Consider the following 115343-nt stretch of genomic DNA (forward strand, 5'->3'; position numbering starts at 1 on the left):
AAACCTGGTCGGAGGAGCGCCGCTACCTGAATATGGGCCTTTACTGGGACTGGAAAAAGAAACAGCAGCAGCACGCTGCAACAGCAACCGCCAAGGTAGCCAGTATCCGTTCATGATGAGGCTCATCTAGCTGAGATAATTTACACACAAATTAGGACTTGACCCCCAATCGGGCTAAACTTGCACCGAAATGCCGGAGAGTCGAGTTGTGTCCGAGTGACTAAATGACGTCGGACTCCCCCCAATCCGGTTGAAATCAAAATAGAACCCGGCTAACTCAGTCAACATGAAAAAAAGTCTCACAATCCCAAATTTTTCCAAACAATGGCCCCGCACCTATCGATTTATCTCACTCTTACCGCTATTTTTGTGCTCGGCCCGACGCTCCTGCGCGACATCATTCGTTTTCAGTAAATGATTTACAGTAGCTACACCTTTTTTGTAAATGAAGAGCCGTATCTAATGCCGCAGCCTGCTCGTAATAAGGCAGGCCGTCTAGCGGGCCGTCCGCCATCCCAGGTAATGTCCGGCATGAAACCGTTTCCGGCTGTCACAGCTAGGCCTGCCGATCGGCAGATTTAGTTGCACGGGCTGTTTGCTTTTCCTGATATCGGATTAAAAACAGGAAAATAACAAACCATGTCAGGAAATGGTTGAGATTATGATTGTTGGTCGCAAACCAAAGCACGTGAATGAACCCGATATTCGTTATTTTCCATAATAAATCCGATCGGATATCCGAGTCCTTCTGCCGTTTAAAACGGATCACTCCGGTTCTGTAATAGCGCCAAAAAATAAACAGAGCGAGGAGCAGCAGCGCGATTCCCAGCAATCCGGTTTCAAACAGCAGCTGCAGGTAGGTATTATGAATGCCGCTTGCCGTCCCGAACCCGGAACCGAGGATCATATTCTTGCTGAAGTTAATATAGGCAAGATGCCATGCGAGGAATCTCGTCGTTGTGCTTCCGTAAGCCGCGAAGAAGCCATTGTACTCCAGCATAAATACAGCGTTTATGTTAAAAAGAAAACGTTGAATGACCAGATAGATGATAGCGATGACAGGTACCACTTTTAAAACCGTCATCATTATTTGCTTCGGACTTAAATGAGAGGAAACGGCGATGTACAGTAAACTTAGAGTAAGTGTAATGTAAGCGGATCGCGTTTCCGTCAGAAATAATGCGCCGAGCGCCAGCAAAAAGTAGACGGCCATGAACACGGTCGACCCGAAACGGTTAAAAAACAGGTTTTGTTTTTTTAATTCGGTCCGGGATAAAAACAGCAAGACGAGGACAGCCAGCACAAAACTGGATGCATTACCATATTCGTTGGGATAGGAGCCCGGTGAAAATCTTAACAAGTTTTCTTTGCCGTAGAATTGAGTGAGCACCTGAAAGCGGCTGATCCATTTGATACTCACAGCGCCCAGATAATACCCGATAAAGAAAATATATCCGATGATCATCGATATAAAATAGCCGAACAAAAAGACTTTTATGTAATTGGCTTTTGACTTCATGTCTTTTTTCATGGCGTGATCGGCCATGAGAAACGTCGAAAACAGGAGGCAGGCTAACAGGATGATCCGTGAAACAGGGCCCTGATCGGTACTCAGGCTGCTATTGACCGCATGGGGATTCAAATGAGTGAGATAAGCGGAAACCGCACTGAATAATAAATAAGGAACAAAGAGCGCGATAAAAAACAGCGTTCTTTTGCGGCTGAGATGAAACAGGGAAACTAGAATAATCAAAGGCAGCAAAACATAGAAAAAACGGAACGAACCCGATGAAAAAGGGATGAGCGATCCCATTGCTCCGCAAAAAATATATAACGGGATCAGTAAATCCATAATCTTAAATTTAAACTTTTTTATGCAGCGCTGCACGGGATGCGTAAAAGAACTGGGATGATGAGAAGAAGCCGACTGAGCGTAAGCTATGTGATGAGCGCGTGAAAAAAGAAAACAGAGAATGCGGCTGTTTCCGCATTTTATACCGTTTTTTTCTCCGCTCCGCGAAAGATCCGCCGTTTCCTCGTTCAACGGTCCTGAAAATCTTAGACTTCGGATGTTCGAACACCCTTTCAAAAAAACGATTTTAGCCTATAGTATTCTCGCTTTTATGATTCCATAATCCCATTATTTATAAATGAGCCGTCCCGGCATCCGTTTGTCGGGTTGGCGGAGCCAAAATATTGTTCACCTGTTTATATTTCTTACAAACACCTTCGTTCATATATCCGCCGGAAAACGCAGTAACATATTTGACAAGTCTATTCTACCAGCGTAGAAATAAATGTCCATCGCTTTTTATTGAAGGATGGTCCTCAGAATTTATCTTTCCATAGTCCTGATTAAAGGGATCCTATATATGAGAAAAAAGGATAAAAGTTCATTTTTTGACTGACCAGATGATCGAACGTGCGAGCGGGCGCCGATCCATTCAGTTGTTGAAGGGTGACTGAGTATCAAAGAGCTTTTCCGGATCTGAAATTCCAGGTAATGATTCAGAGCAAACAGACACTTGTCGGAGGAAACCGGCAGGTGGGTCTGCTTCAAACCGGCAAGTGATCGATTATTTTTTTGAGTTCGATTTTTTCACGAGTGGCAGCTACTCTCAACCGATAAGCACGGATCAAAATGAGTGAGCACCTGAATTGTTTTTTATAGCTGTTCATTGGATTCTGCTGCAATACATTTGAAAGAAGCAACGGATTTTTTTGAAAATCAGGACCAATAACCCGACGAATCGGATTCGGGGGAGAACATGGATTTTTTTAAATGCCATTAAATCTTCCTATAGCTACTATGGATTGGTGAAATTTTTATTTCATTTAATCCTTCACCTGTTTAAAATGAATAGTATGGAAAGGAGGTGGAAAAAATTTTAAAGATTGCTAAGTTTATAGGGCTGCTGTTTTTTGCAAGCTGCTTCGTGCTGGTTTTAAATCCTCATGCGTCGGCGGCGAGTACGGTTTCAGGCCCTCGGGGAATGATTGATGATCCGGTTCAAGGTAAGACGCTGGAAGGAACCGTTCTCGTTCGCGGCTGGTTTCTGGATATGAGCGGCGTGTCCAAGATTGAAGTGCTCATTGATGGAAAAGTGGTCGGCAATGCTACATACGGTCAGTCTCGTCCCGATGTCTACAAGGCTTATCCGCAGTATCAGAACAGCAATTCCGGTTATCAGTACAGCCTGAACACGGCACAGTTAACGAACGGGACGCATCAGCTTTCGGTTCGGGAAACAGGGAAAAACGGCGTTCAGGCGACGATCAACCGCACGGTGAATGTGCAGAATCTTGCGGTTCAGGGGCGGATCGACGGTCCGGCTGCCGGCAGCACGCTGCAAGGAACGGCCACGGTACGCGGCTGGTTTCTGGATACGAGCGGCGTGTCCAAGGTCGAGGTACTTGTCGACGGGAAAGTGATCGGCAATGCGACATACGGCATTTCCCGTCCGGACGTTTATAAGGCTTATCCGCAGTATCAGAACAGCAATTCCGGTTATCAGTACAGCCTGAATACATCACAGTTTACGGACGGGACGCATCAGCTTTCGGTTCGGGAAACGGGCAAAAACGGCGTTCAGACCACGATCAGCCGTTCGGTGACGGTGAAAAAAATTGCGGTTCAGGGGCGGATCGATGGTCCGGCTGCCGGCAGCACGCTGCAGGGAACGGCCACGGTACGCGGCTGGTTTCTGGATACGAGCGGTGTGTCCAAGGTTGAAGTGCTTGTCGACGGGAAAGTGACCGGCAATGCGACATACGGCCTTTCCCGTCCGGATGTTTACAAAGCCTATCCGCAGTATCAGAACAGCAATTCCGGTTATCAGTACAGCCTGAACACGGCACAGCTAACGAATGGGACGCATCAGCTTTCGGTTCGGGAAACAGGGAAAAACGGTGCTCAAACGACGATCAGCCGCACGGTGAATGTGCAGAATCTCCCGGTCCAGGGGCGGATCGACAGTCCGGCTGCCGGCAGCACGCTGCAGGGAACGACCACAGTACGCGGCTGGTTTCTGGATGTAAACGGCGTGTCCAAAATCGAAGTGCTCGTCGATGGGAAAGTGATCGGCAGTGCGACATACGGTCAGTCTCGTCCGGATGTCAACAAAGCTTATCCACAGTACCAAAATAGTAATTCGGGTTATCAGTACAGTCTGAATACATCACAGTTTACAGACGGGACGCATCAGCTTTCGGTTCGGGAAACAGGAAAGAACGGCGCCCAGACGACGATCAGCCGTCCGGTGACCGTGAAGAATCTCCCCGTTCAAGGACGGATTGACAATCCGGGCGCCGGGAGCACGATCCAGGGCATAATTCTTGTCCGTGGCTGGTTTCTGGACGTGAGCGGCGTGTCAAAAGTAGATGTCTATGTAGACAACCAGTATCAAGGCACGGCGACTTATGGTTTATCGCGCCCCGATGTCGGCAGCGCTTATCCTGCATACGGGAACAGCAATGCCGGTTATCAATTCTACCTTAAGAGCTATTTATTAAGTGCGGGCAGCCATACATTGACAATTAAGGAAACCGGCAAGGATGGAGGACAGTCCACGATCAGTCGGTCGGTGAATGTCGTTCTCCCGCCGGGCGGCGCCATTCAGGAGGGCATTGACATTTCGAACAATAACGGCGGTTCGATTGATTTTCAAGCCGTTAGAAATTCAGGAGTCAGTTTTGTCATTGCCAAGGCTTCTGAAGGAACGACTTTTGTGGATCCGACGTTCAAGACAAATATAGCCAATGCCATGGCCGCGGGCCTGAATACGAGCGCTTATCACTTTTTTCAATCAACAAACGATCCGGCGAATGCAAGAGTTGAGGCCAATCAGTTTGCAGCCATACTGAAGAGCATCGGTTTTAACGGATATGCGTTTGTCGATGTCGAAGTCACAAATTCCGGAGATACGAAAGCCTCAGTGACCAACAGTGTCAATGCTTTCCTTGATCAGTTAAAGCAGGACGGCATTTCCAAGATAGGGATCTATTCTTACTTAAGCTATTACGATACTTATCTGGATCTTTCGACGCTGCAGAGCCACTTTCCGGACTTATTGGTCTGGACGGCAGCATGGCATTCGGCAAGCCTGGGGCCCCAGACGACAACGGATCTGTGGCAGTTTACAGATAACGGGAGTGTCAATGGCATTACCGGTTCTGTCGATATGGATCTTTCCTACAATCCGATATTTTGATCTCTTTTCCGCTTCATGTGAAAACATTGAAGCGGTTTTTTAATGTTTCCACATTTCTGGGAAAATATTTTTATTTATCAGAAATGTGATGGGAAAAATAGCTTTGGCACTTCTGAAACAACCCTATAGGTGACTATGCGAACAGGTGTTGAGTTTCGGAAATGTCCGGATATTTTGCGTTCTCCCCGTTTTATAAGAAAAGAAATTAGTTTATCCAGCGTGATCATCTGCTTCCGGGATGGAAGTGTCCCGTGATGACCGGAACAGTTGGGGCGGCCGGCAGAAGTTCGTGAGAACATCATCCACTTCCCCGGCTTGTTTGCCGTTCTTTCATCGGTCTCGGCTGTTTTTCGTTACTGCTGCATCGTTTGTTAACTGCTTTTTTATCTTGTCTATAAGATTATGTCAGGGAATAAATGTTAAAATAAATATATCTGTGAGAATGATAGATACATAGAGATCGGTCTGTTTTTATTGATAACGATGAAGCAAGATTAAGAGACGGCGGTTTCGATTGCCGCAGAGAAGGAAGAAGGTCTTCAAATTGAAAAAAATGCGACTGGCTCTTTCGATTATTTTAGTGATTCAGCTCATTTTTGCCATTCCGGCAGTGACAGATGCTGCTGCTTCTCAGGATCATGTCCTGATCAGCAATGAATCGGCGGATGGGAACAGCAGCGAAAGCAGCGGTTCTTTTCAGGTCAACAGCCATTCATATGCATTTGATAAGAGTCTCAGCAAAAGCGCCTATCGGATCGACTATGTCAAACCGTTTAATCCCGCGAAAAATAACAGTAAGATCATTCAGAATAAAATGCGCCGGTTCCAGGCGGATCAGCTGGGCGGCAGCAAATCATTCTGGGTGACCGATCTGGTGACGAACACGCCTTCTCAAATCAGTGCAACGCTTGAGTACAGCGGCACGTACGCCAACGTCTGGGTCAACGCCAATCAGATTACCTCGGCGGAAGCCGCTGAACTGGGGAAGGAATTCGACAGTAAAATTTATCCGCTGGATGTTTCAAATTTCGGCGATGCGCCGAATGTCGACGGGACCGGTAAAATCAATATTTTATGCTACGACATTCAGGACGGTTTCAGTGGGAGCGGCTCTTATGTCGGCGGCTACTTCTCTCCGGAAGATCTGTACGCCACACAGTACTCCAATGATTCGGAAATTTTTTATATTGATACAAATCCGCTGATGGGGACGGGATCAACCAAAGATGTGACACAGGCCTACTCGACGTTGGCCCATGAATTTCAGCACATGATTAATTACAACGAAAAAGTGCTGGTGCAGGGGAACCAGCAGGGAATGGATACGTGGATGAATGAAGGGCTGTCCATGGCGGCCGAACAAATATTTTCCGGGGAAGCCCTGAGCGACCGTATTGACTATTACAATTCCGATTATTCAATAGCGGACGGCCAGTCGCTGCTCAACTGGGACTATAGCGGGGACGTTCTGGCCAACTATTCGCTGTCCTATTTGTTCATGCAGTATTTGAAAATACAATGCGGCCAGAGCGATCAGATTTTCAAGGAGCTGATCGATGATCCGAACACCAATGATCTGGCTGTTCAGGATCTGATTCGAAAATACATTGATCCGAAACTGACATTCGGAAAATTTATGACTGATTTCCGCGAGGCCCTGTTTTTAAACCAGAGTACAGGTCTGTTCGGGTTCCGCAATGACGCCGGTTTTCAGGCAATTCAGCCAAGAACTTACAGCGGCGGTTCCCCGTTGACGCTGAACGGAGGCGGAGCGGTTGTTGCGCAGATAAACGGGTCTTCCGTTCCTTCCGACAAGGGCCGGGATGTGACTTACACGGATCTGGGACAGGCCGGTTCCGCATCCGCTCTTCAGACAATAGGACACGTTGACGCACCGGCGAACGGGAACACGATTCAGGGCACGGCAACCGTGCGCGGCTGGTTCCTGGACGGGAGCGGCGTATCGAAGGTTGAGGTATACGTGGATAACCAGCTGCAGGGGAAGGCACAGTACGGCCTTTCCCGTCCGGATGTCGAAAAAGCCTATCCGCAGTATGGGAACGGCAGCTCAGGCTTTCAGTATGCTCTGGATACCCGAAAACTGCGCGCAGGCCGGCATACGCTGACTGTTAAGGAAACCGGAACAAACGGCGGAATGGTGACGAAAAGTCTCACGGTGACGGTCGCCAATTTGCCGGCCAAAGGAACGATCGACAGCCCGGGCGCGAACAGTACGATTCAGGGCACAACAACTGTACGCGGCTGGTTTCTGGATGGAAGCGGCGTATCGAAAGTGGACGTGTACGTAGACAATCGCTATCAGGGCAGCGCGACTTACGGCCTTTCCCGTCCGGACGTGAACAAGGCTTACCCGAAATATGGTAACAGCCATTCGGGCTATCAGTTCAGCCTGAATACGGGTAAGCTGATGAACGGCACGCACACACTTTCCGTCAGAGAAACGGGAGGAAACGGAGCGCAGGCAACCGTCAGCCGAAAAGTGACGGTGCGAAGCCTGACAGCCCGCGGAACGATCGACAGCCCGGGCGCGAACAGTACAATTCAGGGCACAACAACTGTACGGGGCTGGTTTCTGGATGGGAGCGGCGTATCGAAAGTAGACGTGTATGTGGACAATCGCTATCAGGGCAGCGCGACCTACGGCCTTTCCCGACCGGACGTGAACAAGGCTTACCCGAAGTACGGCAACAGTCATTCGGGCTATCAGTTCAGCCTGAATACGAGCAAACTGACGAATGGAACGCACACACTTTTCGTTAAAGAAACAGGGAAAAACGGAACGCAGGCAGCAGTCAGCCGAAAAGTGACGGTGCGAAGCCTGACAGCCCGCGGGGTGATTGATAATCCCGCGGGGAACAGTTCCGTACATGGCACCAGTCTGGTCCGCGGCTGGTTTCTGGACGGGGGAGGCGTATCGAAAGTAGACGTGTACGTGGACAACCGCTATCAGGGCCGTGCAACCTACGGCCTTTCCCGTCCGGACGTGAACAAGGCTTATCCGCTTTACAGAAACAGAACTGCGGGTTATCAATATTCTCTGAACAGCAGTTTATTCGGTGCCGGTTCTCACTCACTTAAAATAACAGAAACCGGACTTGACGGAGATCAGCTTTCTCTCAACCGTGTCATTCATGTCAATTAGCTTTTGAAAGAACGGGGGAGAATGGAACCTTGAATGCATTCGGGTACTTCAGGCTTAACGACACAGCGGTTTAAGAAGCCGTTGAACGAATGAAACGGGAGTCATTGGGTAAGTTGGCCGGCTGTTCAGGCCGGTGTAATAGTTTATCACGCATGATCTTCTTCCTTTTCTTTGATTAGATGAATGTTTATCACTCAAGTTTATGTACGTAAAAAAACAGAATCTAGTTCGATAAAGAGTGTATCCTTTTGAAAAGGTTTTGATCCGGCTAGTTTTGAAAAACAATCGATTTGTGCTGTAAAACAGCAGCCGCATGAAAAGTGTTCCTTCATGCGGTCATTTTTATGTCCTCGTTCAAGTGCTATATTCAAATCACTGCGAATGTCCGATTTCCACTGTTTGTTTTCTGAAATTTGGCATACAAAGCGAGAACCTGCCTGAAAGCAGCATCCTGTTCAGTGACGAATCGGTCTCTGATACATCGCACGAAAAACAAATGCATAGAGTCGCAGCTTTCCTTCCCATGTTTCTATCCAGATTCTTAAACCTGAAACTTTTCCGGATGATGGCGGTGGTATAATTATATTAGCGGTTGGGATTCTCTAGACCCCTTATTGACGTTGATTTGAAGGAGTCGTTTTGCACTCATTTCCCAGTAATCCTGTCTATAGAGTTGGTCAGGAAGGATTCACGGCCAATTTGAAAACGGGTCTCAATCGAGTTCTTGGCAACTTGGAGGTCAAGTGTTTATTCTAAAATAGCCAATTTGGAAAATCTATATTAAATATGAATAATATAGATTAATTCATAAGTAATTTATAATTCATTCATTAGCAATTCAAAAGTTTTCCAGAATGGAAACAAGTTATGTGTTATAATAGCATCTGGATATTTAGTAATGGTTATTAAGCACTAACAATTTGGTAAAAAATAAAATTTCGTTATCCTAAGTCATAACGGGAAGAAGGGGTGGAATTTTAACAACAAAAAGTTGAGAAACTTTGTACGACATTACGCCAAGATGTCTCTTATTTTTAACGAAGGCGTCGTCTTTTCCTGACAAAAAATGTGCTATAATACTACTATCTTGACAAAACTTTCTAATTTATAAAATCCATTTGCCAGTTGGGGGATATTATGGAAGAGACGATCAGCCTTCAGGAAATTTTTCATACTCTAAGAAAACGTTTTTCATTAATCGTAACAATTACTTTGCTGGCCGTGGCAGTCAGCGCGTGTGCCACTTATTTTCTGATGACTCCGAAATATGACGCGTCGGCGCAGATTCTCGTCAATCAGGCAAATGAAAACAATGCGAGCCTTTATGCGACCAATGCCGTACAAACCAATGTGCAGCTCGTCAATACATACAGTGTGATCATCAATAATCCGACCGTTCTGAATCAAGTGATCGATCAGTTAAACCTGAAAATGACCACAAATCAGTTAAAAGGGATGCTGACTGTAGACACGGCGCAGAATTCTCAGGTTTTCACGTTGACAGCAGAGTCGAAAAGCCCATCGCTGTCGGTAAAAATCGTCAACAGCGTGGCTAACGCTTTCAAGTTGCAGGTCCAGAAAGTAATGAATGTCGATAACGTCAGCATTCTTTCCCAGGCGACGGTCGCTTCAAGCAAGAGTCCGGTCAGCCCGAAACCGGCAATCAATCTGGCGATCGCATTTATGGTCGGGCTGATGGTGTCGGTCGGCCTGGCTTTCCTGCTTGAGTATCTGGATAATACAATCAAAACAGAAGAAGACATCGAAAAGGTGCTTGGTCTGCCGTTGCTCGGGACCATTTCGGAGATAAAACGTCATCATGAGAAAGGATCAGGAGTAGCTGTTCATGAAGTCGGTCATCAAAGGGTGAGAGGGGGCGGTCATGTTGAAGCAAAATAAGCCAATTTCCAAACAACGTCATTTGATCGCTTTTTATAAGCCCAAATCGACTATTGCGGAACAATACCGGACAATTCGGACGAACATCGATTTTTCTCAGGTGAGCGGAGAACTAAAAACGATGATGATCACCTCGGCCGGACCCGGTGAGGGTAAGTCGACGACAGCAGCGAATCTGGCAGCGGTGATGGCTCAGCAAGGAAAACACGTACTGCTGATTGACGCCGACCTTCGCAAGCCGACGATGCACTATACTTTCCGGCTCAGTAATACTCACGGATTAACCACCTTGCTGACCAAAAAGAGCACCTTCGATGAAGCCATTCAAAATACGGAAGCGGAGAACCTTTTTGTGCTGACGAGCGGACCGATTCCGCCTAATCCGGCGGAATTGCTAAGCTCGCCGGCTATGACCAGTTTCATGAATCATGCACTGACACTTTTTGACACAGTGCTTCTTGACACGCCGCCGGTCCTGGCGGTGACGGATGCCCAACTGCTGGCCAATCTCTGTGACGGAACAGTACTCGTGGTTCGAAGCGGTGCTACTGAAAGAGAGGCAGCTGTAAAAGCGAAAGATCTGCTCGTCAAAGCAAAGGCAAGAATTCTCGGAGTTGTACTCAATGGCAAACCGGTTTCAAAATCAGACAGCCATTATTATTATTACTACGGCAATGAGTAAATAATACAAAATTATAGAAATTGCCAAGATGAAGGAGGCGAAACCGGATGATCGATATTCATTGCCATATTTTACCGGGAGTGGATGATGGTGCGAAAAACGAAAATGTTTCGCTTGCCATGGCCAAACAGGCAGTCAGCGAAGGGATCACACAGATTGTCGCTACGCCTCACCATCGCAATCGTCACTGGGACAACCCGCGATATTCTGTTTTGAAGAAAGTCAATGACCTAAATCACTTATTCGTTCAGCATCAAATCAATCTGACTGTACTGCCCGGACAGGAAACGAGAATTTTCGGCGAGATGGCGGACAGCTCAGTTGAAGAGGAACTGGTCACAGTTAATGACAATGGGAAATACATACTTATTGAGTTCCCGTCGCAGCATGTTCCGCGTTATGCAAAACAGCTTTTTTATGACCTGCAGGTCAAAGGTATCACGCCCATTATTGTTCACCCTGAACGCAATCAGGAAATTTTCGAACATCCGGAGATCCTCTACTCCTTTATCACAGACGGTGCGCTCTCACAGGTGACGGCTGCAAGCCTGATCGGCAAAAACGGAAAGAAAGTTAAAAAAAGAACGTTTCAGTTCATTGAAAACAATTTGACTCATCTTGTCGCTTCAGACGCCCACAATGTGACCGAACGTCCTTTTTATATACAGAAAGCTCTGATAGTACTCAAAAAAGAATTTGGCAGCGAAGTCTTACAATTGTTTAAAGAAAATTCCGCATTGCTCGTTAACGGCGATCTTGTTCAGCGTGAGGAACCGTCAGAGATAAAAGATAGGAAATTTTGGGGAATCTTTTAGTCGGGAGGGAAACAAGGTGAAATGTGGGCATAGAGTATGTTGGATTTATGGCAGAGACTGCACCTTCTAAAAACGTTGTTCTTGTTTTTGATGGGAATAGAGTCGCCATTGGTCATCACGTAGAAATAAGCTATAACCCCACAGCCAATTGCGATTGCCTATATTCCGTATAAAGCGGATATACCGAAAATCCTATCAAAGCTCTGACCTGCACTAAACGTGAACTATTAATACAGGCCTCCCGAGTAAAAAAATCTGTATTTGGCAGATCTAAATAAATATGTGAAAAAGTCAGCTGCTTGTGGTAACTGAAACGGCTGCAAAGCAGATAAATAAGATGAACTTTGTTGCCCTACCGAATCAAGTCCGGAATTATCAGTCGACAAATCGGCTGAATGAATTTACTTAAAGAATAATCTCATGGACTGGTCCAATTCTGGACAATGACTGCTCTTCTATGATAAGCCCTGATTTAACGGAGGAATGACTTATGGCTATGTCCAAATCATCGATTGAGAATAACATGCCACACAATGTTAATATCGGTAAAAATTCAATATCAATTAATACTGAATTAGAAGGACAAAAATTCTATTTGTCTACAAAAAGAGTGATAGATGTTTGTGGGTCTCTGGCAGGACTCATACTTCTCTCCCCGCTCTTATTGATTATTTCTCTGTTAATCAAATTAGAAGAGCCGAAAGCAAAAGTAATTTTTAAACAGATACGTTTAGGAAAAGACGAGAAACCGTTTAATATGTATAAGTTTCGTTCGATGGTTCCCAATGCTGAGGAGCAGCTGAAGAGTCTTTTAGATAAAAATGAAGCCAGCGGCGCGATGTTCAAAATAAAAGATGATCCCCGGGTTACTCGACTGGGCCATTTTCTTAGAAAGACAAGTATGGATGAGCTTCCGCAACTGGTTAATGTGTTAAAGGGGGATATGAGTCTCGTCGGTCCCAGGCCCCCTCTACCAAGGGAAGTAGCGGAATATACAGATTACGATATTCAGCGACTGCTTGTGACACCAGGCTGCACGGGACTCTGGCAAGTGAGCGGGAGAAGTAATCTGGGATTTGATGAGATGGTCAAATTGGATTTAGATTATATTAATAGAAGAAGTTTTCTCATGGATATTCAAATCATCTTCAGAACGATTTGGCTATTATTCGGGTCAAGGGATGCATTCTAAGAAAAAAAACGATATGAGGAGTATAAATGATGCAAAAAAAGGTGGCATTAATCACCGGAATCACCGGCCAGGATGGTTCCTATCTAACAGAGTTTCTGCTGAATAAAGGCTATGAGGTGCATGGAATTATCCGCCGTGCCAGCACGTTTAATACAATGCGCATCGATCACCTTTTCAATGACCCGGCAATCGGCAATGAAACGCTCTTTCTGCATCACGGCGATATGACCGATTCCAGCAATATCAATCGACTCATTGAACAGGTGAATCCGGATGAAATCTATAATCTGGCGGCGCAAAGTCATGTGCAGGTTTCTTTTGAAGTCCCCGAATATACGGCGGAAACGGATGCGATTGGCACTTTAAGGATATTGGATGCAATCAGGAAGGCCGGCGTTGACGCAAAATATTACCAGGCTTCAACCTCAGAGCTTTATGGAGGTCTGCCGAATACGGCTCCGCAAAATGAAAAGACACCTTTTTATCCGAAGAGTCCTTACGGTGCGGCCAAGCTTTATGCTTACTGGATTACCGTCAACTATCGGGAATCCTATGGGCTCTACGCCTGCAACGGCGTCCTGTTTAATCACGAATCCCCGCGACGCGGCGAAACGTTTGTCACACGTAAAATCACCCGTGCCGTCGCTTCAATTATTGCCGGGAAGCAGGAGCGGTTGAGCCTGGGGAATCTGGATGCGAAACGCGACTGGGGCTATTCCGGCGATTATGTGGCCGGTATGTGGCTGATTCTCCAGCAGGACGAACCGCAGGACTTCGTGCTTGCTACTGGAGAAACGCACACCGTCCGCGAATTCGTTGAATTGTCTTTTAAAGAAGTGGGTATTGAAATTGAATGGCGGGGTCATGGTGTGGAAGAAAAAGGCTATGATGCAAAATCCGGAAAACTTTTGGTTGATGTCAATCCCCGTTATTTCAGACCCGCTGAAGTCGAACTGCTTTGGGGCGATCCGACTAAGGCAGAACGCGAACTCGGATGGACGCGGGAAGTCAGTTTTCTCGATTTAGTCCATATGATGGTCGACAGTGATTTGAAACAAATCTATGGCAAAAGTATTGAAGAATATCTGCCGGGCGTCTTCTAAATAGCTCAATTCCATTGGGGGAAATTATCTTGGAAAAGGATTCAAAAATATACATCGCCGGACATCATGGTTTGGTTGGTTCCAATATTATGAAACGGCTGCGTGAAAAAGGGTATACAAATGTGATTGGCAGGACAAGGCAAGAACTCGATTTGACCAATCAGGACGCGGTCAATGCGTTCTTTGAAGCGGAGCAGCCGGAATACGTGGTTCTCGCGGCGGCCAAGGTCGGCGGGATATTGGCTAATAATACCTACCCGGCAGACTTTATCATGCGAAATCTGCAGATTCAAGTACATGTGATTGACGCCGCTTATCGACAGGGTGTTAAAAAATTACTCTTCCTGGGAAGTTCCTGTATCTATCCACGCATGTGCCCGCAGCCGATTAAAGAGGAGTATCTCTTAACCGGCGAGTTGGAGAAAACGAATGAAGCTTATGCGCTTGCAAAAATCTCGGGACTGAAAATGTGCTATTTTTACAAGCAACAATATGGCGCGAATTTCATCAGTGTGATGCCGACCAATCTCTACGGTCCGGGTGATAATTTTGGTTTAACCAACTCCCATGTTCTTCCGGCGCTACTGCGTAAAATGCACGAAGCGAAAGAATCGAATGCCGATACGGTTGAGATCTGGGGAACCGGAAATGTATTACGCGAATTCCTGTATATTGACGACATGGCGGATGGATGCATTTTCCTGCTTGAAAACTATGACGGCGCTGATTTTGTCAATCTGGGGACAGGCAAAGAACTGACGATCCGACAGTTGGCTGAATTGATTAAGAGAGTCGTGGGATTTAAGGGACAGCTTGTGTTTAATCCGGACAAGCCGGATGGGACACCGCGAAAGCTGCTTGATGTATCAAAGATGAAGGAACTCGGTTGGCAGTACAAAGTGGAACTGGAAGACGGGATTCGTCGGACGTATCAATGGTTTCTTGAACATCAGAGTAATCTAGTTATGAAATAATTTAATAGCATCTATTGAGTGGGTTTGATGGCTCAACTTATCGTTCATATCATCCAGAAAGGAATTAAACAATAATGAGCAGCTTTGTACCATTGAAACATAAACAACCGAAGTTGCTATCTGTAGTGGAAGCGATGGGTGGTGGTATTTTTACTTACATTGTTGATTTATCAAACCTGCTTGTAAATTCTTTTGACTTATACTTAGCATATGGCATCCGTCCACAGACCCCTTCGAATTACAAGAATTATTTTGATAAACGAATTCATTTAATTGAAGTACAAAATTTCACACGTTCTTTAAGTGTTTCAAAAGACTTTAAAGCATTTTTTGAAATAAAAAAAATTGCGAAAGATATTAAACCCAATATTATTCACCTTCATTCTTCAAAGGCTGGTGTGTTAGGACGTTGGGCATTTAATGGTCATAAAATACCTCTATTCTACACACCTCATGGTTACAGTTTTCTCATGACAAACTACGGATTCGTAAAACGTACACTATTCCGGCTTATTGAAACTGTATCTGCCTGGAGATATTGTACAACTATTTCTTGTAGCAAGGGTGAGCATCAAGAAACCTTGAAATTTACTAAATCAGCTACTTACGTGGATAATGGTATTGATATAGGTTCGTTACAAAAATTAATCGGAACAATAAGAGAATCAGGAACCCATCCATTTACAGCATATACATTGGGTCGCATTTGCAATCAGAAGAACCCAAAATTATTTAATAAAATTGCTGAGAGGTTGCCGAATGTTAGGTTTATTTGGATTGGTGATGGGGAGCTAAGGAATCAGTTAACTGCACCTAACATTGCTATTACTGGTTGGAAGGACAGAACGGATGTTCTCAAATTAGTTATGGATGCGGATGTATTTCTTCTCACATCATTGTGGGAGGGACTACCAATTTCTCTATTGGAATCCATGTTCATGAAAAAGCCATGCGTTGTCAGTGATGTTATTGGAAATCAAAATGTCATTAAGGACGGCGTTAATGGCTATTTATGTAGCAGTGTGGAGCAGTTTGTTAGTTCGATTGGCAAGATTGCATCAATGTCAAAGGAACAAGAACAAAGTAGCTTGACTAATAATGCATATCAAGACATTGTTTATCATTACAACTCAAGTGTGATGGCTAAGGGGTATCGCAATATCTACATGGGACGTCTTAACCAATTAGAACAAGAAGAACACTATAAGTATCGTGCACCAACTTAAAAGATTATTTTATTGATCAGGATCTTGGTTAAGTTCAGTTATTTTTCAAAGCGATTTACAAGACTCAGCTAACCAAATATATTTTTGAATATTATAGTTTGTTATTAACTATTTTTATTCGTGTCCCGAATCTACTGGTCAATTGCTCACTGAATTATGTTTGGCCTTACAAGGTGAATTTCAAATTATGGTGATTGCCGCACAATTACAAATTATATAATGAACTATTACATGTAGATTAATAGCATTTAAGGGAAGAAATTATGTGAGTAAACCTTTTCCTGGAAGAGTGATATTATGAAAAAGTCAATATCTGTTGTATCAATTGGAGATCCTCTAAACTCCAAAACTTGGTCTGGGACACCATATAACATTTGTACCGTATTAAAAAAGAGAGGTTGCTTCAATGAGGCTATTGATTCATCGAAAATATCTAATTTTCGGCGGGTGTTAGCGTACGTATACTCTATGCTCCTATATGGTCTGACTGATATAAAACGTGGAGCCGTATTCAGAAAATATTATTCAAAACGAATTTTCATTGAAGCACATAATGATATTAACAATATATTACATATGGGCACCCTTGATATGCCTGTATTTTCGAAGGATCAGAATCATCATTATCTGTATAGTGATTCAACATGGCATTTATGGGGTAATCAAGTGAGCAATAGAAATAGTTATTCAGAAAAACTAAAAACAGATGCTGAACATTTGGAGAAGTTATCCTATGAAAACTGCAAACATATTTTTTCTATCAGCGAATATATGAAACAGGATTTGATTGTACACTATGAACTGTCTCCAGATAAAATTACTGTAGTGGGGACAGGTACGGGAAACATCAAACCTTTCATAGAGGAAAAAGATTATTCAACAAAAACATTATTGTTTGTTGCAAAAAATAGATTTGAGGATAAGGGAGGGTTAATAGTAAAGGATGCCATCAAATTGGTGCAAATGAGGGATCCATCAATTAAACTTATTATTGTTGGTGATGACAATTATAAATCATATTTTGTTGATACTCCAAATGTAACGATTTATGGCTATGTTGAATGGGATTTCTTGCAAAATCTATTTAATAAATCAAGTATTTTTATTATGCCTGCTTTAAACGAACCTTGGGGATTAGTATATCTTGAAGCACTAAAATGTAAGATGCCTATCATTGGGCTCAATAAAAACTCGTTACCGGAGATCACTCAAAATGGGAAGTATGGATTTTTAATTAATGATGCGGATCCCAAATTACTGGCCGACACCATTATTGACGCTTTTTCAGATATAGAAAGGTTAAAAAGGATGGGCCGTGAGGGACAAAAATATTGTCTTAATAAATATACATGGGAAAACGTCGTAGACAAAATTATTAATGAAATTGAAATTGAGGGCTAACTTAATGAAAAATATTATTATAACGTCAATATTTAACCCGACAGAGGCAGTGGCGGAATTTACACATTTCAAGGATTATCAATTAATTGTTGTAGGCGATAAAAAAACCCCGAAAGACTGGAATTGTAGTTCTGCTAAATTCATCTCAGAAGACGAACAAATAAAGTCGCACTTTGAAATTAATCAGCTTTTACCATGGAATCATTATTGCAGAAAAATGATAGGATATGTTTACGCCATAAAGAATGGATCGGAAGTAATAGTTGATACGGATGATGATAATATTCCGTATTCTGACTGGAAGGTAGAGGAATTTGACGGAGAGTTTCTGACATCAGAGGAAGAGAGAGGTTTTATAAATATATATCATTATTTTACCGATAAAAAAATTTGGCCAAGAGGATTACCGCTAAATAAGATCAATGATAAAGACGCTTTGCTGGATATGGAAAAGTTTAAAAAACAACAAGTAAGTGTCGGTGTCTGGCAAGGTTTGGCTAATGGTGATCCTGACGTTGATGCAATTTATCGGTTAACAAGTAACGAGGTTTGCAATTTTAGAAAAAAGGAGCCATTGGTCTTATCAGAAGGTACCATATCTCCATTCAATTCTCAAAATACGGCCTTTAGGAAAGAAGTATTTCCATTACTGTATCTTCCTGCCTATGTGACATTTAGATTTACTGATATTCTTAGAGGATTAGTTGCTCAACCTATTTTGTGGAGTGCAGGATTTAAACTGGGATTCAGTAATGCTACTGTGTTTCAGGAAAGAAATGATCATAACTATGTAAAGGATTTTGAATCTGAAATTCCTTGCTATCTTCATTCTGAAGAAGTGATCGATATTGTTGAGGGCACCATACGTGGTAATAATGACATTTCTAATAATCTATTTAACGCATATGAAGCACTCTATAAAAAGGATATAGTTGAAAAAAGGGAACTTGAATTATTGAATGCTTGGCTAATAGATATAAATGATTAAATAGTTAGTTGAGGCCGTATAATTATTTGTGTATATTAGAGTTTATCTATGAGCGAACGATGAGAGCATGGGAGGCCTGGTTTCATTGGGGTGGGCCGCGGCCCACCCCAGTGAAAAATTTCATTTCCTCGAAAGCTGCTTGATGTATCAAAGATGAAGGAACTCAGCTGGCAGTACAAAGTGGAACTGGAAGACGGGATTCGCCGNGTATCAAAGATGAAGGAACTCAGCTGGCAGTACAAAGTGGAACTGGAAGACGGGATTCGCCGGACGTATCAATGGTTTCTTGAAAATGAAGGGAATCTAATTGTTAAATAGTGGATACTTAATAATTCTGTAGCACTATATATTAAACAATTAATTCCATTTCTAGTGTATAATAAATGCATGGAATAATAGGCGTTGGCGCGATTATGCATGCATTTTTTAATGGATGGGGTGGGTGTAATGGTTTATCGGACGAAAACCGTTCAACTTTCAATCGATTCTTTCGGTCAGGAACTTGGGGTGTCCTTAAGCCCGCATAATCAATGGGTTCAACTCGCGAATCAGCTGCCGTGGACCCAGCTGGAAGCCCTATATCTTGGCGTTTTTCCGTCTACACTGGGCCGAGCGGGCAAACCCTTCCGGCTGCTTTATGGAGCGCAGCTCATTAAGCAGTCCACCGGCCTTTCCGACGTGGATCTGGTCAACGCCGTTCGTGATACGCCCGCTTATCAGTACTTCATGGGTTGTCCCACATACAATGTCAAGCTCCCTTTCAACCCCTCATCCCTGTCGCATTTCCGGAAACGGATCGCCCCCATCAGCGCACGGTTGCGTCAGGTCATTGGGAACTGGTGTAAAGACCGGCTTCAAGATAGCCTGGGCGACGAACAGACGATGATCCTGGACGCCACGGTCACTCCTGTAAACATCCGCTTTCCACAAGACTCTTCCTTACTCAACCAGGCCCGCACGCTCCTTGAAAAAATCATCACGGAACTGGCGCACCAGCTTCACGTACCGATTCCGCGAACCTACAAGCGGGAAGCACACAAGGGCTATGTCACGTTCACCAGGAAGCCCCGTCGATCAGCCAGGGAAACGCGCAAGCAAGTCAAGGCTCAACTGCAGTACGTGCGACGTGATTTGCGTTACGTCCGCGAACTGCGTGAAAAAGGCGGAGAATTGACGGATCCACAGCTGGACAGGTTGGACACGATCCAGCATCTGTTTGAGCAGCAGGAGGACATGTATCGGCATCAGACGCATCGAGTGGACAACCGGATTGTCAGCTTAGCCCAGCCCTATGTGCGGCCGATCAAGCGCGGCAAGGCCAGGCAGGACACCGAGTTTGGCCCCAAAATCGACGTCTCCATTCAGGATGGGATCCTCGAAATTGAACGCGTCGGTTTCAACGCGTTCAATGAAAGTATGGACTTCCAAAAGGCCATCGCGCGTTATGCCGAGCGGCACGGCCATTACCCCGACGAAGTATTGGCCGACAAGCTGTACCGCAACCGGAAAAACATCGCTTTTGCCAAAGAGCGGGGCATCAAGATCCTAGGCCCCAAACTGGGCCGTAAGCCCAAGCCGGTCGATGAAAAACAACGCCGCGCAGAGAACGCGGCGGCTCGTGACGCTGAGAATCGCCGGGGTCAGATTGAACGCAGCTTCTCCTTCATTAAGCGGAAGTGCGGTCTGGGTTTAGTGCGCGCCAAAACCGCTGAAACGATTGCCATCTCCATCGACACAGGCATTGCGATGGCAAATATTGATGCGGTCTTACGCCTTTTTTCTTGGTCACTTTTACTTTTCGTGCAAATCAAAGAGGTTCACTTAAAAATTAGCTATCAGACGACAGAATGGGTCAAAAATTCAGTGGCCTAATTCAGTATCCACTAAATAAAAATAATAGTACCTACCCCATAATAGGGAAATAAAGTAATAATGTATTTTTTTACTTAATAGTGTTGCTTTAAGAATACCCAAATAGATTGTTAAAATCATAAACTGCTTGCTGAACAAATTATCAGGTCTGACTTCTGGAAATACGAGGAGATCGGTTTATCGGTACTAATTTGACGTTATCTTTAGCTAAAAACCTTTCGAATCACATAACTTTATTTGATAGAAATATTTCAAAATTTTCTCTTATTAATGCTATGAATATGTCTAATGTGGAAATAATTGAAGGTTGTTTTGATATGAACTGTAATTATGGGTTAATCACTTCGGGACAAGATGTGGTTTTTCATCTTGTTAGTACCACTGTGCCTGACTTCATAATAGTAGGGAAATTATGCAGTAGTTGATTAATTTGAAGTGGGAGTTAGTTATGAATCAAATCGTTAACAGAGTGAAGTTTAAATAACCTATTCGAGTTGCACAGATAATGGGAACCTGAATTATTCACAGCACGACAGCTGAGAGGTGATAATCGTTGGAGGGAACAGGGTTTTCCTGGATGCATTCTGTTCACCTAATAAGTGACAAAAATAAATGAAAAAGGAGCCCCTCCTTGATAGAATTAATTTGCCTGAACCCAACATACAAGGTAAGGGGGCTCCTCATATGCCACTAAAAGAAGCGGCGCTTCAATTCAACAAAAAAATAAAAGTTGGTTTTTCTGGCGGAGCGCTTTCTTCCAACTTAGGACGGCTGCTCTACCGGGAATTCGATGAGAAGACCGGATTCAGCCGGCTGATCGAGGAAAGGCTCAAGATCAAAGATCCTGTCACACACACGTCACACGAATACGAAGGACGTGGTTCAGAAAGTCTACCAGCATCTGGCGGGCTATCACATCAATGATGAAGCCTGCGAAGTGGGAAGGGAACCGGTTTTCACCACGATTTCTGGGAAAAACCGGCTGGCTTCTCAGCCGCCCCTCTCCCACTCAACCAGCGCGTGGATGACGAAACGGTTCAGTCGCTGAAAACGATTAACCAGGCTTCCTGGATTCCCGCATCTCCACACTATGATTTGTCAAAAGTGGTTGGAAAAAATGATTTTACAGGCGTTTTTGAGTTTTCTCATTGCCCCCTCGCCTAGTGATGTATACAGTTACATCACTAGGCGAGGTTCTGCCCGACAGAAAATATGTTGCCGATAAAATACGAATATAAGTATAAAATTTAATAACATTGTTCGTATTTAAGACTATAATCAATTGGGAATATGAATTTGCAACCTCTTTTATGGCTATTCCTAAAAGAACCTTGTTTCGTCGGCAGACTCATAGTGATGTATAACGGGAATCTAGGAGGCTTACCTGGATCGGCTTTATGCCCTGCGTCCCAGCGCCCAGAGGGTCCTCGATGTCGATTCGTCCAACTTTGAAACCTTTGGGAATCAGGAAGGATCGTCCTACAACGCCCACTGCCAGGACATGGGATTCCATCCGCTCCTCCTGTTCGATGGCTGACGGGCTACTGCCTGAAGGCGGCGCTGCGTCCGGGAAATGCTTACACCTCCCGTGGTGGGATCGCTTTTCTCCGGCCTGTTCTGGTGTTCTGGAACACTTGCGGTCATTAGCCCCGGGCTGGATCTAGATCTAACGCCGAGCTGCAGATCCGGGTCCTGGCCAATAATCTGTAGGCCGGTTTCCGCCTGCTCTGCCTGCCCAAGTCCCGATGAGGAACCCGCTGTAAAAACTGAACAAGTGATCATCGGATCCATTTTTAACAAAAACACGCTTGTTTTATTAAGGATCCCCGCTAATGGCAGGGAAACAGCGCTCTATGAATAATTCAGGTGGAAAATATGTAACTAGCGGGATCAAGACAAATATTATGAATTATTCCAAAAATATTGATAGGGATAATAAAATTTTATTTTATTATTGATTCTGAATGGGAGTGCATCAAGAGTGTCAAAGCCTAAAATCTCCATTATTACAATAACATTTAATAGTGAAAAAACATTAGAACGTACAATAAATAGTATCTTAGATCAAGAATATGAAAATCTAGAGTACATTATTATTGATGGAGGTTCTCAAGACGGTACACTGGAAATAGTTAAGAAATACCAAAAAAATATCGATTATTTTATTTCCGAAATGGATCAAGGTATAAGTGATGCATTTAATAAGGGGATTAAGCAGGCAACGGGAGAAATAATTGGAATAATAAATTCTGATGATGGTTTATGTAGTGATGCGCTTGCGACGTTGGCAAAAGCATATGAAGACGATGTTGATGTTTACAGAGGAAATGTTATGCTTTGGCATGAGGATACGAGTCGAAAAATAATGGAAATACCATCTCTACATTTCTCTAATATTCCAATAATGGTAAATGTGAGCCATCAGAGTACCTTTATAAAAAGAAAGGCCTATGATAAATATGGGATGTATAATATTGAATATAAGAATGCAATGGATCTTGATTTATTAATGAGATTTGAACGCGCAGGAGCAAAATTTAAATATGTTGATGCGCCTCTTGCATATTTCACATTTGGAGGTGTAACTTTCTCTCAGTTTTCAATTTCAAGGAAAAAGGAACTGCAGAGAATAGTTTCTGCGAATGGAGCAAGTTTCTTAGAAACTCTGTTGTATGGGATTCTAATTGATATGAAGCATGTAGTAAAAAAAGTAGTGAATAAAGACAAACTTTTGGTAATACGTCATGGACGAAAGAATATTATGAACAGATAAAGTACTAGTAATTTTAAAATTTCTATAACAAATTCTACATGAGGAAAACTATGAGGATATTACAGATAAATGCAGAATACGTGAATGGTAGAAGTACAGGACGAATGGTTTATGATTTATCAGACTGCATTCTTAAATCTGGAAATGATTCTTTTATTGCCCTTGGATATGAATATGTAAAAACTTATGAACTCGATACATACAAAATGAAGTCAATTCCAGATTTGAAATTTAGTATCCTGCAGACCCGTTTGTGGGAAACCAAAAGATTAATTAAATGGATTGCTCAAATGAAACCTGATGTCATTCATTTTCACAATCTTCATAACCACTACATTAATATTGAATTCCTTTTTGACTATATTAAAAAGCACCATATTCCCGTGGCTTGGACTTTGCATGATTGTTGGTCATTTACTGGTAGGTATGCTATTTCAGTTATGTAGGATGCATTAGGTGGAAAAAAGGGGATGTAATTATTGCCCGAATAAGCATGTCTACCTATACACCTGATTTTTGATCTAAGTAAAGATAATTATTGATGGCAATATAAATCTTTTACTAACGTTAAAAAATTTAATAATTGTGACACCTTCCATGGCTTGAACATAGAAAGTATTAAAGACAATTATGGAATAGTATTAACAGAAAAATCTCTTGACAATTTAGTTGATGCTCTTAAAAAGTTGCAGAATCAAGAAATGAATACAGCGATAAATGTTAGGGGAAATTCATATGAAAATATTACAAATAAGCTCTGAGTGCGGGACAGGTAGTATCGGAAGATCGATGTTTGAACTTGCTGATTCACTACAAGAGCAAGGACATGAATGTATTGTGGCCTATTCGTTGGGTTCGCCTAATTTTAACTCAAGTTATAAGATCGGAACATATATTGACCATAAATTTCATGCACTCCTTTCGCGTATAACTGGACTACAGGGGTACTTTTCAAGAAATGCTACACGAAAGTTGCTTCAAGTTATTAAAGAGTATAAACCAGATATAGTGCACTTACACAATTTACATAGCAATTACATAAATCTTCCAATCCTACTAGGATATTTAGCACATTCTAATATTGCAACCGTAATAACTTTGCACGATTGTTGGCTCTACACGGGGAAATGTACCCACTATGTCTCTGTAAATTGCGACAAATGGAAGGATAGCTGTGGAAATTGTCCCCTGCTTCATAAGGATTATGCTAATCCCACATTCTTCTTTGATCGCACCCATAAATGTCTAATGGACAAGAAAAAATGGTTTGATGCTATCCCACGGCTTGCAGTTGTTGGCGTATCACAGTGGGTTGCAAATGAAGCCAAGGAATCAATTCTTGGGAAAAGAAGACCCATATCAATCTATAATTGGATCGACAGCAACGTATTTTATCAGAGAAAAAGCAACTTGCGCCAACAGTTTGGCCTTGAAAATAGATTTGTAGTTTTAATGGTAGCTACATGCATATCTGAAATCAAAGGATATAATGTAATGAAAAATCTATCGAAAAGATTATCTGAAAATTATCAGATCGTTATTGTAGGTAAAAACAAGTGGAAATTAGATATTCCTAATAATGTTATTCATATTCCCCATACAGACGATGCAAATCAACTTGCAGAATACTATTCTATGGCTGATATTTGTGTTAATACTACGAAATACGAAACTTTCGGCAAGGTGACTGCTGAATCTTTGTGCTGTGGGACCCCAGTCATTGTTTACAACAATACCGCTTCACCAGAGTTGGTTGGGGAAAAGTGTGGGTATGTGGTAAACGAAAGGGATGGAATAGAGGCGGTTTTAAAGGCAATTAGAAAAGTCAAAGAAATTGGAAAAGAATATTACTCAAATCATTGCATTGAATTTGCAGAAAATAAGTTCGATAGAAATAAAGGTGTTAAAGCCTATGAAAAACTTTATGAAAAATTAATTGCTGAAGTCAATTAAAAAAGCAAAGGGGTCATTAACTGCCCACGGTTGAAGATGAATATGGCATAACCGTAAATTGACTAGGATAAACATATTACCTTACCATATTATTGAAGATTTCTGAAAAGGGTGGACATAATGGATAGAAAAATCAAATACATCGGTTATTATGACCTCCTTTATGACGGCAAGCAAAAAAGGTTATTTTCCTTGGCTGCGGCTAAGAAAATGGACTATCTTTGCGATGTATTAAATAAATTGCAGTACAGCGTGGAAATAGTATCACCTTCGTATATTACAGGCAAGAGTGGAGCATATACTGCGGCATCGCACCAATATATTCATAAAGGAGTAGAACTTACGCTTACACCAAGTTGTGGTGCGAGAAATAAGATTGTTCGCATATTTCGTGTATTGCTAGCAAAATTATGGCTTTTTGTATATTTAATAAAGCATTGTAGAAAAAATGAAAAGATTTTGGTATACCACAATTACGAACTTTCGTTGCCAATTCTTTTGGCTCAGAAAATTAAAAAATTTAATATCCTCTTGGAAATCGAGGAACAATACAGCATGGTTTGGAAACTGACCAGATTTCAGAAAAGAAAAGAAAACATGTTGCTGAAAGCGGGAGGCGATCAGTGCTTGGTCGTTTCTGAATCGCTCTGTGATAAGCTCGGAATAAAAAAAGGAATAATTTCTTACGGTAACTATAGAGTTTATTCTGGGGAAATAGCACCGAAGGGGAATAATAATACAATACTTTTAATATATACCGGTTCGATTGACAAAGTTAAAGGCAGTGCGTTTATCGCTGCAGAGACTATGCGGTATCTTCCAAATAATTATTATCTGATTTTGACAGGAAATATTACAAAATCTGATGAAAGAGATTTTTTTAGAGTAATCAATAATATAAATAGGGAATACGGGAGTAGAGCCGAATATAAGGGGGTCTTAAACGACAGCGAATATCAGCGGCTTCTTTTAAGTGCGGATATAGCACTTAATCCACAAAAAGAAGGAGAGTTTGGCAGCTATTTATTTCCATCTAAAATACTAACATATCTCACACATGCTCTTCCGGTAGTAAGTACTCGGGGCGAAAGTATTGTAAAGTCGCAGGTTGCAGAATACATAACCTTTTCAGATAAATTCACTGCTGAAAGTATGGCGCAAGCGATACTTACAGTAGATTTTGAGAAGAGCAAGAATGTGCGTCAGAAATTGAAACAGATGAACGGAAATTTTGTCGCTCAGATTGGTGAATTGATAAAATAAAATTACAATCTCTGTTTGATGGTCAAAAGATTATCGTTGGAGGAAAAAGTAATGGAGTTGCAAAGACAATGGTTTAATGTTAGATTTAGGAATTTTTTTATTTTTTTAATTGTATTGTGGTCAATCTTGCTTTCAAAAACAGTCTATTTTGGAATCATTAATCGAAAGCCATATCAATGGGTCTTTTATCTACTAGCGTTGGTTTGTGTGCTTTTTTTCAAACTATCAATACAGCGCATCAAAGTTAACACAATTATTGCTCTACCCATGCTTATTTTGTTGCTAATGAATTTAATATTCAACAAATCAGATATGACATCTTCACAGACAAATCTTGTTACAGGTATTGTATTAACACTTATAGCCATGGCGTTCATTGCTTCATATATGGATAAAGCCAAATTTGCAGCAATGTATATACGAATTATTGCTGTCTTCAGTTGTATAAGTCTCCCTAGTTTTTTAATTGCAAACATTAATCCAAGCCTGGCATTCAGGTTCTGTCAGCCAGGATACGATTGGACGGTAAGTTTTGGATATTCGATGTTTTACACATGGGGAAGGGCAGGAACCATTTATAACCGTAATTCCGGTCCCTTTTGGGAACCAGGTGCTTTTCTGGGATTTATAATGATAGCTTTTTTTATGCTGCTTTATGAATGTGATGAAAAAGAATTGAAACATAGAAAATTATATTTTGTACTTTTTGTAATTACTATGCTCACAACCCAATCAACAACAGGTTATATATTGATGATTCTGATTTTCTTATCCCAATGGAACCAGATACAGAAAATATTTGGCAGAATGAATAAGGTATTGAAATATTTGATGATTACAATAATTGCGGTTACTACTATTTTGGTTATTTTTCAAACCGGAAATATCTCAGGTAAGTTATCAGGTGCAAGCTCAGCATCGGCAACAATACGTTCAAGTGATTTCTCTGGGGGCCTTAAACTTATACTAAAAAGCGGTATTATAGGGCTTGGTGAAACAGCAACAAAAGAAGCAAATAAGCAGATTGCTGGTGTTGGAGTGGATGATTCAATTGGATTGTTTGCAATGGCTTATACATATGGTATCATGTTTGCTATTATATATATATTTAACGCTTTCAAAGGAATTAAAAGGTTTTTTAAGCCTGATAATTCTAAAGATATGCTTATATTGAGTTTTGTATTCATTGTGTTGAATATGACAGAAGGTCTTTGGTGGCTACCAGTGTTCGTTGCCATACTTTTTAGATTTGGTGAGAAGATATCTCAAACTAATAGTTATGTATCTGATACTATTAATCTACAGGGTAAAGCGACTTAAGAGAGTTTGCGTATAACTGCTCTTGTATTGATATTTCATGCTGAATTTATAAAATGATAACATGGATATTTGATTGATGTGAAAGAAAATAGAGGAGCATACAACTCTGATGAGCAACAGCAAAATCACTATTGAAAATGGGGCACAAAATCGAAATAGTAATCTAAAGAAAAATATTGTTCTTAGCTATATCTTTAAACTGCTCAGTTTAGGACTTAGTTTTTTCACCGTGTCAATTCTCGTTCGCTATTTAAACAATACAGAATATGGCATATGGCTAACGTTATTAACAATATTATCATGGGTTAGTTTTTCGGATATTGGTCTTGGCAATGGTTTGAGAAATCGATTGACGGTTGCATATAGCCAGAAGAACTATAAAGACGCAAGAGAATATATTGCGACTACATATGCGGTTGTTACACTAATTGTTGTGTGCCTTTACATAATTTTACTCACAATCTTACCTCTACTCAATTTGCAAGGCATTTTTAATACGCATAAAATTTCAAATGCAAGGCTGCTGATAGTGAGCATTTTAGCACTGAGTTTTTTCTTGAGTAATTTTATTTTATCCCTCTACAACCAATTGTATTACGCGGTTCAGAGAGCTTCTGTAACAGGTTTGGGGCAGGTTCTGATCAATTTATTTTACTTGCTTTTGCTGGCATCTCTGGGCCTGTTTTCAAAAAACAATATCCTATTTGTCGGTGCATCCTATGGTATTTCATTGTTGGCGCCAAGTATATTACTTACGATTCTGTTTTTTAAAAAATATAATCACTTGAGGCCTGAATTTCACGATATTAAGCTTCAGAAGATAAAGGATTTGATGAATCTGGGGATCAAATTTTTTATTATCCAAATTGCTGCTGTTATATACTTTGGAACTAACAATATAATCATTACTCAAATTAATGGGCCGGCTCAGGTTGGTGTATATGACACAGCTTTTAAACTTTTCAGTACTGTATCCACGGCCTTCGTCCTATTGTTGACCCCTCTATGGTCCGCATTCACAGAAGCATATGCTAAAAATGACTTTCAGTGGATCAGAGAGGTCATTAAAAAACTGAATTATCTACTTATCCCGTTAGCTCTGGGCTTGGTACTCATGATAGTTTGTTCAAATTTTATTTTTAAACTTTGGATTGGAAATAGACTTATGATTCCCAGTTCACTTGTTATCTTAAATGCAATTTATGTGTTTGTATACGCTTGGAGCAATATCTACGTTTATCTGATGAACGGCATGAATAAACTTAATCTTCAACTTGTTTTTTCTATATTTACTTGCTTTATTAATATTCCCTTATGTTTTTATTTTGGTAAAACACTCAATTTAGGGGTCTCAGGAATTATGATTGCTCAAATATTGACGGCTTTACCAGGAGCGATCATTTTTCCTGCGTGTTCTATCCGATTCATAAGCAAGGGCTTACAAGGAGGTAAATAAAATGATTGGAAAAATCAAAGCCACTTTGAATAAAGCTTATTTGATGCATAAACTGAGAACATTCAAGAAAAATTGCACGATAGGCAATGATGTTGTTATCTATCGAGAAACAAAAATAAGTAACCTCACCACGGATAAGAAAAAAATACTTATTGGTGATGAGTCAGTAATCAATGGAATGCTAATCTTATATCCTTTTGGTGAAAAAATAGATATAGGAAAAAACACTTACATAGGAATAGGCACTAGAATATGGGCAATGGGAAAGATAGAAATAGGAAACAACGTTTTAATCGCTCATAATGTTAACATTATTGATAATAACAGTCATTCCATTGAAAGTAAGATAAGAAAGAATGAACTTAGATATTTAATAAATAAAGGCGCTCCGAAAGAAAATGTCTTTAATATTAAAAAAGGTGATATCAAAATAGGAGATAATGTATGGATAGGGCTGAATTCTATTATATTAAAAGGTGTAGAAATCGGCGAAAATTCTATCGTAGCTGCTGGGAGTGTCGTAACGAAGAATGTACCATCTAACACTATGGTTGCTGGTAATCCCGCAAGGCCCATTAAAGAAATTTAAATAATTTTCTACCAACTGATTAAAAAGGAATGGGAAACAATGTTAGGAAAATTAAAATCGTTTTTAAAAAAAATGAATTTAAGAAGAAAACTAAGAGATTATGCAGATTCTTATGAACTAGATAAGTCAACAATACTTTTGCCTTCATTTAACTTAGACATCCGTAAATTTTCCCCCAAAAAGAGGATATTTATTAATGCAGATTCTCTTTTGGGCTGTGTTCTAACATTGGAAAAAGAAACGGGGAAAATTTCAATAGGAAAGCGAGTATATATTGGCGGAGGAACTCAGCTAATTTCCATTAATAATATTGAAATTGGAAATGATGTTACCATCGCTTGGAATTGTACTATCTATGACCATAGTTCACATTCAATATATTGGAATGAGAGAAAAAATGATACGATTCAATCACTTAGAGATATCAAGGAAAATGGTAATTTTATTAGCAAAAAGAACTGGGATGTAGTTAAATCGGCACCTATAAAAATTTGTGACAAAGTATGGATTGGGTTTGATGCAGTAATTTTAAAAGGCGTTACTATTGGTGAAGGAGCTGTAATTGGTGCAAGAAGTGTAGTCACAAAAGATATTCCCCCTTACACGGTGGCGGCCGGAAATCCTGCTAGGGTAGTTAAAAAAATTGAGGAGGACTAAAATTTGAAGAGGATATTGATTACTGGCTCTAACGGCTTTATCGGAAGCCACTTGGTTCATTATTATAAATCAAAGGGTGATCAAGTTTTCGGCCTTGGGACGTCTAAGAACAGCAATATAGATAGTGTTGAATATTATCAGTGCGATTTAGCGACAGACGATGTTTATGAATTATATAAATCAATAAACCCCGATTGGTTTATACATTGCGCGGGAAATGCGAATGTCGGAATTTCGGTTAAGTATCCGGAACTTGATTTTGAAAAAAATGTAAATGTACTATATAAGACACTCTCTGCTTTGAAAAGGGCGGAAATCAATCCCAAATTTATCTTTCTTTCAAGTGCGGCCGTTTACGGAAATCCTTCTACACTTCCAATCAGTGAAAGTTTTTCAACGGTTCCTATTTCACCGTATGGACTTCATAAAAAAATGTGTGAAGACATCTGCAAATATTACAGAGAAAATTACAATATGCAGATTACTGTATCGCGTATTTTTTCTGCTTATGGAGAAGGATTAAGAAAGCAACTGCTTTGGGATATTTACAACAAATATAAAAACAACGATTTCATTGAATTGTACGGTACGGGGGATGAAACAAGAGATTTTATTCATATATCAGATTTGATTCAAGCCATCAATCTTATTTTGAATAATGAAGAACCAGATTTCATCTACAATATTGCTAATGGTCAGGAAATCACGATCAGAGAAATTGCTAATATTTTTGGTGAGGAATTGGCATTGCCAGAGGGAAAAATATCGTTTAACGGGAAAATAAAAGTAGGAGATCCGATGAAGTGGCGGGCAAACATTGATAGGATAAAATCGTTAGGATATAGAAAAACCGTCACGATTCAAAATGGAATTATACGCTACTTGAAATGGGTGAAAGAATATGTTTAAAAACAAACGAATCTTATTTCTGGCAATGGGAGGGAAAAATTGGATAGGAGGGCTGTATTATGTGAAAAATGTAATTTATACTTTGATACATACAAATGAACTTGGCGAGCATTCAAAAATATACATACTGGTTAAACGGGAGAATTATGATTTATTCAAAAAATTTCAGAAATATAATTTTGTGCAAATTATCCTGTTTAAGGATTCTATATTAAATAAAGTGTTTAGAAAACTAAGCAATAAACTAAAATTAGACATCGAGTTGTTATATGCTGTTAAAAAACATAAAATAGATCTCATTTTTCCTGTTACAGGACATCCAAATATGTTTTTAAAAAATAAATCCGTTTTCTGGATTCCTGATTTTCAACACTTTTTTTATCCTCAATTTTTTACAAAAGAAACATTGCAAGGTCGAGATTCACTTCATAAATATATAGCAAGGCAACCTAACTATCTTGTGCTTAGCAGTGAGGATGCAAAGAATTCTTTTGCTAAATTTTACCCTGATCATTTAAATACTATTAAAATCATTAAATTTCAATCCGATCTTGAAGATGAAGTAGGTCGACTTACAGATAGCTTTGTTGAAAATACATTAAATAAATACAACATTACCGGAAAATATGCGATCCTATGCAATCAGTTTTTTAATCACAAAAACCACTTGGTAGCATTTAAGGCGATTAACTATATCAAACAGGAAAAAGGGCAGGATATTTGTTTGATTTGCACTGGAAATAATCAACCGGTTAATAATAACAAAAAACACATAGAGGATCTCAATCAATATATCAAAGATAATCATCTTGAAAAAGATATTAAAATATTGGGATTGATCCCTCGCATGGATCAATTGGCACTTATCAAAGCATCTTGCGTGTTAGTTCAGCCATCTTTGTTTGAGGGCTGGGGGACAAGCGTGGAGGATGCAAAATGGTTTCACAAGAAAATGATCTTGTCTGATATAAATGTTCACTATGAACAAAAAAATGAAGATTGCGTCATTTTTCACCGCACAGATTTTAAAGATTTAGGTGACAAAATTTTAAATGTTCTTTCTACTGAAACGAATTAACGCTTGCAGAGCATACATATAAAGAGATGTTGACGTAGTAACGGCTTAAGGGAATTTTCTGGGCAGCACACCAATGGGTACCCGTTAAGCCGCTTGTCGCGAAATAACTCATTCTTTTTTGTTAGAACTCAATAACTTCGCTCGTTTCATGGATCATCCTCCTGTTTCATTCATAGAGGCATGATCGCATGAAACCATGATCATAAGAAGGTCTCCATTATTTGACGCTTACCCACGCAAGACCGACTGAGGTTTGCATAATTAATAGAAACCATCTCCTTCTAAGTAGTAATAGAAAGGAGATGGCTTCTCATCAGTAAGTCTTAATTTTTCCAATAGGCTAGTCAGGCCTGCCTAGCTAGAATGCCATTTAAATTACATGAAATCTTTGGGAGAAGGCTACCTAGGACAATTCATAGCTCATATTCGATCTTACTGTTATAAAGGGTCTTATACTGTTTCTCGTAAACGTATAACAATCTTTCAACTAGAGGATTGTCCTCGTTCGGAGTATACTCATCGCTGGGTGCTTCATCAAGGTTCTGATATTTTCTTGTTACGGCCTCCGCAACGATATTTGCCCCTCGAGACACTGCCTCTGGTGTATCCATTGCACGGACCTTAGCATTCAATAGATCGGCACGTAGCTGAACCCAGAGCGGATCTTTAGTTGCAGGCCCGATCAGCTTCACTTTCCGAATTGGGCTATCAGTAAGGGTTTCAACTGCATGTTTAAGCTCAAATGTCAGGCCTAAGAATAAACCAAACACCAGATTTTTTAAGCTCGTCTGATTAGTCAGGCCATACCACAGACCTCTTGTCTCAGTAGACTTAACTGGGCTCCCGCTCCCACTAAAGTGCGGAATAACGAAGTTGATCTCTTCGGGTAAGATTTTCCCAGCCAGGTAATCATCGTATGCTTCATTCATTAGGTTCATGAATACCTCATCATTTAAATGATAAGATTCCATGAACCACTGAATCACCGAGCCCGCAGAAGGAAGTGCAGTAAACGTTGTATACAAAGCAGGGTTAATATATATCCCATAGGCAATTCCCGCCTGTTCACCATGCTGGTTCTTCTTTAACTGTTTGGACAGAAGAAGAATCCCCTCAGTTGTACCCGTTGAGTCAAGTAACTCATCACTACGCTGGTCGCTTGAGAACGACCCGACCATGTGATCATGACCAGCGATCGTAACATAAGTGTCATCAGACAGGCTGAGACCATTGGCAATATCTTGCTTTAGCGTTGCAACCTTCTCCCCAGATACAAGTGTTTCCGGAAAATCAACATTCTCAATCTTGAAAATTTTCTTGATACGGCTAGACCAGCGTTTGTGTTCCAGATCAAAGACCATTGTACGACTGGCGATAGAGTATTCAGTTCGCATCATACCGGTAAACTTATATGCAATAAAGTCCGGAATGCAAAGCCACGTATACCTCTTGGTCGAATCAAGGCCGTTATCAAACAACCACCGAATCTTGCTTGCCGAATAATGTGCATGAGGCGGTAATCCGGCTACGTCGTATATCGTTTGACGGTCTTCAGGAGTTAGGCGGTCAATGACACTCTGTGAGCGATTATCATACCAAGCGATCATTTCAGAAGCGCGATTACCTTTTTCGTCGATAAGAACACCCGATTCACCAACGCTTGCAATCGAAATCTTCTGTACTTTTGAACGATCACTAAGTCTGAATTGACAGATTGTATCTTGAATGTCATCGAAGAGTTTATCCGCATCAAAATCGATGTTGTCTCCATCTTCAATCTTGGGAGTTTTAAACTTCAATTGCTCAGTAGGTTGCGTGGTCGATTCGTTGTCCCACAGCGAAACTTTTGTATTTGTCGTTCCGATATCAATTGTTAGATTCATTCATATCACTCAGTCCGTAACTGATTTCTTCGTAACACGATACAGCCACCAGATAATCACCCCGATTACTGGAATCAGTACAAGTGCGATAGGATTCAGTTCAAATACTTGAACGATCCAGTAGCGCAGTGGGTTACCGCCGTCAAGGAAGCTGGTTACTGATGCACTCTTAGCACCAGAGTAGTTGACGTTCCGTGCCATTCGAGTAATCGTACCGGCCATGGCAGAAGAAATGTAAAGATCGCCGATAATGCATGGGATCCCGATAATGAGGGAACGGAATACATCGCCATGAGTTGCAAGAACGATCATGGAGGCAAATACAGCCAAGTTTGCCAAGTCAGCTAACGGCATCGTGCCATTGCCCGGCAGCAAAAAGGCCAGGCCAACGGCGATCGGAGTCAGAATCAAGCCGGTGGAAATAACAGCCGGGTTACCAATTGCAACCGCGATATCAAGACCGATGTATAGTTCGCCGCTGTTCTTAACGTGCTTGTTCAGAAAATCCTTGACGGCTTCAGAAATCGGCAATAAACCTTCCATCAAAATACGAACCATCCGTGGCAGGATGAACATAACTGCCCCTAAGTTGACACCGATGTTCAAGATGCCCTTAACGTCATAACCCGAAAGGATACCCAGAAGAACACCGAGAATCGTACCAATCATCAGCGGTTCACCCATGATCCCAAAGCGCTTTTGAATGGTTTGTGGGTTAATGTGGATCTTGTTCAGGCCAGGAATGCGATCAATGATCCAGTTGCCAAGTAAGCCGATCGGCCAGAAAGTAATTGAGGAAACTGTTGGCAACGAGATGCCCTGTAAGCCAAAGTATTTCTCACCCAGAGGCGCAGCCCAGTCGGCCATCTTGAAGACAATAACTGTGATCAGAGCAGCCGCGAGGATCCCAAGCCAGAAGTTGCCGGTGACGTAGTAAACAAGCGTACCGGCTAAAGCAAAGTGCCAATAGTTCCAAAGGTCTACGTCAACCGTTTTAGTCCATTTAAATGCAAGCATGATGATGTTAATCACAATCGTCATAATGATAACAAACGGTGCAATCGGCAAGCCCCAAGTGATCGCAGCCAACGCCGGCCAACCTAAGTCAGCGTGAGGAAGGCTAAGGCCGATATGTTGAACCATCACCTTGGCCGCGGGGCCAACGTTATCAGAAAGAATGGTCATAACGGCATTGATGCCGACAAACCCAACACCTACCGTTAGGGCAGAACGTAAAGCTTTTGCAGGCTTAACACGGAAACATAAGGCAAGAAAAAACAGGAACAATGGAAGCATAACAGTAGCACCCAAGCCTAAAACGTACTGGACGATAGTGTTGAGTTGATCTGCCAAATTGGACACTTAATTCACCTCATTCTTCAATGTGTTTCTTAATATCCTCATAAACGGCGTCAGCGCCGATACCGGTAATAATCGGTAATGCCTTAATTATTGGGATTTCAAGATCATATGGCACATTCGTTGTCGCAACGATTAAGTCCGCATCTTTCAAATCATATTCAGGTAGAGAAGCGACATTCGTTTGAGTGTAGTTGACATTGATACCGTTTTTGTGCAGATATTCTAGCACCTTTTCGGCAACAACCGTGGATGTGGCGATACCCGTCGCGCAAACGAACAAAATGGTCTTTTTCTTACTAGTGTTACTCATGATAATCCCTCCAGTATTGCCTTCTGTACTTCTTCAGCAACTTCTTCATCACTTGCAGTTTGGAATTTCTTCAGTAGTTCTTGGTTCTGAACAAAACCCATAATTCGCTTTAAGATATTCAAGTGTTTGTTCGACTGGGCCAACGAGAGCAGGAAGATGATTGAAACCTGGACTTTATCTCCCTCTTCTGTCCCCATCACTGTCATCTCAATGGGTTCCTTAAGGATGCCAACCGAAACGGCGTTCGTCTTGACATATTGTGGATCAGTGTGTGGAATTGCAATGCCGATTGGTGCTGTTGGGAGCCCAGTCGGAAACTTTACTTCACGATCCTTTACGGCCCGCGGATAGTCGGATGTAACCAAATCTTTATCTAAAAGATTGGTCGATAGCCGATCGACCACCGCCGAGAAAGTAATCTGTTTCAAAAAATGTTTAACAAAAGAGGTATCAAATGCAATCTTTTGTGAATCCGCTTCGCTCATTTCTTAGCCTCCCGGTGTACAGGTGTAGGCGGATTTTGATTCATAACTTGAATCTTGTGATAGACAACATTTTCAACAGCCTTTTCAGCTGCTAGGGACACGTTCACCAGATCAAACCGATCAGGATCTTCTTCGTAGCTCTTTCCCGCCGATTGAATGTAGGCACGCCGCAAGTCACTGGCAACGTTGATCTTCACGACCCCGTTATCGACCATCTGTGCGACCTGTTCGTCAGGAATGCCTGAAGCACCGTGTAATACCAGTGGTACAGGACAAATCTCACGGATCTTCTTCAGCAAAGGGAAATCGATATTAGGATTCAGATCCAAGCCGTGCACGTTACCAACTGCAACTGCAAGGAGGTTAACACCCGTCCGTTCAACAAAATCGACCACTTGATCTGGATTCGTCTTATTGTTGCCCTTAGTAATATCATCATCTTCCTTACCAGCAATCGCGCCGAGTTCAGCTTCAACTGGAATGCCATAGCCTTTTGCAAATTGAACCGCCTCATAGGTGTGTTGGATGTTCTCTTCGTAATCGTATTTGGCATTGTCAGTCATCACAGAGGTAAAGCCCGCACGAGCAGCCTGTCGAACGGAATCAAAACTCTTGCCATGGTCCAAGTGCAATGCGATCGGGGTGTCCATTTCTTTGGCATAACGGTTGACCATATCAGCAATGTATCCATAGCCAGAAACCGGAATATTAGTTGGAGCGATCTGGATAAATGCTGGAATACCGCTCTTTTCAACAGCGTTCAGAATCCCAATCGTTGTTTCGAGGTTGGTCGTGTTGAAAGCACCTGCGACCACGTGACGTTCCTTAATAATATCGATCAAATCAAAACCATTAACTAATGGCATAGTTCAAATTCCTCCTATCGTCTTTGCAATGTAGTCGTTAAGAAGTACTTGTTTGCCTTTAGCCAGACAGAACCATATTCGATTGGTTCGCTCTGTGACATAAACACCGTTTGCTGCATCTTCAGAATCGGTGCAGATGGTGATAAGCCTAGAATCTTTCCGCGCTCCATGCCCACCGCAAGGGCTTCATAAGTGCTACTTGCAAATTGAATGCGTCTTTTTCCAAGTTCTTCAATCTTTGAAAATAAACTGATGTTGTTGAAATTAACTTTCTCTATTCCTGGACAGATATCGATGTTGATACGATTCTCGATCAACATAAGCACTTCATTGTTAACCGATCGAACCCGCTCGAGGTAGAGATAATCATTTCCAACAGGGATATTCAGGCTATTGGCAATCTCTCGATTGGCCGACAGCAGTTCCTGACGAATGACCTGAGTACTGTAGTTGATGTGCTGCATATCAAGCGTTTCAGCAAAGGAGAACAGTTGGTTGTTCAAAGGATACGCAACATCCGGATTAGTAACGAACGTACCTTTTCCTTGGATCTTTTTTAACCGTCCCTCCCTGATCAATACTTCAATTGCTTTTCTAACAGTTCCCCGGCTGACCCCAAGTTCCATGCACATCTTCGGCTCAGAATCAATTCGGTCACCATCTTGTAAACTGCCACTATACATTAAATCTCTTAACCCGTTGGCGATTTGCTCATAGACGGGAATCATAGAAAGTTTGTCGATATGGATCTTCATCTTTCTCATCCTTTCTAGTTACATCTATGAACATTATAGTACAACGGTGAACCACAGGGTACCTCTGTGAACAACTTAAATATAAAGCGATTTCGCTTTTATAGCAAGCGATTTCATTCTTATTTTCAATAAATCTTGTATCTATATTAATAAATTTATGTACATGTATGCATTATTGAATACAGTTCAGGTGAATTCTCGGCCTTTTTTATATTTAAAAAATCAAACTTTAAAGTTAAAAAAGAGTTCCACATAACTTAGAACAGACTGTAGTGAAATGGGTAAAGCGGCTCGTTTTAACGACGACATCCAGTGCCATAGCCCCCGTGGCCTTATGCTTTACCACTATAAATAAAAAGGTGGTGCAGGAAGTGCCGTTGTACTCTCTGCACCTAAGGGTAGTATGTTTTGAAGTTTACAAAGAAAATGGGCTCCATCCATTTAATTATCAATCTGATCGCAAAGCTCTTTGCTACTTGCTGTGCGTGTTTCTTTTGTTAGATTAAAGTTAACCGAATGCTTCAATTTTTTAAATATAGCTTTTGTCATGTTTATTATCCTCCTGCAGCTATATTTTTTTATGTACCCAGCATGAAAAGTAGCCAAACGATGAAAATCCGCTATCGAGAGTTTCACGTATATTTTCTATGAGAGCCTGAGGGTAAAAGTTCCTGGACTGCTCCCCTCGTTTTACCAATGTTTATAAAAATGTTTCATACCCGGATCATTTGCTGATCCCTGTACACATTTTTTCAGCTGACTTAGCAGCATTTTGGTATTTTCTAAATATGAAAGCGATTTTAAACTTAAATTGAAAGGAGGGGACAAGATGAAAGAAAAGAATGTCCATATCGTTCCCCATACTCATTGGGATCGTGAATGGTATTTTACGAATGCACGCTCTACGGTTTACTTAATCAGTCAGGTAAATGAAGTAATCGACGTTTTAGAAAAGAACCCTGATACTTATTATTATTTGTTAGACGCACAGAGTTCTTTGATTGAAGACTATTTATCCTTTTATCCGGAAAAACGACCGGTTTTGGAAAAGTTGATTGGCAGTCAACGGCTATTGATCGGTCCCTGGTATACGCAGACTGATCAAATTGCTGTGGCGCAGGAGTCGATCGTTCGTAATCTGTATTACGGTATCGAGTTTGCCGGACAATTGGGACATAGTATGATGATTGGCTATTGTCCGGATATTTTTGGCCAGGGCGGCAATATGCCGCAGATTTATCGGAAATCCGGTATCAAATCGGCCATTATTTGGCGGGGTATCGGCCATTCCAAACTGAAACAAAATGAATTTCTGTGGAAAGGAACCGACGGAACCGAAATTTTGGCGATTCAGATGCCTTTTGGTTATTTCTACGGTGCTAACATTCCGGAGACCAGTGAGGAATTGAAACATTTCAGCTCCTTAATGATTCCTAAATTGGAACAACGCAGTGCTTTTAATCAGCTTTACATGCCGAATGGGTTTGACCAGTTACCGATTAATCACCAGCTGAATCAAATTGTGGCTAAGTTGAATGGGATTGATTCTGACCGCCAATACTTGATATCTTCTCCTGAAAAATATTTAGCAGAGCTCTGGAAAGATATACGCTCACAAAGTGATAAAAAACTGCCGAGGGTTACTGGCGAGCTGCTTGATGGTGAAGACTCGAGAGTCCATAAGTCGATCTATTCGACCCGGGCCGACCTCAAGAAGAAAAATAATCAGCTGGAAAATTATGTGACCAATGTGTTGGAACCGATCTCTACGCTCGGCTATCTTTGCGGCCTTTGCTACCCACAGCGTGAAATTGAACGTGTTTGGAAAATATTATTTAAAAATGCTGCTCATGACAGCATCGGCAATTGCAACAGTGATTCCACCAACTTTGACATTGGTGCCCGGAACAAATCAGCCTATGATTTTGCTCAGAATATAGCTGAAAAAGTTATGCGGGATATCAGTATGAACATCCGGACAGACCAGGACTATTCCTTCACGGTTTTCAATCCCTTGCCGGTTCCGCGAAGCGAGTTGCTTGACACATGGGTTTATCTTCCTGATGGAAACTATCATTTTGAAGATGTAGATGGACATGAGATTCCTTATGAAATCATCAGTCAGCAAGATCAAAGCGACTACGTCCTGCATCAGGCCGAATTGCTGACACCGACCATGTATCGCAGCCATGAGAAGAAAAAGCTGCCGCAAAAAGTTTATCACACCCATATTAAATTCTGGGTCGATAACGTTCCCGGTTTAGGGTACCGGCAGTTTTATTTGCATTCTGATACGGCGGCAGAGCTGGCTGCTTTTTGTGAGAAAAAGCAGAATCAGATTGAGAACGAGTACTATCAAGTATGGTTTGATGCCAGTACGAGAACTTTCAGTGTCAAAGCCAAGAAGACGGGTCGCGTTTATCAGCGTCAATTTGAAATTATCGAAAATGGTGACGGAGGGGATTCCTATAATTATTCTCCGCCTGATCAAGATTTGTCCATCACTTCGTCGGAGGCACAGGTCGCCGAAATTAAATCTCACTTTGGATCATTGGAACAATCTATTGCCGTTCAGATGAATTTTCAAGTACCGCAGGATTTGTCGGCAAGGGCACGGCGGCAAAAAAACGGTCAAATGCCGTTGAACTTATCTGTCAGTTTGAATCGGCAGGATCCGGTGGTTCATGTTTCAGTCAAAGTCGTCAATCAGGTGCTGTCGCATCGGGTGCGGGTCAAATGTCATACCGATATTCACGGCCAAGGCTCACTGGCCGATGGCTTATTCGGTACAGTTCAACGACCTTTTGTGCATCCGCAAGCCGCTCATTGGCAGCAGGATCATTGGGTTGAAAAGCCGATCGAACTGAATCCGCTGCAGTCATTTGCTGCTTTGAGTGATGCTCATGCGACTGTAGCTGTTTTGACGGACGGTGTGCGTGAGTATGAAGTCACCGGTGAAAACTATTCGGATCTGATGCTGACTTTATTTAGGACGTACAGTTATATGGGCAAAAAAGAGCTGCTCTATCGCCCGGGCCGTGCTTCCGGTGAAACAATCGTGCCGACGCCCGACGCAGAAATACAGGGACGGCATGAATTCTCATTGGGCGTTTACTATTCAGATCAATCGTTTGACCGGGCTGAGGTGGGGCAGGTGTCCAAGAAGCTCTTTAGCCCGTTGCAGTGCTACGAATCAGCTCCCTTCCTTAATAGCCGAATCCGCTTTATCCGCAATGAATCCGCTGTCGGAAAATTGCCGGTTCAACGGGGATGCCTGGATGTTTCAGGGTCAACAGCTGTAGTCAGTGCCTTGAAAAAAGCTGAGAAGGACAGCGGTGTGATTATTAGATGTTTCAATGATTTTATCCGGAATTCGGCGACCGTTGTATTGCCGCCTGATGCTGAATCTGTCGATTTGGATGAAGCGACACCTGCAGAACCGAAAGACAGTATTCATCAATTTATCCTAAAACCCAGTGAATTTAAGACTTATAAATTAGTGATAGGCGATGAAAACAGTGATCATAACACCAGAGCTCATTGATATGGATATCCAGGCAACTGATAAACTGACAATTATCGATCAACTGACGGAACTTGCCGAACAAAATGGACGTCTAAACAGTGCAGCTGGTTATCGTCAGGCAGTCATTGATCGCGAAAATGAGGCATCCACTTCATTGGGTTATTCTTTGGCTGTGCCGCATGGCAAAACCGATGCTGTCAAGTTGCCCTTTGTTTGTTTTGCTAAATCAAACAAAGGCGTGCTATGGAACCGGCAAGTCGTCCATCTCATTTTTATGATCGGTGTACCCGAAAAGGAGAAGGGAGATCATTATTTAAGGATTTTAGCTAATATTGCGAGAAAAGTTATCAATCCGGAGTTTCGTCAGAAGTTGATGCAGTCAACGAATAAGCAGGAAGTTATTGGCATCATTGCTTCCAGCGAAAATGAGTAGAAAGGAAATGAACAAAATGAAAATTATTGGTATTACTGCTTGTACGGCGGGAATCGCCCATACGTATATGGCACAAAGTGCATTACAGGATGCAGCCAGAAAAGCCGGATATGATTGCAAAATAGAAACCCAGGGGGCTATGGGCGCTGAGAATGAATTATCGGCGGCTGATATTGCTGATGCCGATGTCGTAATTATTGGTGCTGATATCGGCATCGAAGGCCGTGACCGTTTTGAGGGCAAGCCAATTTATGAAACCTCAGTATCTTCCTGCGTCACTGATCCGAAGAAAATAGTGTCTGAAGCGATCAAACTTATTTAAAACTGGAAGGAGTGGGCACAATGAATAAAGCTTTAAGTCAAATCAAGAATCATGCCATGACAGGTGTTTCCTATATGATTCCCACGGTCACTGTCGGTGGGATTTTGCTCGCCATTGCACTGGCTTTCAGCGGCGGGGCCAATGTGACGAATCCACTGCTGGCCAATATCGAAACCATCGGTTCGGCCGGTATGGCGATGCTGGTTCCTGTATTAGCCGGGTACATTTCTTATTCGATTGCCGGGCGGCCCGGCCTGGTCCCGGGACTTGTTTTAGGTTATTTGGCCGCCAATCCAGTAGGGAGCGGAAAAATCTCGACAGGATTTTTAGGCGGCTTGTTGTTAGGTTTTGCGGCCGGTTATATGGCCAAATGGGTTAAAACCTGGAAAGTTCCGGCTTTTCTTAAACCCTTGATGCCAATCATCATCATTCCTCTGATCGTGGCGGCAGTCATAGGGCTGCTGTATATCTATGTGGTTGCGGCGCCGTTAGGATCTGTGGTCACATTTATCCAGGTCTGGCTGAAGGGTATGTCGACGGGAAGCACGGTGATCTTATCCATCATCATAGGATGTATGATATCCTTTGACATGGGCGGTCCGATGAACAAGATTGCGTATACGACTGCTGTTGCCCTGATTGCAACGGGTGACGGCCGACTCATGGGGATGGCCGGAGTAGCCATTTGCATTCCTCCTATTGGTCTAGGAATTGCTTCGCTGATTTTGAGAAACAAGTTTACAAGTGAAGAGAAGGAATCTGGAAAAGCTGCGATTGTGATGGGAGCTTGCGGTATTACCGAAGGTGCGATTCCGTTTGCGGCCACGGATCCGTTGCGGGTGATTCCGTCAATTATGCTGGGATCAGCCATAGGATCTGTGATTGCGGGACTGGCCAGCGCAACCGATATGGCCCCATTGGGCGGCCTGTTAGTTTTGCCGGTAGTTCATCAGCGCTTAATGTATTTCGCAGCGGTGATTATCGGAGCAGCAGTTGTCGTTCTGATGATGGCACTTTTGAAGAAGAGGATTAAGCAAAATATTAATGTGTAATGGTGCTGATGGGGGGTGTGCTGCGATGAAGCCGCGTACTTTGAGGATACTCATGATGTTGATAGATAATGCCAATCAAAAAGCCATCTCCCTTCATGATCTGGCAGCCATGTTCCGTGTTTCGGAGCGTACGATTGCGAGTGACATTAAGGAAATTAAATCACAGCTCTGTGTGAATGCTGCTGTGACCGTTCAGAATAAACGGGGTGCAGGCTTTATGATCTCTGCAGCACCGGAAAGTCTGTTACTCATTAAAAACAGACTTAAATCGGCGACCAATCCGCTGACCGCGATAACACGGCGCCAACAGATCAAGATTGCACTTTTATTGAATCATAGCCGGACTTCTATCAATCAATTAGCGGATAAGTATCACGTCTCCAGAAGTTCTATCGTTCGAGATTTAGAAATTATTAAGGATGATTTAAAGCAGCAGCACTTGACCATGAAGGCGGATTACCAAGGAACATCTATCGTTGGCGATGAAGCGGTGATCCGTGAGGTGCTGCGTCAAATCATTAAAGATTATCAACCGCTGGATCAACAAACCGGTTTTTTTAGAAGTCGTTTGAAGACGCGCCTGACAGCGACGACCTACTTACGTCTTCAGGCGTTATTTGGCAGTGAAAACATTTTTAAGACGGAACAAGTTTTACTTCGATTCGAAAAAAATGCCGCTTTTCACCTTAATGATGCGACCTATAGTAATTTGATGACACATATTTTGATTATTTTAGCGCGGAATGCTCATCGGCGGTATAATCAGGCCTATTCCGGTTTGCCCGGTCCGCCGAATTCCAAATTGGCCACTCTCTTTACTCTACTTGATAGCCAGTTTCCGCATATCTTTAGCCGGGATGATCTAAAATATCTCAATCAGCACCTGGTGATGTCGGGAATTCAAAGCAGCATCGGTCCGGATTTATTGGTGGATTTTCTGAATCGCTTTGATAATGGTGCTGAAAAATTTGCTGAAAAATTGATTACTAAAGTGTCGGCAATGTTAAGATTAGACTTAACGCAGGACCAGGAATTGTTTCTCAATCTCAGGTCGCACTGTTTTGCAATGTTTGAACGGCTGAAAAAGCATCAAGCATTCGCCAATCCCTTGCTCGATGAAATCAGGGAGAACTATGCTTCGTTATTTGGTGTTGTACTGCTGGCAGTTGCGGAATTATTAGATCAAGAAAGCCACAGCCAATTATCGCAGCAGGTTCCAGAAGCAGAAATAGGCTATTTAACGGTCCATTTTCAGGCTTCCCTGGAGAAAAATGTGAAATTGAAACGCGTGATAATCGTCTGTCCGGAAGGAGTCGGTTTTTCCCGCTTGATTCAAAATAGAATCTCATCAACGTTGCCGCTGATCAAAGTCGTTGATGCGGTTCCCTATAAGAACATTACCAATTATGATTTAAGCCCTATTGATTTTATCATTTCGACTTTGCAGTTTGACAGCGCTGTTCCTGTGGTGCAGGTATCCAATTTTTTGGATTCCGACGATATTAACCGACTCAATACATTTATTATCGATCATCCACAGCAAATTAAAAAGAATCAGCTCGGTCCGTTTATTAGAAAGACCTGTCTTTTTCCGCAACAGATTTTTACGACGCGCCATGAGAGCCTTGCCTTTCTGACCCGCCAGCTGCGAATTCAGGGCTTAGTGGAATCGGACTTTGAAAAATCGGTATTTAATCGTGAATCTATTATGCCGACGGAGATTGGCAAGGGAGTCGCAATCCCTCATGGTGCCAGCAATTTGGTACTGGATCCGACGATTTGCGTGATGACTTTGAAACACCCCATTCAGTGGCAGAAAAAGTGGGTTGACTGTGTCTTTTTACTAGCTGTCAGGTTTGATAACAGTTTGAAAAATAAGGCAGCCATTAACAGTTTATATTACTTAATTAATTCAGAAACAACCATGACGCGGCTGCATCAAGCAAAAACAGCAGAAGATCTGTATGACTGCCTGACGGCTGACACTATTAATTAGCTTTAAATTAATTATGGATATAGAAGTGAATTCTTTTTAAAATAGCAAGGTACCGATTTTAACGGCATCTTGCTGTTTGATTTTAATGAGTCAATCGTTTTCACACATCCGGACTTCTGCAGTTAAACAAGGCAAGAAACAGCCATCAATCTGCATGGTTATGCGGTCTCTGGCTGTTTCTATTTGTCGCAAAGTTGTAGGAAAATGTATCTTTTTTTCAACCGGCTTAAAATTTTTTTGATTTTCTTGAGCGGTTGGCGTTTCTCCTCAAAATCAATGTCAAATGTCTAGCCCGGTTCAGCCGACATGTCATCGTAAGTGACCCAAGAGATAATAAGTTCTTGGGATCGGACTGCAAAAGAGTTTTTCTCAGACTTTCCATCAGAGTGGAGACACAAATACTTTCTGTTCGGCTCTTCCAGAATGACGGATCAGAAAATGAGTCCCAATTGTCTTTGTGTAGGATCTGTCAGCACGGGCACGTCGGCAAAAAAACGGTCAAATGCCTTTGAACTTATCTGTCAGCTTGAATCGGCAGGATCCGGTGGTTCATGTCTTCAGTCAAAGTCGCCAATCAGGTGCTGTCGCATCGGGTGCGGTTCAAATGTCATACTGACATTCACGGTCAAAGCTCACTGGCCGATGGCCTATTCGGCACAGTCCAACGACCCTTTGTTCATCCGCAAGCCGCTCATTGGCAGCAGGATCATTGGGGCGAAAAGCCGATCGAACTAAATCCGCTGGAGAGCATAATGAATAAAGCTCTAACTCAAATTAAGAATCATGCCATGTATTTTTCTATATGATTCCAGCAGTCACTGTTGGTGGGATTTTACTCGTCATTGTGCTGACTTTAGTGGCGGTGTCAATGTGACGAATCCATTACTGGGCCAATATCGAGTTCATCGGTTCGGTCGGTATGGCGATGCTGGTTCCCGTATTAGCCGGGTATATTTCTTATTCGATCGCTGGGCGCCCGGCCTGGTACCAGGATTTGTTTTAGAGTATCTGATAAGGTTTGAAACCCGTTTTCAATGTGTACCAAATTTTCTTAGCATTCAGAGTGCCTTTTTTTACCCGAAAAAAGTCGGCACAAAAAAGGCCGGGGGATGACACCCGACCGTTCTTTGTGAGACATTCCGGGTCCGAACCGCTCCATTCACGGACAGATTCTGCATGCAGTTTACGCAGGCATTAAATTAAACGGGCCGAGATCAGTCGACTGACCAGATCGTTTATTTCATGTTTCTTCATATTTTTAAATTGTCCGGATTCGAGCTGATCGAAATCTTCGATCAGGAAAAAAGCTTCCAGATAAAGGGTTAATGCCCGTTTTATATATCTTTCACCCGTCTCACCTTCGAGCTGCGAGATGCCGGCAATCAGCTGCAAGGCAAATTGATGAGCGTCGATCTTCACAGGACTTCCCCCCAAATGTTTGATGCTGGGCCTTAAAGTTTGAATCTGAACATATTCCAAGACAACGGCTGCAATGTCGCCGCCGCTTCGGAATTATTCAATCGGACATCGGTCAGCGGACGGATTCTCATTCTTCCGTCACGATTGTCAGCTTTTGGTGCATAACCCGCAAATTGTGTCGCTTCAGCGATCGAAACCGGTCGTAGTTCTTTAAAATTTATAGTGAAATCCAATGTCTCCGTCTGTGATTTATTTTCAGCAAAAACCACCACTTCAGCGGCATTATCATTGTATACTGCAATGCTGTCCAGAAACGGAACCGCATCAAATTCACGCGAGTGATACGTTTCCGTCTCTACATGTGAGCTAAGCGCGACGCCTCTGCCATAATCGGCAACCTGCAAAAACGGATAGAAAATGGACTGTTGCCAGACACCGCCGTCATTCTCAGTCATGATCGGGGCAATCACGTTAACCAGTTGTGCGAGGCAGGCGATCTTCACGCGATCACTGTTCTTCAACAAAGTGATCAGTAAACTGCCGACCAACAGGGCATCTTCGAAGTTATAAATATCCTCCAGCAGATGAGGCGCTGTTTGCCATGGCTTGATTCTCGTATCCGCTTTGTTTGAATGATACCAGACATTCCATTCATCGAATGAAAGATTGATCGTCTTTTTTGTCCGTTTACGGGCTTTGACTGCGTCGCAAATTGCCACAACGCCTTTAATAAACTGATTGAGATCAATATTTTTGCCGAGATAGTTATCCAGCTCCGCCGGATCGTCATCGTTATAATAACCATAGTAGCGATGCAGAGACAGGTAGTCGACATTATCGTAGCATTGGTCGAGCACCGTTTTTTCCCACTCGCCGAATGTCGGATTTTCAATGGACGAACTGCCGCAGGCTACGAGCTCAATTGATTCGTCGACTCTTTTCATCGCCTTTGCTGTTTCATTGGCAAGATGACCGTATTCATTGGCCGTCTGCATCCCGATTTCCCAGGGGCCATCCATTTCATTGCCCAGACACCACGTATGGATTGCGAACGGCTGCGAACGGCCGTTGCGCCGCCGCAAGTCGCTGTAATAAGTTCCCCGGGGAAAATTACAATATTCAACCAGATGAGCCGCATCCTCAATGCCCCGCGTACCGAGATTGACGGCCATATTCGCTTTGGCACCGGCCTTTTCTGCCCATTTCATAAATTCGTGCAAACCGAACTGATTAGTCTCAATCTGCCGCCAGGCCAGATTCAGCCGTGTCGGCCGCTCGTCTTTCGGACCGATGCCATCTTCCCAATTATACTGCGAGACGAAATTACCACCCGGATAACGGATAATCGGCACTTTTAACTGTCTGACAGCGGCAATGACATCTTTCCGGAAGCCGTCTTCGTCGGCAGCCGGATGCTCCGGTTGATAAATGCCTTCATAGACAGCACGTCCTAGCTGTTCAATGAACGATCCGTATATTCTGTTGTCGATCGCCGCAATCTGTTCCGTAGGGTCAACCTGTATGCTGCCTTTCATAATCTGTTCCCTCCGACTTTAAGATTATGCCTCTTCAAGCCCGCCTCTTCGTTGATTCAATTCCACTTTAATTGATGTTTCCTGCTTCTCATATTTCGTGTAAGCCATCGCAATAATCGCACCGACAATGAAAAACAGGGCGGGCAGCCAGCTGATACAGAACTTGATCGAGCCAAGTGTTGCGGCCGATTGAACGGTCCCCGCTTTATAGCCGAAGCTGCCCATAATCAGTGCCGGAACCCAGCCGCCGAGCCCCTGCCCGACTTTAATGGCAAACGAACTGCCGATCGCCGTCAGAAACCCGCTTGCCCGTATTCCATTTTTCCATTCACCAAAATCGACCGTATCCGCCAGCATGGCAAAAGGCATTGACACGGCTACCCCTGTGCCGATTGAAGCGACGCTCCAGGAAACAGCCAGCATGATCTCCGACTGACCGGTGAAGTTAATCAGGATTTGACCCAATGCAGCAAGTAAGAATCCGATAATCAACGTTTGTGTTTTCGAGATATGCTTAACAACAAAAGGTATCGCGACCATGCCGACAATCTGGAATAATATCAGTGCATTTAGCACCGAGGCAAATTCTTTGTTGCCCAGATTATACTGAGTATAGTAGACCAGTGCCGACGTTCGTGACGCGTTGCCAAGCCAGTAAAAAACAAAAGCGACGACCAATATAAACCACGGCCAGTTGCTTTTCGCCGCTCGCAGGCTTTGCTTGATCGGCAGTGGCTTTTCGCTCGCCGCATTGATCTCCCGGGTATCGCCGAAAGCAAACAGTAACAGCGCCAGACCGATAAGTGCAAACAAAATCGTCGTTATCCGGAATCCGACAACATCGTTTCCTTTGCCTAAGAACGATACCAGTGAGAGCGTGAAGGTAGCGGTGACAAAAAATCCGGCCATTCCGCCGATCATCCGCACTGAGTTTAAACGGACGCGAGTATCTTTGTTGTTGCTTAAATTAGGCAGGATTGAACTGATCGGCGTGCCGATGCCGGTGTAGCAGATCCCCAGAAGCAGATAAGTGATTAAGCCGTAAACAAATTTTCCATTGGCCGACAGATTGGGCGACCAGAACATCAAAACGAAGAAGAGAGTAAATGGTATCGATATCCATAGCCAGTAAGGCCGGTTCTGCCCCCATTTCGTATGCGTGTGATCGATGATGAACCCCCAGATCGGTGCATCAAAGGCGTCGAGAATGCGGGCAACCAGTAAAATAAGGCCGGCCGCCACCACCGATAGCCCGAACACGTCCGTGTAATAATACAAAACAAAAGTTGTAACCGTACAGTACAGCAAGTTCCCTGCTGTATCCGTACTTGCATAAGCCAAAACACGATGAAACGGCAGTTTGTCTGTCTTGCCGGTGCTGTCTGAAACCGAATGATTCTGACCCATCGTCTTTTCCCCCAAATCCTGATATATTTAAAAGGTGCCTGAAGGACAGGCAAGATGATGCTATTTATCCCCCCCTGATCGACACACCGGTTCAAAATGATTTACAACCAGCAGTCGAAGATGATGACGAAGCGAAAAGTCAAAAGATTGAGAGCGCTTTAAATCTTCGTTAATTTAAAACTGGCTAAACCGACGCTATTATTGTTTAAATGTCTGACATCTTTGTTAGAATGATTTCGGTGCCTTCATCTCTCAACCGCTTCTTTCTTTTGCAATATACCATCCGTGTAAGCGGTTGAAAATATAAATAATGAATTGTTGATTATAAAATATCACACAGGGAGTCCTCTTTATGAGCACTGCAAAACCGTTGTACCTTTCGCTCTCATGTATCCCGCTGCCTGTATTTATCGAGGGCGGCGTTGCCTATTTTAAGCCCGGAGAGCGACATCCAAATCGAAATGATCTTCCCTTTTTCATTCTCGTCATTATGAAAAAAGGCCGCATGTTTTTGGCTGAGGAAAAGCGGAAATTTATCGTTAAGCCCCATGAAATGTTTATCTTTCTGCCGGACCGCCATCATTATTCCTTTCAGGCCTGTGATGAAGACAGCGAATATTACTGGCTGCATTTTCTCTGTGTCGGCCGCTGGCAGCAGGACGAAAAACCGGCGGAACAACAATCGGTGATCAAAATACCTACATTGCATTATCACACGACTAATCATACGGTCTATCTCGCTAAACACCGCAGACTTAGCAATATCCCGGAGATTTTTGCAACAGCAGAAAAACTGCTGCATTCCACAAACGAGAGTGAGTCGTTTTCATTCTGGCAGGTACAAGAATTATTCCTCGATTTGTTGCAATATGTTCAGCTGCCCGCCGTTCAGGAAAGCTCGGTGACCAAAATTACGCTTAAAGTGGAACGGTACCTGCGCGACCACTTTGACATGAAAATCACCAATACTAATCTTGCGCAGCAGTTTCACATTCATCCCAATTACATCGGCCGATGTATGAAGCAGACGATCGGCATTACACCGATGAAATACCTAAATCAGGTCCGCATTGAAGAGGCTAAGAAGCGGTTGCTGAATACCACGCTGTCGATCAAACAAATTGCTGATCAGTGCGGTTTTCAAAATGTTTATTATTTCTCCAATCTGTTCAAGAAAGTGATGGGCATGCCGCCGATGCACTACCGGGAAATTAACGGCATTACAAAAGATGATGACTGATGGATCTGCTCTTTTATAAATTTAAAAACTGATAATAAGCGTCATGTCGTTTCAATATTAAGTGTTGAATTTTATAAACAAAGTGTCGAAATAAATATTTTATGAAACAAAACGCTGAATTAAGCTTGAAAGGCAGATGGGAATTCAGACATCGGCAGCTCGTCAATAAACGAAATATCTGCGAGACTATCAAAGAAAAAAGTGGGGAGAAAATCATGGAGACCACATATTTCGATCTTTCATTCAATCAGCACGGGGCCTTAACTCGTCTGACAATGAAGAACGATCCGCTCCACATGAACTGGGTTATCGATCCTGATTATTTGAAGCAAGTCGGCTATCGGGATGCCGATAAATTGTTCGGCGAATTCAATCTGACGGTCGATCATCAATCCCTTTCAAGCATTCACTTCCAGCCGGTCGTAGAAAGCCGACAGGAAAGAACAACCGTCACCTTCAGCTTCGGCCGGGCAGCTGTTCGACTGACTTATCGGCCGGGATTGACCGACGAAACACTGGATTGGTCGATCGAACTGATCAATCATTCCAATCGACCGCTGGTTGTCGATCATTTTGCCGTCTGGGTTTCCCTGGCTTATATCATGTTCCGTGATCAAAATGTGCTGCGCAATATGAATGATTCCGCCGCTGTTTTTCCATCCATTTCCGCCGATTTTACGAAACTGGCGGCCGTGCGCCGCAGCGGCGAGGCGCCTCACCTGGGAGTCTATCAGTTGTCCGGGAAAACTTTATCGGTCGGCACCTACTGCGAATATACAAACCGGTTTTTTGAAAACGTTTCCCCCTCGCTGGACGGCATGCTTTTTCACCAATTGATTCTGGCAGGCGGATATCACAAAGATCAGCAGCCGCCGACGGACTGGATTTATAACCACGACGGACTGATACTGTCACCCGGAGAAACAAAACAGTGGCGCTACCGGCTCTGTACGCTTGCAGATCGCAACGATTTTTATGCCCGTGCCATGGCTTTCGGACACCCGATCATCCGTTATCAACCAATGATTAAAGAAAATGAACAAGCACAGTTAACCTTGGCGATGCCTGAAAATATAACCATCAGGCAGGTACATGTCAGCTATAGAAATGACGATCGTCTGATCAGCGAAGACGTTAGCCACTATATTGAGCAAGACGGCTGGAACGCCTTATTGGCCTTTCCGGCTCAGGGGAGCGGTGAGCATAAAATCACGATTACGTTCGACAACGGAAAACAGGACTGTGTGGTGTTCAATGTCGTCCGTTCATTGCGGCAGATGCTGGACGAACGGGTGGATTATATTTCCAACACACTGTATCAGGGAGCGGACGCCAAGGTCCCGTTCAGCTTCATTCCGCTGTCCAATCAAGGTGAATCGCTCGGCAAATTGAGTCTTGTCCTGCAAAAAAATTTACTGGATCAGGGGCATCTAAATAGCAGACAGATCCGGCAAGTTGAAGCAAGCGCCGTAAACTATGTCCGGCCCAAGTGGTTTATCAACGGCGATTTTCGGAAACCGCGCAAACTGTACGGCAACTTTTACCGGGTGATGGACTTTGAATATATCGGCCACATGTTCTTTCTGCTGTCGGAATTCGATAACACGGTGCTCAAGCTGCACCATGCAGACGACTATCTGCAGTGGGCTGCCGATATTTTCAATCTCAGAGTTAACCCTGCGCTGCACGATGACCCGCGGGCACAGTCGGAGACGCAAATGCTCGGCGTATTTTTCCTCTATATCAACGACTTGCTTTCCGAACTAAAGCAGCGGGGTTTGACGGATAAATACGCAACGATTAAAAAATTATGGGAGCAAATCGCCGATAAAGTGGATCGTGAAAGCGAAACGTATCGCGCAGCCGTCACGGAACATTATTATGACAATGCCGGTTTCGGACCGGCGGCGGGTGCTTTAAGCAATACGGGGCACACGGACGGTGCCTGTCGGTACAGCCGGCTGTTGGAAGCCAACATCGGATTCAGCAATGATTTCCGCGCTCAGGCACCCGATCGTTGGTGGGAAGCGTTGTCATACATGATGCACGCACTATGGGGCGGAATAGCTTCGGCAGCTATGCTGCAAGCATATGATTTTCTGAAAGATTCAGCATACCTGGAGGCCGCCTATCGGTCGACCGTTGCTATGCTCTATTGTTACGACACACAGGCGACGGCAACCGGCAAGCTGGAAAAAGGCGCCGCCGCTTCCACCTACAGCATCGCCGGTCCGAACCTGAATCGTCCTGATCTGTCGCGGCAGCGTTTCGGCCAGTCTGCCTTTGCCAGCGACGGCGGTATCTTTACCCGCCTGTTTCCCGAAGGCGATACGGGCCATGCGGATTGGGACATGGGGGAAGAGCTGGTTGCTTATCTGAATGGTTTTGGTTGTAAAACTTATCTTTATACGCGCGCCGGTCAGCTTCGCGTCATCAACGGACGTCTTGAGGCAAACAGCGACGGTTCGTATACCATTTTCAGTTTTGCACCTTATCCGCGCGAATATATTTTTACCGAACAAAATTTGCACTATACAACGCCGGAAGGGATACTTGCTCCAGTTGTTAAATTCATCGATCATCAGTTTGTCCGTGCGTAAAACTGTTTGCTCCCTGTCTATCTGATCAGCGAAAAATCGCAATCCAGCCTTCATAAAAGCTTCACAACCGTCAAACGGGCACAGCTTCTTTATCAGGAGCTTGTGCCCGTTTGACTGCATTTATATAGAGCAGAGATCTGTCCGTTCAGCCGCAAAAAAGCCTCACCAAGTCAGTTATGAATACTGACCGACGAGCCTTAGAATATCAGCTTTCAACTGCGCTTCGTCACTCTTTTCACCCTGCCAATTATTAAAATCGATATGTTTTCCCATATAGCGGAGATGGTCGCGCCAACCTCGCAGCAATTGCAAGTACAAGTTGCCGACATAGTTCTCATCTTCACTTGCCCCGGGGCCGAAATAGTGATTATAAGCGGGAAAAATATCCGAAGAAACGGCATAATTCGATTTATCGCAATTTTTATCAGCACTGACAACAGCAGGATCTCCATCATAAGTGATTATCAGGCGATTAGGCCTGGCATCGCTGCCGTTTTTTATGACATCTTTGACATCCCGGAGACAGAATAAAACGTTTGCAGGGCGTCGATCACGAAAAGCCCGGACATTAATAAGGGAGGGAGGGGCAATCAATTTTCCGTTTTTTAATCGGGGAACGACGATTTTTCTGTCTGAATTGCCCAATTGGCGCCAATGTGCCCGCAGATAATCTATTGCACGCGAATAATCGGCAAACACATAGAGATCGGTGCTTCCGTCCGCCGCTAGGTCCCGTTTGGCAAATTGCCTGTTTTTCATATAGAAAAAGTGTTCTCCTGAAACAACAATTTCGATTAAAAAAATCATGGTTGTGTTCCTCCAGTACATCGATTTCATTGAAAGTGACATGAACGCTCCGGACGTCCCTTTTTTACTTGCACAGTAGTATTGTTCTACCCTAGTATTATACAAAGGGCCGTCTCGATCAATCGGGGAGCATGCATTTTCTTCAATCACCACAATAGCCATATAAGGCCAACAATTTTGCCCTGTCACTAACGTATCCATGCTTTGTCATACGATTGCGTAACCAAACCTCTATTTTTTTGTGAGCGTTTTATACTATGCTAATGACATTGAGCCCCGCAGCTCCACATCTTATTTCTTAGTACGAGAAGATCAATTTTATGGCGCATATTTCAGATTCGCGGATGAATCATGGAATAAACTGTTTTCTTCAAATAATCCATAAAATACGAATGGACATTCTGGACGATATATTTTAACATAGGTTCATCATGGCATAGACTTCAACAATTTTGATATCTTTCATTTCAAAGTATTACCTGATGATGGGCCGATTACGGAACTCTGCAAATGATCTTGGATATTTTGCGGCGGAAACGATTTGATACCGCCGAGTATCTGATAAGCTATTACCGGTCGCCGGGACCATCATTTCTCCCGCATTTTGTTTTCGGCTGCCGACCTGACTACATTATAGCGTGCTTAAGACGTTTTTTTCGGTACAACCCTAGAAGATTAATTTCCACGCAGGGAACCCCGTTGTGCAATGGCTGGTTCAACCGCAGATAGTCTCTGAATGTCGTCCCATGAACTAGAAAAATGGCATAGCACCATAGATCAACACCGCCCCGAGAATCGGCCGTTTTAAATATTGGTGTCATAATCCATTTGACAAGATTCATATGTGTTGTTGCCCTGAATACAATATCAAACACAGCTAAAAATAAGTCGCTGCACTCGCAAAAGAGATAACGTTCTTAAACGTATCCGAAATATCTTACAGTACCTGCAACCTAAGATTTGAAAACACACGCTAGTAGATCGATTCATAAATAGTAGCAGGCTTATGGCAGATATACTGGGGACAGCATTTATGGGCAACCGGTTATTTCTGTCAAACTGTTGGGACAGTAACGGAAGAAACGATTAAGCAATATATTGAAAACCAAGACAAGGGTTGGTGTATAAGCATTTAGTTCCATTCTTTTGCCGATGGTTCGTTTTTTTAAACTGTACGTTTTGAGACAAAATAAGAGGCTGTCCCAAAAGATCGGCCAATATTGTTTCCCAACAATATATGTTCTGAATATTTTAATAATTGTTTTGATGACATTATTTACTGGTAATGGCAAGGCCATGAAAATGCAAGTGATGCCCTGAATGCCGAATTTACCATTAATCAATTACAGGCTGGAACTATGGGTTCATCATCTGGGGGAAAAACTGGTTCAAAAAGCGGTCAGTCTCTCGCCTCGACAGGCAGGCATTGGATAAAATTTTTTTATTATTGAAAACGCCTTCATCATGTGTTATAAAGTAGATGTACTAGGTAAAACGTTTTACATAGAAACCTCTAAGAAATCTCTACAGAAACGGAAATCGGTAATCTTCTTTTTAAGGTTAAATATGACTAGTAAAACGTTTTACCACCTTGCTAATTTTGTAGAACAGAAGGTGAAGTTCCCATGGTGAATCACGTTGTCATACTGGGCAGTATCAATGTCGATACAATTCTTCAGATTGAGCGCCTGCCGTTACCCGGCGAAACATTGATGGTGCATGATAAAAGCAGTGCACCGGGCGGGAAAGGGGCGAATCAGGCTGTCGCCGCGGCACGCAGCGGGGCAAGGACGAGTTTTATAGGTAACGTGGGGGATGACGATCAGGGTCGGATGATGCTCAAACATTTACGGGCCGATCACATTGATACGTCGCATATTAAGACGGATCAGCAGGCCGCGACCGGCGCGGCGTCTATTTTGCTGGATACGAACGGCCAGAATAGCGTTTTGGTGTATGGCGGCGCTAATCAAACGATTTCTGTTGATGATATTTATGAAAGCGATTTATTGATTCGCGATGCGGATATGCTTGTCACTCAATTTGAAATCCCAGTTGGTGCGGCACTTAAAGCATTTGAAATTGCTAAAAAGTATCGAGTGACGACTATTTTGAATCCTGCACCGGCACAGGACGTTCCGCATGAGCTTTTACAGCTTACGGATTTGATTGTTCCTAACGAGACGGAAAGCCGGTCTTTGACCGGGATTGCCATTACGGACAGGCAATCAATGGCGGCAACCGCTGAATGGTTTCGTGAAAGAGGCATCTCTAATTTAATTATTACCCTGGGAGACAGGGGGGCTTACTATTCGACGCCTGTTGATAGCGGGCTGCAAACAGCGTTCCAGGCAAAGGCAGTCGATACGACGGCTGCCGGAGATACGTTTATCGGTGCGCTCGCTTCCCGGCTGGATAAAAGCTTGTCCAATCTGCCGGAAGCAGTGAAGTTTGCGCAGCGGGCCAGCTCGTTAACGGTACAAAAGATGGGGGCCCAGCCTTCAATTCCTTATTTAGAAGATATCCGGATCGCACAACAATCGAGGGAAACAGACAGAAAATAATATTTAAGAGGTAATGAATCATGAAAAAAACAACGGTCATTAATTCACAATTATCCGCAGTGATTGCCGGGATGGGGCACATGGATTGGTTGGGAATCGGCGATGCCGGCATGCCGGTTCCGATCGGTACGCCTAAGATTGATTTAGCCGTGACAAACGGATTACCCAGTTTCATTGCCGTATTGAAAAATGTGCTGAGTGAGTTAAAAGTGCAGCGCATTTGTTTAGCTGAAGAAATGAAAGAGCAAAATCCCGATCAACTTCAGGCAGTCAAACAATTATTGCCGGATGTTGAAACCGTATTTGTCCCGCATTCCGAACTTAAAAAGAATTTATCGCGTACGCATGCATTTATACGAACGGGTGAAATGACGCCCTATTCCAATATCATTTTAGAGTCCGGTGTCACTTTTTAACGGCTTGCCCAAGAGTATCGCGGTTCTGATAAGCAAAAAGGAGGTATTCTTTAATGGACAGCTTGGTCATTAAGCAGCATCATAGTTGGAAACAGCTATCCGATGGTTATCTAAGTCGTACGCCTCTATTTCAGTTTATTCTCGTCTCGCTTATTTTCCCGTTGTGGGGAGCGGCAGCCAGCTTAAACGATATCTTAATTACGCAATTTAAGTCTGTTTTTCTGCTGAATGATACCGCCACGGCCTTCGTGCAAAGCGCTTTCTACGGCGGCTATTTTTTGATTGCCATTCCGGCGTCGCTGATCATTAAAAAGAACAGCTATAAATTTGCTATTATGACCGGCCTGCTTTTTTACATTGTCGGCTGCAGTATGTTCTTCCCGGCCTCTCATTTAGCAACCTACAGCATGTTCTTGGTTGCAATTTTTGCCATTGCGGTTGGTCTCAGCTTTCTGGAAACTTCGTGCGACACATACAGTTCGATGCTGGGTCCGAAGAAATCCGCCAATATGCGGTTGAACATCTCGCAGACGTTGGTTCCTCTGGGTGATATTACAGGCATTATTCTCGGCAAGTATTTGATCTTCGGATCCGTAGGCAATCTGCAGGCGAAAATGAGTGTAATGCATGGCGCAGAACGTATTGCATATGGTGAAAAAATGCTGCAATTAACACTTATGCCTTACAAGTACATTCTGATTGTTCTGGTTGCCATCCTGGTTATTTTCGCCTTAACGCCGATGCCGCGTGCTAAGGCTGCCGAAACCGGGAAGCAGGAAGAAGCAAAGCCCGGTTTGTCCGAAACCATTCGTTATTTGTCTCACAACAAGCGCTATATGAAAGGGGTCATGGCTCAGTTTTTTTATGCCGGCGTGCAAACGGCCGTTTGGTCGTTTACGATTCGTCTGGCATTAAATCTAAACAGCCATATCACAGACAGTGCAGCGTCGACTTTTATGATTTATAGTTATATTGTCTGGTTTGTCGGAAAATTAGTTGCTAACTTCTTTCTTGCCCGCTACTCAATCACAAAGGTATTGACATGGTTCTCCGCTTTGGGGACTCTGTGCCTGGTAGTTAGCTTTACAGTGCCCAGCATGCTCGCCGTTTACGCGGCCATTATGACCAGTTTCTTTTTCGGTCCTGAATGGCCGACGATTTATGCGCATACTTTGGACGCGATTACTGAGAAGAAATATACTGAAACGGGAGGAGCAATCATTGTTATGGCCCTGATCGGCGGGGCGATCATTCCTGCTATTCAAGGGGCTGTATCTGACATTTCCGGTTCAATGCAGTTCTCGTTTATCGTTTCTGCAATCGGTTACTTGATCATCACCCTCTATTTTTATTTTGAGTACCGTTTCGATAAAGCCCACCCGGAACTGGTTCAGGAGCACTAAGCTTGCTTGAAGCGAAATGACCGTACCCCGCTTTGTAAAGATGTCAGATAATATGATAGAATTCTTTCAGAGTGCTTTTTGCAAACTGGAAGAATTTTTTTGGCTTTTTTTATAAAAACATGTAAGCGGTGGATGATTTATCGAATAAATGATCGCTTAATGCTTGAAAATGAGCGTTTGTTCGTAAAAAACTGCTGTTTACTGCTTACGTAGAGATGATAAAGTAGTATTGAGAGATGTTTTGAATCAATTGGGTGGTTGAATCAAAAGTTGGAGGATAAAAAATGATTCGAAAAGTAACCATTCGCGATGTTGCCGCCGCCTCTGGCGTTTCCATAACAGCGGTATCGCAGATTCTTAATGGAAAAGGCCAGCGTTTCAGCTCCGAGACACAGGAAAAAGTTCACCATTTTCAACATAAATTAGGGTATGTACCCGATTTCAGTGCCCGTCATTTAATCATTAAATCGACAGAAACGATCGGTGTCCTGACTCCTGATTTGGCTAATCCTTTTTTTAGTATGTTTATCAAAGGCGTCCAGCAGACTGCCTGCGAAGAAAATTTTATCCCGCTAATTTTTAGTGCGAATCATGATGAACATTTGGAAACCTCTTATCTGCAAGAGTTGATTAGACGAGCGGTAGATGGATTGATTATCGCCAGTGCTTCAATTACCGCTCAGGCAATCGATCAAAGCTTGAGAAGGAACGGCATTCCCTATATATTGCTTGACCAGAATGCTGTCAGCGATGGCGACCGGGTGAATGTTGATGACAGGCACGGCGGCGAACTGGCTGCCCAGCACTTGTTGTCACTGGGGCACACTCAGATCGCTGTTGTCGTGCCGGAGCATGCAACGGTCAATATCATTAATCGGCTCAATGGGTTTATTGATTGGATGAAGTCGACGGGCCATCCCTTTTCAGACGACTGGATAGTCCATACTCCAATGAACAAGGAAGGTGGATATGAGGCGGCAAGTCAAGAATGCGTTAAGCGAGCCACCGCAATATTTGCGATTAATGACGAAATGGCCATCGGTCTGTACAGAGGATTACGTGAAAGAGGGTTGCGCATTCCTGAGGATATATCTGTGATCGGGTATGATGATATCGATTGGGGCAACTATGTAACGCCTGCACTGACGACGATTCACCAGCCCGTGTTCGAAATGGGCCAGGCTGCAACTCAATTATTGACTCAGAGAATTCGTGCCGACAATCGTCCATTCCAGACAGTCCGGTTACCGGTTAGATTAGTAAAACGGGAAAGCACCGGCATGGCGCGATAGGCCCTGCTTTGAATCGTGCGCAGCCAGTATGAATCTTCAATAACGTCTTCGGAAGATTAACGACAGTTTTTTCCTTCATTATAAGAATATTAGGCAGGTTCTTTACAAACTGTTTTAAGAAAGATACAGAATGGAAGAAATAGATCATAAAATTATTGAAAATTGTCGATTTCAACGTTGTTGCCAGTGAGGCGGGAGCGCGTTCTTTCCCCTATGAAACAGATGATAAAAATGAGAAAGACTTGAACGATCTGACTGCAGCGGGTAGAAGTCAGGCGGGCTTCTGATGCGGGACATGACGGCGGATGATTTGCTGATGATTACAGCCGACCACGGCAATGATCCGACATTTAGAGGAACAGATCACACACGTGAATATGTACCTCTACTGGTTTATTCTCCGGGATTTAAAGAAGGCCGTGCTTTGCCGGTCAGAAAAACATTTGCCGACATCGGTTGTACGATTGCGGATAATTTTAATGTGAAGCAGGCCGGACCGGGTACGAGTTTTTTAAGTCAATTATTTTAAGAAAGGGAATGATAAACGATGCGCATGGTCGATATTATTTCAAAAAAACGCGACGGGGCGGAACTGACCGCTGAAGAAATTAAATTTTTTGTGGATGGGTACACAAACGGCGGGATTCCGGATTACCAGGCGAGTGCGCTGACCATGGCTATTTATTTTCAGGACATGTCGGACCGCGAAATTGCCGATCTGACGCTGGCTATGGCCCATTCCGGGAAGATTCTCGATCTGTCGGCGATTGATGGTATAAAAGTGGATAAGCATTCGACCGGCGGCGTCGGCGATACAACTACCCTCGTTCTGGCGCCGCTGGTCGCTTCTCTGGGCGTCCCGGTCGCCAAAATGTCGGGGAGAGGCCTCGGCCATACGGGAGGGACGATTGACAAGCTCGAATCGATTAAGGGATTTCATACTGAGCTTTCAAAAGAAGAATTTGTTCATTTGGTCAATAAAGATAAGATTGCGGTGATGGGGCAGACAGCCGATCTGACGCCGGCGGATAAGAAATTGTATGCGCTGAGGGACGTGACGGCAACGGTGGATTCGATCCCTCTGATCGCCAGCTCGATTATGAGCAAAAAGATCGCCTCCGGTGCGGATGCCATTGTCCTCGATGTGACCACGGGTGCCGGAGCATTTATGAAAAATGAAAAAGACGCCGTTCGTCTGGCTGAAACGATGGTGCGGATCGGCAATCATGTCGGGCGCCGGATGATGGCGGTAATCTCGGATATGTCACAGCCTCTCGGTTTCGCAATCGGCAACGCGATCGAGGTTAAAGAAGCCATCGATACTTTAAAAGGAAAAGGTCCCGAGGATCTGACGGAACTGGTGCTGGCGCTCGGCAGTCAGATGGTCGTGCTGGCCAATCGGGCACCGTCCGCGGCTGAGGCGAGAAAAATGCTGGAAAACGCTCTTTCCAACGGAACAGGGCTCGAAAAGTTTAAGAGTTTTGTTGCCAATCAGGGGGGAGATCCTTCAATCGTCGATCATCCGGAAAATCTGCCTCAGGCTCGCTATAAAATTGATCTTCCGGCCCGCTCCACAGGTTTTGTCTCAGAAATGGTTGCCGATCAGATCGGCCTTGCCGCGATGCTTCTCGGTGCCGGCCGGGCCACAAAGAATGATACGATTGACTTTGCTGTGGGCATTCTGCTTAAAAAGAAGGTCGGCGATCAAGTTGTACAGGGCGAACCGCTGGCGACGATCTATTCGAATCGGGAAGATATAGAAGACGTTAAGGAAAAAATTTATCAAAATATCACTATTTCCGATCATTGCCAGGCGATAAAATTAATTCATAAGATCATTACCGAATGAAAAGAAAAACAAGTTTTTAAAAATGAACAAGAGAGGCGACGACCTTTGAATATTGCAAAGTATATTGATCATACCCTGCTTAAGCAAAACGCGACGAAAAATGAGATCCTGCGAATCATTGAAGAGGCCAAAAAATATCAATTTGCGTCGGTCTGCATCAATCCATGCTGGGTCCGCCTGGCTGCTGAGGAACTTAAGGGCAGCGCAATTAACGTGTGCACAGTCATTGGTTTTCCTCTTGGTGCCGGTACATCCGCAGTCAAGGCCTTTGAAGCCGAAAAAGCAATTCAGGACGGCGCCCGCGAGATCGACATGGTCATGAATGTCGGCGCACTGAAAAGCGGCGATCGGGAATACGTAGAAAAAGACATCCGTGCTGTGGTGGATGCGGCCCGCGGTAAAGCGCTGGTCAAGGTCATTATCGAAGCATGTCTTCTTTCTGATGAGGAAAAGACTCTGGCCTGCCAATTGGCTGTAAAAGCCGGGGCAGACTATGTAAAAACTTCAACCGGCTTTTCAAGCGGAGGCGCCACTGCCGAAGATGTCGCGCTGATGAGACGAGCCGTCGGGAAAGAAATCGGTGTAAAAGCCGCAGGCGGCATTCACACGAAAGAAGAAGCAGAAACCATGATTGCGTCAGGCGCGACGCGTATCGGAACCAGCTCAGGTACAATCATAATGAATGAAAATTGATAATGACGGAAGGGAAAGAGATGACCGGAATGAATCAAGTGGATGAATGGATTAACGATGCAATCCGTATCAGAAAGAATGCTTATGTTCCCTACTCGCATTTTTCGGTTGGGGCCTGTCTTGTCACAAAACAGGGTAAAACGTATCTAGGGTGCAACATTGAAAATGCTTCTTATGGATTATCGAATTGTGCCGAAAGGACGGCCTTTTTCAAAGCACTGTCTGAAGGCGAAACAGAGTTCCAATATTTGGTCATTGCCGGCGATACGGAAAAACCGATCGTTCCCTGCGGTGCATGCCGTCAAGTCATGGCGGAATTCTGTTCCGCTGCCATGCCGGTGCTGCTTGTCAATACAAAAGGGGACAGAAGAGAGACAACAGTCGGCGAATTGCTGCCCGGTGCTTTCTCAATGGAAAAATAACTCATATTGATGGATTAGGCTCTTCTTTTTGCTTGGAAAATTTTGTGGACAAACAAATATTTATGCCCTGTGCGGCTGCCGCCCTATCGATTTGAGCTGACAGCCGATTTATTCATTCGGCCGCAACATTTATCGGCTGTTGCACACTGTATTGATCCCGTTGCGAGAAGTTATCGGTCGCCGCGAGGAGCTTATCGGTCAACGTGGTCGGTTTATCGGTCGCCGCGCCTGATTTATCCGTTGCTCCTGATTTATCAATCGTTGTGAGGGATTTATCGGTCGGCGTGCCTGGTTTTTCGGTCATTGTAGCGGTTTTATCGGTCGACAAATCCAGGTTTTCGGTCAGCGCAGTGGATTTAACGATCGCTCCTGATTTATCGGTCAACGCGGTCGGTTTATCGGTCGCTGCCCCTGATTTATCGGTCAACGCGAGGAGTTTATCGGTCGCTGCCCCTGATTTATCAACCATTGCCAGAAATTTATTGCTCAGCGCGCCGGATTTGTCAGTCGTTATCGAAATTTTATCGATCGTGGAAAGAAAATTGACTTCCGCAAGAATCAATTGCCCCATGAAGAGTCAATTATAAATTCATGGCACAACGTGACAATAAGTTAAATGAATACTTTTAAAATATGATCATGTTTAAGCGGAAATACCGGATAGTTGCTGAATAGATAACCATTTATCCTGTATTTTCGCACTTTTCACACAGAAGCACATGTAAAGTACAAAATTTTTACAACTCTGTCGAAGAAATAAAATGAGTAATCCATCCAGCTGATGTATATTGTATACAGCCGGGCTTGTGAATAGGTCATCTGCTTTTCTGAAAAGCGGGTATATTTTTCTGAAGGGGAATGCGAACAGCGATATACTCTCTGAAGGGTGATATCATGTGGCAGGTGTGAAATTCCGGAAGCACTCGATACTTTCCTATGTTTGCCGCATATCAATATATATTGTATTGAAAACCGTCAGTAACCGTTGGCATAGCGATAGTAGCTGGCAAAATATATCAATAACATTCAAAGAATCAGCAGTAAACGGTCCTGAATCAATAAGCGCGAGTGATCAAAATTATGAAAGATTTTTTTAACAGGCATCGGCCCATTTCAGCGGCGGCGGGACGGCCATCCGAATGGTGGCCGATGCGTGATTGAAATCATAGAAAGCAGTTTGCCGACTGGGATGAAATCACAAAATATAATGAATACCCCGTAAGTAATCCTTTGTCTTGATTATCCCTTAATTAGCACATATTTGTGAATTTCCTGATATAATTTTTCATAAGTGTAAGATTCAATAGGAAACGAACCAATCTATTTTATTAGAGTCGAGGGAATACATGATTTCCTCTGGGAGGATCTGTATGAACTGGTTTACCTTTATCTGTTTGGCTGTTGTCTTTCTGATTTCGCCTTTTCAATGGGGACTTTTCTATGAATCTGATATTCGTGTCTGGGAGTGGCTGATTCTCGTATTATTCATTCTCAATATCGTGTGGTATTGGATCAGAGAACGTCAGGTGCTGACAAAAAACAGCGTTTATTTTCTGGTTCTGCTTCTTCCCTTTATGTATGTACTCGCTGCTCCGTTTGCTTTAAATCAGCAGGGCAACTGGCAGATGATAGTCAGATTTTTTACGTATGCATTTTTCTTTCTGTTGTTAATCTGGACGGGAGAATCACCCGGGATCAGAAAACTTTATCCGTACGTTTTTCATCTGTTAGGTATTGCTTTCCTTATTTTTGCCGTAGCCAATATATTGGGGATTATTCACCTGGATACGTCGATGGTCGGATGTGTCGAACCGCGATCGTGCGGTCCTGTACGTTATCCAAACACATTCGGTGCAATAATGAGTGCTTACTGGTTTTATACATTCACTGTCTTCATTCATCGAAAAATACCGGATTGGCGAAGCGTCCTGATCATGCCGCTCCTTGCCGGATATGCCGGCGTCGCTATGCTTACCTTTTCACGGGGGACTTATATCTTTTTCAGCGTTACATTTATTCTGGCTTTTCTTTTATTATATAAAAAATGGAAGAAGTTCATTTTCGTTTCGCTTCTTGCTCTTTTCCTGTCACTGGCTGTATTCGATCTGCTGTCGCTGGATAAACATATAGATTATAACGGCTTTTCAAGTTTAACGACGCGTTTTTCCAGTATCAGTCCCGTCACGTCTACCGCGGTGATCCGGGAAAACTTTTACAAGGATGCACTTTCAATGAGCCGGGAGTCGCCGTGGTTTGGATTCGGGGGCAAAAGCTGGACGGTCTATTATCCGGAGTATGCCCATCAGGGGAACGGGCTGGATCAGGTCCACAACGGTTACCTCTCATTTCTTATCGAAATTGGCTGGGTCGGCCTGTCCGCTTATATTCTGGTGCTCGGTTTGTTCATCTTCCGGATTGCTAAATCGGATGAACCAAGAGAACGGCGGATAGGCGTCATTCTTGCTTTAGCCATGCTGTTCGGGCATGGAACGGTTGATTATGATTTATCCTATGGAACGGTATGGCTGCTTATTTTCTGGCTAATCGCGATAGGCGCGGGCGGCCGCCGGGCTTCCGCCGCTTCCTATTCGTAAATTCGGGCATGGAAAGCTGCTGAGCCCGACCCGTCATCCGTGTGTGAAGGCTTATCGCAAGTTTGAATACCGCACCGATGAAATAGGCAAGCCATTATCCGGTAAACTTCATCAATGCAAGGAAATTAAATTCCGCCGGATTGGCATTCGATTATTTTCCGGATTATTCAGGAACAAATTCAGGTGGCCCAGATTGTTACAATTAATAGGCGTGAAGATAGCCAGGTCTTTGGAATTGCTGGAGATTGCCTAAAATGAATCATATGATCTCATTTTAAAGAGAGTACTGAAAAGCCTTTTTTTCAGTGCCCTTATTGCCTGCTGCACTTGGCTTAGATTTGTCCAAAGTTCTTCAACAAAATTAACTGTAGTATAAAACTGGATAATAAAACTATATTGCAAGCGCTTGCTGAAAATGATATACTGATATCGTTGAAAAGGATTGTTACTGTGAATAATTTAGCACAGGCAAAACCTAATGAGGTACAGAACCGCCGGGATTTTTTCTGACGTTTTTGTGTCGATTTAGGTTTTTTAAATTTCCCAGACTATAATTAGCAGGAAGGGCAGAGACGAAGATGAAGATCAAAAAGGTCTATAATAATAATGTGCTTCTTGCAGAAAATGATCAACATCTTGAAATTGTAGTCATGGGAAAAGGCCTGGCATTTCAAAAAAAAGCCGGGGAGGAAGTGGAGAGTACAAAAGTTGAGAAAACATTTATACTGGAGAAAAAAGAATGGTCTCATCAGTTTCAGAAATTATTGAACGAGATTCCGGTTCAATATTTTGAAATTGCGGGTGAAATTATTCAGCGGGCTCAATCCGTCCTTCGTGCAAAATTGAGCAGCTATCTTTATCTGACATTGACGGATCATATTAACTATGCGATAAGTCGGCATAGGCAGGGACTGGATATACAGAATGCACTCATTTGGGAGATTAGAAAATTCTATAAAAAAGAATTCCAGATTGGGCTGGAAGCTTTAGACATTATACAAAATCAGAGCGGGGAAAGGCTTACTGAGGATGAAGCCGGTTTCATTGCTGTGCATCTTGTCAATGCTCGAATTGACGGGCAAGGGATGCACCAGACGATAAAAATGACGGAAATGGTTCATGACATTTTAAACATTGTGAAGTATTATTATAAAATGAATCTTGATGAAAATTCATTGAATTATGAACGATTTGTCACCCATCTCCGCTTTTTTGCACAAAGATTGTTTTATCATGAAGTACCCTGTTCTGATGATGATTTTTTATTTGCGCAGGTGAAGAGAAAATATGCAAAAGCTTTTGACTGTATGAACAAAATAAAAGGTTATCTGCACAACACCTTTGGATCAGAAATTTCGAAGGATGAACAGGTTTATCTGACGATTCATATTCATCGTGTGGCGGAGCGCAAGTAACCGATCTGACAAAAACTCGCAGTTTTTGAAATGATCCTCTTTCAATAGACTTTTATATCTCAAAATAGGATTGTTACTGGTTATGCAGGCAAAACCTAGATGATTGTATCCGAATGGGTGCAATCATCTAGGTTTTTTTCTTGGGAATAAGTTAAGGAAAATCACAAGGAGGAAGCAAAATGGATTATCAGAAATTAGGTAAAGATATTTTAGCAGCTGCCGGTGGCGAAAAAAATGTTAAGTCATTGATTCATTGCGCGACACGGCTGAGATTCAAGTTGAAAAATTCATCGAAAGCCAATAAAAACGCTATTGAAAAAATGAATGGGGTCATTACAGTAGTTGAAAGCGGCGGGCAGTTTCAAGTCGTGATCGGTCATTCTGTCGCGAAAGTATATGATGCCATTATGGATATAACACATCTGGACGATCATTCGTCTATCGACAGTTTTGCAGAAGAAGGCAATGATAAAGAAAGTCTGTTAAGCAGAGCTATTGACGTGATTTCAGGTATTTTCACACCGTTTCTAGGCGCACTTGCCGGTGCCGGTATTCTGAAAGGCCTTCTGGCACTTTTTGTGGCTCTCGGCTGGTTATCGGCTCAAAGCGGGACCTATCAGATTTGGTATGCGGCCAGCGACAGTGTTTTTTATTTTTTACCGATACTTTTGGCCTATACCTCGGCTAAGCAATTCAAAGTCAATCAATTTGTCTCGGTTGCCATCGCTGGCGCACTCATCTATCCTTCTATTGTATCGTTGGTCGGCAAGAGTGCCGGACTTACATTCTTTGGAATTCCAGTTGTCCTGATGAGCTATTCATCGACTGTGATCCCGATTATTCTGGCCATTTGGCTTCTTTCTTTCCTGGAACCCATCCTTAATCGGCTGATTAGTGAAAGCATCCGATATATTCTGTCTCCGATGTTATCTTTAATGATTATGGTTCCGTTGACGTTAATCGTTGTCGGTCCTTTAGGAACGTACATTAGTGACGGATTAGCAAGTGGTTATTCATTGATCTACAATCTCGCCCCGTTTGCGGCGGGACTTGTAATGGGTGCACTGTGGCAGGTTTTTGTCATTTTCGGTGTTCATTGGGCGTTTGTTCCATTAATGATGAATGACATCTCCCAATTAGGCCATGATACGCTGCTGCCGCTTCTTACACCTGCCGTCCTCGCTCAGGCTGGTGCGGCCCTTGGCGTCTTCTTAAAGACCAAAAACAGAAAGTTGAAATCCTTGTCTGGATCATCGACGATTACTGCACTGTTTGGTATTACAGAACCAACCATTTACGGCGTTACTCTGAAGTATAAGAAACCTTTTATTTGTGCGGCTGTTTCCGGGGGCATTGGCGGGGCGATTGTCGGTGCAGTGCATAGTCAGGCCCTGTCTTTTACATTTCCTAGTCTTCTGGCCATCCCGACCTATTTAGGAAAAGGATTTACAGGAATGCTGATCGGTATTTCCATCGCTTTTTTACTGGCAGCTGTCCTTACCTATTTTTTCGGCTTCAGAGACGAGGTATCCGGATCTGATCAGGCGGCGAAAACAGAACGTTCTGCCAAGGAGCCTCTGATAGAAAAGGAAGTTGTTATCAGCCCAATCAAGGGTAAAGCTGAACCTTTGAACAAGGTCAATGATCAGGCCTTTGCCTCTGGTGCTTTAGGAAAAGGTATGGCTGTTGTGCCTGATGAAGGGGTTCTTAAAGCTCCTGTATCCGGGATCGTAAGCACTGTCTATCCAACGGGCCACGCGATCGGTGTCACCTCAGATAACGGAGCCGAAATTCTCATGCACATTGGAATTGATACCGTCCGGTTGAATGGTAAGTATTTTTCAGTTCGGGTCAAACAGGGAGAGCATGTGAATCAGGGACAACCGCTTGTTACTTTTGATCTTGAAAAAATAAAAAGCGAAGGGTATGATCCGACAACTTCAGTCATTGTGACAAATTCGTCGAATTATCTGGATATCATTGGAACCGATCAGTCCGCTGCAGGCACCAAGGATCGTTTGATGACGCTCGTGATTTAAAAAAGTATGAATAATGTAAAGGAGAGAAAAATCATGCCCATTAGAAAGCACAAACCATTTCCTAACCATTTTCTTTGGGGAGGGGCTATTGCAGCGAACCAGACAGAGGGTGCATTTAATCAAGACGGAAAAGGATTATCTGTCGACGATGTAATCCCGTATATTAAACCTGATCAACACGGAAAAATGAAGATGTCCAATCCAGATTTAAAAACAATTAAAGAAGCTAAAGCAGGAACATCCGGAAATGTTTATCCCAAACGATGGGGAATTGATTTCTACCATCATTATGAAGAGGATATTCAATTATTTGCTGAAATGGGTTTCAAAGCACTAAGAATCTCAATTGCATGGAGCAGAATTTTTCCCATGGGCGATGAACTGTCACCCAACGAAAAAGGGCTGCTGTTTTATGATCGACTATTTGATGCACTTCTTGCTCAAGGTATCGAACCTGTCGTTACACTCTCACACTATGAAATTCCGCTTGGCCTGGCCGAAAAATACAATGGCTGGGCGGATCGGCGCGTTATTGATTGTTTTGTCCGCTATGCGAAAACGGTTTTTAAAAGATATAACACCAAGGTAAAATATTGGATCACATTTAATGAGATTAATGGAATTCTAATGGGACCGTTCATCGCGGGAGGCATTATTACGGATCGGCTTAAGGAGGATCAACTGATACAGACGATCTATCAGGCGGCCCATCATCAGTTTGTTGCCGGTGCTTTGACGGTGAAAGCCTGTCATACACTTTGTCCGGATGCAAAGATTGGATGCATGATCGCCGGGGTATCCGTTTATCCGCGATCATGCAAACCCGAGGATGTTTTAGCCGCGATGAATGAAGAACGGCGGACACTTTTTTTCACGGATGTTCAGGTTCGCGGTTATTACCCGGCATATGTTCGGCGTTTTTTCACAGAACATAACATGCAGATCGAAACCCAGCGTGAAGATGCCACCATACTAAAAGAGGGAAGAGCCGACTTCGTCGCTTTTAGTTATTACATGTCATCAGTTGCAGAGGCAAATAAGGGCGAGTTGCCGGTTGGCCGACTGTTCAGCGAGGTAAAAAATCCCTATTTGAAGTCTTCGGACTGGGGATGGTCGATTGATCCCCAAGGGCTGCGCTATCTGTTAAACATCTTGTATGATCGCTATCAGAAGCCTCTCTTCATCGTTGAAAACGGATTAGGTGCTGCCGATAAAATTGAACCGGACGGGAGCATCTGCGATGACTATCGGATTGATTACTTGCGTGCGCACATTGAGCAGATGAAAGAAGCCATTGAAGACGGTGTCAATCTGATCGGTTATACAACTTGGGGACCTATTGATCTGATCAGCGCGACAACTTCGGAAATGTCGAAACGCTATGGTTTTATCTATGTTGACCAGGACAACGAAGGCCACGGCACGTTGGAAAGAAAGCGTAAAAAGAGTTTTTACTGGTATAGAAACGTGATCGCCAGCAATGGAGAACAGCTTGATTGATTTTAGGCAGACGATCGAGAGAGTTAAGATAAGATAATTGAACATATAGAGACGTTGAAGAGCCTGTTAAAAGGCTCTTTTCTAGCATCAGACAATTAACATTTTCTGAAGAAGCGAAGCTGTCAATTTTATGACAGAACTTTTAAACGGATGGCAGGACACCGTCTGCAGATGAAATATGGGTCAGCTTCCCTCACTGGCAAGTAAACTATTGCAGTATGATTTCGGATTCAGTAATAACTTTTTTCAAAGATGGATCATTTCAATTCGCTATTCAGCATTTTTTGAAAGATCATCTGTCTTGATGCATGCTAAGGCGTATAAATCAAACTGCTCTTGTAAATTGATAAACGGTCCTTATTTGCATTAATGAATCAGCACATTTTGTTTTCTTCTTCAAAAAGCTTTAAATTTCTCAAACAATTTAAGATTGTTCCATGAGATTTTCATAGATCGGCATTCTCCCCCATTCTTAGAGAATCCGAACCCCGCCCGCAACGACCGACACAACCAGCGCCGACCGATAACTGCTTCTAAAGGTCGATAAATCTGATGTGCCGACCGATAAAACTACCATATCGACCGAAAAGCCGCTTCTAACGACCGAAAAACTCCCGGCAACGACCGATAAAACCAGTGCCGACCGATAAACTGCTTCTAACGATCGATAAACTCGCTGACACGACCGAAAAACTCCCTGCGGCGACCGATAAACCGGGCACAATGACCGATAAAACTCCAATGATGACCGATAAACCCGCGGTCGATGTGATGATTAATAAATCGACGATAAATTGCAATAATTCAATTTTAACAAAATGTCAAAATGTAACCGCTTGCATTGGGGAAATAAATATGTTATTTTTTCTTTAGACATAATGATGTCATGACATTCTGTCGTAATTATTGTTTTGAATTTTAATGGAGGTGAGATTTATGGGTTGGATTGATTTGGGGGGAAAATATGTTGTCATCACAGGAGGAAGCTCGGGAATCGGAGCGCAGATTGTCCGGATGATGCAGGATAATGGTGCAAGTGTCACGATTATAGACCTGAAGGAAAACGATGAATTAACGAATCTGAAGAATGTGGATTATAGGCATTGTGACATAACGGACGATCGGCAGGTTACCATGACATTTGACCGTATCTTTGAGGAACATTCCAAAGTGGATGCACTTATTAATGATGCGGGAGTCAATACGCCTAAGCTGCTCGTTGACTACTATGATAAAGAGCCTGGGCACGAATACACCTCAGGTGATTTTGATTTTATATTCAACGTCAATGTCAAGGGGGCTTTTCTCTGCACCCAAGCTGCAGCAAGACAAATGATCAGGCAGAAACATGGCGTTGTGATTAATATCAGTTCTGAAGCCGGCAGCCAGGGGTCTGTTGGGCAAAGTATATATTCTGCTACCAAGGGAGCCATTAATTCATTTACATTATCCTGGGCAAAGGAATTAGGACGTTTTAATATTCGCGTTGTTGCTATTGAACCGGGCATTAATGTTCCGACTCCCATGGGGAACCCGGAGCACGTCAAGTATTTAGCGTATACCCGCAGCACGAATTCGGATACGAAAGGAACAGAGACAAGCTACAAAAAAATTATTCCCCTTGGCAGAGTGGGGCAGCTGGATGAGATTGCCGATTTGGTCAATTATTTAGTTTCAGATCGTTCTAGTTACATTACCGGTACCGTGATAAATATTACCGGGGGAAAATCTCATAGTTGATGAAAGGGGAAAGAGTGATTCATGAGCGGAATTGAAAAGCCATGGATTCTGATCGTTACACATGGTCATCTCTGTGAAGAAATCGTTAAAAGTGCTGAAATGATTCTTGGAAAATTGCAAAATGTTTATACCTTTCCATTAGTTGAGGGTGAAGAACCTCAGGAATTACGAGATAAAATTCGGGCTGTTTTAGACAAGGCCCCGGACAACTCAATTCTTCTGGCTGATATGTTTGGCGGGACTCCGGCTAATGCGCTGGCCTATTTTTCACAACAAAAAAAGTATACTGTCGTTTCAGGCCTTAATTTAGGAATGCTCATTGAAGCTGAAATGATTCGTTCCCAGGATAATTACAGTAATATTGCCGAACATTTACTGGCATCGGCCTTAAAAAGCATGGTGGATATCAGGAGAGCAATGAAAGAAGGTGTCAAAAATGCTTGATGGAGTCAAGCTTGTCCGTATTGACTATCGTCTTATTCACGGTCAGGTCATTACAAAATGGAGCAATAAAGCTAACGTTAATCGCATTGTGGTGGTAAATGATGAGCTGGCCAAAGATTCATTCATGACTCAAATATATACCATGGCTGCGCCTCCGGGAATTAAAGTTGAAGTTGTTGCCATAGAAAATTTTGTGAAAGAGGCTTTGAAAGTCGACAGTTCATACAATTCAAAAGCGATCCTAGTATTATTCAAGAACATTATCGATGCCAAAAAAACGGTCGAAGCGGGTGTCAAATTTAACAGTATGCAAATTGGCGGATTAGGTGCCGGCAATGGCCGAAAGATGATCGTCAAAGGCATTTCGATTGATAGAAAGGATGCGGAGGACCTATTAGTGATACAGGACACCGGCGTAGAAGTGAATTTTCAAGTAACACCCGAGGAAAATCGTGTTAGCCTGAACAAGGCTGTTCAAAAATTGGGGATGAGATAAAATGTTAGGAGTTTCTATCTTCACCGGTATTTATTACTGGATTATGAAAACTGATGTTGGATATGGAATTACCCATGCGATACGTCAGCCTTTATTTTCAGCATTGTTTATCGGTTTAATCATGGGCAAATTTACTGAAGCCATTATTATTGGCGCTGCCGTCCAGATTCTGTATATCGGGTTGGTCGCCGCCGGTTCGAATCTGCCGGCAGACGATTGCCTCGCGGGATTGATTGCCATTCCCATTGCCCTGCAGTCTAATTTAACGCCGGCCGTTGCCATTACTATTGCCGTTCCGGTTGGGGTTATCGGCGTTTTCCTGGATCAATTTCGTAAGACCATCAATATCGTGTTTGTGCATATGGCTGATCGGTTTGCTGCCAAGGGTAATCAAAAACAAGTGGTCCTTTCTGCGTTATTATATCCGACTTTGTTAGCGCTTTTTTACCGATTCCCTGTTCCGTTTTTCGCCAACTTATATGGGGCCAATGCAGTTACGGCGTTTATGAAGATTATTCCTCAATGGCTGATCAATGGTTTTGGCATTATGGGCGGCATTTTGCCCGCTCTTGGATTTGCTTTGACGATGTTCGTAATTGGGAGTAAACAGTTATTGCCTTGGTTCTTTATTGGCTTCTTCCTGGTTGAATATTCGAAAATCCCGGTTATGGGTGCTGCTATTTTCGGTATTGCCGCAATTATTTTGATTTCAATGTGGCAACAAAAGAAAGGAGCTAATGCGTGATGGACTCTAATAGAGAAGAAAGTAAAACAATCCAGATTACAGAAAAAGACGTTAAGAATAGCTGGCTGCTTCATTATATAGTCGCCGAAGTGGGCATTTCCTATGAACGTCTGCAGGCTTTAGGTCTAACAGTTTCGCTGCTGCCTGTTTTACGGAAACTATATAAGACCAAAAGTGATATTGCCGATGCGATGAGACGGCACTTAGTATTTTTTAACACGGAAGCTGTCTTTGGATCGCTGATTAACGGAATCGTTATATCCATGGAAGAGCAAAAAGCACGCGGAGAGGACATTAATACTGAAGCGATTACGGGTATTAAAACCGGACTGATGGGACCTTTAGCCGGTATCGGGGATTCCATAGACTGGGCTACTTTTAAACCGATTATTTTTGCATTGGCAGCTACCTTGAGTGCGAAGGGGAATCCATTGGGTGCATTTGTTTTACTGGTCCTGCCGATGATCCAGATTATTATCGGCCGTCAACTCTCCGCGTTCGGATATCGTACCGGGCGTGATTCAGTCACGGAATTGTTATCATCCGGGCGTATACAGCAACTCATTACTGCTGCCAAGACTCTTGGGCTTTATATGATGGGAGCTCTTTCATCGACATATATTGCTGTAACGACGCCTGTAAAATTTGTTTTCGGCCAGGGGAATGCTCCTTTTGTATTGCAAAAGGTATTGGACAGCATTGCACCCGGATTAATTCCGCTGGCTATAGTATTTTTCATCTATTGGTGGCTGAACCATAAAAACCAGAACCTGGCCGTCGTTGTTTTGCTGCTCGTTGCTATTGCCCTGGTCGGATCGTTTATAGGAGTGTTAGCGCCGGTTAATAGTTAATCGCATAGGAGATGTCGAAATGAAAGCGGTTCATTTTGGGGCTGGCAGTATTGGAAGAGGGTTTATCGGTGACTTGTTAAATGATTCAGGTTATGAAATCACTTTCTTAGACGTTGATGATGGGATTGTTAACCAAATAAATGAAACTCAGTCCTATTCACTTTATCTGATTGATCACAGCTTGGAGAAACGTGTCGTTGACAAGGTGCATGCGATCAATAGCGCGAAGCATGAAAATGAAGCCGTTGCTGCGTTAAGGGATGCAGACATTATCACAACATCGGTCCTGGGCGGAAACTTAAAAAATATTGCCCCTGTATTGCAAAAAGGCCTTGCTGCTCGTTTAGAAGCCCATCGGCCCCGTGTCAATATTCTTGCATGTGAAAATGTAGTGGGAAATAGTAAAATTTTGCGAAAAAAAATACTCGATTTGTCCGATAACGAGCTAACTGAAGAACAACTCGATCAAACTGCAGCCTTTCCGGATACGGAAGTTGACCGTTTAGTGCTGAAGAGTGTCCGTGATGGAAAAATGGGAATTGATATCGGCGATGCTTATGAACTAGTCATTCAACGAAATGGGCTGGCAGATCCCAAATTGCAGCCAATCAGAGGGGCATTCTATACGGATGACATTCAGAAATATTTTGAACGCAAGCTCTATATTATCAATACCGGTCACGCGTGGGCAGGCTATATCGGGCATATTTACGGGTACACAATTATCCAGAACGTATTTAATGATCCGGAGATTATGCCCGGGATCCGGGGAACCATGCAAGAGACGGCCGCATTGATTCATGCCAAATATGGTTTTACCATGGATGAATTAAAGAACTATATTGATTTTGCTATCAATCGGTTCATGACACCGGGGGTTAGAGACACCATTGTCCGTGTATCGCGCGATCCAATCCGGAAACTGCAGAATAATGAAAGAATGGTCGGACCGGCACTGCAGCTGGAAGAAAGAGGGCTCGATAACAGCCTGTTAATTCGCGGAATTGCAGCTGTTCTCTTGTTTGACATACCAGAAGATAGAGAATCTGTAAAATTGAAAAAATATATTGAAGACAATGGCATTGACCAAGCCATTACACATTTTACCGGTCTTGGTTCAGATCATCCGCTTCATGACCGTGTGCTGACGGGCTACTACCATTTAAAAGACATCAAGCTTTATCATCAGAAAAAGAAAGAGTAGATGAATACAATGGAATTCACAAACAAAGCCGGCATCGTCATTGTCCGAAATATAATTAAGAACATTGAGATGAACAAAGATCACTTGGGGGAGATTGATCGCTTTGTCGGCGATGGCGATCATGGTTCCAATCTCAATAAGGGAATGAAACTGGCTGATCGCGCCATTGATTATGAACATGACGACATGAGTGAAGGATTTAACAAGATTTATAAAGAGCTGACCAATAAGATCGGTGGATCAATAGGTCCCTTACTTGGTTATTTTTTTAAGGGGTTGGCCAGTGCCTCTAAGGATTCAGAATTTATTGACGGCTGCGTGACAGAAAAAATGTTGCTTAATGCGCGCGACAGCGTCACTGCCCTGACTGAAGCAAAGGTCGGCGACAAGACCATCATGGATGTATTGATACCGGCGGTCAATGCCTATCAAGCTTCATATGATACGACTCATGATTTTGAGGCCGGTTTGAACGAAATGAGTTCAGCATCAAAAGAGGGACTTGAGAGTACCAAAAATTTAATTGCTAAGTACGGACGCGGACGCCGTCTGGGAGATCTTGTGATCGGGCATCAGGATTCCGGAGCTGCATCGCTTAATATTATGATACAAACATTTGCTGAGACGGCAAAACAATTGATAAACAAATGAAAGGAAGAAAAATTATGCAGCGTTTTATAAACGATCCCGATTTCGTAGTTGATGATATGCTGCGGGGATTTGCAAAGGCCCATGCAGATAAGGTTTATATTTCCAGAGATAATGATCACGTAGTCGCAATCAGAGAGCGTGATCGCAAGCGAAAAATTGGATTAATCAGTGGGGGAGGCAGCGGTCACGAACCGGCTTTTCTTGGTTACGTGGGCCGCGGTTCACTCGATGCAGTTGCTGTAGGTGAAGTATTCGCCTCTCCGCCGGCCGAAACTTTCTATGATGCTATGATAGCAGCTAACTATAATAATGAAGTCATTGGACTGCTGGGAAACTATGCCGGGGATGTGATGAATTTCAAGATGGCGGCGGACATGGCCAAACAAGATGGGATCACTGCCCGATATGTGACGGCGCATGATGATATTGCCTCCGCTAAAAAAGGCGATGAACAAAACAGACATGGCATTGCCGGCGGCTACTTCATGTGGAAGATTGGCGGGGCCCGTGCCAATGAAGCAGCTACAGCCGACGAGATTATTCTCTCAGTTCAAAATGTTGTCAATAAGACACGCAGTATCGTTGTCGGGTTGTCATCGTTGACGATTCCTTCAGTTGGGAAACCGAATTTTACGGTCGAACCGGGGAAAATGGAGTTTGGCATTGGACATCATGGAGAGCCGGGTATTGAGACGGCGGATCTTGCTGAGGCGGATGGTGTTGCGGAAAAAATGACTCAGGCTCTACTAGATGATTTCGAATTTGATCGGCCGAGACATGTCGCTGTGATGATCTCCGGACTAGGGGCAATGCCGATGATGGAGGCCTATATTCTCTACAACAAGGTGGAGGAGGTCATCCGAAATGCAGGTCATCGCATTGATCATGTCTATATCGGAAATTTTGTCACTTCACTCAATATGAATGGTGTGTCTTTAACGATCGTTGAACTGGATGATGAAATAGAACGTCTTCTGACTGAACCGGATGTTCCGGTTGGTTTGGAGAATTACTGAAAGGGAGTTCTTAACCGATATGAAATTACAGGTCGCACTTGATGGGTTTAAATTAGATGACGCGGTTAAATTTGTGAGAAAAATTTATGACTTTATTGACATCATAGAAATCGGTACGCCTCTGATCATTGACGAAGGCATGCATGCCGTCCGCCGCATGAAAAAGGAATTTCCGGCCAAAGAAATCCTGGCCGATCCAAAAATTATGGATGGAGGTTATCATGAGGCGGAAATGCCGTTCCAAGCAGGCGCTGATTATTGCACGGTCCTGGGTGTAGCGGAGGATAATACGATAAAAGAAAGCCTGAAAGCGGCTCAGGATAACGGCGGAAAACTGGTAGTAGATACGTTACAAATCCAGAATTTAGCATCGCGGGTTAAAGAAATTGAAGCAATAGGCGTTCATATTATTTCAGTGCATACCGGCTTTGACCAGCAGCAAATGGGCCGTACACCTCTCCGAGATTTACAAATTGTCAAAGAACATACCAAAAGTATTGGTGTTTCTGTTGCCGGCGGTATTAATTCAAAGACGATTGAACAATACATTGCCTTAGAGCCGGATATTGTCATCATGGGCGGCGGATTGCAAAATGCAGAAGATCCGGTAGAAGAAGCCCGAATAGTCAAAGAAGCGCTGCAGCGCCATGAAAAATTAAAAGGCGGCGGAACCCAATGACCAAATCAGAAAATTTGTTGAAAATCATTAATGAACTGCATCGTAATGCAGCGCTTGTCGATAATGATAGCCTTTCAGCAGTTGAAAGACTTATTACCCGTGCTAACCGGGTTTATCTGGCAGGAGCAGGCCGTTCCGGTTTTGCCGCCCGCGGTTTTGCCAATCGATTGATGCATTTAGGCTACCGTTCCTATTTTGTCGGTGAAACCATAACGCCTGCTATCAGTGACAAAGACCTGCTGATTATTGGTTCCGGTTCCGGGGAAACGGCTAGTTTAGTAGCCGATGCCAAAAAAGCAAAAGAAATCGGAGCCTGGCTGGCAACCCTTACTATTTACCCGGACCGGACGATTGGAGCTTTAGCGGATGCGATTATTGAAATACCGGGTGTTACGTCAAAAGTTAATGCGGCAGGCACCGATGCCGGTTCGTCGATTCAGCCCCATGGCTCTTCATTTGAACAGATGAGTTGGCTTGTCTATGATGCAATGGTGGTAGATTTAATGCTTATGACCCATCAAACCGACAAAGAAATGTTTGCACGTCATGCTAATCTGGAATGACTAACCACGTCCTAAACGGGTATTATTAATGCCTTCTGGGAAAGCTCATAACACGGGTATATTCATTGTATAGCAGTGAATGTGAATACTTGGTGCTGTGGGCTTTTTACTTATGTGTATTAACATTTCCAAATGTTTTAAGCATAAGATATACTGAATACAATGATAGATAAAACTCGATGACCAATACGAGGGAGACAGTTTATATGCAAAAAGAAAATACACAGAAATATGAATTGTTTAAGCCGATTACATTAGGTGCTCATTCTCCTGCACCCCTTTATTACCAGATTGAAGAGGATATTATGCAAAAAATTAATAATAAAGTACTCGGCATTGATACTCAGATGCCGAGCGAAGAAAAGTTAATTGATCTCTATCAGGTGAGCCGGACAACAATACGAAAAGCTATAGATGAACTTGTCAGTAAGGGCTTTTTGTACCGCAAGCGGGGAGTGGGAACGTTTGTAGCGAAGCGGCATGATCCGTTCTGGCAGCTTGATAGGTTAGATAGTTTTCCGGAAATGGCTAAATCGACAGGCCATGTCAGTAAAACCGAAGTCATAGATTATTCCCTGGTCGAATCTGATGATCGTTTAATTAAAGCATTCGGCCAGGAGAAACAGCAATTTCACCGTTTAGAACGTCTAAGATTTATTGATGATGTACCTTCGGAGGTGGTGACTACATATGTTCCAATCAAAATTGCCCCGAATCTGATGGACTATGATTTTGAGAAGATGTCATTATATCACGTATTAAAGACATATTTTCATGTCGATATCTCTGCTTCAGAAAAAACGATCAGATCTGTTAACGTAAAAGAGTGTGAAGCAAAATTATTGAATATTCCTGTTGGAACCGCGATTCAAATGGTGGAATCGGTTACGCTTAATAAAGCGAATGAATCGGTTGAATACTCGATCGCGCGTGATTATGGCATAACGGCCACTCTAAAAATAAAAATCAGCACGATTAACGAACAAATTAATTAGAAGGGACCGCTTAATTCCCCATCATCTTGATACATCATCCATTCAGTGTTTCTTTTGTTATGGAAGATGCATCGAAATCCACAATCGTCGAAAAAAGCGCATGTTTTTTCTAAAGCAGAAGGTCCGATCATATATTTTGGAGAAGTGCAAATGGCATCTGACAGTTTTCCATTACCCTGCCGCCGAATCCAGGCAATCGCCAGGCTCTATACCTATTTCCGCGGAAGATTACTTCAGTTTTAATGTCCGCATGGCTGTCGGGAGAATCTCTGACTATATTCTCGAACTTTTGAAGAAAAGTATCGTTTAAACGATCAAAGAGAGCTATTTTTTATTGCTTCATTCATATCGTCATCTCTCCTTTTAATGCCTCATAAACAGTTAAACCAGTTTATCGCGGAGACCTCAAAGCAGAAAATGAATGTGCTATTCTGGGCATAAATTCTACAAGAAGGTTCGTTTGCTCTTTTACTCGTTTTCTCCGGTTCAACGTGCTTAGATTGTTCAAGCAGCTCCACACTATTTAAAAATCCATTCTACGGCTTTTGCTTCAGTTGCTGCTTTTCCAATTCTCCCCATTCCTTAAGAATCCGGATCAGCTGACGGTCTACCGATTCAGCTGAAGACTCCAATCTTATTTTGGAGCGACTGATAAACTCCCCGCGACGGTCGATAAACCTCTCACAATGGTCGATAAATCAAGCATGACGACCGATAAACATTTCCCGTCGACCGATAAATCAGGCATACCGACCGATAAATTCCCGGCAATGGTCAAAATCGGGAGCATCGGCCGGCATTCTCCTGCACTAATCAATAAATTTTTCACAATGATCGATAAGTCAACCATAACGGCTGTGAGGAATCGATGTTGCGGCAGCCGAGTCAATGTGATATTATTTTCATAAATTTTTCTGAATATATCTATTTTGACGATAATTCTGGAATGATTGAAATTCTACTCTTTTGTAAAGAATGGATTCATTTTATACACAAGGGGAGCGGTTATGCAGATGAGTGTTACAATTGCAGATCTGCTGAAATTGCCCTGTCTGGAAGATGCGACAGTCAAGGCGGGTTCAAATGGATTAAAAAATATTGTCAGTTCTGTTTCTGTATTGGAGTATTCGGAGCCGACCCATGTCCAGAATCTTTTTTTCGAGAAAAATAAAGTATTTCTGGGCGGAGAGCTGGTGATTACCGGTTTTGTCAATATTAAGGACGATGTCGGCGCCCAGTGCGAATCCATTCGCCGAATACACGCTGCGGGTGATGTGGGCTTAATCATTTATTATGTCGGCATCATTTTGCCGAAGATTGATCAGAAAGTTTTAGATACAGCGAACGGGCTGAATTTTCCGGTTATCTGTATGCCTAAGAATCGCATTGACCTGCGCTACAGTGAAGTCATCAGCGATGTTGTGGAAGCGATTATCAGGGACCAGAGACAAGAGAAATATTTTGTCGGGGAGATGCTGGAGCGTATATCAAGTATGCCGGCCTATCAGCGTAAAGTTGAAAACGTACTGAGAATGATCAGCGACCGGATCCACTGCACGCTGATTATAACCGACAGGCAGTATGCGATCCTGCAGCGGGCCGCTTGGCCGATGTCGGCAACGGAGCATCTCGAAGAAGCCGTGCAGGTTTATAGAACTGATCAAGATCACAGCAGGGAAAAAGTGACTTTGAGCAGCGGCAGACAGATTTACATGGACAGCAGGTCGATTCTTTCCGATCACCACGTTACTCTGTATCTTTTTGTCGTTTCGGAAAGGACCATAGATAAAGAACAGGTGGATCAATCGACGGAAGTCATTCGTTTATTCATTAATATATGGAACAATCAGGAAGGCCATATCGGGACGACGGAACTTGTGCACGCCATTATTAAGGACGAACCGGTTAAAATGCGTCGATTGGCAGAGATTATGCATGTCAATGTTGCGTCATTTCATACCGTCTGGGTCATTTTTGCACGAAACCGGGCACCTTCAGAAAATCAGGATTCCGTGAATCTCGCATTATTATCAGCGGTTAAGACATTCTTTGGGCAGCAAAAAATACACTTTGTTGCGGATATCTTTGAAAATCGTGTGCTCGTCTTTTTTGAAGATCTGAAATTTATGGATCAACTGCATTCACAGGCGGAAGCATTTATCCAGGAGATCCGGGATGATGCCCATCCGGCGGTGCTGTTTTATCAAACAGGCCTGGAAAATACGACGAACGTCCGCAACACTTATACGCTGTTGAATCTTCATTTAAAGGATATCTTTGCGATCTATCCGCGAAAAGACATCCTGACTTACCAGGAACTGTTGTTTACGAAAGACTGTGCAGAAATGATCGGCCGGGGAGAAGAAAAAGTTCAGGAAACGCTTGCTCCGATTGCGCCTATACTGGCCGATGAAAATGGGGAAACGCTGATCAAGACGCTGACTGTCTATTTGCTTGATGTACAAATGAGTATTGCGAAAACGGCAGATCGATTATATGTTCACCGGAACACTGTAAAATACAGACTGCGGCGGATTGATGAACTCCTTAATTATAATATCCGTAAATTGCCGGAAAACTATTGGGTGTACGTCGCGGTGGCGGCAAGGAGGCTGTTGAGAAAAGGTTAGGTTAAAAAGCAAACTCAGTATGACTAAAATCAGGCAGGTTTTGTCCTTGTGGACAATATATCCTGATTTTTTTTATTCTTCTGACTCAATACTTATACAAGTGGACTTGCTATAATGGGCGTTAAATAAAATATTTTAAAAATTATATAATTTTTGATGTTTCTTGCTTAAGGAGGTAAGAGCTGTTTAGAAAAAAACAATAGGTGATTCTGTCGGTCATGATTGCAGGTGCGGGTGTGGGCAATATTCTGTGAAGTCAATTAAATGGAGGGTACTAAATGGCCGGTAATTTTTCGAAAAGTGAAACGGATGATTATTCACTGACAAGAGTGCCGAGAGAAAAAAGAAGCCAGATGTGGAAAATTCTTCTGATCCGGATCGGGAGCCTGACTTGTATCTCTCAGCTCATGCTGGGAGCGGCGCTGGGTTTTGGACTAAGTTTCTGGAAAGCGTTCTGGGCAACGATCATTGGGAGTGTGATTCTGCAATTTGTCAGTTTCGGATTAGGTGTGGCCGGTGAAAAGGAGGGGCTGTCGACCAGTGTCTTATCCAGATGGACAGGATTCGGCCGTTATGGTTCGGCCATTGTCGGAGGGGCATTTGCGATCAGCCTGACCGGCTGGTTTGGTATTCAGAACTCAATTTTTGCTCAGGGGATTATTGCTATTTTAGGCAAGAATCTGAGTTTCCCTCTTATCGCCTGTATAACCGGAGTTGCCGTGACCCTGATCGTCCTGTTCGGCTTCAGGATGATGAGCTGGACAGCCAATATTGCAGTTCCCGGTTTCTTGATTTTAATTGCATGGGCGACCTACAGTATGCTGAAGAGTCATTCTTTCACTCATTTAGTGACCATGAATGCACCCGGGGCATTGACGATGAGTGCGGCGATCACGATGGTCACAGGCGGTTTTATCGTTGGCTGCATTATAACGCCGGATATTACACGTTTTGCAAAAAGTACGAAAGATGTTTTCTGGATTACGGTCATCGGCACGCTTCTTGGCGAACTGGGCATCGGCTTGCTGGGGGTTCTGATGGCTCACGCGATCGGCAGCAGTTCGATCATGGCTATTGTTTATCAGCTGACAGGCGTGCTCGGCGTACTGCTTGTTATTTTTTCAACGCTGAAGTTGAATGATATTAACCTTTATTCCTCTTCGCTCGGGATTGCTAATTTTATCGAAGCCGTTTTCCATGTAGATGTCAGCCGCGGATTGATCACCATTATCCTGGGAGCTCTGGGTACCATTTTATCGATGATCGGTGTGATCAATCAGTTCACATCCTTTCTGAGCCTGTTGGGGGTCGTCTTCCCGCCGATTGCCGGAATCATGTTCATTGATTATTTTGTCCTGAGACGATACAGAAACGAGCTGGATGAATCAAGAAAACACGCCGCCCTGCCGGCCAGAATGGAAAACTTTCATCCGGTTACTGTGATTGCCTGGGCTGCCGGGGTGCTTTCGGGATATTTTATCACGTTCGGCATTCCATCGATCACATCGATTTTGATCAGTATCATTGTTTATTATGCCGGTATGAAAATCTATGCAGCGGTGAAAGTACACAACGATGTGGAACAGATTCATGAATGATGTAACGCGGACGGCTATATAAAATTCTCTGTAAGCAAAGGATGGATTACGATCATGAGATATTTAGACAAGCAGGCCATTCAGGATATTGCGACAGGGGCTTCTTTGCTTGGAGCCGGCGGCGGCGGGGATCCTTATATCGGAAAACTTATGGCTTTTTCGGCAGTCGAAAAATATGGACCCGTTAAATTACTGGATGTGACTGAGGTTCCTGATGACGCCCTGGTTGTCTCTTCATCAATGATGGGCGCACCCTCGGTATTTGTTGAAAAACTTCCGCGGGGAGATGAATATCAGGACTTATTTGATAAATTGAAACGCTATCTGGGGACGGCGGTATATGCAACGTTTCCGATCGAAGCCGGGGGAATTAACTCGATGATTCCGATTGCCGTTGCTGCAAGTCTGGGCATGCCCATGGTAGATTGCGACAGTATGGGCCGGGCATTTCCGGAACTGCAGATGACAACTTTCAGTATCTACGGACTTGGGGCGACGCCTCTAGCGATCACAGATGAGAAGGGAAATACCGGGATCCTGGAAACCATTGATAATCATTGGACGGAAAGCATTGCCCGGGCGATTACGGTTCAGATGGGGGCGACTTCATCGATGTGTATTTTTCCAATCAAGGGCAGCGACCTGAAAAGGGCCGGAGTCAGGAACATTGTTTCTTATTCGGAGAATATCGGAAAAACAATCCGTGAACTATCAAAGGAAAAAGGATCTTCAATACAGACATTGCTTGATGTGACTGGCGGCTTTCATATCTTAAGCGGAAAAATCATAGATGTCAGCCGCAGCACCGAGGGCGGTTTTAATTATGGAAAAACAGTGATCGAAGGCATTGATCGGGATAAAAACCGGCAGGCTGAGATCTTATTTCAGAATGAAAATATCGTGCTGAAACGCAACGGTAAGGTCGTCGAAACCGCTCCCGATCTCATCTGTCTGGTTGATCTGGAAACACTGATTCCGATGACGAATGAAGGGCTTAAATATGGGAAACGCGTACACATCATTGGCCTGCCCTGCGACCCGAAGTGGCGGACACCGAAAGGAATTGAACTTGTAGGGCCGCGGTATTTCGGCTATGATCTGGACTACGTACCGATTGAGGAATTATGCAGAAAGGAGGCCCGTGCCTGATGAGGTATCGAGTGGGTATTGATGTTGGCGGAACGAATACGGACGCTGTTGTTTTAGATGATCAGTTTAACTTATTGGCCAAGGAAAAATCGCATACGAGCCGGGACATTGAGGAAGGTATCCGCCATTCCCTGCATCGCGTCCTGCAAAAGTCAAAGATTGATCGGGATCGGATTTCACATGTTATGCTGGGGACGACGCAGTGTACAAATGCAATTGTCGAGCGCAAACGGCTGTCCAGGGTCGGAGTGATCCGCCTCGGTTATCCGGCGACCCTGTCGGTCGTTCCGTATACGGCCTGGCCGCCGGATTTAAGGGATGTATTGTCCGGCCAATTTAAAATTGTTCACGGCGGTTATGAATTTAACGGCAATCTGTTAAGCCGGATCAATGAACGGGAAATAAAAGATGTCTTACAGACCTGGAAGGGTCATATTGATGCCGTAGCCGTGATTGGCGTCTTTTCTTCACTAAGAAATGATCAGGAAAAGCAAGTGGCCGATTGGGTTCACCGGGAAATGGGAAGTCATGTGCCGGTATCTTTGTCCAGTGAGATTGGTTCGTTAGGATTAATTGAACGCGAGAATGCCACCATCCTTAATTCGGCGCTTTTTAGCGTGATTCAGACAACCGCTCGCGGATTCGAAAATGCATTAGATGCAGAGGGCATTCATCATGCGCAGATCTATCTTTGCCAGAACGACGGCACGCTGATGTCGCTGAGCTTCGCGAAAAAATATCCTATTTTTACGATTGCCTGCGGGCCGACCAATTCCATCAGAGGAGCTTCTTACCTGTCTAAATTGCAGAATGCCGTTGTTCTGGACGTCGGCGGAACGACTTCTGATATCGGCGTAATTACTCATGGATTTCCGCGCCAATCATCTACGGCTGTTGAGATCGGCGGTATCCGGACGAATTTCCGTATGCCGGATATTATTTCGATTGGATTAGGAGGAGGAAGCATCGTTCGCAGGACGGGCAATAGCTATACAATCGGTCCGGACAGCGTCGGGTACCATATAACCGAACGGGCAAAAGTATTTGGCGGCGACATCCTGACAACAACAGATGTGGCTGTTCGCCTGGGTCAATCGAATGTGGGGGAGAAACGGTTCACTTCGGAGCTCTCTCTTGAAGAGGCAGAACAAATTTATAAAAAAATAGGCGACATGGTAGCTGCTGCCATCGATCGAATGAAAAACAGTGCTGAAGATGTGAAAGTGATTTTAGTCGGCGGCGGCGGCATTATTGTTCCCTCGAAAATCAGCGGAGTCAGTGAGTTAATTCGCGACGAAAACGGTGATGTCGCCAATGCGATCGGCGCCTGCATCTCTCAAGTCAGCGGTCAATACGAGAAAATATATATCTATGATCAAATAAACCGGGAAGATGCCATGCAGGATGCAAAGGATCATGCGATCAATCAGGCCATTGAGGCGGGTGCCGCAGAAGATTCGATTGAGACAGTGGATGTTGAGGAAGTCCCGCTCGCTTATTACCCGGGCAACGCTAATCGGATCAGAATTAAGGTTGTTGGGGACCTGGTCTGAATAGATGAATAGCCGATCGGTCCATGATCAAGAGGCATAATCAGCTAAACTCCATTCATCTGAAGGGCAGCGATATAGCCTGCGGTTTTTTTAAGAACCATAGATCCGGAAATGCCTATTATATTCTGCTGCGTGTATATTGAGGGACAGCGGTATGATCGGTTTGAATGGTTCAGTCCGGCGGTCTTGTAATTGTATCAAACAAGGCCGCTTTTTACTATCCAATATAAGAGAAACGGGGGAGATGGCGAACGGTGCGATATTTGGAAAAGCAATCCATTGAAGATATTGCTTTAGGCGCTTCATTATTGGGGGCGGGCGGAGGCGGAGATCCATATATAGGTAAACTCATGGCTCTGACTGCCGTTGAAAAGTACGGACCGGTGCAGCTGCTCAGCGTCGATGAAGTGCCCGATGATGTTTTAGTCATTTCTTCGTCAATGATGGGTGCCCCTTCAGTACAGTTAGAGAAATTTCTTAACGGAAACGAATATAATCGCCTGATGAATCAGCTGACCCGCTATCTTGGGGAAGATGTGTATGCAACCTATCCCATTGAGGCCGGCGGATTAAATTCGATGATTCCGATTGCCGCCGCCGCCCGGCTGGGGCTGCCGATGGTGGATTGCGACGGTATCGGCCGTGCGTTTCCTGAATTGCAGATGACGACTTTCGGTATTTATGGAATTCGGGCAACACCGCTTGCAATCACCGATGAGAAGGGAAATATGGGCATTCTTGAGATGATTGACAATGACTGGACAGAAAGCATTGCCCGGACGATTACCGACAAGATGGGAGCAGCAGCCTCTCTGTGCAGTTTTCCGATTCGGGGCAGCGATCTAAAAAGGTACAGCGTTCAGAACACCGTTTCCTATTCTGAAAATATCGGCAGAACCATCCGCGAGCTATCAAAGAAAAAGCAGGCGTCAATACAGACCCTGCTCAAGGTTACGGCCGGTTATCATATTTTAAGCGGGAAAATTGTAGATGTAAGCCGCAACACTAAGAACGGATTCAATTATGGGAAGACGGTGATTGAGGGGCTTGATCAATATAAGTATCAGCGGGCGGAAATATACTTTCAGAATGAGAATATCGTGCTAAAACACAATGGTAAAGCGGCGGTAACCGCTCCGGACCTCATTTGTCTGGTCGACCTTGAAACCCTGACGCCGATGACAAACGAAGGGCTGAAATATGGGAAACGTGTCCATGTGATTGGCCTGCCGTGTGATCCAAAATGGCGGACGCCAAAGGGCCTTGAACTGGTCGGACCGAGATATTTTGGCTATGATCTGGATTATGTTCCTCTCGAACAGGCGGTAAAGTATTAGTTCCCATAGCTGATTGGAACGGGTGATACGTAACAACGGCTCGCAGAGAACGAGAAAAGTCGTGATTGAAATAAAGATGGAAAACAGTTTATAGTTAACAACAACTTGCAGGGAGTCTTAAAAAGCATCGGATGACGTTTTATTATCCGGTGCTCTTATTACTGCCTATACAGTAGAGGCTGCCGTAAAATGCAGGACGTGCTTTTTAAATGATAAAAAATTTTAGTGGGGCAGGGCCTGCTGCGTACATTGCATATTTACGTTTCATTCCGGCATGGAGCATATACAGAGAGACAGATTTGACTTCGCGTGCTTCTGAAGATTTAAAATCCTTGTGGGATGAGGCTGAGGACGCGCTTTTGTATAAGGTTTTTAGACAAGAGTCGTGAAACTTTGCCCATTGATCGCTGTTTTTTGTTTGCCGCTCTAATACATAAAGGATTTTTCTTTTGTTCAGCCCAGCTTGCGTCTATCTGCAACCCGGCCGCGGGATCAGTATTCCACATAGAAACGGTATTTTGAACCGATATAATAATTTTCACTGTATTCATAGTAATTCTGCTCCACTTGAGAAGTTTGCCGAACTCTTTTTAGAATCGGTTCATCAGCCTCTACCCTTAAAAGAGACTGCAGTTGACGATTCGCTTTAATCGCTTCAACATATTCATGCTGCTGATTGATGTGAATATTGAACATGGTCAGGTAATCATAGAGCGAGCCAAAATAATTTTTTTCATCAAGAGAGTAGCCCTCGCGGAACGGAATATGAGTAATTGAATAGGTGAGTACCTCATTATCCGCACCGCGAAGCCGTTCGAGATATAAAACCGGATTGCCGATATTCAGGTGCAGTCTTTCCGCCAAAAAAGCGTCGGCTTCGATTTTTTTTACTTTGACATCGAAAGTAATCGGTGTTTTTCCCAATTCACGCATTTCCTGGGTAAAACTTTTTACTAATGAAAAGGTCGTTTTTTCTGTTATTTTTTCGGGCCCTAAAACGAATGTTCCGCGGGCTCGTTCTCTATGTAAATAATTGTCCTGAACGAGGTCTTTAATCGCATTGCGTATCGTTATACGGCTGACATTATACAACTTAGTTAACTCAAGTTCCGGAGGAATTTTGTCACCCGGTTTCCATTCGCCGCTGTTAATTTTAAATTTCAGGTCATTTTCGATTTGTATATAAAGGGGAATGTAGCTGTTTCCTTTCATGGTATTGTTATATCACCACGTTCTTATTGTTTTATTGCTATTACAATTGATAGCATAAATTTTTAAAACAAGCAAGTCTGAAAGCGCTTTACTTTTTAAAACAATCGTGTATACTATAAAATGTAGTAATGATATAACAATAAAAAGAGGGGATGGATCTTGGCGATTTCTTTTGTTCGTGTCGATGATCGCATCATTCATGGTCAGGTGGTCATACGATGGCTTGCCGAACGCCAGGCAGATGGAGTCATTGCCGTTGACGATGTTGCGGCGAAGAATCCGATTATTGCCAAAGCCTTAAAGACCGCTGTTCCGGGACCATTAAAAGCTTTTGTCATGACGGTCAGTCATACAGCGGAACGATGGCAGGACATTGTGAAAAGTCCGAAGCGCTATTTCTTAATTGCAAAGAGCCCGGCAACACTGGTGAGACTTTATCAGGCCGGTGCGGATTTGCCTTCTCAGCAGCAAAGTCTTGATGTGGGTCCGATGAGTGTGCGTCAGGGGGCACGGAAGGTGGGGCCGAATGCCAATATTACCGAGGAAGACATGAAAGCCTTTGAGTTCTTGATCGATCATGGAATGACCGTGTATTTTCAATTGGTGCCTGATTCAAAAAAAACAACTTGGGAAGAAGCCAAGGCGGAATTTAAAAAGGTTCGACAAAATTAAAATTGAAAGGAGCGTTCGATGATGACTGTGACACTTTTTATTCAAGCGGTAATTATTTCGATTCTCTGCTATTTGGGGGCCCTGAGTACGCCCTGGCTGTTTGGGCTGACCGGCGGCTGGTATACCTTATCCAGACCGTTGGTTTCCGGTTTTTTGATTGGCATTATTCTTGGTGATGTGACTCAGGGGATCATTATCGGCATTGCGGTTCAGGCTGTCTATATTGCTCTCGTAACGCCCGGCGGCCAAATGCCTGCCGATCTGAACTTTGTCGCTTATCCCGCGATTGCCCTGGCATTATTGTCGCATGCTTCGACGGGTGTTGCCGTGACATTAGCCACGACGATCGGTGTGATCGGGACGATTGTTTTTAACCTGTTTCAAGTTTTGAATTCTTACTGGAATCATCGTGCCGAGAAAGCAATTCATGAGGGAAATGAACGCAGTTTTCATTTTAATACAATTTGGGGCCCCCAGCTATTTAACTTTGTCATTCGTTTTACACCTTCCTTCCTGGTGATTTTCTTTGGCGCAGGATTTGCGAAGAAATTACTTTCGAGTATGCCGCAGTACTTGATTGATGTCATGACTTATCTTGGCGGGGCTCTGCCGGCATTAGGCATTGTCATGCTGCTGACGGTAGTTATTAAGAAAAACTATATGTTAATCTTCTTCCTGTTGGGTGTCGTTGCGGTTGTTTTCATCAAGTTAAATATGATTGCTCTGGCTATCCTGGCTGCGGCTATTGCCGTGATCTATTTCTTTGCCATTAACAAGGGGAATAATCCCAATGCGTCAGCTACAGGCGATCATACCGATTCGAATGATGAGGAGGAATTCTGATGGCTGAAAGAAAGACTTACCAGTTGCTGGATAAAAAAACTGTGCACAAATCCTATTTCAGATGGATGATGTATAACCTGGTGGCAACCAGTTATGAATTTCTGGAAGCGTTTGGTTTTGCCTACGCAATGGAACCGGTTTTGAAAAAACTGTACGGAAAAGATCCGGATAAATTGAAAGAGGCTTTGGAGCGGCATTCCGTTTTTTATAATACCGAGCCTCAGCTGGGTGCCATTGTCAATGGAATGACCGTCGGACTGGAAGAACAGAGAGCGTTGGGTGCGGAAGGTGTTACCGATGATTTTATTACGAGTCTGAAAGTCGGCTTAATGGGCCCACTGGCGGGAATTGGCGATTCGATGATTCCAGGCATGTTAATACCGATTCTTCTTTCAATCGGCATGGGTCTGGGAGCGGGAGGAAATATTCTAGGCCCCTTATTTTACATGGTTGCTTATAACCTGATTATTGTGCTGGGTTCTCGTTATTTATTCTACAAGGGATATGAATTAGGTGCAGATGCGGTGAATCTTTTTGTAGGCGAAATGGCTCAAAACGTAACTCAGGCAATAACGGTACTGGGCACGATTGTTACCGGCGGGGTTGCTGCGACTTATGTAAAATTACCGCTTCCGATTAAAATCAATATGGCCCATTCGACACTGGACATTCAGCAGATATTGGACAACATTTTTCCCAGCCTGGCTCCACTGTTATTGATTCTGATTTCATGGTATTTCATGTCGAAGAAGCACGTTTCACCGATCAAATTGATTATCGTCTATTTTATCCTGGCTTTTGCCGGCGTCGGCGTGGAATATATTATAAAAGCAACAATCTGAGGAGAAGAGTATGGCAAAGAAAATAGTATTGGTCGGTCATGACGGACTGGCCGAAGGAATGAAGAAAGCGATCGAGTTTATTGCAGGCAGGCAAGACAATATTCTTGCACTGAGTATGAAATCGGACGGACTTGAAAACTTCAAAAAAAATTTTACACAGATCATGAACGAGATCCCGGAAGCCGACGATATTCTATTAGTTTCTGATATTCCGTCCGGATCACCCGGAACAAACGGCTATTCGACCGCTTTGAAATTAAACAAAAAAGTGACTTATTTAACAGGAATGAATCTGGCAATGGTTCTTGAATTAGCACTGTCATCTTCTTCGCCGTATCAAAAAGCGATTCAATCCGCCAAAGCCAGCATAATGAACATGGGGGATACCTTGAAAGATGTGCCAGATGACCATTTTATGTTCTAAAGTTATAACATTACTACATTAGAATTGCTGAGGGGTTTTGTTCTATGGCAAAATATGATTTAGAACCAGAGATCAAAATAATGCATTACAAAGAAGCCTGGCGCGGTTATCCGTCGATTATAAAAGCGATTAAAGAAAAAGTCCGTACATTTGGTCGTGAAGATGTTACGATTGCTGTCGAAGAATATCCAGGTGTAGACAATGAAGAAATTGAACGAGAACTGATAACGAAACTGAATCCTGACCGTGCTATTTTTGCAGATGATCTGGCAGCCGACGGAGAACAAATGAGTGAACGAGTTAAAGATACATTAACAGATGATCGTGTTTTCGGAATTCTGTCGCATTATCGTCTGGAACAATTTTTTCCTGATCTATCCCGCCTTCAGCAATCGTTTAATCAGCCTAGTGGGTTAACAATTATCTATGGTACAGGAGCATCCGTATTAGTACCGGATCCGGACCTATTGATTTATTGCGATTTGGCCCGCTGGGAAATTCAGCGGCGCTATCGTGCCGGTATGCCGAATTGGAAAATAAACAATCGGCATCAGGATATTTTGCGAAAATATAAGCGCGGTTTTTTCTTTGAATGGCGGATGGCCGACCGCCAGAAAATGAAGATATTTGATTGCATTGATTTTCTGCTCGATACGAATACCGGCGACGATCCGAAAATGGTCTCGGGAGCCGATTACAGAGAAGCGCTGCGGGAAGTTGTCCATCGGCCCTTTCGCGTTGTTCCTTATTTTGATGCAAGCGTATGGGGCGGTCAGTGGATGAAAGAGCATTATGGCCTGGACCCGGAAGTTCCAAACTATGGCTGGGCGTTTGACGGTGTCCCGGAAGAAAACAGCCTTTTCCTGCGTTTCGGGGAAGTACGCGTTGAAGTGCCGTCCATTAATTTAGTCCAGCAATTTCCTGACGAGCTTCTGGGTCCTGAAGTCCATGCCCGTTTTGGCGAAGAATTTCCAATTCGATTTGATTATCTTGATACGATGGGGGGAGGAAACCTGAGTTTGCAGGTTCATCCCCTGACTGAGTATATCGAGGATAAATATGGGATGCATTACACTCAGGATGAGAGCTATTATATTCTTCAGTCTACAGATCGTTCCTCCATCTATTTAGGTTTAAAGGATGACGTCCGTAAGGAAGATTTGATGAATGATCTTCGTAAAGCTCAGACCGGTGCCGTACGATTTCCCGATGAAAAATACATCAATCGTTTTCCGGTGAAAAAACACGATCACTATTCAATTCCGGCAGGAACCGTGCATTGCGGAGGCCGCGATACCGTTGTCCTGGAAATCAGCGCAACGCCCTATATCTTCACCTTTAAGCTGTGGGACTGGGGAAGAACCGGCCTTGACGGGAAGCCCCGCCCGATTCATCTGGATGACGGCGGACGGAACATTCAAATGAGCCGCAATACGGAATGGGTAAGAAAAAATCTGGTCAATCCATTTGTCACCCTAAAGAAATCGAAAGGGGAAACAGTTGAGAGAACCGGCCTTCATCAACTTGAATTCATTGAAACACATCGGCACTGGTTCCAAAAGACCGGCTTTTTCGAAACCCACAATAGTGTGAATATGTTAAATCTCGTTGAAGGGGATACGGCAGCCGTTGAAAGCTTGGACAATAATTTTGAACCGTTTGAAATTCACTATGGTGAAACATTTATTGTTCCGGCAAACATTGAGCGGTTTATAATACGCAATAGAAAGCCGAATGGTAAAGAAATTGCGGTCATTCAGGCTTTTGTGCGCAAGTAGAAAGAAGGGAGTTCCATGGATTATAATCCGGGATTTGATATTACGGTGGATGATCGCAATATGACCTTTAAATATGGCAGAAATACATTCGGCCCCGAGCCGGAGTACCGCCGTTTGAAGGATATCAGGAAAAGCCTGCTGGATCCTGCTGCCAAGGGACCTGATGTGCTGTACTCTATCGCGATGGATGTCGGCCGGAGCAAAGATCGCGATGATCTGAAGCGGCGCATGCTGTTGTATGGAGCTGTGATTTATGCAAAAGGAAAAATCGGAAGAGAACCCGTTCGGAGTCAGGGGCATATTCATGCGATCTCCCCATCTTCAGATTCGTCCACTCCGGAGGTCTATGAAATTTGGGACGGCGAAGCAATTGTTTATATGCAGGAGACTGCCCATGACGATCCGGGACGCTGCTTTGCCGTCCATGCAAAGAGGGGCGACATCGTGATTGTGCCTCCCGCCTGGGCTCATTGTACCATTAATGCCGACATTCATCACACAATGACGTTCGGTGCGTGGTGCATCCGCGATTATTCATTTGACTATAAGGAAATACGCGCGCATAAAGGCCTTGCATTCTACCCGATAGTCGGTCATGCCGATCAAATAACCTGGCAACGCAATGATCATTACCGGAAATCCGGTTTACAGGAACAGGGACCGCGCAGCTGCAGAGATTTCAATTTGCAAAAAGGAGTCCCTGTTTATAAACAATACGTTGACAATCGAAACCTGTTTGATTTTGTGACCGAGCCAATGAATCACAATGATTTATGGAGAAACTATCAACCTTAATACTTTTGGAAGTGAAATTAATGATAGAAATACAGTCCAGTGATACAATTCTGGATCTTAAATCCGGAAGACTGATTGGCAGCCATCTCAAACGGACAACAACCACGATCGGTGATTTAAGAAATTATTTTAAAGATAGAACAGCTTTAAACAGAATGGATCCGGATCAGGCCGTGTACTGGGTAGAAATGGAGGAAAACAAGCAGAAAGAGGGAGAGGAGGGAGGACTATTCTTCGGAATTTCGCATCTCTGTTGCGGCACGGTCGGCGATGAATTTTTTATGACAAAGGGACATGTTCATAATAAATTTGACACAGCCGAGTACTACTGGGGCATTAAGGGAACCGGATTACTGCTGCTGGACAATCTAAAAGGGAGCAGCCGCTTAATTGAAGTGAAGCCGGGCGCAGTTTTATATATTCCCGGCCGAACGGCCCATCGGTTGATAAATATCGGGAATGAAGAGCTGGCAGTCGGTGCCGTCTGGCAAACGATTTCCGGCCACAACTATGGAAGGGGCGCACAGCTTTTTCATAATCGCCTCACCAAAGTCGGAAACAGCTACCAAGTGACGGAAGCCTGAAGCGCTAAAGAGCATGGCTACACTCAAGTCCGGTAAATGTAACACTGCCGATTGAATCGGCAGGAACATGCGAAGCGAATCCGTCTCACCCGGCAAAGTTGTTCCCCTTCAACAAGAGAAAGGAAAAAACCAAAATGATTCACTTCTTCAATTAAGCCAGCTAAATGGAAGTTTTTTGTTGTTCCGCTAAAAGGCGCTTTCCTGTAATAAGAAAAGCGCTTTTTCCAATTTCACGGTCATATTCCTGAATAACATATTTAAAGAAAATGAGTAGCGACGGGAATATAGCGAAAGGGCTTTCATTTAAATTGCCGCGGCAGATTAATATTTGTTTGAAAGAGTATATGATAAAACTGTAATCTTAGTCTTCGAAATCGTTTAAAGGGATATAGGTTGGCACCATTTATGGTAATAGGGACAAAACTTGGAAATCTGCTTCATATTAAAAGGCTCAGGTTATACGCAGATAAAAATCATGTATTAACTGCCCTATTGTAATAGGAACTGCCCTATGAGTCTTAATGTGGCAGAGAAAGTATGGATGACAACGAGTGTATATTATGCGGGACATGCGCTGATAAATGTCCTAAAAGGGCAATTGCTTATAAAGTGAAATAAAAAACCATCAGAGATATGTCTGACATGTCCCTTTTTTACTTCCAATGAAGTATGCAAAATCAATATCATGACATGTTATTTGAACCAAACCGTTTCACATGTTGGTCATCAATATGAGATCTTTTATGATCACTGAATAAATCCTTTTTGAGCAAAAGTATATGATGCATTTCCGCAGTAACCGGGCATGCGGAACAAATTCCAAGGGAGTAATGGGAGGGAAGTAATATGCTGGGACATTTTGGATTTTCATATGTGGGCTTCATTTATCTATTGATGCTGTTCATTCCCAATATTTTCTGGGCAAAGTATAAACCGGCAGGCTATGATGATATCGTTTCAAATGAAAATAAGATTTTATTGGGATTAGAACGTGTGGGACAGGTGCTGGTTTCCTGCGTGGCAATAATTTTCAATGATTATGACCTTAAACCGTTTTCTTTATGGAGCCTGTGGCTGATTGTATCTTTTATCCTGATGATCATTTATGAAATTTGCTGGATACGGTATTTTAACAGTGAACATACTCTAAAAGATTTTTATGGAAGTTTCTTAGGAATCCCGGTGCCGGGAGCAAGCTTGCCGGTAGCGGCATTTCTGCTGTTAGGTATCTATGGAAAGGTGATCTGGCTTATTATCTCAATTATTATTCTTGGTATAGGGCATATCGGAATTCATTTGCAGCATTTAAAGGAGTACGGGACAGGAGAATAATGGGAATTTATTTAAGCTGTAAAAAGAGAAATGTCATCGGTTAGAAACTTTAATTTAAACCGGGAAGGATAACAGGGGTGACAAATTATAGTTCACAATTCACCTTGTAATATAAAATAAAGCAGCTCTTTAAAAGTTCAGAGAAGATGAACGGGTGTGTTTGTTTAACAAGAATTAAATAATTTTAAGGCTGAAACCATATTTGAGTGATTCCATTAAAGGGAGTTTTAATGGAATAAAAAGGAGAAAACATATTGGACATCTATAATATGTTTTCTCCTTTATTTTTTATAATTTAGGTCTTGGCGGCACCCCTGTATCTAATCACTTTTTGAGAAATGAGTACAAAAATCTGAGTCATTAAAACAGTCCTCAAGCCTTGTCTTATAAATGGGTAACACCCAATATCAGAAAATGGAGCTATGGATAAGCCATTTAACCGCAAAAAAATAGGCTGTATGATTTCTGATTTTTATTTTTTGACTAAGCGGCCGGCTATTTGCATGGCATGCATGAGAGAGGGGGAAAAACCCGGTTCACAGAGAAATTAAGATGGCTTTCACACTACGGTCCGACTAGATACATGAGTTGAGGGGATACTCATTAAAAGGATCATGATGTGAAATATTTCACTTTTATCGTGTAATCGCTTTCACTACAGATAAAATGGTAATGGATTATGCTTTAACTGTAAGACAAAAGGGAGATGAAAGATCATGAAATATCCTGTGCATGTGACGTCGGAAATCGGCGAGTTGAAAACAGTCATGCTGCATCGTCCGGGAAAAGAGGTCGAAAATCTGACTCCGGAAATTCTGCAGCGGTTATTGTTTGATGACATTCCTTATTTGCCGTCCGTTCAGAAAGAACATGATTTCTTTGCTACAGCGCTTAGGAATCAGGGAGTCGAAGTCCTTTACCTGGATAAATTAATGGCTGAAGCTTTGCATACCAAGGATATTCGCGAGAAATTTGTCAGTCAGATATTGCGGGAAAGCAATCTGTGCGTCGATGAGTTTTCCCAGATATTGAGCGATTACCTGCTCTCTCTTCCGAATATGGATCTGGTTCATAAAGTGATGGCGGGCATTTTAAAAAAAGAAGTTGTCAAGGCGCAGCCGACCCACTTGTATGAAATGACGGAGAGTCATTATCCGTTCTATCTGGATCCAATGCCCAATCTCTATTTTACAAGGGATCCTTCGGCTATTATCGGCGACGGCATTACCATCAATCGGATGAAAGAGAAGGCAAGGCGAAGGGAATCCATCTTCATAGAATATATTTTCCGTTATCATCCGCGGTTCTCGGAGTATCAGATTCCGATTTGGACCGATCGAAACTTTGAATTTTCCATGGAAGGGGGCGACGAATTAATCATCAGCCCGGAGACTGTCTGTATCGGCATCAGCTCAAGGACTACGGCGCGGGCGATTGAACGGCTGGCCCATCAATTATTTGCCAATCAGGACAAGGTGAAACAAATTATTGCCGTTGAAATTCCGAAGCTGAGGTCGTTCATGCACCTGGATACGGTCTTTACAATGGTCGACCGCGACAAGTTCACCATTCATCCGGCGGCACTGGGTGCGGAGGGTGAAATGAATCTTTTCGTAATTGAGAAGGGTGATGAAAAGGGCGGGCTGAAGATCACCAGACGGACAAGTCTGGTCAACACACTGAAAGAAGCACTGAAGCTTCAGGAGATTGACTTTATTCCCTGCGGCGGCGGTGATGAGATCGCGTCGGCCCGCGAGCAATGGAACGACGGTTCCAATACGTTGGCGATTGCTCCCGGTGTTGTGGTCACTTACGATCGAAATTATGTTTCAAATGAAATTTTGCGGGAACACGGCATTGAAGTGATCGAAGTGCCGAGCTCGGAACTGTCGCGGGGACGCGGGGGTCCAAGATGCATGAGCATGCCGCTTTATCGGGAAGATATCTGAACAAAAAACGGGGGAATATGAGATGGAAAAAATAAATGAAAGAATTAAGGAAAACCTGAGGGGTCGCAGTCTGTTAAGAATTGAAGATTTTTCAAGAGAAGAATTGACTTATTTGCTGGAACTTGCGGCCGAGTTAAAGAGGAAAAAGCATCAGCATATTCCCCATCATGACTTGAGCGGGAAGAATATCGCTCTTTTGTTTGAAAAGCCTTCTACACGGACGCGCTGTGCTTTTACAGTGGCAAGCATTGATTTGGGGGCCCACCCCGAATATCTGGGAAAAGGGGATATTCAATTCGGGAAAAAAGAGTCGGTGGAAGATACGGCACGTGTATTAGGGAGAATGTTCGACGGTATTGAATTCAGGGGATTCAGCCAGGATACGGTCAATCAACTGGCGGCCTACTCCGGCGTGCCGGTCTGGAACGGACTGACCGACGAATCCCATCCGACGCAGATTTTAGCGGACTTTTTAACGATCAAAGAACAGTTTGGAAAATTAAAGGGTGTAACCTTGCTCTTTATCGGAGATGGGCGGAACAATGTGGCCAATAGCCTGCTGATCGGCGCCAGCAAGTTCGGCATGGACATGAGAATCTGCGGTCCGCGATCGTTGTTTCCGAATGAACGGATCGTGTCGCTGGCGAAATCCCATGCCGAAGAATCCGGCGGCAGCGTGATGGTGACCGATGATATCGGCCGGGCAGCCGCCGGGGCCGATGTAATCTATACCGACGTATGGGTATCTATGGGTGAGGAGGATAAATATGCGGAAAGAATCCGGCTGCTCAAACCTTATCAAGTCAACCGGCAGCTGATTGAAAAAACGGGTAAAGATAATTACATTTTTCTTCATTGTTTACCGTCGATCCATGATTTGAATACTGAAATCGGCCGATCGGTTTATGAAAAATTCGGGTTAAAGGCGATGGAAGTGACGGATGAAATTTTTAAGGGACCGCATTCACATGTCTTTGATGAGGCAGAAAACAGGATGCATACCATTAAAGCTGTGATGCTGGCCACTTTGCAAAATGAATAGCGGATCGGCGCGGCCTGCGGGAAGGGCCTTCCGCTCCTTTCCCCGGCCCATGCCCGTCTGCGGCAAAGGGGGATATCATCATGGAAGATGATAAAAAGTTAAATTTACTTTCACTCATTGCGCTAGTAATCGGATCAATGATCGGCGGTGGGGCATTTAATCTCCCAAGTGATATGGCACAGGGCGCGAACGCGGGTGCCATCGTCATAAGCTGGGTCATAACCGGCATCGGCATTGTTGCGCTCGGCCTCGTTTTTCAAAATTTGGTCATGAAGAAACCGGAACTGGATGCCGGTATCTATAGTTATGCGAAAGCGGGATTCGGACGGTACATGGGCTTTAACAGTGCCTGGGGATACTGGCTTTCCGCGTGGCTCGGGAACGTGGCCTATGGCACGCTGGTCTTCAGCGCGATCGGCTACTTCATAAAAACTTTTTCAGGCGGGCAGAATCTCGCATCCATTATCGGGGCGTCCGTCTTACTGTGGGCGGTGCATTGTCTCGTTTTAAGAGGTGTGCATTCCGCGGCTCTTGTCAATCTGGTGGCAACGATCGCCAAGCTTGTTCCGGTCTTTCTCTTTATCATAATTGCTATTTTTGCTTTTCATGCGAAACTGTTTTTGAATGATTTTTGGGGACTGCATAACGCCCCGTTTTCATGGAGTTCCGTCCGTGATCAAGTATCGAGCACCATGCTTGTAACGTTATGGGTGTTCATTGGCGTTGAAGGGGCGGTCGTTGTTTCGGAGCGGGCCAAAAATCGCCGCGATGTCGGAATTGCGACCATTATCGGCTTAATTGTAACGTTGTTCAGCTATATCTGCATTTCGCTGCTTTCTTTGGGTGTCATGAGCAAAGGACAGCTGACTGGCCTGTCAAATCCGTCCATGGCCTATGTATTTGAAGATATTGTCGGTAAATGGGGAGCGGCGTTTATTAATCTGGGCCTGATCGTTTCTGTGCTCAGCGCATGGATCTCCTGGACTATTTTCGCTGCTGAAATTCCGTTTGCGGCGGCAAAAGACGGCGTCTTTCCTTCATATCTGAAAAAGGAGAATAAACATGGTGCGCCGGTTTATTCGCTCTGGCTGACAAACGGACTGATTCAGGTCTTCCTGTTAACCCTGCTTCTGACGGACCGGGCCTATAACTTCGCTTTTTCGCTTGCGACTTCCGCTATTCTGATTCCGTATCTGTTCTCTGCGCTCTATCAGGTGAAACTGGCGATTTCGAATGACGGATATCAGGATCTCCGCAGGGGCATACGGATTAGGGATATGGTGATCGGCATGGTGGCCAGTGTTTATTCGGCCTGGCTGATCTACGGAGCAGGCATGAAATTCCTGCTGCTGACAACCATTTTGTATGCGGTCGGCATCTTCGTTTACTGGCGGGCACAAAAAGAGAATCATCAAACGCCTCTTTTCACAAAACCCGAAGCGGTATTTGCTCTGTTTATTTCGGTGATGGCCATTTGGGCGATCATCGACTTGATATTGGGTGTCATCACGTTATAACAAACCGGTCGCCGGCTTTGAGAATTGGGGGAATAAATCATGACTGAAGAGAAAAAAGTGGTCATTGCTTTGGGCGGCAATGCAATTGAGACCAATAACGACGCCACAGCGAAAGCGCAGCAGAAAGCGATCGCCCATACGGCGGAACAATTAGTGCAAATCACAAAAAACGGCTATAAGATTGCCATTACACACGGAAACGGACCTCAGGTCGGCAATATATTATTGCAACAAAAAGCGGCGGATTCGAGAAAGACGCCCCCGATGCCGATCGATACGTGCGGAGCGATGAGCCAGGGAATGATCGGCTATTGGATGGTGAACGCCTTGGATAATGCTTTTGCAAAGGAAAACATTTCCAAAAAAACGGTCAATATCCTGACGCGCTCGCTTGTATCTGCGAATGATCAGGCGTTCGTTCATCCGGTCAAACCGATCGGTCCTTTTTACAGTGAAGAAGAAGCGAAGAAAATGATGGCGGACGAGCACATTCTCTTTAAGGAAGATGCCGGAAGGGGTTACCGGCGTGTGATTGCTTCTCCCTATCCAAACGAGATTGTTGAATATCAGGCGATTCGGGATTTAATGAATACCGGCTATGTAGTCGTCGCGGTCGGCGGCGGCGGCGTTCCGGTGATTCAGGGAACGAATGGTTACAAAGGTGTCGAAGCCGTCATCGATAAAGATTTCGGCGCTCAAAAACTGGCGGAAGGAATCGACGCCGACATTTTGCTGCTTCTGACCGCGGTGGACAGTGTTTATATTTATTTTAATACTCCGCAGCAAAAAAAACTGGACACCGTTTCGGTGAGCAGGCTGCGCCGCTATATCGCCGAGAACCATTTTGCGGAGGGCAGCATGCTGCCGAAAATCAAAGCCGCCATCTCTTTTGTCCAGGCCCGATCAGGCCGCCGGGCGATCATTACCTCACTGGATCATGCTCAGGAAGCATTGGCCGGCGGGCCGGCCGGCACGGTCATTTACGCCGATTAAGCAGAATGATCATTCTGCTGCAGCCGGGGAAAAGGCGCTGCGGATTCTCTGCCCCTCCGCCGTAAGAGTCATGACACTCAATGATTATTGATGCGTTTTCGAAGAGGTGAGTGACAGTCTGAAGTCTTGGGTCCGATTCCCGGAGATTTTATTAGCGGCGGCGGCTCCTGTATGTTTCCCGAAGAGGCGGATTGGAACCCTTGACCCGCTTTTCCGGGAAATATTATGGCGGTCATCGGTTTTTTGAAAATGGATCCGCTGCGGTCTCGGCATGCCTATCTGCCTACGATTTTTCTCAGGCACTTTAAGAAGTGGTCTCTGTTTTGCGAGAGATCACTTTTTTACATAAATTTCTCCTGTTTCATTGAAATAACCGACCCACTAAACTACGATAAAAGTAGGGAAGAAAACGCTTTATTAGGAGGGAGCAGCCATGGATAAAGAAAAGGCAAGGCAGCTTTTATCAAAGTTTTTTATCTTCTCCGATTATTCCGATGAGGAGCTGGCTTCGATTTATTCCTCTATTTATTTGCGTCATTATAGTAAAGGGCAGATGCTTTTTATTGAAGGGGATCCGCGTGACCGAATCTATTTTTTACTCAGCGGTTACGTCAAGTATGAACGCACGAATACAAAAGCAACCTTAATGTACACGGACTATGTCAAGCCATACAGCCTTTTTCCGTACGGCGGGATGCTGTCGGATATAAATTATCATTACTCAGCGATCGTTGCGGCCGATGTTTCGCTTTTTTATATTCCGACATCCGTTTTTGAAACGTTCGTCGTCGGACATTCCCGGGCAATGGTCGAGCTTATCCATCAATTGTCGCGGATATTGGAACTGCACGAAAAACGGCTGCAGACGATCACCGTTTCCAGTGCAAGCGAGCGGGTCATCCACGCTTTGCGCTATCTGGTGATTGATCTGGGCAAGCAGGACGGCTGTGAGATCACCCTGCCTTTTCACTTATCCACTGTGGATTTAGCAGGACTATCAGGCACGACGCGTGAAACGGTCAGCCACGTTTTGAGCAGGCTGAGGAGGGATCATGCCGTCACCATTCAGAATCAGAAAATCATCATTCATAATCCTCATATTTTTGATATCGGAGAAAGAGAAACCGTCACCATTTGATCACATAAAGCAAGAGCTCCATTAAGAAAACATTTGGCGGCTCCATCAGAGGGAAAAGAAAAGCCGCCTTATAGATCTTTCGGTAATTCAAGACTGGAGAAGAAGGCGCGCCCTCAGAAACAGGCGGATTGGAGAAATCGCTGTAAAGATGAATCAGAGATTTCCGGACGCTACACTCTTCACGCGTTGCAAGCGGATATAATACCTCATAAGAAGCAGAGACCCCGATATTGTGGCACAATCTTTTTTTCTCTATGCCATGCAAAAGGACGGAGGAAAGCGTAAAAAAATCGATCCTTCGATTTACTCATTATCCCGTTAGATCAAGATCAACCGCGATTCGCATGGATAGATCGCAGACCGGCCTATCGCGGCCTTTTGCTGATCATCAGTATTTAGCTGATGGAAAGAACGGGAATTCTGTGCCATTACTTTGCTGGATGTTAATGGATTTGCCTTATTCCCTCCTCAACTCTATGAATATGCTATGCTGATTGCCGGAAAGAAAATAACTTCAATAGATGAGCCTCCTTCTTACCGGTGAATGTTAATGAAAATAATAATTAACTAAAACTTGAAACACCAAAAACAGTGTTTAAGCCTTATCCGATAAGGGGGTAACACAAAAAATAAAAGCATGAACACCGACAACTCGGTATAATTGAAGTGTCGAATCCCAATTAATCGAGGAGTGTTCATGCCACATGAAAAGTATAACACGAAATGACCGTTCATCTCTTGGAATTTCAGCTTCCGTTCAAACCTTTTTTACCCGATTTCATTTGGCTCAGATTGCACGGATCTCACAGGCCACCAAGGAAAAAGGGATCCCCTTTCGGGTACTGTTCTGCTATCTGATCAGCACCATCTTCTCAAACAAGTCTGCCTATCGCGATTATCTGAAACATCAGAATCAGCTGAACTTCTCAGATAAGACGTTCCGCAATTTGCTTAACAACGGCAAGATCAACTGGCAAAAATTCCTGATTCTGCTCTGTTGCCAGATCATTCAACTGATCCAGCCCTTGACGGATTCAACACGGAAGAACGTGTTCATCGTCGACGATTCCATGTACGAACGGGCTCATGCCAAACACGTGGAACTGGCGGCGTTCCAGTTCGACCACGCCAAACATCGACAGACACGAGGGTTTCGCTTCCTGCAGCTCGGTTGGAGTGACGGTAACACATTCCTGCCCGTCACTTTTTCCCTGCTCTCCAGTCAGAATCAGATTTGTAGCACGAAAGCCGATGCCCGGACGAATTCCGGAAGACGCAAACTTCAGGCGCAGCGAAAAGCAACCGATGTCGTTCGGGAACTGATCTCATCCGCTCTGAGTCAAGGTGTCCACGCATCCTATGTCCTGTTTGACTCGTGGTTCTCAAGCCCAAAGATGTTTTATCAGCTGCATCAGCTAGGACTTCATGCCGTTGCCATGGTCAAAAGGTCCAAAAAAGTGTATTACCGGTTCAACGGTCAAATGATGGACGTCAAAGCGATCTTCAAAGCCCAGAAGAAACGCCGCGGACGGTCGCGCTATCTGCTCTCAGTCCTGGTCGAAGCCGTTGTCGAGGGAGAGAAAAACATCCCTCTGAAACTGGTCTATGTTCGCAATCGCCGGAAACGCAAGGATTATCTTGTCCTGGCATCGACAGACACACAGCTTTCAGAGGATGAACTGATTCGACTTTATGGGAAACGCTGGTCGATCGAGATGTATTTCAAGATGTGCAAGCAGTATCTTCGACTAGCCAAATATCAGGGACTGTCTTATGACGGAATCTTTGCCCACACAGCTTGCGTGGCCATTGGCTATTCCCTGCTTGCGGTGCAGCATCGTGAACAGGAAGACGATCGGACTCTGGGCGAATTGTTTTATCTGATGGTGGATGAACTCGCCGATGTTACCTATATCGAGGCCATTCAACAGCTCATCACCTTGTTTCAAGAGGCGTTCGAGGACGAACCCGCTCTATCTGAAGGAGCCATTGATACGATCGTCGAAAGTTTTCTGGAAAAACTGCCCACCAGCTACCGCAAACAACTGAAAAAAGCAGCAGCTTGAACTAATTTACTTGTGGAAAACGTAGAACCGGCAAGGTGTTAGGGCACTTTTTTAACTTTCAAGTTTTAGTAATTAATTCTATAGCAATTGGAAGGGCGCCCTCTAATCGGACGCTATTCACTTTTTTGCCGGAAAAAGCGCAGCATTGGCCGCGGGAGAATCGCTTTGCATTTCCGTATATCAGGCTATCGGAAGATCCCGATGTTAGGGTATTTTTTCTGAAATAGCAGCATAATGATACCAATGAAAATAATCCGTTCAGTGAAAAAATACTGATGCGGCCTGTGATCATTCCCGGCAATCCGGGATAATCGAACTTTTCAGGGGACGAGCACTGATAGAAATTTTTTCTGTATCAGTTTCGGAAATCCTGACGGAAGACAAACCGAGTCAATGCGCATATTATCCGGAAGAAAGGCTGAGCGGGAACCCGCGGTTTTTTGGAACAGGTGAAGAAGGAAATGAGTGTAACGTCGTGTTAAAATAACTTATAAGGATCAAGCCGTTTATTGTGTTACTGAAGGAGGATGCTTTTTATTAAGAAAAACAAAAAAATGGCCGCGATCCATCAAACTGCTGAGTCAGGGAGGAAAATCAGGATGAAAAAGCACGAAGTGGAAGCTGATTTATTCTGTACGAATTGCGATCGTGAAACAGCCCATAAAATAGTCTACATTAATGATCAAATTGCTCAAATAGAATGCGAACAGTGTCATCAGGCCATAAACATGGAGATCGATGTCGTGAAGGAATTTTATAAGGAGTTGTACCAAAAAATCGCAACCAAACCGACAAGAATCACGCAGGAATACAGGCAGGATCTCAGTGCCTTTCTCAGAAAACTGCCGTTTCGAGTCATTAGCAAGCCGTACCGGGTGATCAAGGAATTAAATGAATCCAGAAAGATTATAGAGCAGTACAGACAAAAAAATGATGGCGTCAAATGAACGATTTATAACAAAAAATAGGCTTCATTGGCAACGAAAGGGCCCTCCATACCTGCCTTTTGCCCCATTCAGCACCCTCTTGAAGGCTCCTTTGTTCTGCCCGGGGCATCCACCCATTTTGTAATCTTCACCGTATCGCCGCAAAAGGGCAGAAACCGGCTGCCATAATCGGCAGCGATGCGATTGCCGCCCAGCCTGTCGCATATTATGCCGCTATTTGGATGTCGGCGTCCCCGGGCAACTGTCAATCCTCGGCCATCAAGGGACAGTGCAGTGAACCGGTTCTCATAGTACTTTAAAAGTGTTCTGTCGATATTTTATCAGCTCTTCTTTGAGGAATAAAAGAAAATGTCCCAGCCCGGAGCGGGTTATCGAAAATTCCTGCACAAAGAATAAAAAACATTGAACCCCCTTCGTTAAATACAGGTATCGTGGCCGGCGACCGGGAGACGTTAGTGATACTCATTGCGGTCTCTGTGCGCCGTCTTCCAGCGCCCCAGTTAGCTTTTTCTCAAGCCAGCCGTTTATACCTGCATCTACATGAGCGGTTTTATCTCTCTATACGGGGAATTTGCTGATCTGCTTTTTCGTTTCTGAAATTTGCCGCAAGCATGAACAGGGTAAAATTCAGCGGAGAGAACAGGTTCGCTTCCCACATCGTCTCCAAACCGACAAGGGTCACGATGATTGCCGGCAAATAGTTTTTTGCGGCAATCAGCCGATATATCCGCAAACAGATCCAGAGCAGAAATAAGACTGTGAAAACGATACCGAACTTGAACAGTATGTGCAAATAGGACGAGTCAATATAGAAATAATTATGGATTGAAGCAATGGGACCTGCCCTTCCGCCCCCTGTTTCTATCACATGCTGGCCAAACCAGGTGATCGGATAACGCTGAAAGGCCGTATACCCGAGCTGCAGGCGGCCCGTTAATAGTTGATCGAGATGGATGTTTCCGATCATGCTCTTGTTGTAGGCATACATCTTGGTTATCGCAAGCGCTGCGAAGGCAAAGAGCGGGTATGAGATCGGCATAAATAATTTACCGAATGTCTTCATCGGCCCGATGTGCGGAATTTTAATAAGGAAAGGTGCAGCCGTCAATAGAACAATGCCCAGTGTATCATTCCGTGCATTCATATAGTGAAAAACAATGGCAGCCGCAAGGCCCAGTCCTATGACAGAAAAAGCACCTAATTTCTTTTTTAAATACACATAAGCCGCTGCAGCAAGGAAAATAAGATCGGACATCACCGTCGCCTGTGTCATGCCGAATGCATGGCGCACAGCTCCATCTCTGATTTCTTTATAATTAGGTATCCATCCGAAGTGAGAACCGATGTAGAGCATCATTATCGAAGCAGTCAAAGTAAAGAATGCTGTTCTTGCGGTCGTTTTCCATCGGACATCGTGCAATAAAAATATCAGCACAACGATGACTAACGGCATTGGGTCCTGTGCATGATAGGAGATCAAGCCGGCAAAAGCAGCCGAGACGCTAAGGAAAACAAGAATTTTAATATCATATCTTTGAAAAAAAATCTTGAGCATTGCAAAGATGATCATGCAGATCAGCAGATAGCTGGTTTTTAGATAGGGCGCAAAAAACAGGGCGGAATTTTGGAGAATGCAGTATAAAAGTGCAAAAGTGAAACATACAATTTCACCCACGCTGACGATTTTCTTTTTTTTATTTTTGCTTCTTTTAATTCGCAGTGTCTGCATCAACGTTTTTCCCACGTTTTTCAAAACCGCCGTACTAATGATTTTCCCCCCTTGCGTGACACAAAACTTGATAAATAAATATACGTATAGCATTTAAATTTGTGTCCCAGAACCATGCATAAAGAGATCGACAGTGCCTATAACTTCCTAAAGTAAAAAATTTTTTCCATCACCCACTTGCTGATTCCTATACACTGATTCTATCAGAAGGGTGCCAGACACTGGTAAGAAAGGACTTTTTTAATCAACCAGTAGATCCTAAATGATTAACTATCGATACTTTGCCAATACCTTAAAACCAGTAAAAAAGCGAAAATTTAATAATATATAATAAAATCTAAATTATTAGATTGACTTTCTGTACGGCATGAATATAATTATTTATATATACTTTATATTGAATGAATCCATTAATTATTGATTATTCTAATATTTATATTTAGGTGTGGTGACATAATTGAACTACAAAACAGATATAGGTAAGCTGGATGATCTCAAAGAAAAAATAGCTATTGTGTCTCAGGAATCCCCAACGTATGAGAAACTTGCTCTTTATTTTGAGAAGGGATACAAACATATAATTTTTATGACTGCATCTGAAGTAGCAGCACAGGCCGATGTCAGCCAGGGCAGTGTTTCGAGATTTTGCATTGCACTTGGTTACAAAGGTTATAACGATTTTTTGCATAACCTTCAGCAATTTGTCAGAAAAGAAATTACAGCCCCGCAAAGATTGCAGTTCACGGCTAAATCAAACAAAAGCATCATAAATATATTAAAAATGGAGCGTGAAAACATTGATGAGTTAGAGAGCATTTTGAATCAATCTGATTATCGGAAACTGGTTGAAAATATTGTTTCAGCAAAGCGTTTGGTGCTTATTTCGGCGAGAATGTCGGCAACCTTATTATCTTATACTTATTATATTCTGAATAAAATAAGAAATGACATTATTCGAGTTACTCCAAACAGTCCGGAATGGGAAACTTTAGAATTGCTTGATCCCGCTGATGTGCATATAGTAACGATTGTTTTTCCGAGATATCCCAATATATTGTTACATAAATTAAACGAACTTCACCAAAAAAATTTTTCCATCTCAGCGATTACTGACAGTGTGACATCTCCGGTATTCAGCGTGGCTGATCCGGTAGTCAGTGTGCCGATTACAACCTCTTCAATTTTTGATATATACAGTACACCGATTCTCTTTCTCAATTTGTTGTTACGGGATGTTGCCAGAGAAACTGAGGGACTGGAAAAAAGAATGAGCAAACTCGAAGAACTGGATCGAATCCATCAAACTTATTATAAGATACGGCCACATCATTCAGACAACGCTAGGAATGAATGAATGTATCCATTTGTTTTCAAAAAATGTTTCCGGAAAGATTAGAAATATTATTGTGGGATAAGCGCATCACCTTCTTTTTTTGACGTGGGTGCTGCTTTAACCAAAAAAATCGGAATATATACATAATATTAAATTGTGTATTGAAACGAGGGTTCTGAGAAGTGAAAAATTATCAGAATAGAAGTATAAGTTCAATTCGGGTGAACAGAAAGAGGCTCGATGAGCGGCTGAAAAAAATGGCCACTTTCGGCATAAATAAAAATGGAGGCATTGATCGTTCACTCGGAAGTATCGAAGATCTTCGCACAAGAGAATGGCTCAAAAAAACGTGGGCGAATACGCTGCATTCAAAAGTATGGGTTGATCCAGCCGCGAATTTGTGGGCTGAGGCAGGTGGAACTGAAGATCTGAGCCCTATCGCAATCGGTTCGCATCATGATGCAGTTGCTAACGGCGGCAAATATGATGGAGCCGTCGGCGTACTTCTGGCAACAGAAATTATACAGAAATTAAGAGAGGAGAAGTATCCTCTGCGTCACCCGATGAGAATTGTTTCATTTTCCGCTGAAGAGCCGAATCCATTTAACATTTCGACACTTGGAAGCCGGTCAATTACAGGTGTACTGAAAAAAAAAGATTTGGCCCATGTAACAAATGGAGTAACCAAAGAAAATCTGACCGACACACTCAAACGTTTGGGAGGTGATGTGGAACTGCTTGATGAACGTATCTTAAAACCAAATGATCTAAGAGTTTTTCTGGAATGTCACATTGAGCAAGGAAGAAATTTGTGTGACAGTGGCCGATCACTTGCTGTTGTTACAAGTATAACCGGTATTTATCGCGAGAAGATCAAAATTTTCGGGGAGGCCAACCATTCTGGAACGACATTAATGAAATATCGGCATGATGCACTGCTGACCGGTGCTGAACTTAGCCTTGCTCTTGAAAAAATAATAGTAGATGTTAATCGAAACGATGTCGTCGGAACAGTCGGACATTTTGATGTGTTTCCTAATTCCGCCAACATTATTCCGGGTCAAGTGGAACTGATTGTTGAGATCAGAACATCTGATAAAGGAATTTTGCATCAGATCGTTAACCGGCTTTCCCAATATATCGATTCGATTGAAAAGGAGCGTGATGTCCAAATCGAAAGAAGAATCATTCTGGATCAGAAGTCGGTGCCTATGGATTCAGACATCCAGAAGACCCTGAAAAAAGTTATTGGGTCTATGAATGAACCGTTTCTTTCGCTTCCGAGTATGGCGGGACATGATGCGGTACATATGGTTCCTATTGCAAAAACAGGGATGCTTTTTGTACCCAGCATCGACGGGAAGAGCCATTGTCCGGAAGAAAAGACAGATTTAGAGGATATTGTAAAAGCAGGGAATGTCCTGTTACAGACAGTACTTGCTTTAGATAAGGAGCTTGACTGATGGTTCAAAAATTATACAAACCTTTTCTCCTTTATATCGATGGTAGATTTGCAGAACATCAAGGGATTGTAACTGCTCGGGGAATGATCAGGGAAGTCGGTTTATTGGCGGAACTGGAGAAAAAATATCCGGAAGCTGAAACGATTGACTGGCCCGATGAAGTCATCATTCCCGGTACTGTGAACGCCCATAATCATTCCTTCCAAAGTCTATTGAGAGGATTAGCCGTTGATAAACCGTTTTTGGAATGGCGTGATCAGTCGCTATATAAATATTCTCCTTATCTGAAAGCCAAAAATGTATACACCGGAGCAGTTTTTGCATTTGGGGAAATGATGAAATATGGCGTTACGACGGTCTGCGATTATTTCTATGTCCACAATGAAGGCGTCGACAGCGATGAAGCGATTATACAGGCTGCCAAAGATGTAGGAATCCGGCTCGTTCTGGCGAGGACAATGTATGATTGGAACGGTGCTCCTTCCGGTTATATCGAAACCGTTGAGGATGCAGCGCAGAACGTCAAGTATCTGGCTGAAAAATATGCAGCCGACGATATGATGACGATCGTTCCTGCTCCGCACAGTCTGCATGCTGCTTCAGTTGAAATGGTCAAAGCAGGTCATAGGCTGGCTCAGGAACTTGACACTCATTTTCATATTCATGTCGCGGAAGAACCGTTTGAAGTTGATCAAGTCCTCAGAGAACATAATCTGCGGCCCGTCGAATTGCTGAAGAAATTAGGTGTCATGGATGATCACCGCATGGTGGCCATCCATTGCGTCTGGCTTAATGAAAATGAGAAAGAGTTGATGGGTAAAACTCAATCAAAACTTGTTTATTGTCCATCCAGCAACATGTTTCTTGCGGACGGTGTGACAGATATTCCGGCTCTTCAGAAAAAAAGAGTGAACATTGGGTTAGGCTCAGACGGTGCATGCAGCAATAATCGGATTAGTGTGTTTGAAGAAATGCGGATGTGCGCGATGCTTCAGAAAGTAAACACATTGAATTCACTTGCAGTAAACTACAAACAGGTTTTCGATATGGGAACCGTGAATGGAGGAGAGATTCTGCAGCTTCCGATTGGAAAACTGCAGGCCGGATATAAAGCCGACTTTGTCGCTTTAAACAGTAAAGATCTATCCATGCAGCCGATTACTCAAAATTATGAACAGATTCTTCCCAATATTGTGTATTCAATGCAACCGAATGCCATTGATTATGTCGTTGTTGATGGAAAAGTAACCGTAAAGAAAGGAAAAATTCTTACTGTACCGGAGCACAGGATAGTTGAAAAAGTCGAAAATCTAATGAATGGACTTGAAAAGGGTTTGTGAAAAAATAAAGGGGAGTGGTGAAGATGGAACTAAGCCTGGAAGAGCAGGAAATGCTGGACGGAAACTACGGAAAGGGAGTACAGATTGCGATGAAGATCCAGGTGGCATTGGGCGACGTGTTCAATGCTCAGCGGATGGTTCCGGTCAGCCGGACACATGTCGCTTTAAGCAACCAGGAAGCAGATCTCTGGTTTGTTGAGAAAATGGTCAGTGCCGGTGCTAAATGCCGAGTTTCTCCGACTGTTAATCCAGGATTTAATCTTGAATATTTTCAGTGCATCACAACGATTTCAAAAAAAGATGAAGAAATGATACGGCGAACAAGGAAGGCTTATAAAGATGTTGGGGCAACATTGACCTTTGACTGCACTCCGTATCTTGAAAAAAATGTACCGAGGTTCGGTGAGATTACAGCCTATTCAGAGTCCAGCGCCACACCATTTATCAATTCAGTATATGGTGCGCGTACGAACCGCGAGTCGGCGCAAAGCGCACTTTGTGCAGCTATTACAGGGAGAACGCCGCTGTATGGATTCCTGCTGGACGAAAATCGTAAGGGGCAGGTGCTTGTTGATGTGCAGGCGAAAATCAAAAGTGATTTTGATTATCAGCTGCTCGGGTATGCAGTTCCTAAAAAACTCAAATTTAAAACTCCGGTTTTTGTTAATGTACCGACCAACCCCTCAGCGGCTGCCTTGATGAATCTTGGCGCTCAGTTAAATACGGCGGGCAACGTTCCGATGTACCATATCGTCGGTGTCACTCCGGAGGCAAAAACCATTAATGATGCTTTTCAAGGCGGAGATCCCGAGTACGTAATCACGATCAGCGAGGAAGATTTGGAAAAAGTCCATGAGGATATTACTGATCCGGGTGGAAAAATAGATTTTGCTTTATTTGGTTGTCCGCATTTTAACATCAATCAGGTCGCTCATATTTCCAAACTTGTCAAAGGAAAAAAACTTAAAGTTAAACTTTGGATCATGACTTCTTCTCTGACAAAAGAACTAGCCAGTCGGATGGGCTATCTTGAAATCCTGCAGGCAGCAGGCGGGGACATTGTTGATGATACCTGTATGGATCAGCCGTGCTGGGAATTCCTTTATGGGAAGAAAGGTGTTACGGATTCACCCAAATGCGCTTATTACACAAAAAGAAGAAATATGCAGTTTGTCATCCGGAATGTTGATGAATGCATCGATGCCGCTATGAGAGGTGAAATCTGATGGAGAAAAAATTTGTTTGTCACAAGGTTTCCGAAGGAATTATTGAAGGAGATGTGCTGCTGTCATCTGATGATCTGTGTTTTTACTTGGTTGAACCGAAAACCGGCGTTGTCATTGAAAAAAATCATAGTCTGGAAGGGCAGTCCATCGCCGGGAAAATTCTTGTTTTTCCTAGTGGAAAGGGAAGCTCGGTTGTCCAGGCTGATGGTATGTATCAACTGAAAATGAGCGGGAAAGGACCCAAAGCTCTGATCATCAAATATCCGGATACCGTGCTTGTGGCTAGCTCAATCATTATGGAACTGCCGGTAGTGGATCAAGTCGATGAAAAATTTTATGAACAAATAAAAAATGGTGATCACGTGCTGCTTGACGCCGATCATGGCTCATTAACGATCAATCCATGAGTGATGGTCTTTCATCAAGGCTCAGCAGATATACAGGGGAGTGATGGTTTGAAACCGTTAATTTGGATTATTGATGAAGAATGGTCGGATTATTGCGCTGAGGAGGAGATATTAAAAAATACCTTTCCAGACTGTGAAATCAGATATTCAGGAAATGATTATCAAAAGGATTTGGAGTTATTTGGGAAAGATGCCGATGCAATCCTTTGCCAAGTCTATATCAGATTAACACAGGCGTCCATTCAGAAACTGACAAGATGTAAAATCATCGCTGTTTATGGGGGTGGTTATGACAGGATAGATATCGAAGCAGCCAAGGCCCAAAATATTACCGTCACATTTGTCCCTGGGTATTGTACTGAAGATGTCTCAGATTATGTGATTTCAGCAATCTATTTCTTTAATAAGAACCTAGCATTCTATTTCGATGTGGCAGATAAGGGACTATGGGGTGCCCAGGCGGCAAAAGATCTTAATCCAAGGATTCAATCTTCGACCTTATTGATTATCGGATTTGGAAGAATAGGGAAAACCGTAGCCAGGAAGGCGAAATTAATGAGAATGAATGTCCTGGTTTGTGATCCCAACCTTAACGGCAACGATGAGGGAACATACGGCATCAAAAAAGTAGGTCTAGATGAAGGGCTCGCTGCGGCCGATTTTGTGACGATTCATGTCAAGTATGACAAAAGTGTCGATTCACTCATTTCTATGAAGGAATTTGGGAAAATGAAGAAAACTGCATATGTCATCAATACTTCCCGCGGAAGGGTCATAAATGAAGCGGATCTTATGGATGCTGTCCGTATGAAAGTCATAGCCGGTGCAATGCTCGATGTCATTGCCAATGAACCTCCTGCGGGTAATGAAGCCATCTTTAATGTTCCCGGCATATTCGTCACTCCTCATGTTTCCTATTTATCAACGGAATCGTTATCTACCTTGAAGATGCGGGCAGCAAACAATGTTGTGAAAATATTACAAGGAAAAATTTCAGAAGATGCTGTTTATTGATTCAAATAAAATGAATTTTCATTTGGGAGGTATTACATAATTGAAAAAGCTATGGACTCTTTTACTTGCCGGCATTGTCATACTGACACTCCTGCTTTCAGGATGTGCTTCAAATCAAGGCAGCGGTAGCAGCAGTGCAAAAAATACGTATAAAGGTGCCGTTAAGCTGGGCATCTCTTCATGGATCGGGTTTGCTCCTATGTATTTGGCTGAGCAGAAGGGATTTTTCAAGAAACATGGTGTAAACGTTCAGCTTCAAACGATCCAAAGTGCGTCTGACAGACGTACAGCCATGGCTGCCAGTCGTATCCAGGGCTTTATGACAACAGTTGATACCC

Annotated in this window: 98 protein-coding genes and 2 pseudogenes (1 of these 100 running past the window's edge); 85 read left to right on the forward strand and 15 right to left on the reverse strand. The window is 43.5% G+C overall.

The features are described from left to right. Positions 1–556: 556 nt before the first annotated feature. A complete protein-coding gene (locus OYT88_RS09730; RefSeq protein ID WP_274399656.1) occupies positions 557–1813 on the reverse strand; it encodes an O-antigen ligase family protein in 1257 nt (418 codons plus the stop codon). Positions 1814–2876: 1063 nt separating this feature from the next. On the opposite strand from OYT88_RS09730, the gene OYT88_RS09735 reads away from it, so the two are divergent. The 24 genes from OYT88_RS09735 to OYT88_RS09845 all read left to right on the forward strand — a co-directional run bounded on the left by OYT88_RS09735 (position 2877) and on the right by OYT88_RS09845 (position 32523). Next, complete coding sequence (locus tag OYT88_RS09735; RefSeq protein ID WP_274399657.1) at positions 2877–5210, forward strand: Ig-like domain-containing protein; 2334 nt, start codon at positions 2877–2879, stop codon at positions 5208–5210. Between the two features lie 553 nt (positions 5211–5763). After that, on the forward strand, positions 5764–8373 hold the full coding sequence (locus OYT88_RS09740) for an Ig-like domain-containing protein (protein WP_274399984.1): 2610 nt from the start codon (positions 5764–5766) through the stop codon (positions 8371–8373). Between the two features lie 1137 nt (positions 8374–9510). Continuing rightward, positions 9511–10272: a YveK family protein gene (locus tag OYT88_RS09745; RefSeq protein ID WP_274399659.1), complete on the forward strand. Its 762-nt coding sequence runs from the start codon at positions 9511–9513 to the stop codon at positions 10270–10272. After that, positions 10256–10954, forward strand: a complete 699-nt coding sequence (locus OYT88_RS09750; RefSeq protein WP_274399660.1) for a CpsD/CapB family tyrosine-protein kinase — start codon at positions 10256–10258, stop codon at positions 10952–10954. Before OYT88_RS09745 ends, OYT88_RS09750 begins: the two co-directional genes overlap by 17 nt. A 47-nt stretch (positions 10955–11001) precedes the next feature. After that, entirely contained in the window at positions 11002–11769 is a 768-nt protein-coding gene (locus tag OYT88_RS09755) for a tyrosine-protein phosphatase (RefSeq protein WP_274399661.1), read from the forward strand. Positions 11770–12259: 490 nt separating this feature from the next. Beyond that, a complete protein-coding gene (locus OYT88_RS09760) occupies positions 12260–12961 on the forward strand; it encodes a sugar transferase (RefSeq protein WP_274399662.1) in 702 nt (233 codons plus the stop codon). A gap of 29 nt (positions 12962–12990) precedes the next feature. After that, positions 12991–14064 carry a GDP-mannose 4,6-dehydratase gene (gene gmd / locus OYT88_RS09765; protein WP_274399663.1) on the forward strand — a complete coding sequence of 358 codons (1074 nt, stop codon included), beginning with the start codon at positions 12991–12993 and terminating at the stop codon, positions 14062–14064. Positions 14065–14093: 29 nt separating this feature from the next. Then, entirely contained in the window at positions 14094–15038 is a 945-nt protein-coding gene (locus OYT88_RS09770) for a GDP-L-fucose synthase family protein (RefSeq protein ID WP_274399665.1), read from the forward strand. A gap of 74 nt (positions 15039–15112) precedes the next feature. After that, a complete protein-coding gene (locus OYT88_RS09775) occupies positions 15113–16264 on the forward strand; it encodes a glycosyltransferase (RefSeq protein ID WP_274399666.1) in 1152 nt (383 codons plus the stop codon). Positions 16265–16561: 297 nt separating this feature from the next. Beyond that, on the forward strand, positions 16562–17665 hold the full coding sequence (locus OYT88_RS09780; protein ID WP_274399668.1) for a glycosyltransferase family 4 protein: 1104 nt from the start codon (positions 16562–16564) through the stop codon (positions 17663–17665). Positions 17666–17669: 4 nt separating this feature from the next. Beyond that, the gene (locus OYT88_RS09785) at positions 17670–18653 is read left to right on the forward strand and encodes an STELLO glycosyltransferase family protein (RefSeq protein WP_274399669.1); all 984 of its coding nucleotides are present in this window, start codon (positions 17670–17672) and stop codon (positions 18651–18653) included. Between the two features lie 447 nt (positions 18654–19100). Then, on the forward strand, positions 19101–20525 hold the full coding sequence (locus OYT88_RS09790; protein WP_274399671.1) for an IS5 family transposase: 1425 nt from the start codon (positions 19101–19103) through the stop codon (positions 20523–20525). 684 nt (positions 20526–21209) lie between these two features. Next, positions 21210–21449 carry a hypothetical protein gene (locus OYT88_RS09795; RefSeq protein WP_274399673.1) on the forward strand — a complete coding sequence of 80 codons (240 nt, stop codon included), beginning with the start codon at positions 21210–21212 and terminating at the stop codon, positions 21447–21449. A gap of 460 nt (positions 21450–21909) precedes the next feature. Then, complete coding sequence (locus OYT88_RS20905) at positions 21910–22062, forward strand: transposase (protein WP_443217504.1); 153 nt, start codon at positions 21910–21912, stop codon at positions 22060–22062. A gap of 444 nt (positions 22063–22506) precedes the next feature. Further along, a complete protein-coding gene (locus OYT88_RS09800) occupies positions 22507–23298 on the forward strand; it encodes a glycosyltransferase family 2 protein (protein WP_274399675.1) in 792 nt (263 codons plus the stop codon). Between the two features lie 104 nt (positions 23299–23402). After that, positions 23403–23744 carry a glycosyltransferase gene (locus OYT88_RS09805; protein WP_274399676.1) on the forward strand — a complete coding sequence of 114 codons (342 nt, stop codon included), beginning with the start codon at positions 23403–23405 and terminating at the stop codon, positions 23742–23744. A gap of 289 nt (positions 23745–24033) precedes the next feature. Further along, complete coding sequence (locus OYT88_RS09810; protein WP_274399677.1) at positions 24034–25251, forward strand: glycosyltransferase; 1218 nt, start codon at positions 24034–24036, stop codon at positions 25249–25251. A 120-nt stretch (positions 25252–25371) separates the two neighbouring features. Further along, entirely contained in the window at positions 25372–26514 is a 1143-nt protein-coding gene (locus OYT88_RS09815) for a glycosyltransferase family protein (protein ID WP_274399678.1), read from the forward strand. Between the two features lie 51 nt (positions 26515–26565). Next, complete coding sequence (locus tag OYT88_RS09820) at positions 26566–27834, forward strand: hypothetical protein (RefSeq protein ID WP_274399680.1); 1269 nt, start codon at positions 26566–26568, stop codon at positions 27832–27834. A gap of 109 nt (positions 27835–27943) precedes the next feature. Beyond that, complete coding sequence (locus OYT88_RS09825; protein ID WP_274399683.1) at positions 27944–29290, forward strand: lipopolysaccharide biosynthesis protein; 1347 nt, start codon at positions 27944–27946, stop codon at positions 29288–29290. Position 29291: 1 nt separating this feature from the next. After that, the gene (locus OYT88_RS09830; RefSeq protein ID WP_274399685.1) at positions 29292–29879 is read left to right on the forward strand and encodes an acyltransferase; all 588 of its coding nucleotides are present in this window, start codon (positions 29292–29294) and stop codon (positions 29877–29879) included. A gap of 72 nt (positions 29880–29951) precedes the next feature. Beyond that, positions 29952–30536, forward strand: a complete 585-nt coding sequence (locus OYT88_RS09835) for an acyltransferase (RefSeq protein ID WP_443217505.1) — start codon at positions 29952–29954, stop codon at positions 30534–30536. 3 nt (positions 30537–30539) lie between these two features. After that, positions 30540–31445: an NAD-dependent epimerase/dehydratase family protein gene (locus OYT88_RS09840; protein ID WP_274399687.1), complete on the forward strand. Its 906-nt coding sequence runs from the start codon at positions 30540–30542 to the stop codon at positions 31443–31445. Beyond that, positions 31438–32523 (forward strand): glycosyltransferase, encoded by a 1086-nt coding sequence (locus OYT88_RS09845; protein ID WP_274399688.1) that lies wholly within the window; start codon positions 31438–31440, stop codon positions 32521–32523. The genes OYT88_RS09840 and OYT88_RS09845 overlap by 8 nt, the downstream gene beginning before the upstream one ends. 413 nt (positions 32524–32936) lie before the next feature. On the opposite strand, the gene OYT88_RS09850 is transcribed toward OYT88_RS09845, so the two are convergent. The 6 genes from OYT88_RS09850 to OYT88_RS09875 are packed head-to-tail and all read right to left on the reverse strand — an operon-like array spanning position 32937 to position 38184. Continuing rightward, on the reverse strand, positions 32937–34406 hold the full coding sequence (locus OYT88_RS09850) for an FGGY-family carbohydrate kinase (RefSeq protein ID WP_274399689.1): 1470 nt from the start codon (positions 34404–34406) through the stop codon (positions 32937–32939). 9 nt (positions 34407–34415) lie between these two features. Then, positions 34416–35768, reverse strand: a complete 1353-nt coding sequence (locus tag OYT88_RS09855) for a PTS galactitol transporter subunit IIC (RefSeq protein ID WP_274399690.1) — start codon at positions 35766–35768, stop codon at positions 34416–34418. 10 nt (positions 35769–35778) lie between these two features. Beyond that, positions 35779–36078, reverse strand: coding sequence for a PTS sugar transporter subunit IIB (locus OYT88_RS09860; protein ID WP_274399691.1), 300 nt, complete (start codon positions 36076–36078; stop codon positions 35779–35781). Next, the gene (locus OYT88_RS09865; RefSeq protein WP_274399692.1) at positions 36075–36563 is read right to left on the reverse strand and encodes a PTS sugar transporter subunit IIA; all 489 of its coding nucleotides are present in this window, start codon (positions 36561–36563) and stop codon (positions 36075–36077) included. The genes OYT88_RS09860 and OYT88_RS09865 overlap by 4 nt, the downstream gene beginning before the upstream one ends. Beyond that, the gene (locus OYT88_RS09870) at positions 36560–37429 is read right to left on the reverse strand and encodes a class II aldolase (RefSeq protein ID WP_274399694.1); all 870 of its coding nucleotides are present in this window, start codon (positions 37427–37429) and stop codon (positions 36560–36562) included. The genes OYT88_RS09865 and OYT88_RS09870 overlap by 4 nt, the downstream gene beginning before the upstream one ends. Before the next feature lie 14 nt (positions 37430–37443). Beyond that, entirely contained in the window at positions 37444–38184 is a 741-nt protein-coding gene (locus OYT88_RS09875) for a GntR family transcriptional regulator (RefSeq protein ID WP_274399695.1), read from the reverse strand. Positions 38185–39013: 829 nt separating this feature from the next. Here OYT88_RS09875 and OYT88_RS09880 point away from each other — a divergent pair. The 6 genes from OYT88_RS09880 (at position 39014) to OYT88_RS09905 (ending at position 46319) form a co-directional block, all read left to right on the forward strand. Then, the gene (locus OYT88_RS09880; protein ID WP_274399697.1) at positions 39014–41728 is read left to right on the forward strand and encodes a glycoside hydrolase family 38 N-terminal domain-containing protein; all 2715 of its coding nucleotides are present in this window, start codon (positions 39014–39016) and stop codon (positions 41726–41728) included. 1 nt (position 41729) lies between these two features. Next, complete coding sequence (locus OYT88_RS09885; RefSeq protein ID WP_274399698.1) at positions 41730–42143, forward strand: PTS sugar transporter subunit IIA; 414 nt, start codon at positions 41730–41732, stop codon at positions 42141–42143. Between the two features lie 7 nt (positions 42144–42150). Beyond that, entirely contained in the window at positions 42151–42465 is a 315-nt protein-coding gene (locus OYT88_RS09890; RefSeq protein ID WP_274399699.1) for a PTS fructose transporter subunit IIB, read from the forward strand. A 20-nt stretch (positions 42466–42485) separates the two neighbouring features. Next, entirely contained in the window at positions 42486–43517 is a 1032-nt protein-coding gene (locus OYT88_RS09895) for a PTS fructose transporter subunit IIC (RefSeq protein WP_274399700.1), read from the forward strand. 25 nt (positions 43518–43542) lie between these two features. After that, entirely contained in the window at positions 43543–45513 is a 1971-nt protein-coding gene (locus OYT88_RS09900) for a BglG family transcription antiterminator (RefSeq protein ID WP_274399701.1), read from the forward strand. 551 nt (positions 45514–46064) lie between these two features. Continuing rightward, on the forward strand, positions 46065–46319 hold the full coding sequence (locus tag OYT88_RS09905; RefSeq protein WP_274399703.1) for a hypothetical protein: 255 nt from the start codon (positions 46065–46067) through the stop codon (positions 46317–46319). Positions 46320–46707: 388 nt separating this feature from the next. On the opposite strand, the gene OYT88_RS09910 is transcribed toward OYT88_RS09905, so the two are convergent. The 3 genes from OYT88_RS09910 to OYT88_RS09920 are packed head-to-tail and all read right to left on the reverse strand — an operon-like array spanning position 46708 to position 49874. Then, on the reverse strand, positions 46708–46932 hold the full coding sequence (locus OYT88_RS09910) for a hypothetical protein (RefSeq protein ID WP_274399705.1): 225 nt from the start codon (positions 46930–46932) through the stop codon (positions 46708–46710). A 32-nt stretch (positions 46933–46964) separates the two neighbouring features. Then, a complete protein-coding gene (gene arfA, locus OYT88_RS09915; RefSeq protein WP_274399707.1) occupies positions 46965–48467 on the reverse strand; it encodes an arabinosylfuranosidase ArfA in 1503 nt (500 codons plus the stop codon). Positions 48468–48491: 24 nt separating this feature from the next. Beyond that, a complete protein-coding gene (locus OYT88_RS09920; RefSeq protein WP_274399708.1) occupies positions 48492–49874 on the reverse strand; it encodes a glycoside-pentoside-hexuronide (GPH):cation symporter in 1383 nt (460 codons plus the stop codon). 352 nt (positions 49875–50226) lie between these two features. Here OYT88_RS09920 and OYT88_RS09925 point away from each other — a divergent pair, with 352 nt between their 5' ends. Both OYT88_RS09925 and OYT88_RS09930 read left to right on the forward strand, forming a co-directional pair. Further along, positions 50227–51114: a helix-turn-helix transcriptional regulator gene (locus OYT88_RS09925; protein ID WP_274399709.1), complete on the forward strand. Its 888-nt coding sequence runs from the start codon at positions 50227–50229 to the stop codon at positions 51112–51114. A gap of 215 nt (positions 51115–51329) precedes the next feature. After that, positions 51330–53714, forward strand: a complete 2385-nt coding sequence (locus tag OYT88_RS09930) for a hypothetical protein (RefSeq protein WP_274399711.1) — start codon at positions 51330–51332, stop codon at positions 53712–53714. Between the two features lie 174 nt (positions 53715–53888). On the opposite strand, the gene OYT88_RS09935 is transcribed toward OYT88_RS09930, so the two are convergent. Further along, on the reverse strand, positions 53889–54521 hold the full coding sequence (locus tag OYT88_RS09935) for a hypothetical protein (protein WP_274399715.1): 633 nt from the start codon (positions 54519–54521) through the stop codon (positions 53889–53891). Positions 54522–55537: 1016 nt separating this feature from the next. Here OYT88_RS09935 and OYT88_RS09940 point away from each other — a divergent pair. The 14 genes and pseudogenes from OYT88_RS09940 to OYT88_RS10005 form a co-directional block, all read left to right on the forward strand. Then, positions 55538–55657 (forward strand): annotated as a pseudogene (locus OYT88_RS09940) (transposase); the annotation flags it as partial. Between the two features lie 489 nt (positions 55658–56146). After that, positions 56147–57085 carry a ribokinase gene (rbsK, locus tag OYT88_RS09945; RefSeq protein WP_274399716.1) on the forward strand — a complete coding sequence of 313 codons (939 nt, stop codon included), beginning with the start codon at positions 56147–56149 and terminating at the stop codon, positions 57083–57085. Between the two features lie 20 nt (positions 57086–57105). Continuing rightward, positions 57106–57501, forward strand: a complete 396-nt coding sequence (gene rbsD / locus OYT88_RS09950) for a D-ribose pyranase (protein WP_274399718.1) — start codon at positions 57106–57108, stop codon at positions 57499–57501. A 53-nt stretch (positions 57502–57554) separates the two neighbouring features. Then, a complete protein-coding gene (gene fucP, locus OYT88_RS09955) occupies positions 57555–58904 on the forward strand; it encodes an L-fucose:H+ symporter permease (RefSeq protein ID WP_274399719.1) in 1350 nt (449 codons plus the stop codon). A gap of 284 nt (positions 58905–59188) precedes the next feature. Next, complete coding sequence (rbsR, locus tag OYT88_RS09960) at positions 59189–60196, forward strand: ribose utilization transcriptional repressor RbsR (RefSeq protein ID WP_274399721.1); 1008 nt, start codon at positions 59189–59191, stop codon at positions 60194–60196. A 295-nt stretch (positions 60197–60491) separates the two neighbouring features. Continuing rightward, positions 60492–60725: pseudogene (locus OYT88_RS09965) on the forward strand (phosphopentomutase); the annotation flags it as partial. A gap of 18 nt (positions 60726–60743) precedes the next feature. After that, a complete protein-coding gene (locus OYT88_RS09970; RefSeq protein ID WP_274399722.1) occupies positions 60744–62045 on the forward strand; it encodes a pyrimidine-nucleoside phosphorylase in 1302 nt (433 codons plus the stop codon). A gap of 45 nt (positions 62046–62090) precedes the next feature. Beyond that, positions 62091–62738, forward strand: coding sequence for a deoxyribose-phosphate aldolase (deoC, locus tag OYT88_RS09975; RefSeq protein WP_274399725.1), 648 nt, complete (start codon positions 62091–62093; stop codon positions 62736–62738). 20 nt (positions 62739–62758) lie between these two features. Continuing rightward, positions 62759–63160 carry a cytidine deaminase gene (locus tag OYT88_RS09980; RefSeq protein ID WP_443029672.1) on the forward strand — a complete coding sequence of 134 codons (402 nt, stop codon included), beginning with the start codon at positions 62759–62761 and terminating at the stop codon, positions 63158–63160. Between the two features lie 203 nt (positions 63161–63363). Continuing rightward, on the forward strand, positions 63364–63747 hold the full coding sequence (locus OYT88_RS09985) for a hypothetical protein (RefSeq protein WP_274399726.1): 384 nt from the start codon (positions 63364–63366) through the stop codon (positions 63745–63747). A gap of 783 nt (positions 63748–64530) precedes the next feature. After that, positions 64531–65754 (forward strand): O-antigen ligase family protein, encoded by a 1224-nt coding sequence (locus OYT88_RS09990; RefSeq protein ID WP_274399727.1) that lies wholly within the window; start codon positions 64531–64533, stop codon positions 65752–65754. A 578-nt stretch (positions 65755–66332) separates the two neighbouring features. Next, the gene (gene licT / locus OYT88_RS09995; RefSeq protein WP_274399728.1) at positions 66333–67169 is read left to right on the forward strand and encodes a BglG family transcription antiterminator LicT; all 837 of its coding nucleotides are present in this window, start codon (positions 66333–66335) and stop codon (positions 67167–67169) included. Between the two features lie 179 nt (positions 67170–67348). Further along, the gene (locus OYT88_RS10000) at positions 67349–69208 is read left to right on the forward strand and encodes a PTS beta-glucoside transporter subunit IIBCA (protein WP_274399730.1); all 1860 of its coding nucleotides are present in this window, start codon (positions 67349–67351) and stop codon (positions 69206–69208) included. A 33-nt stretch (positions 69209–69241) separates the two neighbouring features. Further along, positions 69242–70708: a glycoside hydrolase family 1 protein gene (locus OYT88_RS10005; RefSeq protein WP_274399732.1), complete on the forward strand. Its 1467-nt coding sequence runs from the start codon at positions 69242–69244 to the stop codon at positions 70706–70708. 472 nt (positions 70709–71180) lie between these two features. On the opposite strand, the gene OYT88_RS10010 is transcribed toward OYT88_RS10005, so the two are convergent. Next, a complete protein-coding gene (locus OYT88_RS10010) occupies positions 71181–71432 on the reverse strand; it encodes a hypothetical protein (RefSeq protein WP_274399734.1) in 252 nt (83 codons plus the stop codon). Between the two features lie 212 nt (positions 71433–71644). On the opposite strand from OYT88_RS10010, the gene OYT88_RS10015 reads away from it, so the two are divergent. From OYT88_RS10015 to OYT88_RS10065, 11 genes are all read left to right on the forward strand, one after another. Beyond that, positions 71645–72448, forward strand: a complete 804-nt coding sequence (locus OYT88_RS10015) for a sorbitol-6-phosphate dehydrogenase subunit (protein WP_274399737.1) — start codon at positions 71645–71647, stop codon at positions 72446–72448. A gap of 21 nt (positions 72449–72469) precedes the next feature. Next, positions 72470–72892, forward strand: a complete 423-nt coding sequence (locus OYT88_RS10020; RefSeq protein WP_274399739.1) for a PTS sugar transporter subunit IIA — start codon at positions 72470–72472, stop codon at positions 72890–72892. After that, positions 72885–73388 carry a PTS sugar transporter subunit IIB gene (locus OYT88_RS10025; RefSeq protein ID WP_274399742.1) on the forward strand — a complete coding sequence of 168 codons (504 nt, stop codon included), beginning with the start codon at positions 72885–72887 and terminating at the stop codon, positions 73386–73388. Before OYT88_RS10020 ends, OYT88_RS10025 begins: the two co-directional genes overlap by 8 nt. A 1-nt stretch (position 73389) precedes the next feature. Further along, entirely contained in the window at positions 73390–74133 is a 744-nt protein-coding gene (locus OYT88_RS10030; protein ID WP_274399744.1) for a PTS mannose/fructose/sorbose/N-acetylgalactosamine transporter subunit IIC, read from the forward strand. Continuing rightward, on the forward strand, positions 74133–74984 hold the full coding sequence (locus tag OYT88_RS10035; protein WP_274399746.1) for a PTS system mannose/fructose/sorbose family transporter subunit IID: 852 nt from the start codon (positions 74133–74135) through the stop codon (positions 74982–74984). The genes OYT88_RS10030 and OYT88_RS10035 overlap by 1 nt, the downstream gene beginning before the upstream one ends. A 19-nt stretch (positions 74985–75003) precedes the next feature. Continuing rightward, positions 75004–76188: a mannitol dehydrogenase family protein gene (locus OYT88_RS10040; RefSeq protein ID WP_274399747.1), complete on the forward strand. Its 1185-nt coding sequence runs from the start codon at positions 75004–75006 to the stop codon at positions 76186–76188. A 69-nt stretch (positions 76189–76257) separates the two neighbouring features. Beyond that, positions 76258–76839 (forward strand): dihydroxyacetone kinase subunit L, encoded by a 582-nt coding sequence (locus tag OYT88_RS10045; RefSeq protein WP_274399748.1) that lies wholly within the window; start codon positions 76258–76260, stop codon positions 76837–76839. Between the two features lie 14 nt (positions 76840–76853). Then, positions 76854–77855 (forward strand): dihydroxyacetone kinase subunit DhaK, encoded by a 1002-nt coding sequence (locus OYT88_RS10050; RefSeq protein ID WP_274399749.1) that lies wholly within the window; start codon positions 76854–76856, stop codon positions 77853–77855. A 19-nt stretch (positions 77856–77874) separates the two neighbouring features. After that, the gene (gene hxlA, locus OYT88_RS10055; RefSeq protein WP_274399752.1) at positions 77875–78534 is read left to right on the forward strand and encodes a 3-hexulose-6-phosphate synthase; all 660 of its coding nucleotides are present in this window, start codon (positions 77875–77877) and stop codon (positions 78532–78534) included. After that, positions 78531–79097 (forward strand): 6-phospho-3-hexuloisomerase, encoded by a 567-nt coding sequence (gene hxlB, locus OYT88_RS10060; RefSeq protein WP_274399754.1) that lies wholly within the window; start codon positions 78531–78533, stop codon positions 79095–79097. Before hxlA ends, hxlB begins: the two co-directional genes overlap by 4 nt. A gap of 206 nt (positions 79098–79303) precedes the next feature. Then, a complete protein-coding gene (locus OYT88_RS10065) occupies positions 79304–80092 on the forward strand; it encodes a GntR family transcriptional regulator (protein ID WP_274399756.1) in 789 nt (262 codons plus the stop codon). Between the two features lie 634 nt (positions 80093–80726). Here the strand turns inward: OYT88_RS10065 and OYT88_RS10070 are convergent. Then, the gene (locus tag OYT88_RS10070; protein WP_274399757.1) at positions 80727–80882 is read right to left on the reverse strand and encodes a hypothetical protein; all 156 of its coding nucleotides are present in this window, start codon (positions 80880–80882) and stop codon (positions 80727–80729) included. 223 nt (positions 80883–81105) lie between these two features. Here OYT88_RS10070 and OYT88_RS10075 point away from each other — a divergent pair, with 223 nt between their 5' ends. From OYT88_RS10075 to OYT88_RS10095, 5 genes are all read left to right on the forward strand, one after another. Further along, positions 81106–82722, forward strand: a complete 1617-nt coding sequence (locus OYT88_RS10075) for a PucR family transcriptional regulator (RefSeq protein WP_274399758.1) — start codon at positions 81106–81108, stop codon at positions 82720–82722. A gap of 278 nt (positions 82723–83000) precedes the next feature. Continuing rightward, entirely contained in the window at positions 83001–84320 is a 1320-nt protein-coding gene (locus tag OYT88_RS10080) for a purine-cytosine permease family protein (protein WP_274399760.1), read from the forward strand. Between the two features lie 54 nt (positions 84321–84374). Further along, on the forward strand, positions 84375–85469 hold the full coding sequence (locus OYT88_RS10085) for an S-methyl thiohydantoin desulfurase family protein (RefSeq protein ID WP_274399762.1): 1095 nt from the start codon (positions 84375–84377) through the stop codon (positions 85467–85469). Further along, positions 85469–87022, forward strand: coding sequence for a hydantoinase/oxoprolinase N-terminal domain-containing protein (locus OYT88_RS10090; RefSeq protein ID WP_274399763.1), 1554 nt, complete (start codon positions 85469–85471; stop codon positions 87020–87022). Before OYT88_RS10085 ends, OYT88_RS10090 begins: the two co-directional genes overlap by 1 nt. Before the next feature lie 254 nt (positions 87023–87276). Beyond that, positions 87277–88359 (forward strand): S-methyl thiohydantoin desulfurase family protein, encoded by a 1083-nt coding sequence (locus tag OYT88_RS10095; protein ID WP_274399765.1) that lies wholly within the window; start codon positions 87277–87279, stop codon positions 88357–88359. A 492-nt stretch (positions 88360–88851) separates the two neighbouring features. On the opposite strand, the gene OYT88_RS10100 is transcribed toward OYT88_RS10095, so the two are convergent. Further along, positions 88852–89571, reverse strand: coding sequence for a GntR family transcriptional regulator (locus tag OYT88_RS10100; RefSeq protein ID WP_274399767.1), 720 nt, complete (start codon positions 89569–89571; stop codon positions 88852–88854). 159 nt (positions 89572–89730) lie between these two features. On the opposite strand from OYT88_RS10100, the gene OYT88_RS10105 reads away from it, so the two are divergent. The 16 genes from OYT88_RS10105 to OYT88_RS10175 all read left to right on the forward strand — a co-directional run bounded on the left by OYT88_RS10105 (position 89731) and on the right by OYT88_RS10175 (position 106493). Next, entirely contained in the window at positions 89731–90243 is a 513-nt protein-coding gene (locus tag OYT88_RS10105) for a PTS sugar transporter subunit IIB (RefSeq protein ID WP_274399769.1), read from the forward strand. Between the two features lie 21 nt (positions 90244–90264). Beyond that, positions 90265–91086, forward strand: a complete 822-nt coding sequence (locus OYT88_RS10110; protein ID WP_274399771.1) for a PTS mannose/fructose/sorbose/N-acetylgalactosamine transporter subunit IIC — start codon at positions 90265–90267, stop codon at positions 91084–91086. Then, positions 91086–91928: a PTS system mannose/fructose/sorbose family transporter subunit IID gene (locus OYT88_RS10115; RefSeq protein WP_274399772.1), complete on the forward strand. Its 843-nt coding sequence runs from the start codon at positions 91086–91088 to the stop codon at positions 91926–91928. Before OYT88_RS10110 ends, OYT88_RS10115 begins: the two co-directional genes overlap by 1 nt. A 10-nt stretch (positions 91929–91938) precedes the next feature. Continuing rightward, entirely contained in the window at positions 91939–92352 is a 414-nt protein-coding gene (locus OYT88_RS10120; RefSeq protein WP_274399773.1) for a PTS sugar transporter subunit IIA, read from the forward strand. 44 nt (positions 92353–92396) lie between these two features. Then, positions 92397–94130 (forward strand): class I mannose-6-phosphate isomerase, encoded by a 1734-nt coding sequence (locus OYT88_RS10125; protein WP_274399774.1) that lies wholly within the window; start codon positions 92397–92399, stop codon positions 94128–94130. 15 nt (positions 94131–94145) lie between these two features. After that, positions 94146–94925, forward strand: coding sequence for a glucose-6-phosphate isomerase family protein (locus OYT88_RS10130; RefSeq protein WP_274399776.1), 780 nt, complete (start codon positions 94146–94148; stop codon positions 94923–94925). Positions 94926–94945: 20 nt separating this feature from the next. Beyond that, positions 94946–95509, forward strand: coding sequence for a glucose-6-phosphate isomerase family protein (locus OYT88_RS10135; protein WP_274399777.1), 564 nt, complete (start codon positions 94946–94948; stop codon positions 95507–95509). 537 nt (positions 95510–96046) lie between these two features. After that, positions 96047–96127, forward strand: coding sequence for a 4Fe-4S binding protein (locus tag OYT88_RS20910; protein ID WP_443217506.1), 81 nt, complete (start codon positions 96047–96049; stop codon positions 96125–96127). A gap of 228 nt (positions 96128–96355) precedes the next feature. Continuing rightward, a complete protein-coding gene (locus tag OYT88_RS10140; protein WP_274399778.1) occupies positions 96356–96841 on the forward strand; it encodes a hypothetical protein in 486 nt (161 codons plus the stop codon). Between the two features lie 716 nt (positions 96842–97557). After that, the gene (gene arcA, locus OYT88_RS10145; protein WP_274399780.1) at positions 97558–98790 is read left to right on the forward strand and encodes an arginine deiminase; all 1233 of its coding nucleotides are present in this window, start codon (positions 97558–97560) and stop codon (positions 98788–98790) included. Between the two features lie 22 nt (positions 98791–98812). Then, the gene (gene argF / locus OYT88_RS10150; protein ID WP_274399781.1) at positions 98813–99832 is read left to right on the forward strand and encodes an ornithine carbamoyltransferase; all 1020 of its coding nucleotides are present in this window, start codon (positions 98813–98815) and stop codon (positions 99830–99832) included. An 80-nt stretch (positions 99833–99912) separates the two neighbouring features. After that, positions 99913–101349, forward strand: coding sequence for an arginine-ornithine antiporter (arcD, locus tag OYT88_RS10155; protein ID WP_274399784.1), 1437 nt, complete (start codon positions 99913–99915; stop codon positions 101347–101349). A 39-nt stretch (positions 101350–101388) separates the two neighbouring features. Then, positions 101389–102342: a carbamate kinase gene (gene arcC / locus OYT88_RS10160; RefSeq protein WP_274399786.1), complete on the forward strand. Its 954-nt coding sequence runs from the start codon at positions 101389–101391 to the stop codon at positions 102340–102342. Between the two features lie 433 nt (positions 102343–102775). Continuing rightward, positions 102776–103480, forward strand: coding sequence for a Crp/Fnr family transcriptional regulator (locus OYT88_RS10165; RefSeq protein WP_274399788.1), 705 nt, complete (start codon positions 102776–102778; stop codon positions 103478–103480). 704 nt (positions 103481–104184) lie between these two features. Continuing rightward, positions 104185–105546 (forward strand): IS4 family transposase, encoded by a 1362-nt coding sequence (locus OYT88_RS10170; RefSeq protein ID WP_274399790.1) that lies wholly within the window; start codon positions 104185–104187, stop codon positions 105544–105546. Between the two features lie 599 nt (positions 105547–106145). Then, complete coding sequence (locus OYT88_RS10175) at positions 106146–106493, forward strand: bh protein (protein ID WP_274399792.1); 348 nt, start codon at positions 106146–106148, stop codon at positions 106491–106493. A 550-nt stretch (positions 106494–107043) separates the two neighbouring features. On the opposite strand, the gene OYT88_RS10180 is transcribed toward OYT88_RS10175, so the two are convergent. Next, positions 107044–108222, reverse strand: a complete 1179-nt coding sequence (locus OYT88_RS10180) for a polysaccharide polymerase (RefSeq protein ID WP_274399793.1) — start codon at positions 108220–108222, stop codon at positions 107044–107046. 457 nt (positions 108223–108679) lie between these two features. Between OYT88_RS10180 and OYT88_RS10185 the strand changes: the two genes are divergently transcribed. The 7 genes from OYT88_RS10185 to OYT88_RS10215 all read left to right on the forward strand — a co-directional run. Then, a complete protein-coding gene (locus tag OYT88_RS10185; RefSeq protein ID WP_274399795.1) occupies positions 108680–109576 on the forward strand; it encodes a MurR/RpiR family transcriptional regulator in 897 nt (298 codons plus the stop codon). 161 nt (positions 109577–109737) lie between these two features. Further along, positions 109738–111018, forward strand: coding sequence for a Zn-dependent hydrolase (locus OYT88_RS10190; RefSeq protein ID WP_274399796.1), 1281 nt, complete (start codon positions 109738–109740; stop codon positions 111016–111018). Then, entirely contained in the window at positions 111018–112358 is a 1341-nt protein-coding gene (locus OYT88_RS10195) for an amidohydrolase family protein (protein WP_274399798.1), read from the forward strand. Before OYT88_RS10190 ends, OYT88_RS10195 begins: the two co-directional genes overlap by 1 nt. A 23-nt stretch (positions 112359–112381) precedes the next feature. Next, positions 112382–113584: an aconitase X catalytic domain-containing protein gene (locus OYT88_RS10200; protein WP_274399800.1), complete on the forward strand. Its 1203-nt coding sequence runs from the start codon at positions 112382–112384 to the stop codon at positions 113582–113584. After that, positions 113584–113991 (forward strand): aconitase X swivel domain-containing protein, encoded by a 408-nt coding sequence (locus OYT88_RS10205; protein WP_274399801.1) that lies wholly within the window; start codon positions 113584–113586, stop codon positions 113989–113991. Before OYT88_RS10200 ends, OYT88_RS10205 begins: the two co-directional genes overlap by 1 nt. 48 nt (positions 113992–114039) lie before the next feature. Beyond that, a complete protein-coding gene (locus OYT88_RS10210) occupies positions 114040–115005 on the forward strand; it encodes a C-terminal binding protein (protein WP_274399802.1) in 966 nt (321 codons plus the stop codon). Between the two features lie 40 nt (positions 115006–115045). Further along, positions 115046–115343 carry the beginning of an ABC transporter substrate-binding protein gene (locus OYT88_RS10215; protein WP_274399803.1) on the forward strand. The gene runs 713 nt beyond the window's last position, so only the first 298 of its 1011 coding nucleotides appear in the window; it begins with the start codon at positions 115046–115048; its stop codon lies beyond the right edge, outside the window.

This window comes from Sporolactobacillus sp. CQH2019 (genome assembly GCF_028765345.1).
Taxonomy (GTDB): domain Bacteria; phylum Bacillota; class Bacilli; order Bacillales; family Sporolactobacillaceae; genus Sporolactobacillus.

Excerpts from the sequence above, each read along its gene's own strand:
- OYT88_RS09730 (WP_274399656.1), bottom strand. The coding sequence starts at position 1,813 with ATGGGATCGCTCATCCCTTTTTCATCGGGTTCGTTCCGTTTTTTCTAT.
- OYT88_RS09740 (WP_274399984.1), top strand. The coding sequence starts at position 5,764 with ATGCGACTGGCTCTTTCGATTATTTTAGTGATTCAGCTCATTTTTGCC.
- OYT88_RS09745 (WP_274399659.1), top strand. The coding sequence starts at position 9,511 with ATGGAAGAGACGATCAGCCTTCAGGAAATTTTTCATACTCTAAGAAAA.
- OYT88_RS09750 (WP_274399660.1), top strand. The coding sequence starts at position 10,256 with ATGTTGAAGCAAAATAAGCCAATTTCCAAACAACGTCATTTGATCGCT.
- OYT88_RS09755 (WP_274399661.1), top strand. The coding sequence starts at position 11,002 with ATGATCGATATTCATTGCCATATTTTACCGGGAGTGGATGATGGTGCG.
- OYT88_RS09760 (WP_274399662.1), top strand. The coding sequence starts at position 12,260 with ATGGCTATGTCCAAATCATCGATTGAGAATAACATGCCACACAATGTT.
- gmd (WP_274399663.1), top strand. The coding sequence starts at position 12,991 with ATGCAAAAAAAGGTGGCATTAATCACCGGAATCACCGGCCAGGATGGT.
- OYT88_RS09775 (WP_274399666.1), top strand. The coding sequence starts at position 15,113 with ATGAGCAGCTTTGTACCATTGAAACATAAACAACCGAAGTTGCTATCT.
- OYT88_RS09780 (WP_274399668.1), top strand. The coding sequence starts at position 16,562 with ATGAAAAAGTCAATATCTGTTGTATCAATTGGAGATCCTCTAAACTCC.
- OYT88_RS09785 (WP_274399669.1), top strand. The coding sequence starts at position 17,670 with ATGAAAAATATTATTATAACGTCAATATTTAACCCGACAGAGGCAGTG.
- OYT88_RS09790 (WP_274399671.1), top strand. The coding sequence starts at position 19,101 with ATGGTTTATCGGACGAAAACCGTTCAACTTTCAATCGATTCTTTCGGT.
- OYT88_RS09795 (WP_274399673.1), top strand. The coding sequence starts at position 21,210 with ATGCCACTAAAAGAAGCGGCGCTTCAATTCAACAAAAAAATAAAAGTT.
- OYT88_RS09805 (WP_274399676.1), top strand. The coding sequence starts at position 23,403 with ATGGTTTATGATTTATCAGACTGCATTCTTAAATCTGGAAATGATTCT.
- OYT88_RS09810 (WP_274399677.1), top strand. The coding sequence starts at position 24,034 with ATGAAAATATTACAAATAAGCTCTGAGTGCGGGACAGGTAGTATCGGA.
- OYT88_RS09815 (WP_274399678.1), top strand. The coding sequence starts at position 25,372 with ATGGATAGAAAAATCAAATACATCGGTTATTATGACCTCCTTTATGAC.
- OYT88_RS09820 (WP_274399680.1), top strand. The coding sequence starts at position 26,566 with ATGGAGTTGCAAAGACAATGGTTTAATGTTAGATTTAGGAATTTTTTT.
- OYT88_RS09825 (WP_274399683.1), top strand. The coding sequence starts at position 27,944 with ATGAGCAACAGCAAAATCACTATTGAAAATGGGGCACAAAATCGAAAT.
- OYT88_RS09830 (WP_274399685.1), top strand. The coding sequence starts at position 29,292 with ATGATTGGAAAAATCAAAGCCACTTTGAATAAAGCTTATTTGATGCAT.
- OYT88_RS09835 (WP_443217505.1), top strand. The coding sequence starts at position 29,952 with ATGAATTTAAGAAGAAAACTAAGAGATTATGCAGATTCTTATGAACTA.
- OYT88_RS09845 (WP_274399688.1), top strand. The coding sequence starts at position 31,438 with ATGTTTAAAAACAAACGAATCTTATTTCTGGCAATGGGAGGGAAAAAT.
- OYT88_RS09850 (WP_274399689.1), bottom strand. The coding sequence starts at position 34,406 with ATGAATCTAACAATTGATATCGGAACGACAAATACAAAAGTTTCGCTG.
- OYT88_RS09860 (WP_274399691.1), bottom strand. The coding sequence starts at position 36,078 with ATGAGTAACACTAGTAAGAAAAAGACCATTTTGTTCGTTTGCGCGACG.
- OYT88_RS09865 (WP_274399692.1), bottom strand. The coding sequence starts at position 36,563 with ATGAGCGAAGCGGATTCACAAAAGATTGCATTTGATACCTCTTTTGTT.
- OYT88_RS09870 (WP_274399694.1), bottom strand. The coding sequence starts at position 37,429 with ATGCCATTAGTTAATGGTTTTGATTTGATCGATATTATTAAGGAACGT.
- OYT88_RS09875 (WP_274399695.1), bottom strand. The coding sequence starts at position 38,184 with ATGAAGATCCATATCGACAAACTTTCTATGATTCCCGTCTATGAGCAA.
- OYT88_RS09880 (WP_274399697.1), top strand. The coding sequence starts at position 39,014 with ATGAAAGAAAAGAATGTCCATATCGTTCCCCATACTCATTGGGATCGT.
- OYT88_RS09885 (WP_274399698.1), top strand. The coding sequence starts at position 41,730 with ATGGATATCCAGGCAACTGATAAACTGACAATTATCGATCAACTGACG.
- OYT88_RS09890 (WP_274399699.1), top strand. The coding sequence starts at position 42,151 with ATGAACAAAATGAAAATTATTGGTATTACTGCTTGTACGGCGGGAATC.
- OYT88_RS09895 (WP_274399700.1), top strand. The coding sequence starts at position 42,486 with ATGAATAAAGCTTTAAGTCAAATCAAGAATCATGCCATGACAGGTGTT.
- OYT88_RS09900 (WP_274399701.1), top strand. The coding sequence starts at position 43,543 with ATGAAGCCGCGTACTTTGAGGATACTCATGATGTTGATAGATAATGCC.
- OYT88_RS09905 (WP_274399703.1), top strand. The coding sequence starts at position 46,065 with ATGTCTTCAGTCAAAGTCGCCAATCAGGTGCTGTCGCATCGGGTGCGG.
- arfA (WP_274399707.1), bottom strand. The coding sequence starts at position 48,467 with ATGAAAGGCAGCATACAGGTTGACCCTACGGAACAGATTGCGGCGATC.
- OYT88_RS09920 (WP_274399708.1), bottom strand. The coding sequence starts at position 49,874 with ATGGGTCAGAATCATTCGGTTTCAGACAGCACCGGCAAGACAGACAAA.
- OYT88_RS09925 (WP_274399709.1), top strand. The coding sequence starts at position 50,227 with ATGAGCACTGCAAAACCGTTGTACCTTTCGCTCTCATGTATCCCGCTG.
- OYT88_RS09930 (WP_274399711.1), top strand. The coding sequence starts at position 51,330 with ATGGAGACCACATATTTCGATCTTTCATTCAATCAGCACGGGGCCTTA.
- OYT88_RS09935 (WP_274399715.1), bottom strand. The coding sequence starts at position 54,521 with ATGATTTTTTTAATCGAAATTGTTGTTTCAGGAGAACACTTTTTCTAT.
- rbsK (WP_274399716.1), top strand. The coding sequence starts at position 56,147 with ATGGTGAATCACGTTGTCATACTGGGCAGTATCAATGTCGATACAATT.
- rbsD (WP_274399718.1), top strand. The coding sequence starts at position 57,106 with ATGAAAAAAACAACGGTCATTAATTCACAATTATCCGCAGTGATTGCC.
- fucP (WP_274399719.1), top strand. The coding sequence starts at position 57,555 with ATGGACAGCTTGGTCATTAAGCAGCATCATAGTTGGAAACAGCTATCC.
- rbsR (WP_274399721.1), top strand. The coding sequence starts at position 59,189 with ATGATTCGAAAAGTAACCATTCGCGATGTTGCCGCCGCCTCTGGCGTT.
- OYT88_RS09970 (WP_274399722.1), top strand. The coding sequence starts at position 60,744 with ATGCGCATGGTCGATATTATTTCAAAAAAACGCGACGGGGCGGAACTG.
- OYT88_RS09980 (WP_443029672.1), top strand. The coding sequence starts at position 62,759 with ATGACCGGAATGAATCAAGTGGATGAATGGATTAACGATGCAATCCGT.
- OYT88_RS09990 (WP_274399727.1), top strand. The coding sequence starts at position 64,531 with ATGAACTGGTTTACCTTTATCTGTTTGGCTGTTGTCTTTCTGATTTCG.
- licT (WP_274399728.1), top strand. The coding sequence starts at position 66,333 with ATGAAGATCAAAAAGGTCTATAATAATAATGTGCTTCTTGCAGAAAAT.
- OYT88_RS10000 (WP_274399730.1), top strand. The coding sequence starts at position 67,349 with ATGGATTATCAGAAATTAGGTAAAGATATTTTAGCAGCTGCCGGTGGC.
- OYT88_RS10005 (WP_274399732.1), top strand. The coding sequence starts at position 69,242 with ATGCCCATTAGAAAGCACAAACCATTTCCTAACCATTTTCTTTGGGGA.
- OYT88_RS10015 (WP_274399737.1), top strand. The coding sequence starts at position 71,645 with ATGGGTTGGATTGATTTGGGGGGAAAATATGTTGTCATCACAGGAGGA.
- OYT88_RS10020 (WP_274399739.1), top strand. The coding sequence starts at position 72,470 with ATGAGCGGAATTGAAAAGCCATGGATTCTGATCGTTACACATGGTCAT.
- OYT88_RS10025 (WP_274399742.1), top strand. The coding sequence starts at position 72,885 with ATGCTTGATGGAGTCAAGCTTGTCCGTATTGACTATCGTCTTATTCAC.
- OYT88_RS10030 (WP_274399744.1), top strand. The coding sequence starts at position 73,390 with ATGTTAGGAGTTTCTATCTTCACCGGTATTTATTACTGGATTATGAAA.
- OYT88_RS10035 (WP_274399746.1), top strand. The coding sequence starts at position 74,133 with ATGGACTCTAATAGAGAAGAAAGTAAAACAATCCAGATTACAGAAAAA.
- OYT88_RS10040 (WP_274399747.1), top strand. The coding sequence starts at position 75,004 with ATGAAAGCGGTTCATTTTGGGGCTGGCAGTATTGGAAGAGGGTTTATC.
- OYT88_RS10045 (WP_274399748.1), top strand. The coding sequence starts at position 76,258 with ATGAACAAAGATCACTTGGGGGAGATTGATCGCTTTGTCGGCGATGGC.
- OYT88_RS10050 (WP_274399749.1), top strand. The coding sequence starts at position 76,854 with ATGCAGCGTTTTATAAACGATCCCGATTTCGTAGTTGATGATATGCTG.
- hxlA (WP_274399752.1), top strand. The coding sequence starts at position 77,875 with ATGAAATTACAGGTCGCACTTGATGGGTTTAAATTAGATGACGCGGTT.
- hxlB (WP_274399754.1), top strand. The coding sequence starts at position 78,531 with ATGACCAAATCAGAAAATTTGTTGAAAATCATTAATGAACTGCATCGT.
- OYT88_RS10065 (WP_274399756.1), top strand. The coding sequence starts at position 79,304 with ATGCAAAAAGAAAATACACAGAAATATGAATTGTTTAAGCCGATTACA.
- OYT88_RS10070 (WP_274399757.1), bottom strand. The coding sequence starts at position 80,882 with ATGCTCCCGATTTTGACCATTGCCGGGAATTTATCGGTCGGTATGCCT.
- OYT88_RS10075 (WP_274399758.1), top strand. The coding sequence starts at position 81,106 with ATGAGTGTTACAATTGCAGATCTGCTGAAATTGCCCTGTCTGGAAGAT.
- OYT88_RS10080 (WP_274399760.1), top strand. The coding sequence starts at position 83,001 with ATGGCCGGTAATTTTTCGAAAAGTGAAACGGATGATTATTCACTGACA.
- OYT88_RS10085 (WP_274399762.1), top strand. The coding sequence starts at position 84,375 with ATGAGATATTTAGACAAGCAGGCCATTCAGGATATTGCGACAGGGGCT.
- OYT88_RS10090 (WP_274399763.1), top strand. The coding sequence starts at position 85,469 with ATGAGGTATCGAGTGGGTATTGATGTTGGCGGAACGAATACGGACGCT.
- OYT88_RS10100 (WP_274399767.1), bottom strand. The coding sequence starts at position 89,571 with ATGAAAGGAAACAGCTACATTCCCCTTTATATACAAATCGAAAATGAC.
- OYT88_RS10110 (WP_274399771.1), top strand. The coding sequence starts at position 90,265 with ATGACTGTGACACTTTTTATTCAAGCGGTAATTATTTCGATTCTCTGC.
- OYT88_RS10115 (WP_274399772.1), top strand. The coding sequence starts at position 91,086 with ATGGCTGAAAGAAAGACTTACCAGTTGCTGGATAAAAAAACTGTGCAC.
- OYT88_RS10120 (WP_274399773.1), top strand. The coding sequence starts at position 91,939 with ATGGCAAAGAAAATAGTATTGGTCGGTCATGACGGACTGGCCGAAGGA.
- OYT88_RS10125 (WP_274399774.1), top strand. The coding sequence starts at position 92,397 with ATGGCAAAATATGATTTAGAACCAGAGATCAAAATAATGCATTACAAA.
- OYT88_RS10130 (WP_274399776.1), top strand. The coding sequence starts at position 94,146 with ATGGATTATAATCCGGGATTTGATATTACGGTGGATGATCGCAATATG.
- OYT88_RS10135 (WP_274399777.1), top strand. The coding sequence starts at position 94,946 with ATGATAGAAATACAGTCCAGTGATACAATTCTGGATCTTAAATCCGGA.
- OYT88_RS20910 (WP_443217506.1), top strand. The coding sequence starts at position 96,047 with ATGGATGACAACGAGTGTATATTATGCGGGACATGCGCTGATAAATGT.
- OYT88_RS10140 (WP_274399778.1), top strand. The coding sequence starts at position 96,356 with ATGCTGGGACATTTTGGATTTTCATATGTGGGCTTCATTTATCTATTG.
- arcA (WP_274399780.1), top strand. The coding sequence starts at position 97,558 with ATGAAATATCCTGTGCATGTGACGTCGGAAATCGGCGAGTTGAAAACA.
- argF (WP_274399781.1), top strand. The coding sequence starts at position 98,813 with ATGGAAAAAATAAATGAAAGAATTAAGGAAAACCTGAGGGGTCGCAGT.
- arcD (WP_274399784.1), top strand. The coding sequence starts at position 99,913 with ATGGAAGATGATAAAAAGTTAAATTTACTTTCACTCATTGCGCTAGTA.
- arcC (WP_274399786.1), top strand. The coding sequence starts at position 101,389 with ATGACTGAAGAGAAAAAAGTGGTCATTGCTTTGGGCGGCAATGCAATT.
- OYT88_RS10165 (WP_274399788.1), top strand. The coding sequence starts at position 102,776 with ATGGATAAAGAAAAGGCAAGGCAGCTTTTATCAAAGTTTTTTATCTTC.
- OYT88_RS10170 (WP_274399790.1), top strand. The coding sequence starts at position 104,185 with ATGAAAAGTATAACACGAAATGACCGTTCATCTCTTGGAATTTCAGCT.
- OYT88_RS10175 (WP_274399792.1), top strand. The coding sequence starts at position 106,146 with ATGAAAAAGCACGAAGTGGAAGCTGATTTATTCTGTACGAATTGCGAT.
- OYT88_RS10180 (WP_274399793.1), bottom strand. The coding sequence starts at position 108,222 with ATGCAGACACTGCGAATTAAAAGAAGCAAAAATAAAAAAAAGAAAATC.
- OYT88_RS10195 (WP_274399798.1), top strand. The coding sequence starts at position 111,018 with ATGGTTCAAAAATTATACAAACCTTTTCTCCTTTATATCGATGGTAGA.
- OYT88_RS10200 (WP_274399800.1), top strand. The coding sequence starts at position 112,382 with ATGGAACTAAGCCTGGAAGAGCAGGAAATGCTGGACGGAAACTACGGA.
- OYT88_RS10205 (WP_274399801.1), top strand. The coding sequence starts at position 113,584 with ATGGAGAAAAAATTTGTTTGTCACAAGGTTTCCGAAGGAATTATTGAA.